This is a genomic window from Nocardia sp. NPDC019395, assembly GCF_040632335.1.
Taxonomy (GTDB): Bacteria; Actinomycetota; Actinomycetes; order Mycobacteriales; family Mycobacteriaceae; genus Nocardia.
In genome coordinates this window covers 288,357-402,192 of sequence record NZ_JBEYBT010000003.1, presented here as the reverse complement: position 1 = coordinate 402,192, position 113,836 = coordinate 288,357, and the positions used below count along the sequence as shown (strand labels likewise).

Genomic DNA, 113,836 nt, shown 5'->3' with positions numbered 1-113,836 from the left:
CGGGCGGATGGCCTGTATGAGTGCTGCCCCCAGCTGAGTGAGCTCGTAGCCATCGACTGAGGGGGCGATGATCCCGCTGGACGTGAGTTCGCGAAGCCGCTGGTAGAGCACACTGGACGACAAACCTGCACACCGTGCCAGCAGGGCACGCGCACCGAGCGGACCAGCACGCAGTTCCCAGAGAATTCTCAGCGCCCACCGACGGCCGAAGAGATCTAGCGCGGCCATGATCGGACGGCCGGTAGTCGATCCACGAACGGGTGTTCCTGGGCGCGGTGTCGGCATGCCCCTCCTTGCGTTTCGGTTTTAGAAACATTAGCATCCAACCCGCGTTTCTAATTTCGAAACAATCTCAAATGGGAGCTCCGATGTCGCGAATAGCCCTGTTGGAACCGCCGTACGCCGACCAAGCCGGAGCGCTACTCGAGCGCATGATGCCCCGGGACGTACCGCCGATCGGGCTGTTCCGGATGTTCGCCCGAAACCTCCCGATGGCCGGCGCCATGCACGGATGGGGGCGCTACGAGCTGGGCCGACAGCTGACGCTGACCATGAGGGAGCGCGAGATCGCCATCGACCGGACATGCGTGCTGTGCGGCTGCGAGTACGAGTGGGGCGTACACATGATGATGTTCGCCGAACGGGTCGAATTCACCCGCGAACAGGCGGCATCCCTGGTGCACGGCGGCCCCGCTGACCAGTGCTGGACGTCCGAGCGCGAACAGCTGCTCCTCCTCGCCGTCGACGCGCTGCACGAGCGTTCCGACATCGATGACGCACTGTGGGCACGTCTCGCGTCGGTCTTCGACGAACTCCAGCTGCTCGATCTCCTTCTGCTGTGCGGGTGGTACCACGCCGTCAGCTTCGCCGCGCGCGCTGCACGCGTGCCGCACGAGCCCGGCGCGCCCCGCTTCGCCGACTTCCCCCCCGCGGTCCGGTGAACCACCCATATCGCTTGCCCATCTGGAGCCGTGGACGGAAGAGCGTGAGGGGTCAGGACTCGCATCCGTCCCGCCCACATCACGACCGGGACAAACCGATGAGCGCTACCCCGGAGCACTCCGAGGGGCGGCTACTGGTCCCCGCTCTGATGTTCATCGCTCTGGTCGTGGCGGCGGTCGCCAGCCTCGGGGCGCCGCTCATCACCAGCGTGGCGACCTCGTTCCACGTCTCGCTCGGCAGCGCGCAGTGGACGTTGACCGTCGCGCTGCTCAGCGGCGCCGTCGCCACGCCCGTCCTCGGCAGGCTCGGAGCCGGCCCGCACCGACGAGCCACGATCCTCGCCACGCTCGCAGTCGTCGTCGCCGGCAGCGCGCTCACCGCCCTACCACTGCCGTTCGCGTGGCTGCTCGCCGGCAGAGCGGCCCAGGGCGTCGGGCTCGGGTTGACGGCGCTGATGATGGGCGTAGCCCGGGACCACCTCCCCGAGGAGCGCAGCGCGGCCGTGATCGCCCAGATCTCGGTGGTCTCGATCATCGGGGCCGGCGTCGGCTACCCGCTGGCCGCACTGCTCGCCGAGCTCGGCGGGGTACGGGCCGCCTACGGCCTCACCCTGGTCGTCACCGCCGCCGCCCTCCTGACCGCGTGGCGCTCCATACCCGAAGCCCCCGAAGGCCGTTCCGCCCACGTGGACGTGACAGGCGCGGTCGTCCTGGCCGCTGCGCTGGCCCTGGTGCTGTTCCTCGCCGGCGAACGGAACCTGTGGAGCCGACACCTCGCCGTGGCGGCGAGCCTCGCCGTCGTCGCGGCGGTACTGCTCTGCGCCTGGGCCGTCATCGAGTTGCGCAGCACGACGCCCCTGGTCGATGTGCGGGCGGTGCGACACCCGGCGGTCGCCGGGGCGAACCTCGCCATGTTCGTCGGCGGGATCGGCATGTATCTGCTGCTCACGCTCATCACCCGGTATGCGCAGACGCCGCAGGGCGCCGGCTATGGCTTCGGGCTGACGACCTTCGTCGCCGGGCTGGTCCTCATCCCGTTCTCGGTCCTGGGGTTCGTCGCCGGCAAGCTCACGCCGTGGGTCCGGACGCGGATCGCCGACCCCCTGCTCCTGGCCGGCAGCGCCGTCGTGGTCGGCGGCGGGTTCGCCCTGTTCGCGGCGGTCCGGTCGGACCTGGCCGAACTGTTCGTCGCCATGGGCGTGCTCGGCTTCGGTGTCGGCGGCTTCTCGGCTGCGATGCCTGGCGTCATCCTGGCCGTCACCCCCAAGAGCGAGACATCCAGCGCCATGAGCTTCAACTACGTCATCCGCAGCGTCGGGTACTCCCTGGGCAGCGCCATCGGCGGCCTGATCCTCGCCGCGGGCACCGGCCCCGGCCGCCTCTTCCCCGATGACAGCGCCTACACCACCGCGGCGCTGGTCGGCATCGGCGCCATGGCGATCACGACGCTGACAAGCCTCGCTCTCGCCCGACGACGCTCGTCCGAGACCAACCCGTAAGTCAGATGCATTCATCCCAACACTGGAGGTTCCAATGCCCAAGGGCTACTGGGTCAGCGCCTACCGCACCATTTCAGACCCTGAGAAGCTGGCTGCTTACAACAAGCTGGCCGGTCCGGCCGTCGAGGCCGGGGGCGGTCGGATCCTCGCCCGTGACGGTCGGGTCGTGGCGCATGACGCCGGAATCGCCCAGCGCACCATCCTGATCGAGTTCGACAGCTTCGAGCAGGCCGTCGCGACGCACGAGAGTGCGGCCTACCAGGAGGCACTGGTCGCCCTTTCCGACGGCGTCGAGCGCGACTTCCGCATCGTCGAAGGCATCGACTGAGGTCGGCGACTGACCTTCTGCGCTCGACGGTCTGAGTGCGGCTATCTCCGGCGTAGGCGACCACCGCCATCCACGGCAGCCCGACGGAGCCGTCGCCGGACACAACCTCGGCCCCGACTCGATAGGGACAGCTCCGGCAAGAGTGTCCGGTCGAGCATTCGACCGATGTCGTTCAGTGGCGATATTCCGGCGAGGGGTACGGCATGCCGTACGGGGTCGGAACGGGACGCCGGGCCATGAGGAGTGCGATTCCGCTGACGGTGGCGGCGAGCAATGCGGCCAGCAGGAACGGCACTGCGGCCAGATATGCGAGACGGAAGCTGAGCGTGTCCGATATCAGTTGACCGACGAACGGGGCAACGAGCACAGTCACGACCCCGCCGGCCGATACCGCTGCGGTGGCGATACGCCTTCCACTCCTGATCGATCGGACCAGCACTGTGGTCACAATGACATCGACACCCTCGCCGCGACGATTTCGCGCCAGCTGGCGACGGTAGGCTCGTCGCCGTCCTGTAGGGCGACGACGCGGGATCGGGAGCGGTCGGCGAATGCGGGGTCGGCATCGAAGGCTGCGCGGGCGGCTTTGTAGAGACTGTCCAGCGCGGAGACCGAGGTTCCGTCGGCGAGGTCATCGGCCCGCCAGGGTTTGTCGGGGTTTTCGTCGATGTATTGGATGAGCATCCCGAATTGAGTGCCCCAGTCGCCGAGGTGGTTGGCTCGCACGACATCGGCACCGAGGAATCCCAGGACCCGGGCGAGGCTGTCGCCGATGATCGTGGTTCTCAGGTGCCCGACGTGCATTTCCTTGGCGACGTTCGGTGCCGAGTAGTCGATCACGATCCGCTGCCCGGCAGCAGGCTCGGCGATCCCCAGCCGCGGGTCGGCGAGCCGGTCGGCGATTCGCGACCACACCGCAGAATCGGTAACGGTGATGTTCACGAATCCGGGCCCGGAAGCCACTGCGGTAGCTACCGGTGCGGCATGGCCGTCGGCGGTGAGTTGGCCGGCCAGCTCGGTCGCCAACTCCCCAGGTTTGATGCCGGTCTTCTTCGCCAGAGGCAGTGCGGCGTTGGATTGGAAATCGGCTCGATCCGATCGGCGCACCACCGGGTCGGCTCCCGCCAGTTCGGGGCGGACTCGCTCGATCGCCTCCGAGACGGCGGCGGCGACAGTTGCGAGCAGCGGTGCGACACCGGCAGCACTCACCAGGGTTCCTTTCCTCGGGAAATCGAATCGAATGGCCCAGTATCTCAGGGGCAATGATCAATTCCTGTGGATATCGTCTGGCTCAGATTGCTCGCAGCCAGTGATCGAGGGCTGTGAGGTCGTCGTCGCTGAGCCCTCGGAACGACTCGACGTGCCGCAGGAACGCAGAGCCGCGGTGTTGGGTGGCGACCCAGGCATGGTCGGCGGCGGTGATCTCGTCGTCGACCCAGGCGAACGGGCGTCCGGCGGCCCAGTCCACCAAAGTTCGGGTCTTCCAGCACAGCCCGAACCATTGGTCCTCGTGTTCGTGCTCAGCGGACGGTTCCGGCCAGCGCACGACCGGAAGTTGCGGCAGCCCGAGCCGGGGCGCGATCTCGGCGTTGGCCTCGTCTTCCCATGTCGTGGCCCAGACCAGCTGACATGGCAACTCCGACAGCCGACGGCTCACCTCGAGCCCGAGCCGCCAGAAGTGCGAGTTCGACGCGACATTACGCGGCTCGCCGCCGGGGTCTTCGCCGAACGGCAGAAGGGGCCCGTCGACATCGAGGAACAGCAGCGGCTGTTGTCCGGGACCGCTCATGCTGCGGTGGCCTGATTGCGCTCGACCAGATCCGTACCGTGGAACGGTGACGCCCGTACGGATCGCGTCACGTCCGACCGAATATGCGGGTTCAAAGCGGCAGGTTGTGCATCAACACATCGAACCTGGGGGCGTCCTCCCAGGCAGGCCGCTGCCAACCGACCCGGTACCACCCCCACTTCCGATACCGCGCATACGCGCGTTCGTTCTCCGGCTCGACCAGCAATGTCGCGCGCTGTTCGGACCGCCCCCGCAACAGCTCGTCATGCAGTGCGCGGGCGAGTCCGCGGCCGGCGTGCTCAGCACACACCATGATCTCCGACAGAGCGAAGGTCCGATCACTGGTCTCCACGGTGAACTCCTCCAGATCGCCGTCGTCCAGGCCGCCATCGTCGAGGTGCAACCCACCCCACCCCGCTGCCCCCGGTCGCAGCGGCCACCCCCACGCCTGTCCTGCCGCAGCACCGCCGACATAAGCCACCACGAGGGAGAACCCCCAACTGCGGACAGGATCGGTGTAGGCGTCGAACCTCTGCATGAATGCCTCGGGAGAATCGAACGGATCACCAGAGGCAATCGCATCGACATAGGAACGCCGGTAGACATCTTCGACCGTGGACCGAATCTCGCGGGCCTGGGCGGCAGTATGCTGCCGGAATTCTGGATCGCTCACGCGATTTCCTTCCGTGTGGCGTCTTCCAGCGCCGCGAAACGGTGGCGGAATTCCTCGGCCGCTGGATGACCACTGGTTCGGATCGGCTCCATAACTCGCAGGGTCCGGCTGGAGGTGATGTGTTCCAGCTCGGCCAGCACGGCCGTACCCAATGCGAGAGCCGCCGAGATATCACCCATGCGTGCATGAGCCACAGCCGCGTGCGCGCGGTCGTTGAGGGCATTGCGGGTGCCCGGTTCCTCCGCCGCCGCAGTGTCGAGAAGTTCGATGCTCTTGTGTGTTTCGCCGATCTCGCCGTAACCGCGTGCTTCGTGCCCGCGGATTTCCGCGGGCGTCACAAACCGCAACCACTGCGGGCACTCCTCCAGCGGCTCGAAGCTGGTGGCCTGCTCCATCTCCCGCCACGCAGTAGCGACCGCGCGACCGAATCCCATCCGGTCCCCGAGCAGCGCTTGTGCCTGAGCATCCCGCACGGCGATCAAAGCGTGAATCCGGCCCGGCGGCCGGCCTCGCATCAGTACGCGAGCCCGGTCGATCAGCTTCGCGGCGTGGTGTGGGCTGCCCTTCCCGTCTCGAGCAAGGGCGATTGATTGATTCGCCGCGTACAGGCAGGTGTGGGCTACCAGGTCCTCGTCCCCTGCTTCGCTCGCCAGTGCGAGCGCATCGGCGTAGCAACGCCGCGCCACCTGGTGCAGGTCGGTGTCATGGGCGAGCCAGCCCGTGAGCACAGCCAAATGTCCTGTCGCTGCCGCGAATGCATTACCGGCAGTGGTGTCGTAGCTCGCGGTGTCCAGGGTGTGTTTCGCATGCGCGAGTTGTTCGAGCGCTGCTTGGACCAGGGCACCGCCTCCGATCTGCTGGTCCTGCTCCCCCAGCTCATCGACAGCCGTCAGCAACCGCTGCGCGTCTGCCGGTCCGATCTGCTCTCCGAAGGGCCAGCCGACTGCGGTTATGGTGACCGCGGTCGCCAACTTCCCGAATTCACGACGCCTCACGTAACTATCGACTTCCCACGCATACATCCCGAGCGACATGCTCGATTGGCTGACCTCAACGGTACGACGCACAGGCTCACGGACGGGCGCGATCTCCGTTTCGAACCGGGCGCGTTGATCGGTGTCCAGATCGCGGAGCATCGTGTCGAGCGCTTCCGCCGAACGGCCCCGTACCGGCTTATCCCGTGTCGCCCGGTGCCATTTCTTTATCGTCGGGAGCGTATACCCGGCGCGCTCGGCGAATTCCTCCTGAGTTTCGCGGAGCGCGGCCGTGCGCAGCGCCCGGACCTCCGTGCTGGTCCACCTGCTGACAGTCATCCCACCCCCTCGGAGACGTAGCTCACCTGCTGGTTATCCGAAGCATATTCCCTCCGTGGCCTTTTCGAGACTCCTCCAACAGCAATCGGTGAACAACGCTGATAACAGCCCCGGCGCCGGGTGGGCACAGAAATCGACCGGCTCTCGCTACTGCATGTTGCCGATCCATGGAATACCCCGGCGCCGGGTGCTCCTCAACGGGCACACACCAGGAGAACTATGCACAGCGAGCACAGTGAGGGAATCCAGCCGCCCCCGTTGCCGAGCGATCAGGCAATGTCCACGACGCTTCGACTGTGGAGTGAAGACGAGGGCGAATGCTGCGACCGCGCAACGGTCGAACGGTGTCTCGAAGGGCTACGCGCCCTCGGTGCGCCGACAGCTCAGCCCACCGCGCAATACGAGGTGGACCGGGTGATCGCCCGATGGCGCGCCACACATACGGGCAACGACACACCCGCGACCCGGTGTGCCCGGCCGGAGGATCGGCCGTGAACACTGCGAACCGACGGGCGATCATCGTCGGCAAGTACCACATCGGCACTCCCGACCTGGACGGACTCATCACACGTCATCGCCTGGATGTGGTGTTCACAGTCTTCGCACCCTCGGCGCCGAAACTGGCCGCACTGGTCACCGTTGCGCACATCCTCGAACATGACGCCGACGTAGTGGTCATCCCGCACATAACCGCTGTCGAGCTCCGGGCCGAGCGGCTCTGGCGAGCGGTGACCGACCTCGCCGATATCGTCACCGCTGATGGCACCTGGCTACGGTCCGGGAGCATGCGGCCGATCAGCTGAACCGGCTGAATCCGCACCACGCGTGCAGGAGACCTATATCGACCCGCCGTCGCTGCCGCTCTGGAGAACCTCGGATACGATCTCGATGTCAGCGCCGGAAAAGGCTTCAACTACGCAATCGGAGGCGGCGGAGTGACCGTGGTCGGAATACTTCTCGGTCTACTGGCACCGTTTCTCGGTCACGCCATCTAGACAAGGGCGAGGCTGAGCGACCTTCGGCCGCCGGACCCGGCGGCGTGATCACGGCAGACGGCCGACAACCTACCCCGCTCAGTCGCCCGACCCCGCGGCACGCCGGGCCCTCGCCGACATACCGCGCTCCCACCGATCGATCGCCTCACTCCCATCAGCCATTTCTTCGGTGAGATGCGCGGCGGATTCCATCCGCGCACCGGACTGGGCACAACCTCGGCCCACGACTCGAGCGGGACGGTTCCCGGCAATAGTGTCCGGTCGAGCGACCGAGGTCGTTCAGTGGCGATATTCCGGCGAGGGGTACGGCATGCCGTACGGGACCGGCGGGGCGGAACGCCGGGCCATGACGAGTGCGATTCCGCTGACGGTGGCGGCGAGCAGTGCGACCAGCAGGAACGGCACCGCCGCCAGATACACGAGACGGAAGCTGAGCGCGTCCGAGATCAGTTGACCGGCGAACGGGGCGACCAGCACAGTCACGACCCCGGCGGCCGAAACCGCCGCGGTGGCGATACCCCTTCCGCGCCTGATCGACCGGACCAGCGCTGTGGTCACGCCGAGGGCCGCACCGGCTCCGAGCCCGCCGAGCACACGCCCGATCAGCAAGGTGCCGGCGCCGCCGCCGAACGCGACGATCAGGACACCGATCAGCATGACGCCGATGGCAGAGGTGATCGCCGGTGTCAGGAAACGCGCGCAGAGCAGGTATCCGGGCGGAAACGCTATCGCGGCGGCGATGAGATACGTGACGACGCCCTCGAGCAGGAACGCCTGACTGGACATGTCGAGTTCCATTTGGATCGGCGATATCCAGTCGCCCCGGTACACACCGGTCACCAGGAACACACCGACGATCGTGGCGAGCGCGGGTCCGATCAGCGCCCATTCGGGGTAAATACCAGCCGGGAGTGCATCATTCCGCTCAGGCGGCATAACGGCCATTCGCTCACGATAAGTCAGCGGCCGGGCGTCCGCCACGGATCCATTGCTTCGATCCACCCCCGAGACAACCCGGCAGCCTCCTCGAGGAGGGCCGCACGCTCGCGTCGAGTCCAGTGAGCCTCGGCGGCGTTGCCCGCAAGTGCCCGTGCCCGGCTTCGTCTCATCCCCTGAACGACCGCGATAAGCCGGCAGTCCCGTGATCCCTTGCGCCGAAACGTGGCCGAGTCCGGAGTCCGCCTTGCGTGTAGCCACCCGCTCGACAGCTCCGGCGACATGGTCCACAAGCATTCACTACCAGCGGCTTTGAAGTTCTTTTACCGTTTTTCGGTACAACTCTCGTCAACGTAGAATACGATTCTACTCAGCACGCGAGCCTGAATCTCTGTTAGAAGAATCATATTCACGTAGGCCGCGTCAGCCCGCATCAGACCGAGCGCCGGACACCTCGCGGGGTGTCCGGCCGAACGGTCGCGCGCTCGTGAAAGGCGGAGGTGGATGGTGCTCTCCATCGTGAGGCGTTTGGGCAGGGGACTACTGGTGGTCCTGCTTGTCACTTTGGCGGTCGTGGTGCTCTTGAGTTTCGCTCCGGGCTCGGTGGCACAAGTCATTCTCGGCGACGCCGCTACACCGGAAGCTGTTGCGGCGCTGAACAGCAAACTGGGCCTCGACCAGCCTGTGTGGATGCAGTATCTCCACTGGGTCGGGAACGCAGCCCAGGGTGACCTGGGCACCTCACCGCTCACCGGGCAATCGGTGTCGACGGCGATCGCGGAACGGTTGCCGGTGACGTTCCAGTTGGCCGCCATGTCACTCGTCATCGCGTTGGTCAGCGCGGTCTTCCTCGCCGTGGTGTCGGCGATGCGGCCGGGAGGTCCGGTCGACCGTGGAACTGCCGCGCTCTCGTCGGTTTTCCTGTCCGTACCGGCCTTCGTCGCCGGTCCGGTACTCATCTACTTCTTCGCCGTCAGCCTCGGCTGGCTTCCGGTGGCCGGATGGAACCGTATCGGCGACGGAATCGGACCGAACCTGCAGTCCGCTCTGCTGCCGGCCATCGCGATGGCGCTGATGGAGATCGCCGCATTCCACCGGCTGCTGCGAACCGACCTGATCACCACCCTGCGTGAGGATTTCATCGGGGCAGCCCGGGCCAAGGGCATGAACGAGTGGTATCTGATGTTCCGGCACGCGCTGCGGCCGTCGTCGTTCTCCTTGATCACGTTGGCCGGTATCAATCTCGGGCGCCTGATCGGCGGGACGGTGATCGTCGAAACACTGTTCTCGCTGCCCGGACTCGGCCAGTTGCTCGCAACCTCGATCGTTTCCCGGGATCTCATCATGGTGCAGGGAATCGTGGCATTCATGGCGGTCGTCTATGTCGTCATCAACATCCTGGTCGACTCGAGCTATGAGCTGATCGACCCGCGGGTCCGGAAGGTGGCCAGGGTATGACTCGAGCCGATGTGCAGATCGAGCGCGAACAGCCGGTCGAAGCACCGAGGAAACCGGAAATCCCGCGGGTGCGCAAACCTCGCTCGGTACTGGTGTACCTGTCCTACGCCTGGTTGTTCGTGGTGATCTCGGCGGCGATTTTCGCGGACCTGCTCCCGCTGGCTTCGTATTCGATACCGGTCGGCCCGCCACGGCAACCACCGCAGCTCGGGTCGCTCGATCTACTGGCCGGCACCGACAACTTGGGGCGATCGATGTTGTCCCGGTGCGTCTACGGCGCTCAGGTGTCGTTGCTGGTCGGTACGGTCGCGACCCTCATCGGCTCGGCGATCGGGTCGGGTATCGGGATGCTGGGCGGCTATTTCCAGAAGCGGACGGATTCGGTGATCCGGCTGCTCAGCGATTCGATGCTGGCGTTCCCGCCACTGATCCTGCTGATGGCGCTGACCGCGGTATTCAACCCGGGACTGCGTACTTTGATGGTCGGCCTTTCCCTGGTGATCATCCCTTCGTTCGTCAGGCTCGCCCGGGCGAACACGCTGACGTGGACGGCCCGCGAATTCGTACTCGCCGCCCGGAATATGGGTGCCGGGCACGGCCGGATCCTGGGCAAGGAGATCCTGCCCAATGTGCTGCCACCGTTGCTGGCCTATCTCCCGATCATCATGGCCGCGCTCATCGTCGCGGAGGGATCGCTGAGCTTTCTCGGGCTCGGCATCCCGCCCCCGACACCGAGCTGGGGAGGAATGATCTCCGACGGCAAGGACAGTCTCGCGACCGCACCGCACCTGGTTTTCGTGCCCGCCGCGGTCATCTTCTGCACCGTGTTCGCGTTGAACCAGGCCGGCGACCATCTGCGCGGCCGATTCGATCGCACGATGCGCGACTGACTCCCCGCCCACTCCTGAACCGCCATCCCGCGCTAGCTGAGGTACCGAATGATGATCCGACGCTGTTGTCTGCTCGTCGCAGCCTTGATATCCCTGGCATCGCTGCTGACGGCGTGCGGTGGCACGAACACCGGAAAGTTGGCCGGCACCGTCCCGGTCCCCGGCGGTACCGCCCGCATCGTCCAGCTCACGGAGCCGCGCAGCCTCGACCCGGCAACGCTGGGCAACCAGTGGGTGATCAACGCGATGCTCGGCAACGCCCTGTTCGGGACGTTGATGATCAACGATCCGGCGACCGGCGAGATCGAATACACCATGGCGGAGAGCTTCACGACCCATGACGGGGGTGCCACGTTCGAGTTGACATTGCGACCGGATCTGCGGTTCTCCGACGGGACTCCGCTGGACGCGGCGGCCGTGAAATTCAACTGGGACCGTATCAAGGACCCGGCCGGCGGATCGGCCTACCTGCAAGAAGCGTCGATGATGGCCTCGACCGAGGTGGCCGGCGCCAACCGGCTCGACATCACCATGACCGAGCCGGTTCCGAATTTCGCGGAAGCGATATACGGCACCGCGCTGAATTGGATCGCGTCACCCGCCGCGCTGGCGGCCGGCCGACAACAGTTCGACAACCACCCGGTCGGGGCCGGTCCTTTCACGCTGTCGCACTGGGCACGCGGAGATGCCCTCGAACTCGTGAAGAATCCCGGGTACTGGGATGCGCCCAAACCCTATCTCGACGCGATCACTGTGCGCACCAACGGCGATACCGCGCAGCGGCTCAACACATTGATCAGCGGTGGGGCCGATCTGGTGATCGAGACGAACCCGGCGAGTCTCAGCGACGCCCGCGCGGCGGGTTTTCCGACCGATACTGTGCCGTTGCAAGGTGGTCAGACCCTGACCATGAACACACGCAGACCCCCCTTCGACGATGTGCGCGCACGGCGAGCGGTCGCGGCGGCGATCGACCTCGACGCCATCGACGTGGCCATCTACCGCGGCGAGAGTCAGGTCCCGAAGACCTTGTTCGGCGAGTCTTCACCGTTCCACACGGATCTGCCGCTCCCCCAGCCGGATCGAGAGACCGCGCAACGACTCTTCGACGAGCTGGCGGCCGAGGGTAAGCCGGTGTCTTTCACCTTCACCAGCGGTTCCACCGCGGAGATCAGGGCGCTGGCGGAGAACGTGCAGGCGCAACTCAGCGCGTTCGCCAATGTAGAGGTCGCGGTGGAGACAGCGGATGTCACCAAAGTGGTCGAGCTGCGCCGGACGAACGACTTCGATATGACGACGGCCGCGGCGAATTTCGCTGATCCGGAACCGGCGCTGTGGTCGGTATTCCACCGCGCTTCCCGGCGCAATATGTCCGGGATAGACGATGCGGAATTGAGCCGGGCACTGCAGGACGGCCGGACCGGGACCACGGTCGAACAGCGCACGGACGCGTATCGCCGGGTGCAGGAACGACTGAATGCACTCGTCCCGGTGATCTTCCAGGTCCGGAACGAACCCGGCGTCGTCACCCGCCGGAACGTCGGTGGTGTTGTGCAGTACGGGTACGGGTCGCTGCTACCGGAGGAACTCTGGGTCGAGAACTAGCCGCCGCAAACCATCCGGAACCGATACCGATTCATTTCTCGATCATCCGCTGAGAGGAACAATGATGTTCCGAGCATCGCTCTTTCGTTCAATCGCTGTGTGTTGCACCGCTTTCTTCCTCGCTGCCTGCGGCGGAACCAGTACGGGAATCGGCACCGGCCCCGGTGGTGATCCGGTGGCCGGCGGTACCGCACGGATCACCCAGATCAGTGAGCCGCGCACCCTCGACCCGGTGGCCCTGGGAAACCAGTGGGTGATCAACGCCCTCCTCGGCAACGCCCTGTACGGGACGCTGATGGTCAACAATCCGGACAGCGGCAAAATCGAATACACCATGGCGACGGGCTTCGCCACGCACGACGGAGGTACCACCTTCGAGTTGACGTTGCGGCCGGATCTGCGATTCACCGACGGTACTCCGCTGGACGCGGCGGCCGTGAAATTCAACTGGGACCGCTTCCCCGACCCGGCCAACGGATCGACCTATCGCGAGGATGCGACGGTGATCGCGTCGTCCGAGGTGGTGAACCCGACGACGCTGCGGGTGACGATGCGTCACCCGGTACCGCATTTCGCCTACACCCTCGTAGAAAGTTCGATGAACTGGATCGCCTCCCCCCAGGCGCTGCGGGCCGGGCGCGCGACCTTCGACGGCAACCCCGTGGGTGCCGGTCCGTTCACCCTTCAGCGGTGGGCCCGCCAGGATGTGATCGAGCTGGTGAAGAACCCCGGCTACTGGGATGCGCCCAAACCGTACCTGGACCGGATCGAGCTGCGCACCTCCGGCGACTCCGTTCAGGGCTACAACACGCTGATCAGCGGTGGTTCGGACGTGATCATCAGCTCCAACTGGGGAAGTATCGAAAAACTGAAGAATCAGGGCTTCCCCACCGCGGTATCGCCACTGCACGGCGGACAACACCTGTCGTTGAATATGCGGCGAGCGCCGTTCGACGATATCCGGGCCCGCCGGGCCGTGGCGGCCGCAATCGATGTGAACTCGCTCAATCTGACCATCTACCAGGGCAGCGGCGAACTCCCGACCACCATGTTCCGTGAATCCTCTCCGTACTATGCGCCGGATCTGCCCTTGCACACACCCGATCCGGCGACCGCGCAACGGTTGTTCGACGAGCTGGCGGCCGAGGGCAAACCCGTGAAATTCACTTTCACCACCACCGCCCAGACGGAGAACCGGCTGCTGGCGGAGAGCGTTCAGGCTCAGCTCAGCGCGTTCGACAATGTCGAAGCCGAAGTGAAGGTCATCGATATCATCGACCTGATCAAGCTGCGCTATACACACGATTTCGACGTGATGACCGGCGGAGCGTTCTTCGACGATCCCGAGCCGCGGCTGTGGACTGCCTTCCACGGGGACTCCGGCCGGAACACCGGCGGCATCGACGATCCCGCCCTGAACAAGGCACTCGACGCCGGCCGGACAGCGACGGATGTGAAGCAACGCGGGGCGGCCTACCGGACGGTTCAGGAGCGGTTGATCGAACTGATGCCCGCCATCTTCTACACCCGCACTGTCGCGGCCGCTGCCACCGGGAAGAACGTCGGCGGCCTCACCATGTACGGCGCCGGCTCGGTGCTGCCCGAGGAACTGTGGATCGTCGAGTAGCGGGCACGACCCGAGGAGAGCTGAGACCATGAGTACGCAACCGAATCTGCAGGTACGAAACCTGCATACCTATATCAATACCGACCGCGGTGTCGTACGAGCCGTGGACGACGTGTCCTTCGATGTGGATCGCGCGCAGGCGCTGGGCGTGGTGGGTGAATCGGGGTCCGGGAAATCCGTGATGGCCCGGGCGATCATGGGACTGCTCCCGCCCCGGGCCGGATGCTCCGGTGAGGTGATCTTCCAGGGCAGGAACATTCTCGCGCTCTCCAAGAAGGAGAAGCTCGGCGTCTGGGGGAAGCAGATCGCCATGGTCTTCCAGGACCCCGGGCGGTCGCTCAACCCGGTGGTGCGCGTGGAACGCCAGCTCACCGAGGGAATGCGTAAGCATCTGGGCACCAGCCGGTCCGAAGCGAAGACTCGCGCCCTGGAGCTCCTTCAGGAGGTCGGGGTGCCGGATCCGGAGCGCCGGTTACGCAACTACCCGCACGAGATGTCCGGTGGTATGCGGCAACGCGTGATGATCGCGATCGCGCTGGCCTGCGAACCCGATCTGCTGATCGCCGACGAACCGACCACCGCGCTGGATGTGACGATCCAGCGGCAGATCCTCGACCTGCTGCGCCGCGTGCAGCGGGACCGCGGGATGTCGCTGATCTTGATCAGCCATGACCTGTCGGTGGTCGCCGGGCGCACCGACCGGGTCTCGGTCATGTATGCCGGACGGCTGGCCGAATGCGGGGCGACCCGCCAGGTATTCACCGCCCCCCGGCATCGATACACCCGGGCCCTGATGGAAGCCACCCCGACCATCGAGCGCGAGCGGTACGCGCCACTACTGCTGATCGAGGGCGGTTTGCCGGATCCGGCGGCACCGCCTCCGGGATGCCGGTTCGCGCCCCGGTGCGGTCATGTCACAGACGGGTGCCGCGAGGCTCCCGGACCCGCGTTGACCGAGATCGCCGCGGACCACCTGGTGGCGTGTGCGCATCCTGCTCCCGAACCCGTAGCAGCCCTTTCGGAATCCGGTGGTGATACCCATGGCAGGTAGTGGAACCGCGCATCTGCGCGACGAACCGGCGCTGCTGCGCGTGCGCGACCTGGTGGTCGAATACGACACCGACGGCGGGACCGTGCAGGCGGTGTCGTCGGTCAGTTTCGACGTCCTGCCCGGCGAAACCCTCGGCATCGTCGGGGAATCCGGGTGTGGGAAGTCCACGACCGGCCGGGCCGTACTCCGCCTGGACAAGCTGACCTCCGGCCGGATCACCTTCGCCGGCGAGCAGATCGACGAGGCCGACGGCCGCCGCATGCGTACGCTGCGGCGCGAAATGCAGATGATCTTCCAGGATCCGGTGGCCTCGCTGAACCCGCGCCGGCCGGTACGAGACATCGTGGTCGAGGGTTTGGCCGTGGCCGGAAAGTCCGCGGGCGAACGTGAGTCGACCTCCAGAGAAGTGCTGGCGAAGGTGGGGATAGACGAGCGGCTCGCCGGCGCGTTGCCCCGGCAGCTGTCCGGCGGTCAGGCCCAGCGGATCGCGATAGCGCGGGCGCTGGCGCTCGATCCCCGGCTGCTGATCTGCGACGAACCGGTATCCGCGCTGGATGTCTCCGTACAGGCGCAAATTCTCAATCTCATCTCCGAGCTCAAGGCCGAATACGACCTGACCGTGGTGTTCATCAGCCATGACCTCGGTGTCGTGCGGACGATCAGCGATAACGTCATGGTCATGTATCTCGGCAAGGTGTGCGAGTTCGGCGACGCCGTCGAGGTATACGACCGTCCGGCACACCCCTACACGAGGGCGTTACTCGATTCGGTTCCGCTCGCCGATCCGGACGAGGGCTTCGCGGGGCCCGCGCTGGCCGGCGATATTCCCTCACCGCTCGCACCGCCGCGAGGCTGCCGGTTCCGGACCCGCTGCCCCCGGGCCCAGGACCGCTGTGCGGACGAGGAGCCGCAGGTCCGGGAAGTCCGGCCGGGGCAGTACGCGGCCTGCCACTTCCCGTTGACCGAAGACTGAGGACGAACCCCGGGGCGCGGGGCCCCGGAATCAGGTATTCCGGAACGCCGCGTACCGGTGCCCAGAAAAACAGCATGCTACGCGCAGATGAATTCACCGGCGCGGCGGTGTGATATCGAACGAACAGCGGTTCTGAGCGGATCCCGGTCGAATTACCGTAGCCGCATGCACATCCTGTTCGTCTGCAATGGCAATGTGTGCCGTTCGGTGATAGCCGAACGACTCACCCGCTCCATCGCGGTCGAATACCGGCTGGCCGGGATCACCGCGGAAAGCGCCGGCACCCGGGCTCTGGTCGGGTTTCCGGTGGAGCCGCGGGCCGCCGAGGCAATCACCGGTTTGGGCGGGGACCCGGGCGATTTCCGGGCCCGGAAACTCAAACCCGAGCATATCGATCGCGCGGATCTGGTGCTCACCATGACCGAGAACATCCGCGACGAGGTCGCCGAACTGACTGCCGCCCGGTCCCGGACCTTCACCCTGCTGGAGGCATATCGGATCGCCCGGGTCACCGGTGCGCGGACCGTCGCCGAGCTGCATCGCTGCCGCGACAACCTGTCACGGGTCGGGCGGGAGAACATTGCCGATCCCGTGGGTCTTTCCGCCAGGGCGTATTGCGAGGTCGGCGACAAGATCGCCGACGCGCTGGTGCCGCTGCTGGTGGCGCTGGCGCCGGCGGCCCTACCCGCGGATCACCACAACTGGGGGCGGCAGCCGGTGGTGGTGCGGCAGGCACCGTCGCCGAAGCGGCTTTCCCCGCTTGTCACCGCCCAGCACAACGGCTGGTATGCGTGACGCACAGCCGGTAGATCGTGCGCCCGCGGCGCAGTGAAGGCCGGCGGCGGGGCCCGGCCTCATATCGGGTTGCGCCGGATATCGACACGCAGCCTGACTTTCCACGCTATGCGCACTACACTCGCGGTCCGGAACACCGATCCGAGTATCCAATCCCGTTGCAGGTACGACACACGACAGGAATCAGGCATGCCGAAACGCATTTCGGATGTTTCGCTTCATGTTTATGTCACACCGGAAACCCTGGAAGAACTCGTCGATTCCGTGCGAACGGAACTCGCCGAGCATCTCGACGACGGTGAGATCTGTGCGTGGCGTTGCACGCTGCCGGTCGCCGAGAACGATTCCCGGCACCGGGAGTTCGATCATCGCTGGCGCGCCGGGAATCCCGGTATCGAGCCGTCCGGGCACGCGACCTTCGAAATCGCGTTGAGCCTGGCCGGCGACCCGGCCGAGCTGACCGACGGCTATATCGATGCTCTGGAGCACCGGTTGCTGCGCGGCCTGGACGCTCTCGGCCCGGGAGCACCGTTCACGCTCAGCGCCGAACAGCGCACCGACGTCGATATGGAACCGCTCCTACCCGAGCGGCTCTGACCGGCGGCACTCAGCGCCGCGGTGGGAAATGGCGGATCACGCCTTCCTGCACCGTGGTGGCCAGCAGATCACCCGACCGGGAGTAGAAACGCCCGGTCGCCAGACCCCGTGAGCCCGCGGCTACGGGGGATTCGGTCGCGTACAGGGCCCATTCGTCGAACCGGAACGGACGGTGGAACCAGATGGAATGGTTCACCGTGGCGGCGACGATCCGGTCCAGACCCCAGGACAGCCCGTGGGTGGTGATGATCGAGTCCAGCACCGTGGTGTCGGATGAGTAGCTCAGCGCCGCCACGTGGAGCAGCGGATCGTCGGGCAGGGTGCCGTCGGCGCGCATCCAGACCCGGTTGTGGTTGAGCTTCTCCCCCGTGCCCTTGAGGATCCAGGCCGGATCGTTGGTGTAGCGCATATCGATCGGGTGCGGAGCGTTGACGAACATCTCCAGCTTGTCCTCGAACCCGGCGAAACTCTCCTGGATCCGGGGCAGCGTCTCCGGATCCGGAACCTCCGGGCGCTCGTGCGCGTGTTCGAGGCCCTTGCCCCATTCCTGGAAGGAGGCCAGCATGACGAACAGTTCCTGGCCGTCCTGGATGGCGGTGACGGTGCGATTCGCGAAGGCCCGGCCGTCACGATGGCGTTCGACGTGGAAATCGATCGGTTTCTTGACATCGCCGCCCCGGACGAAATGGGCGTTGAGCACATGGATCGGGCGATGCCCGGCCGTGCGGCCCGCGGCGATCACCGCCTGGGAGACCAGCTGCCCACCGAAGGTCCGGCTGGCCACTTTCTCCGGATGGTGGCCGCGGAAAACATCCTCGGCCACCTCCTCGAGGTCGAGCAGTTCCAGCAGGATATCGAGATCGCCATGGCGGCCGGTCGCCGGATCGTCCACCGGCGCACTCACCGGACGACTCCGCCGCGGTTTTCCAGCATTCAGTGGTCCTCCTCGCCGATACGGTGCACGTGGATGAGGTTCGTGGACCCGACGGTACCGGGTGGCGAGCCGGCCACGATGACCACGAGATCACCTTTGCGGTAGCGGTTCATGCTGAGCAGCGCCTGATCGACCTGTTTGATCATCGCGTCGGTGCTGTCGACCGTGGGCACGATGAAGGTTTCGGTGCCCCAGGTGAGCGCCAGCTGGCTGCGCACCTCCGACAGGGGGGTGAACGCCAGCAGCGGTAGCGGCGTGTGCAGGCGGGCCAGCCGGCGCACCGTATCGCCGGACTGGGTGAACGCGACCAGCGCCTTCGCGTTGAGCCGCTCCCCGATATCGCGGGCAGCGTAGGAGATGACACCACGCTTGGTCCGCGGTACGTGGGTCAGTGGCGGCACACTGGTCGATTCGGTCTCCACCGCGTGCACGATGCGGGCCATGGTGCGCACGGTCTCGATCGGGTATTTACCGACCGAGGTCTCCCCGGACAGCATCACCGCGTCGGCGCCGTCGAGGACCGCGTTGGCCACATCGGAGGCCTCCGCGCGGGTGGGCCGGGAGTTCTCGATCATCGATTCGAGCATCTGGGTCGCGACGATCACCGGTTTGGCGTTCTCCCGCGCCATCTGGATGGCCCGTTTCTGCACGATCGGCACCTGTTCCAGCGGCAGTTCCACGCCGAGATCACCGCGGGCGACCATCACCGCGTCGAACGCCAGCACCACGGCCTCGAGGTTGTCGATCGCCTCCGGCTTCTCCAGTTTGCCGATCACCGGGACGCGCCGGCCGACCCGGTCCATCACCTCGTGCACGAGTTCGATATCGGAGGGCGAGCGGACGAACGAGAGCGCGATGAAATCGACACCGAGGTTCAGGGCGAATTCCAGATCCTCGATATCTTTTTCGGAGAGCGCGGGCACCGAAACGTCCATACCCGGCAGCGAAACACCCTTGTTGTTGCTGACGGGGCCACCTTCGGTCACCTCGCACACCACATCGTTGCCCTCGACGCGGACCACTTCCAGCCCGACCTTGCCGTCGTCGACGAGCAGCCGGTCACCGGATTTGGCGTCTTCGGCGAGTTGTTTGTAGGTGGTGGAGACCCGGTCGTGATCACCGACGATATCGTCGACGGTGATCCGGACGATCTCACCGGTGGCCCAGATGGTCCGTTCCTCGGCGAAACGGCCCAGCCGGATCTTGGGGCCCTGCAGATCGGCCAGTATGCCGACGGCGCGGCCGAGATCCTCGCAAGCCTGCCGCACCTTCTTGTAGTTTTCGGCGTGATCGGAGTGCTCACCGTGGCTGAAATTCAGCCGGGCGACGTCCATACCACTCTCGACGAGCTCTCGGATACGTTCCTCGGTGGCAGTGGCCGGGCCGAGGGTGCACACAATCTTCGTCCGTCGCATCACGTGTCGAGCCTAATCCTGCCGGGATATCCGGTCCCGCCCGGCCCGCGGGGCCGCGGGTCTGGGTTAACTGCGGGTGAACGGCGACCCAACGCCGCCCAACCCAGAATGAACCCCGGATTCGACGGTCGTGTTACGCGGGAACTACGAATGCGGGCCCGCCCGAGCGGACCCGCATATTCCCCGTAGCCGGGACGTTCGCCCCCGCGGCGGATGATCCTAGGATCGATGATCTTGCCGGTGGGAACGGCGCCTACTCGCCTCGCGGGGAGGCGGATTCGGTGGGCTTGCTCTCCTTGCCGGCCACGCTCTCTTCCGGATCCTCCGCGCCGGGCTCAGGGGAGACATCGGCCGCGACCTCGGACTCCGGATCCGGCTGTCGAGCCACCTCCGTTGCCGCGTCGCCGGATTCCCCGGCGCCGGACGAGTCGGCGACCTTCGATACGTCGGCTCCGGGTTCCGCGGAGTCGTCCTTCGATGTTTTCGGGGACGTCGTGGATTCGCCGCTCGCCGAATCGTCGTCCGTCCCGGTTTCGCCGGTCCCGGCGGGTTCACCGGTATCACCCGCGCCGGAACCGGTTTCGGCTGCCCCCTCGCCGGCGGCACCGGCCGCCCGAAGTGCGCCGAGCTGCCACGGCCAGGGGCGCGGACCCGCGTCGGGCTGCAGTTGTGCTGCGGTTTCGCGGCCCTTGGTGGCGAGCAGGAAGTAGGCGATCGCGGCGAGGAACACCAGTGCCGAGGTGAAGGAGTTGATCCGGATGCCCGCGATATGCGTGGCCTCGTCATCGCGCATGAGTTCGACGAAGAACCGCCCGAAGCAATATCCGGCGACATACAGCGCGAACAGGCGTCCGTGACCGATCCGGAACCGCCGGTCGATGAGCACCAGCGCCACCACGACCGCGACATTCCACAGCAACTCGTAGAGGAACGTCGGGTGGACGACGGAATGCACCTCGCCCGAGGACACACCGTTCATCATGTCGAGCCGGCCGGATTCGTCGAACCGCAGATAGATCTCCAGGCCCCACGGCATATCGGTTTCGCGGCCGTAGAGTTCCTGGTTGAAGTAGTTACCGAGGCGGCCGATGGCCTGCGCCAGCAGGATCGGCGGGGCGATGGCGTCGGCGAGGGCGGGCAGCGGGATCTTGTAGATCCGGCAGGCGATCCAGGCGCCGATACCGCCGAGGAACACCGCACCCCAGATACCGAGACCACCCTGGTAGATCTTCAGGGCGTCCATCGGGTTGCCGTCCGCGCCGAAGTACTTCTGCCAGTCGGTGGCGACGTGGTAGATCCGCCCGCCGATGAGTCCGAACGGCACCGCGAAGACCGCGACATCCAGGACCGCGCCCGCTTCACCACCGCGGGCCCGCCAGCGTTTCTCGCCCCACCAGATGGCGACGATGATGCCGACGATGATGCATACCGCGTACGCGCGTAGCGGGAACGGGCCGAGTTCCCAGACGCCCTGCGGCGGGCTGGGGAGGTAGGCCAGCAGTTCGGTGGCGGGCGGCACGGTGCCGCCGGGGGTTCCGGCGGTCGAGGCTGTCTCCGGTGCGGCAAGAACGGTCACGGGGCAACCGTAGTCCAGGAGGCTACGTTGGCAAGTCCGGCCTCCGGGTCGCGTGTGTCAGCGTGGCGCGCAGGTCAGGATGCGACAGCGGCGGCACGGACGCCGCCGGCCAGTTCCGCGGTCAGCGCGTGGACCGCGTCGAGCCCGTCGGCGGCGGCCGCGACCAGTGCCGAGCCGACGATCACACCGTCGGCGTAGGCGGCGATCTCGGCGGCCTGCGCCCCGGAGCGCACCCCGAGGCCCACACCGATCGGGATATCGCTGTGCGCGCGGATCCGGGTGCACAGCGCGGGCGCCATGGTCGAGACCGCGTCCCGGGCGCCCGTGACGCCCATGGTGGATGCGGCGTAGACGAAACCGGAACTGGCGTCGATCGTGGATGCCAGGCGTTCCTCGGTGGACGACGGTGCCACCAGGAAGATGCGATCGAGGCCGTGCGCGTCGGAGGCGGTGAACCAGTCACCGGCTTCCTCGGGGATCAGATTCGGGGTGATGATGCCCGCTCCCCCGGCCGCGGCCAGATCGCGCGCGAAACGATCGACCCCGTATTTGAGCACCGGATTCCAGTAGCTCATCACCACCGCCTGCGCGCCCGCCGCAGTCACCGCTTCGACTACGGAGAACACATCGTGGACCCGGACCCCGCCGCGCAACGCCTGGTCGGCGGCGGCCTGGATGGTCGGCCCGTCCATCACCGGATCGGAGTAGGCGACACCGACTTCGACGATATCGCAGCCGGATTCGACCATCGCGCGCACGACGCGGCGGGAACCCTCGAGATCCGGGTATCCGGCCGGGAGGTAGCCGATCAGCGCGGCGCGGTTATCGGCCCGGCAGGCCGCGAAGGTGGCGGCGAGACGGGATTCGGAACTCACTGACCGTTCTCCTTGCCCGTATCGGCATCGTCCAAGAGCCCGAACCAGCGGGCGGCGGTGTCCATATCCTTGTCACCGCGCCCGGACAGGTTCACCAGGATGATCGCGCCCTCGCCGAGCTCGCGGCCCAATTCGAGGGCTCCGGCGACGGCATGCGCGGATTCGATGGCCGGGATGATGCCTTCGGCGCGGCTGAGCAGCAGCAGGGCGTCCATCGCGGCGGTATCGGTGACGGGCAGGTATTCGGCCCGGCCGATATCCTTCAGGAACGCGTGCTCGGGGCCCACTCCGGGATAGTCGAGGCCGGCCGAGATCGAATGCGATTCGATGGTCTGACCGTCCTCGTCCTGCAGGAGGTACGAGTAGGCACCCTGGAAGGCACCGGGGGAACCACCGGCGAAGGTGGCCGCGTGCCGCCCGGTGTCCACACCGTCGCCGGCGGCCTCGTAGCCGACCAGCCGGACCTCGGGGTCGTCGATGAAGGCGTGGAAGATACCGATCGCGTTGGAGCCGCCCCCCACACAGGCCGCGACGGCGTCGGGCAGCCGGCCGGTCAGGCTCTGGACCTGGGCGCGGGCTTCCAGCCCGACGACTCGCTGGAAATCACGGACCATCATCGGGAACGGATGGGGCCCGGCGGCGGTGCCGAAGCAGTAGTAGGTGTCCTCGGCGTTGGTCACCCAGTCACGCAGGGCTTCGTTGATCGCGTCCTTGAGCGTTTGCGAGCCGAGGGTCACCGAGATGACCTCGGCACCGAGCAGCCGCATCCGGGCCACGTTCAGCGCCTGCCGGGCGGTATCGACGGCACCCATGTACACGATGCATTCCAGGCCCAGCAGGGCGCAGGCGGTGGCCGTGGCGACCCCGTGCTGCCCGGCGCCGGTTTCGGCGATGATCCGGGTTTTGCCCATCCGCTTGGCCAGGAGTGCCTGCCCCAGCACGTTGTTGATCTTGTGTGAACCCGTGTGGTTCAGATCCTCGCGTTTCAGCAGGATCCGGGCACCGCCCGCGTGTTCGGCCAGGCTGGTGCATTCGAACACCGGCGAGGGGCGACCGGTGTAGTCGCGCTGCAGCCGGTCGAGTTCGTTCAGGAAATCGGGGTCGAGGCGAACCTTGTCGTATTCGGCCGTGACCTCCTCGATCACCGCCATCAGCGCCTCGGGCACATGCCGGCCGCCGTAGACGCCGAAATGGCCGCCCTCGTCGGGTTCGTGCTCGCTGCGGTGCGCGACCCCCCGGCTGGCGGCGGGCAGCGCGTTGTCGGTGGACGACCCGGACGCCGCCATCATCGCCCCCGGCGGGCCGGTTTGGGGCAGGACGGATGGGTACCGGCGGTGACCAGTTCGGAGACCGCGGCACGGGGGTCACCGCTGGTGACCAGGCCCTCACCGACCAGTACCGCGTCCGCGCCGGCGCCCGCGTAGGCGAGCAGATCAGCGGTACCGCGGACGCCGGATTCGGCGATCCGTACCACCTCGGTGGGTAGCCCCGGGGCGATCCGGGAGAAGCAGTCCCGGTCGACCTCCAGCGTTTTGAGGTTGCGGGCATTGACGCCGATCACGCTCGCACCGGCGGTGAGGGCGCGGTCCGCCTCTTCCTCGGTGTGCACCTCGACCAGCGCCGTCATCCCGAGCGATTCGGTGCGATCGATGAGCGAGGACAACGTGTCCTGTTCCAGCGCGGCGACGATCAGCAGGATGACATCGGCTCCGTGCGCGCGTGCCTCATGGATCTGGTAGGGACCGACCACGAAATCCTTGCGCAGTACCGGAATGGTGACCGTCGCGCGTACCGCGTCCAGATCGTCGAGCGATCCGTGGAAGCGCCGGCTCTCGGTGAGGACACTGATGATCCGGGCGCCACCGTCTTCGTAGGCCTTGGCGAGACTCGCCGGGTCGAGGTCCTCGGCGAGCGCGCCCTTGGAAGGGCTGGCCCGCTTGACCTCGGCGATAACGCCGATACCGTCTTCGAGGAGAGCTGCCTTCGCATCGAGCGGCGGCGGGGCGGCGGCGGCCGCTGCCTTCACCGCGGGAAAGTCCAGTACCGATTCCCGAGCGGCTACATCCGAGCGGACCCCGTCGAGAATCGAGTCGAGTACAGTCATCTGGCTCGAATCCTTTCTGGGGAGACGCGAGTTACTGCCTGCAGGAATTCCCCCAGGCGCTGTCTCACCGATGCTGAACAAGAGTAAATGGCAGGCTGTGGCACGCCGACGCCGGGGGCGGGTGATCCGGTCCGGACAGACCTGCTACGGGGTCTCGCCCTGCTCCGGCGTGCTCGGTTTCCCGGCCTGGCCTCGGGCATCCCGGTCGCCGGTTCGCTCGCGGTGCGTATCCGTAGCGTCCTCGGGCCCGGATTCCGCTTCTTCGCCTGCCTGCCCGGCCCCCGCGCCACGGTCGGAGGGTTGCCCCGAGGTGTCCGGATCGGTCGGATCGGCGCCCGCGTCCAGCGCGTCCCAGAGCACCCGTTCCGGTAGCGCGCCCGTGGATTCCCGCTCCACGGCCTGGGTAGCCGCGGCCTTGCGTGTCGCGGGGTTGTCGTATTTGCCGGACAGCTGTTTGGTGCCGGCGGGCATCCGCACCAGCAACAACCCGGCACCGAACGCGGCCAGCGCACCGCACAGCGTGAGCACCGCAGGACCTGCCGCGGTCACCAACTCCTGCACCTGGGCCCGGCCGGGGAGTTCGGCCAGATCGGCGGCGCGCTTCTCGGTCGCTCCGGAACCGGTGAGCAGAGCGAGCGCCGGAACCGCGGTCACGGCGGCGATCAGGGCTACCACCACCCCCACCAGCCGGCGCGCCCAGCCGCGGGTCGCGAGGACGGCGGCGATGGCGGCCAGCAGCACCAGCGCCAGCGGCGTCAGCGCACCGAACCACACCCCGCCGTTCAGTTCGTCGGTGCGGGGTTCGGTGAGGCCGTCCGCGGAAGTGACCGTGACCCAGGTGAGGCGCGAGGATCCCCACAGGGCGGCAGCGCCGAAGGCGAGCAGCGCGAGCGCGACGATGGGATTCCGGGCGGCCGGCGCGGACTCCGTGGCGGCGGGAGGCAGCTCCTCGTCACCCCAATCGATGGGTCCGGGGCGTCCCGCGCCGCTCCCCGCGGCCTTGTCGTTCTCCGGTGTCATACGCCCCCGCCGGATGCCGCCGTCACCGATTCCCGGTCCTCGGACGCACCATCCCCGAAAGCGCGCACGGTTTCGGCCGCCGCGACCGCGCGCAGAACCGCCATCGCCTTGTTCCGGGATTCGGTGTCCTCGTATTCGGCCTCGGAATCGGCCACCACACCCGCACCCGCCTGGACATAGGCGGTGCCGTCCTTGAGCAGGGCGGTCCGGATGGCGATCGCGGTATCCGCGTCACCGGCGAAATCGAGATAGCCGACCACCCCGCCGTACACCCCGCGCCGCGTCGGCTCGAGTTCCTCGATCAGCTGCATGGCCCGGACCTTGGGAGCTCCGGACAGGGTGCCCGCCGGGAAGCAGGCCCGTACCGCGTCCAGGGCGATCTTGCCCGGCGCCAGGCGACCGGTGACGGTCGAGACCAGATGCATGACATGGCTGTAGCGCTCGACATGCCGGTACTCGGTGACTCGCACCGTCCCCGGCACACAGACCCGGCCCAGATCGTTGCGGCCGAGATCGACCAGCATGAGATGTTCGGCGTTCTCCTTCTCGTCGGCCAGCAGGCCCTTCTCGAGCAGCAGATCGTCTTCTTCGGTGGCACCGCGCCAGCGGGTGCCCGCGATCGGATGGGTCGTGGCGACCCCGTCCTGCACGGCCACCAGCGCTTCCGGGCTGGACCCGACGATGGAGAACGCGGTGTTCCCGGCACTGTCCGGGATATGCAGCAGGAACATGTACGGGCTCGGATTGGCGGCGCGCAGCATCCGGTAGAGGTCGATGGGGGCGCCGCCGTAGTCCATTTCGAACCGCTGCGACAGCACGACCTGGAAGGCTTCGCCGGCCTCGATCTCCGATACCAGCCGCCGGACACCGGCGCCGTACTCGTCCGGTGTCCGGGCGCGCCGGTAGTCCGGTTCGGGCTGGTCGAAAACGGAAACCGTCGAGACGGCGGGGGCGGCCAGGGCGGCGGTCATCCGGTCGAGCCGGGCGACGGCGTCGTCATAGGCGGCGTCCACATTATCGGCGGTGCCGTTCCAGTTCACGGCGTTGGCGATCAGCGTTATCGCGCCTTCGTGATGGTCGAATGCCGCCAGATCGGTGGCCAGCAGCAGCACCATCTCCGGCAGCTGCAGATCGTCGACCGCGTGCTCGGGCAGGCGTTCCATCCGGCGCACCGCGTCGTAGCCGAGGTAACCGACCATGCCGCCGGTCAGCGGCGGCAGACCGGGCAGGCGTTCCGTGCGCAGCAGTTCGAGGGTCTCGCGTAGCGCGTCCAACGGGTCGCCACCCGACGGCGCCCCGGCGGGGGTGGCACCCAGCCAGGTGGCGGCACCGTCGACGGCGGTGAGCGCCGACGGGCTGCCCGCGCCGATGAACGACCAGCGCGACCAGGAGCGTCCGTTCTCCGCCGATTCGAACAGGAACGTGCCCGCGCGATCGCCGGCCAGTTTGCGGTAGGCCGAGAGCGGAGTCTCCGAATCGGCCAGAACCTTCCGAGTCACCGGGACGACCCGGTGTTCGGCGGCGAGTTCGCGGAATCGTTCGCGGGTGGTAGTCGCGGGAGCGCCGTGCATTCGAGCCATCATTCCAGCCGGGCGCCGGGGGCGCGCGACGCACCCCACGCGACCCGCCGTCCCGGTACTGTCCGGGTATGCAGATCGGCCAGCTCGCCCCGGTATTCGAACTCCCGGATCAGACGGGCACTCTCCGTTCCCTCGACTCCCTGCTGGCCGACGGGCCACTCGTCCTGTTCTTCTATCCCGCGGCGAATACGCCGGTATGTACCGCCGAGGCGTGCCATTTCCGCGACCTCACCGCCGAGTTCGCCGCGCTCGGGGCCGGCTGCGCCGGTATCAGCGCCGACGCGGTCGATGTGCAGGCCGGGTTCGCGGGTGCGCAGCGGCTGGAGTACCCGCTGCTGTCGGATGCCGACGGTTCGGTCGCCGAGAGTTACGGGGTCAAACGGGGTCTGCTGGGCAAACTGATGCCGGTGAAACGGCATACCTTCGTCATCGGCACCGACCGCGAGGTACTCACGGTGATCAACAGCGAACTACGCGCGAATGTGCACGCCGACCGCGCACTGGAGTTCCTGCGCGACAGAAAGGGCGAATAAACCGTCCGCACGCCACCGGCTGTGAATGGCCTCACCTTCGTTTCCGAGATGTCACAAGATCGAGCGAAGTCGTGGCAAACTTCTTCTACAGCCCGGTAACCCTGCCGCAATCGTCACCGGGCCGGATGAGAAGGCGGTCTAGTGACGGAGTGGCTGAACCCGGTCGAAGGACGGGCCTGGCGCGCGGTGGTCGCACTGCTGAATCGCTTGCCGGGCGCGCTGGATACCGATCTGCAGCGGGAGTCCGGCGTGACTCATTTCGAGTTCTGGGTGCTCACCCTGCTGTCCGAAGCGCCGGACCGGCGGCTGCAGATGAGCGAGCTCGCGCATCGAGCTAATTCGTCGCTATCCAGACTTTCGCATGTGGTCTCCAAACTCGAGCGGATGGGCTGGGCGACGCGCACGGCGACGACAGGCCGGCGCGGGGTGCTGGCTCTGCTCACCGACGAGGGGCATCAGAAGGTCGTGGAGGCCGCGCCCGGTTATATGGATGTGGTGCGCCGGCTGGTCTTCGACGGCTTGGACAACCAGCAGACCGCGGCCCTGGCCGATCTCGGCGATACGCTCACCACCCACCTGGCCGCCATCCTCGGCGGCACCACGCAGCCGGCGGCCGGCGAAACCGGTCGCTGACCGCCACCGATTCATCCGGCTCCCCACGCGAAATAGCAGACAGCGGCCACCGCCGATAAGAGAAATGCCGCGGGGAACGCGATGTTGTGGAAGACCCGCGCCCGGATATGCGCCGTGACCGCGCCCACGAAGAACAGCACCAACCCCGCGGCGGCGGCCAGTCCGACAGCATCCAGGCCCAGGAGACCGAGCAGCAATCCGGCGACACCGGCCCCTTCGAGTACTGCGAGGTACGGGATCCATCGCGGCTCCACGCCGACCTCGGCGGCGTTCTGCAGCACGAACCTCGCCCGCATGAGCTTGGCGGCCACCTCGGCGGCATTCGCCAGAACGCAAACGATGGTCGCGACGAACAACCCTGTCCCGAGTGCCGCGCTCACCGGAAAACCCGCCCTGACTCGGCGGCGGCGGCCGCTTCCGGTATCGGCTCGGCGCCGATCGCGGACAGGGGGATCTGTACTCTCATGGGTGTCTCCTCGAGGGGGCGTGCACGCCGGGTTGTTGTCTCTCGCCCCTCCTGACGCTCGGCACGCACGAAAGGTGACGTCCCTGTGGAACTCGTCGAGAAATTCGAGGCGGCCCGGCCCCGGCTGCTGTCGCTGGCCTACCGGATCGTCGGCTCGTATCACGATGCCGAGGACGCGGTGCAGACCGCATGGACCCGGACACAGAGAGCCGATCTGTCCGATGTGGCCAATCTGGAAGGCTGGTTGACCACGGTGACCGCCCGGCTGTGCCTCGATCTACTCCGCGCCCGCGAGCGACGGGGTGAACTCCCGCTGCTGTACGAGGATGTCCCGGGCGAGCAGTCGAGTGCGGACGAGGAATTCCTGCGCCGCGAGGAGGTTTCGCGAGCTCTGCTCGTCTTGCTCGGCGAACTGTCACCCACGCAGCGGGTGGCCTATGTCCTGCACGATCTCTTCGCGGTCCCGTTCGACCGGATCGCCGCCGTGCTCGACGCGACCCCGGCCGCGGCGAAGAAGCTCGCCAGCCGGGCACGCACCCGGCTCCGCGATATCCGGCCGGACGAGCAAGAACCAGAGGTCGACGAACACCTCGAGATCGTCGAGGCGTTCCTGACGGCCGCGCGCGGTGGTGATATCGCCCGGCTCGTCACACTGCTGGCCCCCGATGCCGTCCGGACGGCCGAGCTGAGCCTGCTTCCGGCGGGTGCGCGGACCGACGTACACGGCGCCACCGCCATCGCCGAGGAAACGCGGTTCTTCGCCGACCGGATCGCGGCGGCCGCTCCGGTGCGCATCGCCGGTCATCCCGCGGCGGTCATCGCGCCCGGCGGACATCCCTTCGCGCTCATCCGTTTCCGGATCCAGGACCGGCTCGTCACCGGTATCGAGATCACGCGCTACACACCCGGCGCGATATCGGCGGCCGCCGGGACATGACCCGGAAGATCGCGGCCCGGTTGTCTCACGCGCCGTCGGGCGGGAGCAGTACGTCGCTGTCGAAACACGTATGTGTGCCGGTATGACAGGCAGCGCCCTGCTGGTCCACCACCAGCAGCACCGTATCGCCGTCACAGTCCAGCCGGACCTCGTGCACATACTGGGTATGCCCGGAGGTCTCCCCCTTCACCCAATACTGCTGCCGCGACCGTGAATAGTAGGTGGCGCGGCGGGTTTCGAGGGTGCGGGCCAGCGCTTCGTCGTCCATCCACGCCATCATCAGCACCGCCCCGGTGGCCCGCTCCTGCGCGACCGCCGCGACCAGACCGGCCTCGTTGCGTTTGAGCCGGGCCCCGATCGCCGGATCCAGGCCCATCTCAGCGCACCACCAGATCGTCCGCGCGCAGGGCGTCCTTGACCTGCGGGATGGTCAGCTCCCCGAAGTGGAACACGCTGGCGGCCAGTACGGCATCGGCACCCGCTTGTACGGCCGGCGCGAAATGCTCGACCGCGCCGGCCCCGCCCGAGGCGATCACCGGGATCGAGACGGCGGCGCGGACGGCCTGGATCATCGGCAGATCGAATCCCGCCTTGGTGCCGTCGGCGTCCATCGAATTGAGCAGGATCTCTCCCACGCCGAGCTCGGCACCGCGCGCCGCCCACTCCACGGCGTCGATCCCGGTACCGCGGCGGCCGCCGTGGGTGGTGACCTCCCAGCCCGACGAGGTATCCGGCTCGCCGTCGGGCACGGTACGGGCGTCGACGGACAGCACGATGCACTGCGACCCGAACCGCTGCGACATCTCGTGCAACACTTCGGGACGGGCGATGGCGGCGGTGTTCACCGACACCTTGTCCGCGCCCGCCCGCAGCAACCGGTCGACATCCGCCACCGTGCGCACGCCGCCGCCGACGGTGAGCGGGATGAAGATCTGCTCGGCGGTCCGGGTGACCACGTCGAACATGGTGGCGCGGTCGCCGCTGGAAGCGGTGACGTCGAGGAAGGTGAGTTCGTCGGCACCCTGGGCGTCGTAGGCGGCGGCGAGCTGAACAGGGTCACCGGCATCGCGCAGGTTCTGGAAGTTGACGCCCTTGACCACCCGGCCGGCATCGACATCCAGACAAGGGATAACACGAGTCGCCAGCGTCACGGATTCTCCCTCGTGGCGGTTGGATGCGGTCGGCGGAGGCCGTAGCGAAGGCGGAGGTATCGCATCATGAAATCTCCCTCGCTGCTGCTACATACGGTCGGCGGAGGTATCGCATCATCAGCGTTCCTCACCGCCGTCGGGGGCAGCCGAATCGCTACCGCGATCGGGGGCCGTATCACGATCATCGCCGATCGGCGCCGCATCGGCGCCGCGGGTGGCTGTGATCATGTCCAGTAGTTCGGCGTGGATTCCGGGAGCGGCGGCCAGCACCGACCCGGAATCGATGGTCCACTCGGCGCCTTCGAGATCGGTGACGACACCGCCCGCGCAGCGCACCATGAGCGCGCCCGCCGCGTTGTCCCACGGATGGTGACCGAAAACGATCGAACCGCCCAGCGTGCCGTCGGCGGTGAAGGCCAGGTCGATACCGGTCGAACCGTGCATCCGCACCCGTGAGGACAACCGGCTCAGCGCACCGAGTACCCGGTGCCGGAACAACCCCGGAACCCGGCCGGTGGATTCGATATTGAAGGCACCGAACCCGATCATCGCCTCGTCGAGAATGCCCGGGGCCAGCGGCGGCTGCGCGACACCGTCGAGCAGGAGCGGGCCACCCGCGATGGCGGCGTACCGGCGGTCCAGCGGCGGGAACCAGGCCATTCCGAGCACCGGTTCCCCGTCACGGACCAGCGCGAGCAGGGTGCCGGTGAGTGGATGGCCGTTCGAATAGTTGAAGGTGCCGTCGATGGGGTCCAGCACCCAGGCGGTACCGCTGGTGAGCACGGGACCACCGAATTCCTCACCGTGCACCTCGATACCCGTCCGGGCCAGGAGCTGACCGGAGATGGTGCGCTCCAGTTCCAGATCGAATTCGGTGGCGAAATCCCGGGACCCCTTGGCCACCGCACTGGGCGCGCCCTGTCCCTCGAGGAACCGCTCGCATACCCCGTCGAGCACTTCGGCGGCCGTGGTCATCAGACCGGCCAGCTCGGTTTCTGCCATGGTCATCGCCTGGAGCCCCCGTTCCTCGCGGTCAACGGACGGCGGCCAGTGCCTCGGGCAGCGTGAACCGGCCCGCGTACAGGGCCTTGCCCACGATCGCGCCTTCGACACCGTCGGGTACGAGTTCGGCGATCGCGGTCAGATCGGCCAGGGCCGAGACCCCGCCCGAGGCGATCACCGGCGCTTCGGTGGCCATACACACCTCGCGCAGCAGATCCAGGTTGGGGCCGGTGAGGGTGCCGTCCTTGGTGACATCGGTGACGACATAGCGGGAGCAGCCGTCACGTTCCAGCCGTTCCAGCACCTCCCAGAGATCCCCGCCGTCGCTGACCCAGCCGCGGCCGCGCAACCGGTACTCGCCGTCGACGATCTGGACATCCAGGCCGACCGCGATCCGGTCGCCGTACTCCGCGATCGCCCGCGCGCACCAGACCGGATCCTCGAGCGCTGCGGTGCCCAGGTTGACCCGGGCGCATCCGGTGGCCAGCGCCGCTTTCAACGAGTCGTCGTCGCGGATACCACCGGACAGTTCGACGGCGACGTCCAGCTCGCCGACCACCCGGGCCAGCAGTTCCCGGTTGGATCCCCGGCCGAACGCCGCGTCCAGGTCCACCAGATGCACCCATTCGGCGCCCGCGTCCTGCCACGCGAGGGCGGCGTCGCGGGGCGAACCGTAACTGGTTTCACTGCCCGCCGCGCCCTGCACCAGGCGGACGGCCTCTCCATTGGCGACATCGACAGCGGGCAGCAGCACAAGACTCACTCGTCACAGCCTAATAGCCCGGTGTTCGCCGGTGCCGCGCACCCGGGGCGAGTCACCGCCGGAACCGGTGAGTTCCCGGTCGAGACCTCGCTAAGGTGATATCACCCACTGGGCCTGCCGACGTGCCCGCTACACTCGTCCCGAACGCGTGAATGGTCACGGACGCGTTACGCGTGAGTGTCACGGACGCGTGATGCGTGAAAGGGAACCGACGCGGCATGTCACGATCTCGAGAAGGTTCGGAGTAGGCGCCATCGATACCGGTCAGTTGATCGCGGATCACTACCGCCTGGTCGAGCAGATTGGTAGCGGCGGCACAGGCGTGGTCTGGCGTGCCGTCGACGAGCGTCTGCAGCGGTCGGTGGCGATCAAGCAGATCCATATCAAGCCAAGTCTGCCGCCCGCCGAGCGCGATGTGCTCCGGCAGCGCGCGGCCCGGGAGGCCCGCAACGCGGCCCGGTTCCAGCATCCGAACGCCATTGTGGTCTTCGATATCACCGAGCACGGCGGCGATCCGTGCCTGGTGATGGAGTACATGAAATCCCGCAGTATGGCGATGGTGCTGTCCACGGGGGGCCCGCTGCCGCTGCCACAGGTCGCGCGGATCGGCGAACAGGTGGCCGCGGCACTCATCGCGGCCCATCAGGCCGGGATCGTGCACCGTGATGTGAAACCGGGAAACGTCCTGCTCGACGACCACGGCACCGTGAAGATCACCGATTTCGGTATCTCCCGGGCCACCGGCGATGTGACCCTCACCGAAACCGGGTTGATCTGCGGCACGGCCGCCTACCTCGCGCCCGAGGTCGCGCGCGGCGCCGACCCGACACCGGCCGCGGATGTGTTCGCACTGGGCGCGACGCTGTTCCACGCGCTGGAGGGGGAGCCGCCGTTCGGTTCCGGAAATCCGCTCAAGGTGCTGTATGCCGCGGCCAACGGCCAGGTGAGCGAACCACAGAACGCCGGCCCGGCCACCGATTTCCTGCTCGATCTGCTGGAGGCCGATCCGCGGCTGCGGCCCACGATGGCGGAGGCCCGCGAACAGCTGGCCCGGTTCGCCGGATATTCCGGCGGTAATTCCGAGCACTCCGGTTTCGTACCCGCACGCGAGGCCTTCGACCGCAACGGACACGACCGCAACGGGCATTCCGGCGGAGCCGCCGTCAGCACGATGGAAACCCCCGCTCCCGGCCGCACCCGCGGCTCGGCGCACGCCGCGGGTCCGCGCCGGCGCCCCGAACCGCGGGACGGCGCGGACCACGACGGACACGACAGCCGGCCTCAGCGGCGCGCACCGAACCATCCCCCGACCACGACTCAGCCCGTCGCGGAGGATTCGCGGTCGGGCGGTGGTGTGCGGCGCGCGGTGATCATCGGCGGTATCGCGGGTGCCGCGGTCGTCGGCGGTGTGCTGTTCTTCAGCTCCTCCGGTTCGGACGACGGCGGACCGGCCCAGGCGGACAATTCGGTGAGCTCCACCGCGCCGAGTGCCTCGGATACCACCGAGACGGCCGGCCCGGCGCTGGGCTCCACACCGAGCACCGGCCAGGTCGAATGGGTTCAGGCCGGCCAGTTGATCGAACAGTTCTATCTGGATCCGGCCGGTTCCTGGGCCCTGCTGACACCGTCCGCGCAGCAGGTCTACAGCAGCCGGCAGGAGTTCGAACAGTACTGGTCGACGCGTACCGTGCAGAGTTTCCAGCGGATCGAGGCCTTCAAGGGCAACAACCCCGACGGCTCGGTGGATATGCGGGTGAACGACCTCAGCTACGGGGGCCAGACCCGCAATCCGACACTGCGGGTGGTGAATTCCGGCGGCACGCTGTTGATCGACAGCGACACCCGCTGACCTGTACCGGGATACGCGATAGCGAGCCCGGGTTATTGTGTGCGGCATGAACATTCGGGCAATGCTCGCCGCGGAGCGAGCGGAGATGACCGCATTGCTGCGGAGTCTGTCCGACACGGAATGGGATGCGCCCACCCTGTGTACCAGCTGGTGCGTGCGTGACCTGATCGGGCATCTGCGCTACGACGCGATCCCGCTGACCGAATACCTCGGGATCACCGTCCGCAACCGCTTCTCGATCGACGGCGTCAACAACGCCATGGCCGCGGAAGGGTCGCGACGGACACCCGCGGAGCTGCTGGCCGAGTTCGAATCCGCGCCCCGGTCGGTATCGCGGCTGTGGCCGCGCCTCGGGCTGGCCGACCTTTTCGTCCATCAGCAGGACATCCGCCGCCCGCTGGGCCGGCTCCGCGATATCCCCGTCGAACGGCTCCGGGCCGTACTCGACCGGCCCGACCCGTTCGCCCGCCCCTGGCGCCACACCAGGGGGCTACAGTTCGTCGCGACAGATTTCGACTGGGTCAAAGGTTCCGGGCCTGCGGTGCGGGGCCGCGGTGAGGCGCTAGCGTTGGCCATGGTGGGCCGGCCGGTGGTCCTGGACGAACTCGAGGGCGAAGGGGTACCGGAACTGCGTCGCCGCTGCAGCTGAACATCCGAAGTTCGCTTCACCGATGGGAGACGTGCAGATGACCGATTCGGCACTCGCCGCCATGGCGGTGATGGTCGGCGAATGGAAGACGACCACCGACCAATTCCCCGACGTCGTCGGGCGGACGACGATCGAGTGGCTGGCCGGCGAGGCCTTCCTGCTCGTGCGCTATACCGTGGCCGGCCCGGCTGTCAGCAGAACCTGGGTCATCGGGACCGACGACGCCTATCCCGAGCGGCTCAAGGTCCTGCAGCACGACAGCAACGGTGACCGCCGGATCTTCAACGGGGCGTTCACGGGGCCGCTGTGGCGGGTCTGGCGCGACGCCCCGGGGTATTCACAACGGCTGACCGGCAATCTCGACGAGACCGGAAACACACTCCGGGCCACCTGGGAACGCTCGGACGCCGAGTTCGACCCGCGCACCTGGGAACACGAACTCGATATCGTCTACACCCGGATCAGCTGACCCGGACCGCACGGATATCCGGTGGTATCGGCCCGATAAGCTGTTGTTACCCAGACAGCCCGAACAAGGACCGATACCACCATGACATCCCGTATCGAGCTCGCCCGCGTGGATCTGCGCGGCCGCACGCCCACCACCGCGCAGCTGCGCACCGCGCTGCCGCGCGGCGGGGTCGATGTGGACTCGGTACTGCATCAGGTGCGGCCGGTAGTGGAGGCGGTCCGCGATCGCGGGGCGGTCGCGGCGCTCGAGTACGGCGCGAAATTCGACGGTGTCACCCCGGCGACAGTGCGTGTTCCGGCGGCGGAACTGGCCGCCGCGCTGGACGGGCTCGATCCGGCGGTGCGGGCGGCGCTCGAGGTCGCGATCGAACGGACCCGGACCGTACACGCCGACCAGCGGCGGACCGACACCACGACAGAGGTCGTACCGGGCGGGACCGTGACGGAGCGCTGGGTGCCCGTGGAGCGGGTCGGGTTGTATGTGCCCGGCGGTAACGCCGTCTACCCGTCCAGTGTCGTGATGAACGTCGTACCCGCCCAGGCGGCCGGGGTGGAGTCGCTGGTGGTCACCTCGCCACCGCAGGAACAGTTCGGCGGGCTGCCGCATCCGACGATTCTGGCCGCGGCGCACCTGCTGGGGGTCGACGAAGTCTGGGCCGTCGGCGGGGCGCAGGCGGTCGCCCTGCTGTCCTACGGGGGCACCGATACCGACGGCGGCGCGCTCACACCGGTCGACCTGATCACCGGTCCCGGCAATATCTATGTCACCGCCGCCAAACGCCTGTGCCGCGGCCTGGTCGGAATCGATGCCGAAGCCGGCCCCACCGAGATCGCGATCCTGGCCGATGCCACCGCCGATCCGGTGCATGTGGCGGCCGATCTGATCAGCCAGGCCGAACACGATGTCCTCGCCGCGAGCGTGCTGGTGACCGACAGTCCCGCCCTCGCGGACGCGGTGGACGCCGCGCTGACCACCCAGCTGACCGTGGTGAAGCACGCCGAGCGGGTCACCGCGGCGCTCACCGGGACCCAATCCGGCACCGTGCTGGTCGACGATATCGATCAGGGTCTGCGGGTGGTCAACGCCTATGCGGCCGAGCACCTGGAGATCCAGACCGCGCAGGCCCCGGCGGTCGCCGCCCGGGTGCGCAGCGCCGGCGCGATCTTCGTCGGACCGTATGCCCCGGTGAGCCTCGGCGATTACTGCGCGGGATCCAATCACGTACTCCCGACGGCCGGCTGCGCCCGGCATTCGTCAGGGCTGAGCGTGCAGACCTTCCTGCGCGGGATCCACGTCGTGGAATACACCGAGGCGGCGTTGAAAGATGTCGCCGGACATGTGGTTGCCCTCGCCGATGCCGAGGATCTGCCCGCCCACGGACAGGCCGTGCGAGCCCGTTTCGAGGCCCTGTCGTGACCGCCCGCACCTCGGCACAGGTCGTCGCGGTACCCGGCGCCGGTATCGGACTCGACGCGCTCCCCTTACGCGAGAGCCTGCGTGGTAAATCCCCCTACGGCGCACCGCAACTCAGCGTGCCCGTGCAACTCAATACGAACGAGAACCCGCATCCGCCGACCCGGGCACTGATCGAGGACGTGGCCGAGGCGGTACGCGCCGTGGCCGCGGATCTGCACCGCTACCCCGACCGTGACGCCGTCGGATTACGCACCGACCTCGCCACCTACCTCACCCGGCAGACCGGTATCGCGGTCGGCGCCGCGAATGTGTGGGCGGCCAACGGATCCAATGAGATCCTGCAGCAACTACTGCAGGCCTTCGGCGGTCCGGGCCGGCGGGCGCTGGGCTTCGTACCGTCGTATTCGATGCATCCGATCATCTCCGAGGGCATCGATACCGAATGGGTCGAGGCGAAACGGGCCGCGGATTTCTCCGTCGATATCGACGCTGCCCTCGCCGCCATCACCGAACGCCGGCCCGATGTGGTGTTCGTGACCAGCCCGAACAACCCCACCGGGCACAGTATCCCGGACGCCGAACTGGCCCGGATCCTCGACGCCGCACCCGGAATCGTCATCGTGGACGAGGCCTACGGCGAGTTCTCCGACGCGCCGAGCGCCATCGGGCTCATCGACCGCTATCCCGCGAAACTCGTGGTCAGCCGGACGATGAGCAAGGCGTTCGCCTTCGCGGGTGGCCGGCTCGGCTATCTCGTCGCCGCTCCTGCGGTGATCGACGCACTGCTGCTGGTGCGGTTGCCGTATCACCTGTCGGTGGTCACCCAGGCGGCCGCCCGCGCGGCCCTGCGGCACGCCGACGAGACCCTCGCGAGCGTCGCGGAACTGGCCGCCCAGCGCGACCGGGTGGCCCGGGCACTCACCGAACTGGGTTTCACGGTGGTACCCAGTGACGCGAACTTCCTGCTCTTCGGGAAGTTCCGGGACGCACCCCGCGCCTGGCGGCACTATCTGGACGAAGGCGTCCTGATCCGCGATGTCGGTATCGGCGGCCATCTGCGCGTCACCATCGGGCTGGCCGCCGAGAACGACGAATTCCTGCGGGTCAGCACGAAACTGGCCGCAACCGAACTGATCGACGACCGGAAGTGAGTATGAACCGAACCGCGCGAGTGGAGCGCACCACCAAGGAATCCAGCATCGTGGTGGAACTGAACCTCGACGGTACCGGGCATACCGATATCTCCACCGGCGTCCCCTTCTACGACCATATGCTCACCGCGCTCGGCAGCCACGCCAGTTTCGACCTGACCGTGCGCGCCGACGGCGATATCGAGATCGAGGCGCACCATACGGTCGAGGACACCGCGATCGTTTTCGGGCAGGCGCTGGGTCAGGCACTGGGCGACAAGAAAGGCATCCGCCGGTTCGGTGACGCCTATATCCCGATGGACGAGACGCTGGCGCACGCCGCCGTCGACGTCTCCGGCCGGCCCTATTGCGTACACACCGGCGAACCCGACCACCTGCTGCACGCCGTGATCCCCGGCGCGCCGGTACGCGGCCGCAACGACCCCGGTGCCCCGTATTCGACGGTGCTCAATCGCCACGTCTTCGAATCCATCGCGCTCAACGCCCGTATCGCACTGCACGTCCGGGTGCTCTACGGCCGCGACCAGCATCATGTCACCGAGGCCGAATACAAGGCGGTGGCCCGGGCCCTGCGCGCGGCGGTAGAACCCGACCCGCGGGTACACGGTGTTCCGTCGACAAAAGGTGCGCTGTGACGGGATATCGCGGCACCTTCGCCGCCCCGTCGGCCACGTGATGTTCCCTACCTCCGCGAACCGTATGCACCGTCTATGAAGGAAGCATCGTGACCTCAGTGGTTCTGCTGGACTACGGCTCCGGCAACCTGCACTCCGCCGAACGGGCCCTGGTGCGGGCCGGCGCGCAGGTCGAGGTGACCGCCGACCATAAAGCCGCCCTCGCGGCCGACGGTCTCGTCGTCCCCGGGGTCGGCGCCTTCGCGGCCTGTATGGCGGGCCTGCTGGAGGTCCGCGGCGACCGCATCATCGGCCAGCGGCTGGCCGGCGGGCGGCCGGTGCTGGGGATCTGCGTGGGTATGCAGATCCTGTTCGAACGCGGGGTGGAGTTCGGCGTGGAGACCGAGGGTTGCGGGGAATGGCCCGGCACCGTCGACAAGCTCGAGGCACCGGTGCTGCCGCATATGGGCTGGAACACCGTCGACGCACCCCAGGACAGCGTGTTGTTCGCCGGTATGGACCCGGGCACCCGCTTCTATTTCGTGCACACCTATGCCGCCCGGTCCTGGGACCTCCCACCCAGCGACCATCTCGCCGCGCCGAAACTCACCTGGACCGAACACGGCGGCCGCTTTCTCGCCGCGGTCGAGAACGGCGCGCTCTCGGCCACCCAGTTCCATCCGGAGAAATCGGGTGACGCCGGTGCCCAACTGCTGTCCAACTGGGTGAAATCCCTCTGAAGCGGCCACCGGCTCTCGATGAGCGTCACCCGCCGATGTTCCGAGCAGAACCGAATGGGGTCGACCGGCTGGTCAGATCGGCGTGAGTGCCCCTCACCGGTCGCCCCGCGCCCGGCCGCACCGGCACCAGCTCCAGCTCGCCGAGCGTTTCCATCAGATTCGCGTCATGCTTGCGCGCGGACGCGCTATGCCGCGCATTTGGCGTTCGGCGGGGCGGGCGGCGCGGCGACCACCCCCGTCGCGACATCGACCAGGTAGTCGCGGTTGGTGCCGAGTGGTTCGGTGCCCAGAACCAGACGTTCGACCACACAGCCCGCCTCGAACAACGCGGGGCCGACATTGTGCCGGCCCGGTTCGACCACGCCGTCCAGGGTGCGCCCGCTGACAATGGAGTACATCGTGCTGGGTTTCCCGGCGAGCATGAGGGCGGCGCGCATCTGCATACTGGCCGAGTACGGGACCACCTCGTCGGCGGTGCCGTGGACGAGGAAGGCGTGCCGGATGTTCATCCGCCCGGCTTGCAGGGCCGGGGAACGTTCCGCGTAGGCGAGAGGGCAGGTGAGCGGCACGCATCCCCCGGCATCACGCTGTATTTGTGCCTGTAGCGCGGGAAAGTCGGCCGCGGGGCCCTGGAAGTGGGTGAACAGATCCGACGGGCCGAAGGTGTCGACCCAGTAGTCGAACAGTCCGGCCGGGCCGTAGGCGGCCGCCAATCCGGAGGTCATGGCCCCCTGGCTCCACCCCCACAGCACGGTCCGGGCGACCCCCGGATGCGTGCCCTTGTACCACTGGGTGCCCGCCACCAGATCACGCCAGCCGGCCCACAGATTCCATTCCCCGGTCGGCCACTGTTGGCTACCACGCATATCCATCGACAGGATCGGGGTCCCGGTGCGCGCGGCGATCGAGACGAGGTATTCCGAATACTGCGACGCGGACGCTTTGTGCCCGTGCGCGGTGACCACCAGTGCGTTGCCGACAGCGCAGCCGTGTGGTTCGAAGAGCAGACCGGTGGCCTGTTCACCGTCGACCTGTACGGCGATCGGGCGCGTCTGCACCGCGCAGGCCTGGGTCGCGGCCGCGGGCGCGGCGGCGAGCAGGGTCGCTGTCAATACGGGTAGCAGCAACCCGGCCAGATAACTCAACGCGCGTCTGCTCATAGCTCGAATATTCCACGTCCGGGCCCTCCGGAGCGGGAACCTGGCTGGGCCGGTCGGCAATTCGCGCGCGGCGCGGTGGCTGTCGGAGCCCACCGTTAGCATCCGTGGCATGTACAGCTTCACCACCGCGCAGCGGCGAGCCCGGCTCGGGGTCCGGCATCGGCTGGCGGCCGAGCACCGCGGCACGGACGTCACCGAGATCGCGCGTTCGGTGGTCGTCCTCCATGCCACCGACCCGGCGACAGTGCACCTGTCGGTCGCCGCCCGGGGTCACGGGCTCGGTCCCGCGCAGGTCGAGCAAGCACTGTACGAAGACCGGACACTGCTGCGCATGCTCGCAATGCGCCGCACCATGTTCGTGGCACCGGTCGAACTGGCGCCGGTCCTGCACGCCTCCTGCGCCACCGATCTCGCCCACAGACAACGACGCACCTACGCGAAGTTCCTGTCGCAGGCCGGTATCGGCGGTGACGACCCGGAGGCCTGGCTGGCCGCCGTCGCCGAGGACACCCATCGCGCGCTGCTGGCCCGGGGCAGCGCCACCGGCGCCCAGTTGAGCAAGGATGTTCCGGCACTACGCACCCAGATCAATACGAACCCGGAGAAGTCCTACTCCCGGCCCACCGGTATCACCAGCTGGGTTCTGGTCCTGCTCGGTACCGAGGGCCGGATCATCCGCGCACGTCCCAACGGCAGCTGGTCGAGCAGCCAGTACTCCTGGGCGCCTGTCGAATCCTGGCTCCCGGCGCGAATCGATGAACTCGGTGCCGAGGAGGCCCGCACCGAACTGGTCCGGCAATGGCTGCGCTCCTTCGGCCCGGCACCGATCGGGGATATCAAATGGTGGACGGGCTGGCCCCTCGCTCAGGTTCGCAAGGCGCTGGCCGGGCTGGAGACCGTCGAAGTCGATCTCGACGGCACCCCCGGGATCCTGCTCGCCGACGATCTCGAACCCGTCGCCGCGCCGCAACCGTGGGCCGCCCTGCTGCCCGCTCTGGATCCCACCCCGATGGGCTGGCAAGCACGCGACTGGTACCTGGGCGAACACCGGCCGCAGCTGTTCGATCGCAGCGGCAATATCGGGCCGAGCATCTGGTACGACGGCCGGATCGTCGGCGGCTGGGCCCAGCGTAAGGACGGCGAGATCGTGACCCGGCTGCTCGAGGATATCGGCGCCGACGCCCGCGCACTCGTCGCCGCCGAGGCCGAACGCGCCGCGGGCTGGTACGGAGATATCCGTCCGATACCCCGTTTCCGAACCCCCGTGGAGCGGGAGCTCACCGCGTGATCGCCGCCGCGTACGCGTAGATTGTCCGATATGCGTATTCGGACCTTCCGCGAAGAGGATCGCCTCGCGTTGCGGCGACTGTTCACCCGGGCGGGCCGAGGATCACCGACCGAAACCCTCTGGGGGCATCCGGAATCCGAGGCGCAGATCTACCTCGAGCCGTATATGGATCTCGAGCCCGAGTCGCTGTACCTCGCCGAAGCCGACGGCGAACTGCTCGGCTATCTCACCGGATGCGTGGACACCGCGGCGTTCCCGAGCGAGAACGACCGGATCGACAAGGCCGTTCGCGCGCACCGCCTGATCCTGCGCCGCCGCCCCGCCGCCTTTTTCGCGCGCAGTGCGCTCGACGCCGCCGGTGCGGCACTACGCCGCGCACCGTCCGCCGGAGAAATACACGATCCACGCTGGCCCGCGCACCTGCATATCAACGTCGCGCCCGAGGCGCGCGGCACCGGCGCCGCCGACGGGCTGATGGAGCGATGGTTCGTACGACTCCGGGTGGCGGGTTCGCCCGGTTGCCACCTCCAGACCCTGGTCGAGAACACCCGGGCGGTCAGGTTCTTCGGACGCATGGGTTTCACCGCACACGGCCCGACACCTGCGGTGCCGGGGATGCGCTACCTGGGGGAACGGGTCCACCAACGGACCATGGTCCAGAGCTTCTGACCGGTTCCCCGGCCCGGGCGACTTCCGATCCGGATATCAGCTCCGTCCCGGTCGCTCGGGCCGCGTAATCGTCGGACATCGGGCCCAGCAGCGTGACGAGGGTGCGTCGTCCGGCCGCGGACAGGACGCGGTCAGGTCGTTGCCCACGGTGCGCGAATCAGCGCCGCGAGATCATCGCCGGGCAGTTCGATATCGAACACCTTCGCCAGCGTCTCCGGCAACTCCGCGAGGTCCAGCTCCCGCGACCGGCTGGAACCGTCGGGGTGTTCCGTGGTCAGGGTGCGGCCGTCGAGTATGTGGTGAACGTCCGGGAGGAAACGCTGGACGAACGGCCGCTGAGTGAACGGTGACCGGGGTGATGTCGCGACGAAATGGTTGCCGACCTCGTAGTCCACCCGGTACTGCGGCGCGAGCGTGAAGGCGTAGCGGTCCACCCACCCCTGCCCGGCGAACTGATGCAGTACCCACTGCTCGGTCTCCAGCTCGCCGTACTCCCGTACGAGCCGGAACCGCCACTCCCCGAGCGTGAACTCTTCCGGGCTGTCGACCAGCGCGTACGGTTCCGCCGGGCCGCTCCCAAACCCCACGTCGACCAGCCACACCCGCTCGTCGTCGGCGGCGGTGACCCGGAGCAGCGCATGGGTAGCCGGTCGCAACCCACCCGAACCCATCGTCACCCGCCCAGCGAGCCCGGTGACCCCGAACCCGAACCGCTCCAGCGCCGCCGCGAACACGACGACGTTCTCATAGCAGTAGCCCCCGCGCCGTTGCCGCAACAGCTTGTCCTGCAACGTTTCCAGATCCAGCGGCACCGGGCGGCCCAGTACCGCTTCCAAGTTCTCGAACGGTATGGCGGTGGTGTGGGCGGCGACCAGCGCTCGCAACGCGGACACGGTGGGGGTGCGCGGCCCGGTGTATCCGATCCGCGTCAGATACAGGTCCAGGTCCAGGTCACCGCCGTTCCAGTGGTAGGCCTCGTCCGCAGGCTTCGGCATCGCACTCCTCGTTTCACCGGGGGTCGTCCCGAGTAACCCACTCCGCACGGCAAATGTTCCGCGACCGTACACCGACGCGATCAGCGATTCGACCTGCGACGCCGCGGCGGGGTAGCACTCCCCGGGCCGATCGACGTTCCGCGTTATTTCGCGTTGCCTCGCGTCCATACACCGCCGGAGTCACCGCGCGCCCAGGACTCGGACCAGTCCCACAGCGGTTGCAGGCCTTCACTGAGACCGACCCCCGCCGTTGTGAGTTCATAGGCGCCTTTCGGCCCATGTTTTTCCACCAGCCCCGCGGCCTGCAACTGCTGCAGTCGATTCGACAGCATGCTCGAGGAGCAGTTGCCCATTCTGCGGCGCAACTCCAGAAAACCGAGCGGTCCCGGTTCGAGCTCCCATACGACCCGCAGCATCCACCGCTGCCCCAGGAGGTCGATTGCCGCCAGGATCGAGCCGTGGGCGTCGTCGCCGCCACTCGCCCCACGGGGCGCACCATTTGCGCTTCTCATTTCGAAGCACCATAGTTGGTTCTCGATTAGAAGCACCGTGCAGATGGGAGGAGTTACCCATGGACCGACCGGACCTGAGCGGACGACGGATCGTGCTGGTGACAGGCGCTTCTCGCGGAGTCGGCGCGGCGACAGCCCTACGCCTCGCCGCACCGGATACCCATGTCGTGGTCAATTACCGGGAGAAGCTCAAACGGGCCCTGACCGTCGTCGAGGACATCGCCTCCGCGGGCGGAAGCGCCTCGGCGATCGGCGCGGATCTATCCGACGCCGCCGAGACCGCCACCATGCTCGACCACATCCGCGACGAATTCGGCCGGTTGGACGCACTGGTGCTGAACGCGTCCGGCGGTCTGGAACGCACCGTCGACCCCGGATACGCCCTCCGGCTCAACCGGGACTCGCAAGTCCGCTTGGCCACATCCGCCCTGCCACTAATCCCGGCCGGCGGTCGGATCGTCTTCGTCACCAGCCATCAAGCGCATTTCCACCTCGAAGGCGGACCGCTGCCCCAGGGATACGGGCCGGTCGCCGCCGGTAAACGCGCGGGCGAGCACGCGCTACGAGCCCTCATCCCGGATTTCAACGCCCGCGGGGTCGGCTTCGTGGTCGTCTCCGGCGATATGATCGACGGCACGATCATCGTCCGACTCCTCGAGCGGCGCGACCCCGAGGCCGTTGCCACCCGCCGCACCGGCGGCCCCCTCCCGACCCTCGATCAATTCGCCGGCGCCATCGTCCGGGCCGTCGACGCCCCTGTCCCCTCCGGACACACCTTCTACGTCGGAGGACACGACTACCTCGGCGACTCCCGTCTACCTCCCGAGGCAGCCACTATGCTGCCTTGACAAGATCCGACGCCCCGAAAGCTCGCGCATGACCGCTGAACTACGTTCCCTCACAGTTCGTATCGACACCGGCCGATGGAGCGAAACCGTTCTCGACGCTGTGGATCTGATCGTGCCACGCGGCCGGATCACCGCCGTGCTCGGCGGCCCTGGCGCCGGCAAGACAATGGCAGCATCGGCCCTGACAGGACAATTGCCCGCCGCAGCGCAGGTCCAGGGGCAGGTCCTGATCAATGACGAGGTCGTCCACGATCAGCAGTGGCCCCGACTACGCGGCCACATCGTCGGCTACGTGCCCCAGGAGGGCGTTACCGCGTTCGATTCCGCGGAGACCGTCGGCGCACAACTGCGCAAATTGGAACGGCACCACCGGGCCTGGAGTGTCGAGCGAGCGTGCGCAGCAGCCCACTACCCGGAGTACGCCCTGGACCTGCTGCCCCAGCAGAACTCCGGCGGTCAGATTCAACGCGCCGCACTCGCCGCGGCACTCCTACCCGCACCGCCCGTCCTCATCGCGGACGGACCCGCCGCATCCCTCGATATGGAGACGGCGTATCACGTGTGGAAGTCCTTGCGAGAGTATGCCGATTCCGGTGCCGCGGTCCTCACCATCAGTAACGATGTGCGGATGCTGACCACCGGCGGCTTCGCCGACCGGATGGTGATAATGCACGAGGGCCGAATCCTCGCCGCCGGTTCGACAGCAGAGCTGTCCGATTCCCCGGACCCATACGTGCGAGCCATTATCGAATCAGGCCACTGACCGGATCAGTCCGTGCCATGCGGGCTATTGGTCATATATGCAAGGTCTTTCGGATTTCTCCTGCCAGCGCGGAATTCCCTGCGGCAATGAACTTCTGACGCCGGCCCATAGCTCGATTGATGGTTTCCATCGATCCCAGACCGCAGTCCAGTGGCAGTAGCGTGCCGTACAGGTCCGTGACGGTTCCGCCGGCCGAATACAGGATGTAGTGCCCCGGGGACAGGTCCCAGACCGCGAAGCCTTTCGCGAATTCGACCATTGCGTCAGAGAAGCCGGCTGCCACGTGGCACAGGCCGACGGACCCGAAGTCCACACCGATACGACCCTTCGCTTTCCCCGCACCGGAAACCGCACTCAACGCGTCGATGAAGTCGCTTTGCCGAGCGAGCGGCCGGAACCGCTGTTCAGGGCGCATCAAATAATTGGTGACCAGCGCCTCGGACAGACTCGGCGGCGAAGGCTGAGCCAAGCGGTGCTCGGCACCGTCAGCGGTGATCAGGAAGGCAATATCGTCGCCCGCAGCGTCTCTGGCGGCAACGTACGCCTGGACATGGTGGAAGATATCTCCGACAACGGCGACGATCGGCCTGGCCAGCGCGCGGGAGTAGATGAGGATGTGGGTGTAGCCGTGCAGAGCCCGCACGGCGAGCTCGCTGGTGTCGAGCGGATCGACGAGCACACAGAGGTCCGGGTCCGGGTCGTCACCGACGAGCTCGGGATCGGCTTCCTCGGACGCGTAGATGAACGAAGGTATGAGCTCGGTCAGCAGATCCTTGTACCGCCGGTGCATCCACAGGTCGTAGTCGGACAGGAAGTTGTCCTGGTGACGTAGGTTCTCGTTCTCCGCGCGCCGCCCGGACAACGCGGCTCCGATCAGCCGCGGACGAACTTCGATCATCAGCCGGCGGACGAGACCGACGAGGCGCTGGGCAAGTTCGGGGATCGCACCTCCGCCGCTCACAAGCGGTCACATTCCTGATCGGTCATCGCAACTCCAATGGTGGCTCGATTCCTGGCGGACTCATTGTGGCGGCAATGAATACCGCCTCGAGGTCGGCGGCGTGCATGATTGCCGCCCCAGTCAGATCGTCGAAACTCTTCACCCGCAGGTCCAGGCTCTTGGTCATGGCACCGAACACTGCGAAGTACAGGTCGGCCTGCGGGTACAGCGCACGTACCCGCCGGGTGAGGTATCCGATGACGTCGGCATGTTTCACCTCGAAATCGCAGATGAGGATGCTGGTCGCGCCTTCGCCCGGTGGAAAGTACGAAGCATCATCCAGTTCGATCCCGTCCCGCACCTTATTGCAGCGTAGATAGCCGATTTTGCACCGTGCGAAGCTGCCGGATGCCAAGAAGGATGCCATGACAAGACCGGCCTCGTTGACACCGAGGCATACGTCCACGTCCAATCGTCGTCCGACATTCTTGATCTGCGACGCCAAGCGCTCCACGCCGTACCCGAATGTCTCCCAGGTCAAGTCCAGAAGTCTGCCCGGCTCGGGATTCGGCAAGGTGAACGCGATGACTTCGGGGTTGCCGTATTCGACGGTGGGCACCGCCAAGCTGAACTCGTGACCTACCTGCGCCATGGATCCACCTGACGCTGTGGCCGGTTGGGATTCCGAAGTAACTCGCGTTGGGGTCTGCCCTGTACCCGACTGCGGGGTGGAGGTGAACTGTTTGAGGGACAGCTGGTCTTCGATCGGCAATCGTTCGTAGGCTTCTGCGACCAGTTCGGTCGGTGATATCTGCTCCTCCGCCGCGCCGAGCGGTCCCCGGCCGTACGCGGCACACAGGATCAGCACACTTGATATGGACGGTGGTGATCCGCGTCCGCGGCCACGAGCCCAAGCCTCCCAAGCGTTTATGGATGTTCCACCCAGACTCGTCTGGTTGCCGGTGACCTCGTTGTAACGCTCGGCGGCCTGGTCCTGAGAGAGACCTGCGGCGTATCGGTAGGCCTGAAGACTCGGCACATCCGGATACCTGGCCATCAGTTCCGTAGCCGCGCCCGCCACCGATCTCAGCTCGGCCCACAGCCTTTTGCCCAGAGCGGCCATCTCACGGCCCCGGGCCTGCGGATTGAATCCGGGGTTCGGTCCAGAACGCCCTTTTCTCGGTGTCGCTGAAACCCCCACAGCCCTCAACCCTCCACATCCGGAACGGTATCGACGGACCGAGATTACCCATCACGATGGGCAACGTCAGGGTATTGCCGGAAAACCCCCAGTTCAGCGAGACCTCGAGACCGGTGCGTCGACGCACCGCCAGGCAGGTGCCGAGCACCCGCCGGGAATGCGAGCGTCATTGGGACACAGGATCAACCAGCATGGGGGTCATCGCCTATGGAACGCTCCGCACACCACGACAGAGATCGCGCCACCTCTTCGATCCGTCCGGAACCGAGCGATATCGCACGGCTGCAACGCGAAATCGACGGAGTCATCGCCCGATGGCGCGAATCCCACCCGAGCGAGGTGCACCGTGGCCGGTGAAACCGTATGCGAGCACCACACCGGTCCGTGGATCATCAAGCATATGCTGGGCCCGGCTCGGTATTCGGGCGGAATGCTGCTCGTGCGCTGCCCGGAGTCCAACTTCTGTCTTCGCACAGTGCGCCAGTTGTGGCCGGACGGATCGCTTTTCATTTCCGGAATATTCCCGGCTCCTGCCCATGGGTAGACGTGCAAGTGGCCGAGGCGATCCCGGTCTGCGGGTGCGAACCGTACATCACCACCCGGCAGCTGCGGATCGTGTTGCGGACCGGCGGACATCCGACAGGACCGATTCGAGCGATCAACTGCCCGGGCGGTTGCACCGGTCTTGTCTCCGTGGCCGACGGGCGGATCACCGAACACAGAGGAGGGAGCTGCCCATGGTGCACAATCCGAATCGTGGACCAGGGCCGGTACCCGCCGATCCTGACACCCGAGCGCGCGGAAGGGAATCTGCCGGATTGTTGACGCGAGTCAGCGTTTCACGCTGCGCGGAGCCGGTCGAATGCTCGGGGAGATGGTCCTCGGCCGACGTATGTTGTGATCTGGGCGGAGCAAGCCTCGACGCTGTCGGTGCTGGTGTCGACTTCGAGGTCATAGATCCCGTGGGCGTGGACCGAGCCGATCTGTTCGACTGCTGTGCCGGTCGGGCGGTCGCCGCGCTGCTGTTCACGACGCTGTAGTTCATCGAGGGAATAGTGGACGCCGATGAAGACCACGTCGATGCCGGTCGTGACGGTCAGGCAATCGCGAAGCCGCCACGGTTCGCTGAGGACGTGATCCATGACGACGTCGTTGCCTGCCGATGCCATAGCAACGACTGCTCGATGGAAACCTGCTCGGGTTCGCCGGAGGACTTCGGCGAGTGCGGTGCCATCGAGTTCGTGGGTGCGGATTTCCGATCGCATCGCGCCGATCATGTCGACGCTCATATGGAAGAAGGGTCGGTCGAGGTCGATCAGCAGCCGCCGCGCGATGCTCGACTTGCCCGAACTGGACACCCCATTGAGAAGAATGACCTGGCCGGGCGCAACCTCGGTCGCATGGTCGAGTGCTGCGAGCACGTTGGTGGGATCGTCCATGGCTTTCATGGTGTCGCAGCTGGCCGGAAACCAGCGGCAAGAGCGTCGGGTCGTGGCCGAGTTTCGATTCCCGCGACCCGAGCTTCGCCGCCGTCGACCGTGAGGATTCCCGGGTCGCGCAGAAAGCCATCGGGTAATACTCGGGCCTACAACTGGGCCTGGCGGATGCAGTCATCCGCTGCGGACCGGGTCCGGGCGCCGTATCACTGCGGTGCGATGACCGGCAGCCTGGGGAAGTACGACCGGAACCGGGCGGCGTCCCGAGTCAGCAGCCGGTAACCCGCCACCGCGGCATGTGCGCCGATATAGAAGTCCGGCAGGGGCGACCGCCGGTCACCCCCGTTGCGGCGGTAGGCCCGGAAAGCCCGGGCGGCGAGAAAACCCGCATCCCAAGGCAACGGCTCCCGGTCGAAGACCGCCGCCGGAAGCGCCTGTTCCAGTTCCTCTTTTGTCGCGTACCCGATCGACACCTCGGAATAGATCAGCGGGTTGATCACTACGCGACCACGATTTCGCGCCGCTACCAGCTCCCGTTCAGACCATGAGCTCCAGGTGGGGTCGCCGTCCAGGACGTCGATGAGCACGCACGAGTCGATGAGCGTCGCGGGAGTCAGCGACGTGACCGGTTCAGTCACGCAACAGCGCCATGATTTCGTCGGTGCTGAGGCCGACGATATCCGGGTTGGTGAAGCGATGCCGACGCAGATGCTCGACCATCCGCTCTCCCGGGCTGTCGTCACCGGTCCGCACCACGATGCGTAGCACGCCACCTTCATCGATCACATCGAGCTCATCGCCCTCGCGGAGGTTATAGCGGGCACGTAGGTCAGCTGGGATGGTGACCTGCCCGTTGCCATTCAATCGCAAGGCCCGCTCCGTTCTATTAGGTGACCATCTAATAGATGGTAGCGGCGGGGCGTGCCCCCCGCTACCCAACCTGTCTTCTGCTTGTGCCGCCACTACATATCGAGGCCGAGGTCGAGTACGCGTACTGAGTGGGTCAAGGCACCCACGGCGAGGTAGTCGACTCCGGTGCGGGCGTAGTCGGCGGCCACGTCCAGGGTCAGGCTTCCGGAGGATTCCAGTTTCATGTCCGGGGCGAAGGCGCTGCGGCGCTGGACGGCGGCCTGGGTCTGCCGGAGGGGGAAATTGTCCAGGAGGACCAGTTGCACGTTCTCGGCGAGGACCGCGTCGAGTTGGTCGAGGGTGCGGCCGTGGCGGTCCAGATACCGCCGGAAGGCATCTTCGAGATCGAGGGCTCGCATCCGCGTTATTGTGCCAGAGCCGAATTCGCCGGATCAGCGCTGGAGTTCTTCCGCTGGGTCGACCCGAAGTCGAGGTGATAGCCTTTGTTCGCAATCAATAGTCAGCGCCGCAGGTGGTGGAGGAGGCGTCGACCCGACAGCATGTGTGCTGCTGGGACGACGTGGCGCCCAACACCTGGAGAATGCCATGACCTCCCCTCGTGATGTCCGACTCGACTCCGAGAACGATATTGTGGTCGCCCCCTTCTTCGATGCGGTCAGCGCGACAGTCGGAGATCCACAACTGAGCGAGTTGTTGCACCGGCGCCACGTCGAACTCCGACAGTCACATCGCCACCTCGACGATGATGGACCTACCGCGACCAATATGGCCGTTGCTATGGCTCTTCTCGCTGCCGACCAGATCCTTCGTGAGCGGGTTCCCGATCTCGAGCAGCGCCGCGGCCTGCTCGAGCACGCGCTCGTGGAGCCGCTCGCCGATATCACTCGCCAGGCAACCGAGGCGGCTCTCGACTCTTCCGACGATCCGTTCACCGCGATGGTGGCCACCACACGCCAACGTGAGGCCGAGTCCTTCGGCCCACGGTTCGTATTCACCCATCCGATCGACAGTGACTCGGAATTCATCTCGGACGTGCAGCACTGTTTCTTCCACGAGTTGCTGGTCGGCCACGGGGCCGGTTATCTCACCCCGATCTTGTGCGCGTTCGACGCCAACTGGATGGACGGGGTAACCCCGGCACGCCATGGGTTCACAGTCGACCGCGTGAGCACGATCGGCACCGGCGGGAGAAGTTGCCCGTTCCGATTCCGCCGAACCAGTCGTGATTCGATCCCGCCCATGTCGGCCCGGTAGCAACCGACCGAACTGATGCAGGGTGAAGCGGCCCGTCCTGAAACCTGAAACCGTGTACTGGAACGCCGGCCGGGCGGCGACGCGGTCGGGGTCACAATCGGGGGCGAGAAACCGCCGGACCGATACGAGTGATCAGAGCACGGCTCATCTTCCTGCCGCCGCTACATATCGAGGCCGAGATCGAGTACGCGAACGGAGTGGGTCAAGGCACCCACGGCGAGGTAGTCGACTCCGGTACGGGCGTAGTCGGCGGCCACGTCCAGGGTCAGGCTTCCGGAGGATTCCAGTTTCGTGTCCGGGGCCAGGGCGTTGCGGCGCTGGACGGCGGCCTGGGTCTGCCAGAGGGGGAAATTGTCCAGGAGGACCAGTTGCACGTTCTCGGCGAGGACCGCGTCGAGTTGGTCGAGGTTGTCGACCTCTACCTCGCATTCGATATCCGGGGCCGCGGCGCGTACCGCGCGCAGGGCCGCGACCACCGAACCCGCGGCGACCACGTGGTTGTCCTTGATGAGCGCCGCGTCACCCAGGCCCATCCGGTGGTTCACGCCGCCGCCGGCCCGTACCGCGTACTTCTGCAGGGCGCGCAGGCCGGGCAGGGTTTTGCGGCTGTCCCGGATGCGGCAGTGCGTACCGGCGACCGCGTCCACCCAGGCCGCGGTCGCGGTGGCGATACCGGACAGGTGGCAGAGCAGGTTGAGCATGGTGCGTTCGGCGGTGAGCAGGCCGCGGGTGGGGGCGATGACACCGAAGGCGGTGTCTCCGGCCGCGATGCGGGTGCCGTCGGGGACGCGTTCGGTGATCTCGTAGTTGTCGGTGCCGATCACTTCGTCCAGCACCAGCAAGCCGATATCGATACCCGCGACCGTGCCCGGCTGCCGGGCGACGACCGCGGCCTTCACCGCGGCGTCGGCGGGAACCGTGGCGGCGGTGGTGATATCGGGGCCGTACCGCAGGTCCTCGTCGAGGGCGGTGCGGATGAGACCGCGGATTGCCTCGCGGTCCAGCCCGGCGTCCAAAGTCATTGTCAACTCCTCATATCCGATTCCGCCGCCCGGCGGCGGACGATCATTCGATCAGCCCTGTCCGAAGCACCATCGGCCGCGGCGCACAGTTCCTGAGGCACCGAGCCCGACCGCAACTCACGACGGCGCCGCCAGCGGTGTGGCGTCAGCAATTCCGCATGGCACACCGGCAACCCGCTGCGGTTGTTCTCCGCCGTCGGCGACTACGCCGGGCGTGTCCGCGCTTTCGGCGATAACTTCGGGTCGGCCCATACCGTTCGAGCCCACCACGATCGGGCGGGCCGAGCTCGCGACCGGCTCCGGATGGTCGGCGCGGGTATGGCAGCCGCGACTCTCGGTGCGCGCGGCGGCAGCCGACAGCATCGCGCGCGCGGTCACCGTGAGAGCGGCGTCCTCGAACCACGCGACCAGGTCTGCTCGTTTCCGGTATCCGGGGTCACCGGCGGACATACGCTCCCCGGCGACCTGCGCGACCGCGGTATCCAGGGCGTGTGCGGCCTGTTCGAGACCGGCCCCGTCGCGGACGACCGCCGCGTGCTCGGTCATTGCCTGCTGGACCCGGCCGCGCGGCAGAGCCGGCCGCGATCCCGCGGACCAAACGGTGACCCGTGCCGGTTCACCCAGCCGCTCGAGCGCGGCCAGACCCGCACGTTCCCCCATCACCAGCCCCTCGAGCAGGCTGTTGGAGGCCAGCCGGTTCGCTCCGTGCAATCCGGTGCGCGCCACCTCTCCGGCCGCGTACAGTCCGGGAACTCCTGTGCGCCCGTGCAGATCGGTGACCACTCCCCCGCACTGGTAGTGCGCGGCGGGCGCGACCGGCACCAGGTCGCGGCGCGGATCGATTCCGGCGGCGCGGCAGGAGGCGGTGATCGTCGGGAACCGGCGGATGAACTCGGCGACGCCCCGGGCGTCGAGGTAGACGTGGTCGTCGCCCAGTTGCCGCATCCGCGCGGCGATCGCCCGGGACACCACGTCCCGCGGGGCCAGGTCTCCGCGCGGATGCACCCCGGCGGTCACCGGCGCGCCGCGTGAATCGACCAGGACGGCGCCTTCGCCGCGGACCGCCTCGCTGATCAGCGGCTGCCGCCCGGCGCCACCCGGCGTGTACAGGACCGTGGGATGGAATTGCACGAACTCGAGGTCGGCCACGACCGCGCCCGCCCACAACGCCAGTGCGACCCCGTCCGCCGTCGCCCCGGAAGGGTTGGTGCTCAACGCATACAACTGACCGAGGCCACCGGTTGCCAGCAGCACCGCCGGCGCGTGCACATACCCCAGGCCGCGGCCGGAGACGGCGACCACTCCCTGTACTTCGCCCGCGTCGACAACGACCTCGAGTACGGCGGTCCCGAACAGTACGGGTAGTCCCGCCGCCGACAGCGCCCGCTGCACTTCCGCGCCCGTCGCGTCGCCGCCGGCGTGGATGATGCGGCGGGTGCTGTGCCCGCCTTCGCGGGTCCGGGAGATCTGGCCGTCGCGGCCGAGGTCGAAGACCGCGCCGAGATCGGTGAGGGCGGCCACCGCGTCGGGTCCGGCTTCCACAATGGACCGGACCGCGCCGGGGTCGCACAACCCGCCACCTGCCGCGAGGGTGTCGGCGACATGGGAGTCCACCGAATCACCCCGCGGGGCGACAACGGCGATACCGCCCTGCGCGTATTGGGTGGCGGTATCGCCGGCCCCGCCCTTGCTCAGAATCAATACCCGCAGACCGCGGCGCGAGGCAGCGCGCGCCGCGGTGAGCCCGGCGACGCCGCCGCCGATCACGACCAGATCCGCGCGCTCTTCCCACGCGGGATCCCACCGTTCACCGATCATCGTGTCCTCCACTGTCCAGCGGATCACCGACGGGCCGAGGGCGCGGCCGGCAGCACAGGCCGAATATCGGCCGACCGGGCCCGGCGGGCGGCCGCGCCGATCCGGTGACCGGCCGGTCGGACCTCCCCGACCGCCCGGACTTCCCCACGGATTGCCTCGACCTGCCCGCCACCCGTGCTCACCTGCTCGCCGGTCACCGGCCGTCTCCAGCACCCGATCGCCCGTGCGGCAGCGTCATTCCCCGCCGCCGGGATTACCGATTTCGATCATGCGCTGGACCGAATTACGGGCCTGCGCCGCGGTTTCCGGGTCGACATGTACCTCGTCGCGATTCTCGTCCAGGCAGCGCAGCAGCGCGGCCGGGGTGATCATCTTCATGTATTTGCAGGCGGCGCGATCGTTCACGGCCTGGAAATCGATACCCGGTGCGGCCTTGCGCAACTGGTGCAACATGCCGACCTCGGTCGCGACCAGCACCTGGCTGGATTTCGCCGCGCGGGCCGCGTCGATCATGCCGCCGGTGGACAGGATGTGGACCCGGTCGGCCGGGAATTCACCCTCGCCCGCCAGGTACAGCGCGGAGGTCGCGCAGCCGCATTCCGGGTGCACGAAGAGTTCGGCGTCGGGGTGGGCCCGTGCCTGATCGTTGAGTTCGTCACCGTTGATTCCGGCGTGGACGTGGCATTCGCCCATCCAGATATGCATGTTCTCGCGGCCGGTTTCCCGTTTGACGTGCGCGCCCAGGAACTGGTCGGGCAGGAACAGCACCTCGCGGGCGGGGTCGATCGAGGCGACCACGTCCACGGCGTTGGACGAGGTGCAGCAGATATCGGTCAGCCCCTTCACGGCGGCGGTGGTGTTGACATAGGAGACCACCACCGCGTCCGGATGCTCGGCCTTCCAGTCGCGCAGGTCCTCGGCGGTGATCGAATCGGCCAGTGAGCAGCCCGCCCGCTGGTCGGGGATCAGCACGGTCTTCTCCGGGCTCAGGATCTTGGCTGTTTCGGCCATGAAATGCACCCCGCAGAACACGATCGTGCCCTCGGGCGCCTCGGCCGCGATCCGGGAAAGCGCCAGCGAATCGCCCACGTGGTCGGCCACGTCCTGGATCTCCGGCAGCTGGTAATTGTGCGCGAGAATCGTCGCGTTGCGTTGCCGCGCCAGGCGTTTCACCTCGGCCGCCCACTCCGGCGTCGCCTCCACTCCGGTATAGCCCGAGGGCCCGTCGCTGATCCGCTCCCGCAGTGCGGTACCCGGCGCCGGGGCCAATTCTGATCCCATCGTCGCCATGGTCGCTCCTTCCTTCGCGCTCTCGGCAGCTCTGCCGATTAGCACTCAACCAGGTTTTCGACTTATGATCGAAAACGTGGACCAGTTTAGCACCATCCATGAATCGCTCACCGCGGTGTTCCAGGTTCGCCGCTTCCCGGCCGATATACCCGCAGGTGAGAGCGGTCGGAACCGGAAAACCGACCGCCGGGCAGGGCAGCGCAGCGAGCTCGCGGTACTGCTGTGGCAGCGCGCTCTCGACCCACAGCAGGGCACCTGGTCACTACCGGGGGGCCGGTTACGCAACGACGAGGACCTGGACACCTCGGCCCGCCGCCAGCTCGCCGAGAAAGTCGATGTGCGGGAGGTCGACCACCTCGAACAACTCTCGGTGTTCAGCGCCCCGGATCGCGTGCCCGGGCCGCGCCGGATCGCCTCGGCCTACCTCGGGCTGGTGCCGCTGACCGCCGACCCGCGGCTGCCCTCCGATACCCGCTGGCATCCGGTGTCCGCACTCCCGGAGATGTCCTTCGACCACGGAACCGTTGTGCGCCATGCCCGTACCCGCCTGGCCGCGAAACTGTCCTACACCAATATTTCGTTCGCACTGGCGCCGGACCGGTTCACCATGTCGATCCTTCGCGAAATCTACTGCGCGGCATTGGGTTACGATGTCGACACAACGAACCTGCAGCGCGTTCTGACGCGCCGCAAGGTCATCACCCCCACCGGCGATACGGCCGCACCGGGACGCGCCGGCGGACGCCCCGCCTCGGTCTACCGCTTCACCGACTCCGGGCTGCGGGTCACCGACGAATTCGCGGCACTGCGCCCCCGCACCTGATCTGTCGCCGCATGCCGCAGCGCCGGAAAACTGAATGCTCTCCGGACATTCCGGCGCTACCGTATCCAGGGCGCGTCCGATCGGGTATGGAGTAACGGCAGCTCACCGGATTTTGATTCCGATAGTCCAGGTTCGAATCCTGGTACCCGAGCAACGTAGTCGCCCGACGGCCCACGAAAATCCGCCGGGCGCAATTTCGTTCAGGTCCGCATCTGCGGCCGCGGAACCCGCGTCCGGCGTTCCGGCGGCGCGCCCCGATCCACCACCCAGGCGATCAGCTCGATGAACCAGAACAGCACCAGAAATACTGTGACCACGACGGTCGGTATCGCCAAGAATACGATGGACAGCACCGCGACCAGCATGAACACCGCGAACGCGGCCGGGGATATACCCTCCAGCCGGCTCCCGAACCGCACCGCCGTCCACATCATCCAGCGCCGCGGTCGCGATACATCGCATTCGCGCAATGCCCGCCGGAAGAGACCGTCGGCATCGGCTTTGCCGACCCGTTCGGTACGCAACAGGAAATCATGCAGGATGGCCGCCCGGGTGTAGACCCCATAGCGCGGGATCAGCCAGACGAACGGACGCGGCACCGAGGCGAAATCGGTGCGGAAGTCCACTGGGACCTCGAAGGTTTCGTTCGCACCCTCATAGATCAGCGGCTCCCGGACCTTCCAGAACTCCCCGTCGATCTCCTCCACCACAAGCGAGCTGGTGAACCCCACGCCATCTTCTCCCTGTCGTCCTGCGCAACGCGCCCAGCCTACGACCGGCGGGCGGGGTTCGCGCGCCGGGCGGTACCCGGTCCCGCTCCGCGAGACAGCCGGGAGGAGAACCCGACGACCCTACGAGAACCTTTGCTGTTCCCCGTTTTCCGGTCCGGGTCAGCGCGCGTTACTCCGGCGGTTTCGGCCCCGGCGGCGGTGAATCCTGCGATGACGACACCGAGGCGCCCTCGGATGCCGCCGGCGATCCGGGCTCGACCGGGCCGCCCGCCGGCACTCGATCGCTCGCGCGTCCCGGGTGAAGGGGGACATCGCCGGGTTCGGGGTCGGCGTAGGGCTGCGGACGCGATTCCCCGAAAGGACTCATGAATCCGCTGCCGAGATCCTCGGTGGCGCTGAGCCCGGCCAGGATCAAGATGACCAGCGCGGCGGTCAACGGCTGGGTCAGCAGCGCGAGCGGGCTCTCCAGATCGACAGGCAATGCCACGATCTGCCCCACCGGCGGATTGTCGGGCCGCGGGTTGTCCCAGGTGTTGACGACCCCGCCGATCCACGCCATCGCCCATGCCCCGGCCGCCGAACCCAGCAGCAGGCCGACGAGCTGGATCGGGCCGCGCATCCGCCGCCACCGCCATGCCGCGGCCGCCGAGAGCAGGCCGACCACCCCGCCCGCGCCCGCGAAGATCGCCAGCGCGTCGAACCGGTGCAGGCTCTCCCCCACCAGGGTCGCGCCGCGGCCGGGTTCGACCACCAGCAGCAGTTCGGTCGGCGCCAGCAGACCCCAGACCACACCCGCGAACAGGCTCGCCAGGATCACCGCGCCGAACAGAACCGCGGCGGCCCGCAGCTCTTTGCGCACGCCTCTGCCACGCTCGCCTGGCACCACTACCGCCTTTCCAGACGCGCGGAATCGATGACCCCGTGCCGCGAGCACTGGGCCCGCCAGGCCTCCGGGTCGACCTGCACGACCATCCGGCGGCCGCAGTGCTCGCAGAACCGCGGTGGTTCGAGTCCCAGTACGACGGCCCGGGAGGCCGGCTCGTCGTGCCCGGGCACGATCCGGGTGCCCGTGAACGGGTTGTAGCGCTCGTCCATATCGCCGACAGTACTCATGGGACCGTTGCTTCCGCGGTTGGCGCCGCCGATCAGAATGTCTCGTTGAGTGCCTTGATCGGCATCTGGAGTTCACCGAGCAGGTCCAGGTCGCGTTCGGCCGGCCGGCCGAGGGTGGTCAGATAGTTGCCCACGATAACGGCGTTGATCCCGCCCAGGATTCCCTGCTGGGCGCCCAGATCGCCGAGCGTGATCTCACGCCCCCCGGCGAAGCGCAGAATGGTCCGCGGCAACGCGAGACGGAAGGCGGCCACGGCCCGCAGCGCGTCCGCGGCGGGCATAACGTCCAGATCGCCGAAGGGGGTGCCCGGGCGTGGGTTCAAGAAGTTCAGCGGCACCTCGTCGGGTTCGAGGGAGGCCAGGTCGGCGGCGAATTCGGCCCGCTGTTCGAGGGTTTCCCCCATGCCCAGGATTCCGCCGCAGCAGACCTCCATCCCGGCCTCGCGCACCATCCGCAGGGTGTCCCAGCGTTCCTCCCAGGTATGGGTCGTGACCACGTTCGGGAAGTAGGAGCGGGCGGTTTCCAGGTTGTGGTTGTAGCGGTGGACGCCCATCGCGGCGAGCCGGTCCACCTGATCCTGGGTGAGCATGCCGATCGAGCACGCGACCTGGATATCCACCTCGTTCCGGATCGCCTCCACCCCGGCGGCCACCTGCGCCATGAGCCGCTCGTCGGGTCCACGGACCGCGGCGACGATGCAGAATTCGGTGGCGCCGGTTTTCGCGGTCTGTTTGGCCGCTTCGACCAGGCTGGGGATATCGAGCCAGGCCGCACGGACCGGCGAGGCGAACAGGCCCGATTGCGAGCAGAAATGGCAGTCCTCCGGGCAGCCGCCGGTCTTGAGACTGATGATGCCCTCGACCTCGACCTCCGGACCGCACCACTTCATCCGGACGTCGTGGGCGAGTTCGAGTAGTTGCTCGAGCCGGTCGTCACCGAGGCGCAGAACCGCGAGGGTCTGTTCCCGGGACAGCCCGATTCCGCGCTCGAGCACCTGCTCCCGGGCGACGGTCAGCACGTCATCGGCGGGCGCAGTGGCGGCTGCGGGGGTGACGGGGGCCTCGGTCACTGGCGTATCCCTTCCTCGGGAGGTGTGCCCGGCGGGTCCGGGACACCGAACTTGAACAGTGTTCAGGACAGGGTAGCGGCAAAGATTGAACAGCGTTCAGGCTGGGGTAGCGTCAGGGTCGCATCGAAGCCACCGGGAGGACGGACTGTGCAGCTACACCGAGACGACGTCGTGGACGGGGCCCTCACCATCCTCGACCAGTACGGCCTCGCCGACCTCACCATGCGCCGGCTCGCGGGTGCGCTACGGGTTCAGCCGGGGGCGCTGTACTGGCACTTCCCGAACAAGCAGGCACTGCTGGGCGCTGTCGCCGACCGGATACTGGCACCGATGGAACAACCGGTGAGCGCGGGCGACTGGTCGGGCGCGCTCACGGAACTGGCACACCGGTTACGGGACTGCCTGCTCACCTACCGTGACGGTGCGGAACTGGTCTCGGCCACCTACGCGTCACGTCTCACCACCAGCAAGGGCCGGGAACGTTTCGCGGAGGCGGTGATCCGCGCGGGGATGCCCCCCGAACATGCCGAACTTGCGGCGTACACGCTGCTGTATTACGTGCTCGGCCAGACTGTCGACGAACAGTCACGGATACAGATGGATTCGGCGGGCGCACTTCCGGTTGCAGCGGAATCCGATTCCGGCTCCGCCGAACTCGCGGAAGGCCCCGATCCGACGGCGCGCTTCGACTTCGGGCTACAACTGTTCACGGCCGGGATCCGGCATCAGCTGGGGTGTGTTCACGACGTCGTCTCGGGCGGGGCGGGGGCTGGTCGGCCCGGGTCCTGACTGCCCACGCTTTGAGGTAACCCCGCTCTCGGCGTGACCCACCCTCGGCCCAACTCACCCCGGCGTGACCCCGCGCTTGGCGTAACCAACTCTCAGCGTAGACCATCCACGAAGGGGCGGGCTGTGTTATTGGAGCCGCTCCGCGGCTCGAGGGCGGGGCCCTGTTAACCCGGTTCTTCACTCCCGGCGCTCAGTCGCTGCGCTCCTTCGCTCTGGTCGCTCCAGAACCGGGCGGGCCCCGCCCCGGGAGGCTTGGCATACGGGGGGTGGAATGTCGGGGCTCGCTTTCGGAATGTCGTTCGGGGGGCAACGGTGGCTGTGTTGGGCAACCTTCGGTGTCGTGGGTCGGGGGCCTCGCGACGTCGGGTCTTCAGCCCCGGGGGGCCGGTCCGGCCAGGTAGGACCTCGACGTGGGTGTGGGTGGTCCACGGGAGGGCCCGCACGCTGCGTGGCGGACTTGAACGGTGTTCAAGTATGGTGGCGCTTGTGATTCCCGATCCTCTGGCCTGGCTCGACGACCACGCGGCAGCCCGCGCGAGCGCCGGTTTGCGGCGGCGGCTGCGGCCGCGGGCCGCGAGTTCGGCGACCCTGGACCTGGCTTCGAACGACTATCTGGGACTCGCCCGGCATCGCGAGGTGGTTGGCGGCGCGGTCGCGGCGGTGCATCGCTGGGGTGCCGGGGCGACCGGTTCACGGCTGGTTACGGGGACAACGACGGACCATGAGCTGCTCGAAACCGAACTGGCCGAATTCACCGGGTTCCCGGCGGGGCTGGTTTTCGCGACCGGTTACGCGGCAAATCTCGGGGCCGTGACGGCCCTCGCGGGCCGGGGGGCGCTGATCGTCTCCGACGCGGGGTGCCACGCCTCCCTGGTGGATGCCTGCCGACTCTCCCGGGCCCGGGTGGCGATCGCACCACACCGCGATACCGCGGCGGTCGCCCGGCTGCTGGCCGAACGTGACGAGGAGCGTGCGCTGGTACTCACCGATTCGGTCTTCAGCGCCGACGGTGATCTCGCGCCCCTGGCCGAACTGCACCGGGTGACCCGGGCGCACGGTGCGGTACTGCTCGTCGACGAAGCGCACGGACTCGGGGTGCGCGGCCGCGGCGGGCGCGGGCTGGTGCACGAGACCGGGCTGGCCGGCGAACCGGATGTGGTGGTCACGGCGACTCTGTCCAAGGCCCTCGCCGCCCAGGGTGGCGCCGTACTGGCCGGGGAACGCGTGCGAGCGCATCTGATCGACACCGCCCGCACCATGATCTTCGATACCGGCCTGGCACCCGGCGCCGTCGGCGCGGCCCGGGCCGCACTGGGAATTCTGCGCCGCGAGCCCGACCTCGGGCAGCGGGTGCTGGATCGGGCCGCCGATATCGCCCGGATCGCCGGAGTCGCCGCGCCCGAATCGGCCGTTGTGCCCGTGGTACTCGGCGACCCGCGGATCGCCTACGACGCCGCCCTCGCCTGCCGTGCGCAAGGCGTCGAGGTGGGGTGTTTCCGCCCGCCCTCGGTCCCCGAGGGCACCTCCCGGCTGCGGTTGACCGCGCGCGCCGACCTGACTCCCGCCGATCTCGAAACCCTCGAAGCGGTTCTGCGCCCCGTGCTGGCCCGAGCTCGCGATGCCGGGGTGGTACCCGCATGACCCTGCTGTTCGTCACCGGAACCTCCACCGAGGTCGGCAAAACAGTCACCACGGCCGCCCTGGCCGCCACCGCCCGCGCCGCCGGGCGAACAGTCGCTGTCTGCAAACCCGCGCAAACCGGTGTCGCGGCAACCGAACCCGGCGATCTCGCCACGATCAGCGCACTGTCCGGGGTCACCCGGACACTCGAACTGGCGCGCTACCCCGATCCGCTCGCCCCCGATACCGCGGCCCGCCGATGCGGTGCCGATCTGCTCACTCTTTCCGAAACCGCCGACGCGGTAACGGATCTCGATTCCGCCGACCTGGTCCTGGTGGAGGGCGCCGGGGGTCTGCTGGTGCGGTTGGGTGAATTCACTCTCCTCGACCTCGCCCGCGAACTCGCCGCGCCGGTACTGGTCGTCACCGCGCCGGGCCTGGGAACCCTCAACCACACCGAGCTCACCACCCGGGCCCTGCGGCAGGCCGGTGTGCATTGCGGTGGGCTGGTGGTGGGCTCCTGGCCGCGGCGACCCGATCTGGCGACCCGGACCAACCGCACCGATCTGCCGCGGGTCACCGGCGCGGAACTCGTCGGCGCCGTCCCCGCGGGCGCCGGATCGTGGGCACCGCGGAAGTTCCGGTCGGCCGCACCCGGCTGGTTCGCCCGGGACTGGACACAGCGGCACCTCGGGATCACCGTCGCGGAACACGAGTTCGGCCTGGTAGCAGGCACCGTCACTGCCTAGAGTGCGAGTATGAGCACGACCAGGAACGCCCGGGAGACCGCCGCGTCACCGGCCACCGTCTCCGAGGGCCATCCGGTCCCGGCCGGATCCCCGCCGATCCCCCACGGCAGAACCGGATACCGCGTAGCCACAGCCGGGATCCAGGTCCGTGCGCGCCCGTCCGGCACATCATGAGAAAGACCCGGATGCACCCGGCCCATCCGACCGAACTCGATCCCGCCGATGCGGCGACCGCGCCCCTGTGGCGGGCGGTCCAGGCGTTCCGCCTGGTCACACTCGCGTATGCGGTCGGCCAGCAGATCGCCTCGGTGCAGTATTACCAGAACCAGCGGTTGAGCTGGCTTTTCATCGCTCTCATGGTGATCTGGTCCGGGATCTCCGCCCTGCTGCTGGCACAGTGGCACACCCCCGACACCGCGCGTACCCGCACCCTGGTGACCCTGGGCGATCACCTGGTGGTGCTCGGTCTGATCGCGGCCACCCCGCTGGTGGCCGACTACAGCTGGTATCACGGGCATCAGCCGCTACCCACCACCATGTGGTCCGCGAACGCGGTCATGTCCGCCGCCATCCTGCGCGGTCCGCTCGCCGGGGTGGCCTCGGGCCTGCTCATCGCGGCGACGATCATCACCATGCGTCAGCAGTGGGGTGAGGACGTCTGGGCGGACGCGACGGCACCGGTCCTGGTATCGGTGGGGCTGGCATTGGGACTGGCCGCCAGCACCGCGCGCCGCGCCCAGGAACAGCTGCAGCGCGCGGTGCGGCTCACCGCCGCGGCCGAGGAACGGGAACGCCTGGCCCGTCAGGTGCACGACGGTGTGCTGCAGATCCTCGCCTACGTCAAGCGGCGAGGTATCGAAATAGGCGGCCCGGCCACCGAATTGGCGCAGCGGGCCGGCGAACAGGAGGTCGCGCTGCGCCGGCTCATCTCCGAACAGGGCGCCCATGCCGATACGGGCGAAACCACGGTCGATCTCCGTCCGCTGCTCACCGCGCACGCGACCCCCGGCGTGGTCGTCTCGACCCCCGGTGAACCGGTACCTATCGGACGCTGGACCGCCCAGGAGATCGCCGCCGCCGTCACCGCCACCCTCACCAATGTGGAACTCCACGCCGGACCCGACGCACGCGCCTACGTCCTGCTCGAGGACACCGGCACCGAGGTGATCGTCAGCGTCCGCGACGACGGAGTCGGCATCCCGCCCGGCCGCCTCGCGGAGGCCGAAAACGAAGGCCGTATGGGAGTCTCGCGATCGATCACCGGCCGCATCACCGCGCTCGGCGGTATCGCCGAACTGCTCACCGCCGGCACCGTCGGCGAAGGCACCGAATGGGAGTTCCGAATCCCGCGATCGTGAGAACCCGGCACCTCCATGGCGGCGAAACCGGGGGATCCGATCACGTGCGCAGGATGGCGGCGGCGGTCGCCGCGATGGTCCGGTCGCTGTCGGCGGCCAGCGTGGTGAGGGCCTCTCGCGCTGCCGCACCGGGAATCTCGGCCAGTGCCTGGGTGATCCGCAGACGTGCCCGGGTGTCCGAGGTGTTGCCGAACTCGTCCCGCAGACCTCGGACGATATCGTTCGCGGAAGCACCGGCCTCCGCCAGCGAGCCCAGAATCTCGGCAGCTTCCACATCGGACCGCCCCTCGACCACCATGCCGAGTAGGACAGGCACCGCATCGGCGATTCGCCGGGAGCCCAGCGCCAGGGCGGCCCGCTCGCGCACCGCCACATCGGAATCGTCGAGAGCCCTGCGCAACAACGCCGTCGCGGCCGCGGTCGGCACCGCCGCGATCGCGACAGCCGCGCGGTGGCGGACCTCGGCCGCCGGTGAGTCCAGGCCGGCGGCCAGATCCGGTAACCCCTCGCCATCCGCCCTGGCCAGCGACCACAGCAGCGCGCCGGCGACATTCGGATCGTCCTCCGACAGCGCCGCTTCGACCAGCGATTCGACCGGTAACGATGCGCCTCCGTGCTGCGACAGCACCGCTTGCTGGCGGCGCGCGCCGGACTCCGATTCGAGTGCCCGCAGCAGGGTGACGATGCCGATCACCTCGCCCCATTGCGCCGGCGCGGCCGCCTCGACGCGTTCGAGTTTCCTGAGCAACTCCTCCTGCACGGCGATCCGCGCCCGCGTATGCCGGATGAGGTCCCCCACCAACCCGGTCGGGGTGGCGCCGGGCTCGTCCAGCGCCGCCCCGACATCGCTCAGTGAGAGTCCCAGCGTCCGGAGGCATTCGACGCGGAAGAGGCGGCGGATATCGTCGGCGGAGTACTCCCGGTAACCGCCGGAGGTGCGGCCGGTCGGTTGCACCAGCCCCAGCCTGTCGTAGTGACGCAGCATTCGGGTGCTGACACCGGATCGCCGTGACACTTCGCCGATCAACATCGGACCGCCTCCTTCTACGCGTCCGGCCCGGTCGCGGCGACGCGCTCGGCGAGCTCGGACGACAGGGTGAAACCGCTGTCCGGGTCGAGACGAAGTTGCTCGGTGGCCTCGGCATGAGCCCGCACACCCGGATCGGGACTCGTCATGGCGGCAGCCAGCACGGGGGCGGCGGCCTCGCCGAGCGATACCAGGGCCCGGCTCGCGCTGAGCTGCACCTCGCGATCACCCCGGCCGAGCGCGGCGGCCAGATCGGCGGCGAGCCCACTCTCTTCGCCGGACGGAACGAGCACCACCGCGGCCCGCCACGCGCTGAGGGCGACCTCGTCGTGTTCATCGTGCAGCAGTGCCGTCACCGCGGGCCAGGCGCTCCGGTCACCGATCTTGGACAGGGTGTGCAGCGCCTGACTGCGGGCCTGGGCCGTACCGGACCCGAGTTCCGCGAGTAACCGCGGGACCGTGATCTCGGCGGGTAACCGGCACAACGCCCAGGTCAGCATGTCCCGGACGAAGAAGTCCGGCTCTACCGCGCACCGGGCGACGAGGGACTCCAGGAGTCGCGGATCGCCCTGCGTCCCAGCGGAGAGGGCCGCGCGTAGCCGAATCGACGGATCGGCGCCGGCCAGGGCGGCGATAAGGCGAGCATCCGGCTCACCCTGGTGGGTTGTGTTCATATCGACCACCTCCTTCGCCGGCCATTGGAGTCCTTGTCACGATGTCAAGGTCAAGTCGTGGAGTCACAACGACGCGCAGGCTAGCGTTGATCCCCGTACCGGGTTGTTTCGGTATCGGCGGCTCCCGCCGAACCGGGCGCGGGTGCGGTACCGGGATCAGGAAGGAGCGGCGGCGTGACCGGCGAGGCAGCGGAGACCATTTCGGTGATGGTCGTCGACGATCATCCGATCTGGCGGGAAGGGGTGGCCCGCGATCTCGGCGCGGCCGGGTTCCAGGTGGTGGCCACCGCGGAGGACACCGCGGCCGCCGTCCGGCGCGCCGCCGCCGTCCGGCCGCGGGTCGTCCTCATGGATATGCAACTCCCCGACGGGAACGGTGCCCTGGCAACGGCCGAAGTATTACGGGTCTCACCGGACAGCCGGGTGCTGGTGCTCTCGGCATCCGGCGAACGCGACGATGTCCTGGACGCCGTGAAAGCCGGCGCCTCCGGATACCTGGTCAAGAGCGCCTCGGCCGACGAGCTCGTTGCCGCCGTGCACGATACGGCCGCCGGGCAGGCGGTTTTCACACCCGGGCTGGCCGGGCTGGTGCTGGGCGAATACCGGCGGATGGCCACCGCCCCCAGCGACCCGGGAACCCCGGACCGCCCCGCACTCACCGACCGCGAGACCGAGGTGCTGCGCCTGGTCGCCAAAGGCCTGTCCGCCCGGCAGATCGCCACCCGCCTGCACCTCAGCCATCGCACGGTCGAAAACCACGTCCAAGCGACCTTGCGCAAACTCCAGCTCGCCAACCGGGTGGAGCTCACCCGCTACGTGATCGAACAGGGCCTCGACGAATAACCGCGGCACTGGCGGCGTTCGGGTAGATCCCGGCGCGGCACCGAGTAGTCCTACTCATCCGCACGGCCCCCCGGGCGGCCGACGATCGATACATGACGATGTCGATCGATCCGGCGCTGGTCGCCCGGCTGTCCGGTGAGTTCAGCTCCCTCGCCGGCGATCTCACCGCGCTCGGCGGCCGGATGGGCACGCTCGGCCGCGATTTGGAATCGCTGCAGCGGCACGTGCGGTCGGCGGCACCGGCCGGAGCCGAATCGGCCGGTGGCCCCGCCATTTCGCCGCAACCGGGCTCCGGAGCCGGTACCGCGTCCGCTCCGGCCGCGGTACCGGCCGACCCGGCGAGCGGCGGGACCGGATCAGGGAAGACCACGGCACCGGCCGGCGCACCGACGCCGGAAGCGGTGCCGTCGACCGGTGTGCGCGTCGGCGGGGTGCACACACCGGATATGCCGGGCGCGGCTGCCTCCACTGCGGGAGTAGCCGTGCCCGGTCAACAGCACTGGGTATCCGAGAGGACGCAGCAATCTGCGGGCTGGTCCGGGCCGCACTCCGGCCACGGCGCGCCGGCCGACGCGCGGGCGGCCGAATCGCGACAGCCGACGGTCGGACCGAGACAGGAGAACCACTCCACGCAGGCGGTCTGGGGTGCACCTCCGAAGACTCCGAGCAGACCGGTAACCACGGCACATATGTATCGGGAGGCGGTACAGCAGTACCCCGCCGCCGCGGGGCACGGATATCCATATCCGGGCTCACCGCCACCCCGGGCGATGGGAATATCCAGCCCGGTGCCGTCACGTACGCCGTGGTGGCAACGGGAAGGGGTTATCAGCCGGGTGCTCGCGGTCGCCGGTGTGGCCGTCACCCTCATCGGTGTCGTCATGTTGCTGGTGCTCGCCGCCCAGGCGGGTATTTTCGGGCCCGTCCCCCGGGTGCTCGCCGGAGCCGTCTTCTCCGCGGCTCTGGTGGGCGCCGGGATGCGCGTCTATCGCCGTACCGGTGGCCGGGTGGGCGGAACAGCGCTCGCGGCAACCGGTTTCGCGGGGGCCTACCTCGATGTGGTGGCGGTGACCACGATATACGGCTGGCTGCACCCGGTTCCCGGGTTCGCCGCGGCGCTCGGTGTCGCGGCGGCCGGGGTCGGCCTGGCCGTGCAGTGGCGCTCCCAGCCTCTCGCGGTGCTGGTGGTTGCCGGAGCGGCCGTACTCGCCCCCTTCGTCACGACCGGACCTGTCCTGCTCGCCTTCCTGATCGTCCTGCAGCTGGCCTGTGTGCCGGTGCAGATCCGGCACGATTGGCCGTTCCTGCATCTCGTCCGTACGGTGCCGGCGGCGCTGGCCATCCAGCTCACGATCGTCGCTTACGCCATCGACTCCCCGGACGACAACCGTCCGGCACTGGTACTCACCGCGGCTGTGGCGATGGCCGTGATCGGGCTCGCCGGCACAGTTCCGGTGGTCCGGAAACGGCCGGGCGATCTCGTCGCGAGTATGACCTGCGCCCTCGCGATCACGCCGCTACTCGCCGCGCCCGCACTGTTCGAGCGCCCTGCGGCGACAGTGATCTCGTCGGTCTACGCGGTGGCCCTGCTGGCCGTCGCCGCGACGGCCCTGCTACCGAAAGTCCGGGATATCGCCCGGCTCCCGGGGCATACCGCGATCGTCGCCGCCACCGGAGGTTCCTTCGCACTCCTCGAATCCTGCTGGGGCGTCACCACCGCGACCACGCTGCCGCTGGTGCTGTTCCTCGTCGCCGCCTGCTACCTGGGGATCGCGGGGCAGGCCCGGAACCGGGTGCCTGTATTCCTCGGCCTCGGGTACGCGGCGCTCGGTGTGCCGGCCTTCCTGACGGTCGCCGGCCCGGAAACACTGGCCACACCCGCCCGCGCTGTCAGCGGTCTGACCTTTGCCGCCGCGGCCTCGGCGGTCGCCGGCCTGGGTGTCGTCGCGGTGGGACTGTGGGCGGTGCGCCGGACGTTCGGTCCGTCCGCCGACGACACGGGGACAACTCTGCTGTGGATCGGCGGCAGCGTCGCGGCGCTCTACCTGGTGACTGCCGCCGCGGTATCGTTCGGAGTGGCTTCCGGCGCAGCGGACGGGTTCGTCATCGGCCACAGCATCGCCACCATCGTCTGGATGGCCGGCGCGCTGGCCGCACTGCAGTACGGGCTGCGGAACCTGGGCACCGAAGCGCCGGCGAACGCGAAGGTCGCCTTGGGGTCCGGGCTACTGGTCAGTGCCGCCGCGCCGGCGAAACTGTTCCTGTTCGACCTGGCCACACTCGACGGATTGATCCGGGTCGCGGCGTTCCTGGTGGTCGGCATCCTGTTGCTGATCGCGGGAACCCGCTACGCCCGGGCCTTCGCCGAGACAACAGCGCGCGGACCGGACCGTCCGGTCGACAACCGGACCTGATCCGCCTCACGACGAGGTGCGCGCCGCCGCCACCATCGCGCCGGTGACGGTCGCGAGATCCTCGCTGTCGCTGATGAAGGGCGGCATGGCATAGATCAGGTCGCGGAACGGCCTGATCCAGGCGCCGGCACCGACTGCCGCGGCGGTCGCCGCGCGCATATCCACCGGGCGGTGGAGCTGGATCACGCCGATACCACCCAGCACCCGCACCTCGGCCACACCCGGCAGTTCCCCGGCCGGAGCCAGCCCGGCGCGCAACCCGGATTCGAGCTGCGCCACCTCACCCCGCCAATCCCGCGACAGCAGCAGTTCGATCGAGGCGACCGCGACCGCGCAGGCGAGGGGATTGCCCATGAAAGTCGGCCCGTGCATGAGACCCCCGTGGGCCGCACTGACGGTCTCGGCCAACTCCGTGGTGCACAGTGTCGCGGCGAGAGTCATATAGCCGCCGGTGAGCGCCTTGCCCACACACATGACATCGGGTGCCACACCTGCCTGTTCGGCCGCGAAAAGCGTTCCGGTGCGGCCGAATCCGGTGGCGATCTCGTCGAAGACCAACAGCACCCCGTGTTCGTCGCAGAGCCGGCGCAGATCCGCCAGATAGCGGGGATCGTGCCAGCGCATCCCACCGGCACCCTGCACGACCGGTTCCACCACCACCGCGGCGAGTTCGGGCGCGTGCCGGGCCAGGGCTTCCTCGAGTTCGCCCACATAGTCCCGGCGGTACTCCTGCGGCGGCGCCGGGACGAAGACCTGCTCGGCCAGTACGTCGGTCCACAGGGAGTGCATCCCACCCTCGGGATCGCACACGCTCATCGGCGTGAACGTGTCACCGTGATAGCCACCGCGCCAGGTGAGCAGGCGGCGTTTGCCCGGTTTCCCCACCGAGCGCCAGTACTGCAGGCATATTTTCACCGCGACCTCGACCGATACGGAGCCGGAGTCGCAGAGGAACACCTTCTCCAGACCGGCGGGCGTATGCCGGACCAGCAGTTCGGACAGGCGGACCGCGGGTTCGTGGGTGAGCCCGCCGAACATCACATGACTCATCCGCCGCGCCTGTTCGACCAGCGCCGCGTCGAGCACCGGATGCCGGTAGCCGTGCACCGCGGCCCACCAGGAGCTCATACCGTCGACCAGCCGGCGTCCGTCGGCGAGGGTCAGCCGGGTACCCGACGCCGACGCGACGACCAGTGGTTCGGTGGTCGCCGGGAAACCACCGTAGGGGTGCCACACGTGGCGCGCGTCCAGCGCCGAGATCTGCGCGGCGGTGAGCGGCGCGGAGGCAGCGGTCACGGTGCGATCCTCTCCATCGGAGACGGGCGGCCGCCCGCAGGCGACCTGAACACCGTTCAAGTTACCAATACCGATCCGCGCTGCCGCGTCCCGTCCACCGAGGCGCAACCGCCACCCATTCGGGGACGCACCGACGACGACCATAGCCCGGACCCCGAACCGGCCCGACCGGCCTGTCGGCCACGAACCCCGGTCCGACTATCGCCCGAAATCGGGCACATCACCGGTTTCACGCCGTCCGAGAACTGCGGGCACCCGAGCCAGCAGCCGGCGCAACTCGCCGATACCTACCTCTCCTACCTCACCTTCGATCCGCTCCTCGATTCCGGCGATACGCTCCCCGGCCAGACGTAACGCCGCATGACCCGCGTCCGTGCACACCACCCGCCGGGCCCGCCGGTCGGCCGGGTCCACCTGCCGCCGCACCAGACCCGCGTGTTCCAGCTGACCGATCAGTTCCCCCATCGACTGCTGGGTCATCCCGGCCGCCTGCGCCAGTTCCCCCACCCGGGAGCCCGCCGGATCGAGGTACCGGAACACCACATAGTGCGCGGGACGCAGTTCCCCTGCCAGCCGGGCTCGCAGCTCGGTGTTCAGTTCATCCTCGACAGCCCGGGTGGCACGGCTGAGCAGCTTCAACAGGGACGAAGATTCGGGCGTTGACATTTTATGAAGGTAACCTTTCTAATTGATCCATGGAACCCCGGGTGCTCACCTTCCGCAACGGCCACCGCATCACCATGCTCGGCCAGGGCACCGACGATCGCGGCCCGTACCTGCGCCTGCGGCACGATCTCCGCGAACCGAACCGGCAGGCCGGACCCCATTGGCATCCGGTGCTCACCGAAGAATGGACCGTGCGCCGCGGCGCGGTGCGATTCCGGATCGATGGCCGCGAAATCCTGGCGGAACCGGGCGATACCGTTTCGGCACCCGCTCGCGCGGTGCACGAGTTCTGGAACGAGACCCCCGGAACCGTGCTCGACCATGAGGTCCGGCCGCCACTGCGGCACTGGAACATGTTCTCGTTGTGGAGCGCTCTGGACGAAGCGGGCGCCACCACTGATTCCGGGGTCCCGCGCAACCCCCTGGCACTCGCCCTGCTCTGGGAACTACAGGACGGCTACCTCGCCGGAATACCAGCCTGGCCGCAGCGCGCGGTATTGGGCAGCCTCGCCGCAATCGCCAGGCGAACCGGCTACGGCCGCCGGCTACTCGCCCCGGCCGCCAGTAACTGAACGGATGACCAACGGCCCCTGGCGGAACGCCGCCGGAATAACGCTAGGGTCTTGACCATGCACGCGTCCGATTCGCTGCCCGACGGTGCGGCACCGCCCCAGAGATCGCCGAATATCATCCGGCCACGGGACCACGCCTACCACCCGCGCTGACCCGCACGCCCGCACCGCGCCAGTAGTCGCGGGGCCCGAATCCGTCCGCCGCGCCACCCCAGGACCGACCGAGAACCGTATGCCCGCAGACCCGCCGCGCTTCCGCCCCAATCCGCGCCTCACACCGGTCCGCAGCACTTACCGGCTTCAGCTGCGACCGGACGGACTCACCTTCGCCCAGGCCGCGGCCATCGCGGAATACCTCCAGCAACTCGGGGTTTCGCATGTTTACCTGTCCCCGGTGATGACCGCCGTCCGCGGTTCGACCCACGGCTACGACGTCACCGACCCCACCACCGTCTCCCCTGCCCTCGGCGGCCCGGTCGGCTTGAAAGCCCTGGCCGACGAGGTACGCAACCGCGGTATGGGACTGCTCATGGATCTGGTGCCCAACCACGTGGGGGTCGCCGATCCGCAGCAGAACCCGTGGTGGTGGCATGTACTGCAGTTCGGTCGTAAATCCCAGTTCGCGCCGTTCTTCGATATCGACTGGAGCCCGGGCAACGGCGTCGGCGGCCGCCTGGCGCTACCGGTGCTGCGCAGCGAGAACGATCCCGCCGCCCTCAGCGTCGACCGGTCCGGACCTGAACCGCTACTGGCCCTGCACGATCTGCGCTTCCCGATCGCCCCCGGCACCGACGGCGACAATGCGCTGCGCATCCACGATAAACAGCATTATCGGCTGGTCAGCCGGAAGTCCGGGATCTGCGGTTATCGCCGCTATCTGGCGATCGACGGGTTGGCCGCGCTGCGCCAGGAAGACCCGCTCGTTTTCGATGCCACGCACCGCGAACTGGCGGCCTGGTGCGAACACGATCTCATCGACGGGGTCCGGGTGGACCACCCCGACGGGCTGACCGACCCGACGGATTACCTGCAGCGGCTCCGCGCACTGATCGGACCGAACCGGCTGCTGCTGGTGGAGAAGACCCTCGCCAACCGCGAACCCCTCGACCCCACGCTGCCGATCGACGGCACCACGGGTTACGACACCCTCGCCGATTTCGGTGGTGTCCTGCTCGAGCCCGCCGGAGAACCCGTCCTCACCGAGCTGTCCCGGCATATCACCGGCCACGGCAGCGACCGCGTATGGGTCGGGGAAAAAGAGCACCGCATCAAACGCGCGGTGGCCGAGAGTATCCTGCTGCCCGAAGTCCGCCGGTTGATCGCCGCGATCAAACAGGACGCGGGCGCCGAGGATTTCGACACCATGGCGCTCACCAATGCCACTATCGAGGTGCTGTCGTTCCTGCCCGTGGCGCGGGCCGACTACACACCGCTGGCCGGCATGATCAGCGCGGTGCTGGCCGAGGTCGAAAAACGCAACGCCGAACTACGCGCCCCGCTGTCCGTGCTGGCCACGGCGCTGACCCGCGGCGCCACCGGATGGACCCGATTCCACCAGGTGAGCACCGCTATCGGCGCGAAAGCCGTGGAGGACATCCTGTTCTACCGGGCGGTGCGGCTGGTATCGCTGCAGGAACTCGGTGGCAATCCGGCCCGGTTCGGCCGCACAGTCAACGAATTCCATCTCGCCAACGCGTCACGGGCGCTGCGCTGGCCCGCCTCGATGACGACCCTGTCCACGCACGACACCAAACGCGGCGAGGATGTGCGGGCCCGGATCGGGGTGCTGTCCCAGGTTCCGCGGATGTGGGCCCGTGCGGTGACGCTGTGGCTGGAGAAGCTGCCCCCACCGGACGGCGCCACCGCACTGTTCCTGTTGCAGAACATGTTCGGGATGTGGCCCGCCGACGGCCGGCCCGCGTCCTCGGTGCCCGGGCTGCGCGACCGAGTGCACCGTTTCGCCGAGAAGGCGATGCGGGAATCCGGTTTGCACACCGCCTGGGAAGAACCCGATCTGGAATTCGAGAACGCGGTGCACACCTGGCTCGACCAGGTCATCGACGGTCCAGTGGGCCGCCAGCTCACCGACCTCGCCCATGATCTCGCACCGCATGCCTGGTCGGATTCGCTGGCCCAGAAACTGCTGCAACTGTGCGCGCCCGGTATCCCGGATATCTATCAGGGCTGTGAGATCTGGGAAGACTCGCTGGTGGACCCGGACAATCGCCGTCCGGTGGACTTCGGGTCCCGGGCCGCCATGCTGCACACCCTCACCACCACACCGCCGCTGGATATCACCGGCGCGGCGAAGATGTGGATCGTGGCGTATGCCCTGTGGCTGCGCCGGGAGCGACCGGAATGTTTCGTCGGCGGCTCCTATACCCCGGTCTTCGGACACGGCGAGCACGCCGACAAACTGGTCGCCTACGGGCGCGGGCGGGTCGGCGCGGAACCGGAGATCATCGCGGCGGTGACACGGCACAGTGTGGCGATCGGTGAAACCGGCTGGGGCGATACCTATATCGATCTGCCGTCCGGTTCCTGGACCGACCGGCTCACCGGCCATACCTTCCAGAACCGCGCCCGGACCGAGAAGATTTTCGCCCGCCTGCCGGTCGCGCTCCTGGTCCGCTGAGGATCGCCCGGACCGCGGGGCCGATCAGACTCCGGTTATCCGCGGGGCCGGGCTCTGCGCCTCCAGCAGGAAGGCAAGTTCCAGCAGGGTCCGTTCGTCGCCGTAGGCGCCGCTGAGCATCACCCCGACCGGCAGACCCGCGTCGGTGAGCCCCGCCGGAACCGCGATCGACGGCGAGCCGGTGACATTGTTGATCGGCGTATAGCCCACGAAATTCGTGACCCGCTCCAGCAATTCGCCGAACGGCACGCCCGGCCGCAGATAGCCCAGCTCCGGGGTGGTGTGGGTGACCACCGGGGACAGGATCGCGTCGTAGCGGGTGAGCACCTGGTCGTAATCGGCGCGTGCCTTGTTCAGCCGGTACAGCGCACCCGGAGTGGCCAGGAGCTGCCGGCGGAAAAAGGCGGCGAGCCCCTTGGTGAAGGCGTCCAGACGCGCGGCCTCGAAGCTCCGCCCGTGGCTGAGTTTGCCGGTGACCCCGGACATCTGTGCCAGGAACCCCCAGTACCGCAGGAAATCGCGGACCAGGCTCGGCGCGACCGGCGAGGCCATCGGCTCTACGGAATGCCCCGAATCTTCGAGGAGCGCGGCAGTTCTCTCGACCGCGGCGACGGTCGCGGTATCGGGTTCCAGCCCATTGCACGCCGTGGTGAGCAACCCGATCCGCAGTTTCCGTGCCGACGGACCCTCTACCGTGCCGATGGGCGGGAGTTTCGGGTTGCGCCAATAGTTTTCGGCGGCCGCGTGATAGGCGGCCTGGTCCCGTACCGTCCGGGTCAGCACACCTTCGGAGACGAGTTTTATCGGCAGCTGCCGCGCCTGCGCGTTGTCCAGGTGGCGGAAACGGCTGGGTTTCAACGACACCAGCCCGGCGCACGCCGCCGGTATCCGTAAGGAGCCGCCGCCGTCGTTACCGTGCGCCACCGGCACCACGCCCGCCGCGACCATGGCCGCCGATCCGCCCGACGAACCGCCGACGGTGTATTCGGTGTTCCACGGATTGCGAGTGGGATCGCTGTGCTCGAATTCCGTGGTGGAGGTGAAACCGAACTCGGGCAGGGTGGTTTTCCCGAGCACGGTCACGCCGGTACTGAGCAGTTGCGCGGTGAACGGGCCGTCCTTGCCCGCCGGATGCGGGGTGATGGCGGCACTGCCGTGGCAGGTGGGCAGTCCCGCGATATCGGCATTGTCCTTGACGAAGGCCGGAACTCCGTACCACGCCCCCGAATCACCCGCCGCGTGCCGCGGCTCGGGGCAGCGGTACGCGATGGCGTTCAGCTGCGGATTCACCGCTTCGGCCCGCGCCAGTGCCGCCGCGGCCGCTTCCTCCGGACGCACCGCGCCGGAGCGGATCAGTTCCGCCAGCGCAACAGCATCGTGTTCGCCGAGTGCGTCGTCGGTGAAGGCATGTACTCGATCGCTCATCTGTCGGCTCGCGTGTACCTCGGGGCTCGGATACCTCTACCCGGACCAAGTGGACATATGTTCAGCTCGGCCCAGCGTAGTACGCGAGCGATCTACGCGACGGCGGACCGGGCGGCCCGAACCCTATCGCGCGGTGCGCAACCACCCCAGCGTCCACAACACCGCACCCACGCCGGAGCCCAGCAGCACACCCGCCTGCGGCGAACCGAATACCAGCGCCGCGACCACGAGGGCCAGCAGACCCACCCCCAGCGCCTCCAGCTTGTACACCGGCCAGCGCGACCCCGCGATATCGACCTCCGCCCCGGCACGCACGGCGCCGCGAGTTTCGAGAGTATGCGATGCGGTCATGCGATCAGGCTACCCGTGGACCCTGTATTCGGTCCATCGAACTTTTGTCTTTCCGCGCACATATCCCGCCCGCCCGGAACCGCCGCCGACCGGCGGCCGGGAACAATCGCCCGGACCCGGCGCGTTTCCGGGGGTATGCCATTGACTGGAGAATACGCACCGTCCACATCCGATTGGGCCCGTGAGCAGGCCGAGAAGATCGAGAAGTCGGGGGGCACCGAGGGCACCACCATGCAGGGCATGCCCGTGGTGGTACTGACGACCGTCGGGAACAAGTCCGGAAAACTCCGCAAGACCGCCCTCATGCGGGTCGAGCACGACGGCGAGTACGCGGTCGTCGCCTCCCTGGGTGGCGCGCCGAAGCATCCCGTCTGGTACTACAACGTGGTCGCGCACCCGCATGTGGAATTGCAGGACGGCACGGTCACCAAGGACTACACCGCACGTGAGGTGACCGGCGAGGAAAAGGCCGTCTGGTGGGAACGTGCGGTGGCCGCGTACCCGCCCTACGCCGATTATCAGACCAAGACCGACCGGCAGATCCCGGTCTTCGTGCTGAGCCCCCGGTGAAATATCCGGCGCCTGCCGTCGTGAAGTGAACGTAATCCCAGCACAGACCACCCGCCGCAGTCCACGACCGCACCGGGTGGCAGCATGGAGCGGGTGTCCGATGTGCTGACTCACCTGCCCGAAGCCCGTCCCGCGCTGACCGCGGACGAGATCGACGCCGCAGCCAAGCGCATCGCCGATATTATCGAGCCGACTCCCCTACAGCTGTGCCCCCGCCTGTCCCAGCTCACCGGCGCGCAGGTGTATCTCAAGCGCGAGGATCTCACGGTCGTGCGGTCCTATAAGTTGCGCGGCGCCTACAACCTGGTTGTGCAGCTCAGCGAGCCCGAGCGGGCCGCGGGTGTGGTCACCGCGAGCGCGGGCAATCACGCCCAGGGCGTGGCGTTCGCCTGCCGCGCCATGGGGATAAGCGGCCGTATCTACGTCCCGACCACCACTCCCAAACAGAAGCGCGACCGCATCCGGGTGCACGGAGGCGAGTTCGTGGAACTCATCGCGGTCGGTGAGACCTTCGATGCCGCTGCCGCCGCCGCGGCCGCCGATGTCCGGCGCAGCGGCGCCACCATGGTTCCCCCGTTCGACGACACCCGCACCGCGGCGGGCCAGGGCACCATCGCGGCGGAGATCCTGGATCAGCTCGATACGCGGCCAGATCTCGTGGTCGTCCCGGTCGGCGGCGGCGGATGCCTTGCCGGAATCGGCACCTACCTGCGCGAACGTTCACCAGAGACCGGAATCCTCGGCGTCGAACCCGCCGGCGCCGCGTCGATGACCGCGGCCCTGGTCGCGGGATCGCCGGTCACCCTGCCCGAGGTCGACCCGTTCGTCGACGGTGCCGCGGTCCGCCGGATCGGCAAGGTCCCCTTCGACGCGGTATCGGAATTCGGCGGCCGGGTCGTCTCACACGCCTCGCTGCCGTTGCTCACCGCCACCGATTCCCCGCACGGCGCGGGAGCGTTCCGGCTGCTGCGGGTGGACGAGGGCGCCGTGTGCACGGCCATGCTGGACCTCTACCAGAACGAGGGGATCATCGCCGAACCCGCCGGCGCGCTCGCGGTGACCGCCCTGCTCGAGGCCACCCCGGAACCCGGTTCTACGGTTGTCTGCCTGGTGTCCGGCGGCAACAACGATGTGTCCCGCTATGGCGAGGTGATCGAACGGTCCCTGGTACACCAGGGTCTCAAACACTATTTCCTGGTGGACTTCCCCCAGGAACCCGGTGCGTTGCGGCGCTTCCTCAACGAGGTACTCGGCCCCGACGACGACATCACCCTGTTCGAATACGTCAAACGCAACAACCGGGAAACCGGTGCCGCGCTGGTGGGTGTGGAACTGGGCGAACGCAGCGGGCTGCAACCGCTGCTGGACCGGATCGCGCGGTCGCCCATCCAGTGCGAACGGCTGGAACCGGGCTCGCCGGCCTACCGCTACCTGACCTGATCGGTCAGGCGGCGGCCTCCCGGGGCGCGCTACGAGTGATCCGGCGCGCCGACCGGGCTCCGGCCATGACCAGCGGCAGCAGCCAGGCGAATGCGGGTTGGTCCACGGCCAGCGCGTCCAGCGACAGCCGGTTGTGGGTGAACCCCACCGAGATACCGCTGTCCGGATCGGCCCAGCCGAACGACCCGCCCAGACCGATATGCCCGAATCCGCGGGGCGCACCGACCGTCGGCATCGAGTGGTAACCCAGATGCCACAGCGGACCCATATAGAGGAACAGGCCGGTATCCGGCCGGTACCGTTCGATCCGGCGGATGGCATGCATGGTGGCCCCGGACAGGTACCGTTTCCCGCCGGCCATACCGTCACAGGCCAGCGGCTCGTACATGGCGGCCAGGCCGTTGGCGGTGCATACGCCGTTGGCGGCGGGCATCTCGCTGTCCAATATCGGCGGGTTCGGGCCGGCCAGTATCGCTTCCGCCCCGGGGAGGAACATCGACCGGCTGCTCACGCCGAGCACACCCGGGATACTCTGCAGCAGCGTCACCAGACGCGCTCCGCGCGGTGTGCCGGCGAATGCGAACCCGGACCCGAAACTCTCCGCGGCCAGGGTCACCGATCCCACGGGCGGCCGTCCCAGGTGGATACCCTCGATACCGAGCGGTTCCGCGACTTCCTGTATGAACAGCTCCTTCATACTGGAACCGGTGATGGCCCGGGTCATCCCGGCGAGCAGCCAGCCGTAGGTCATCGCGTGATAGGCGGGGACGCCGAGCAACCGGTCAGGAGTGGCGGCGGCCAGCCGCTGCGCCATGAGCTCGTGATCGAGCAGTTCCGAACCGTGCGCGGCCAGCGTTCCCACCCCGGACAATCCCGCCGAATGCGTGAGTATCTGGCGGACGGTGATGCAATCCTTTTTGTTGCAGCCGAACTCGGGCCAGTACTCCGCGACCGGGGCGTCGTAGTCGATCAGCCCGCGGTCGGCGAGCCGGTGCACAACCGTCGACGCGATCGCCTTGGTCGCCGAAAAGACCATGGCACCGGTATCGCGGGACCACGGTCGTTCGGGCGCGGACTCGCCGGTCCAGATATCGAGAATCGGTTCCCCGTGCCGGTAGACCGCCAGCGCCGCCCCGACACCCTTCCGGCCACCGTAGACCCGGGTGAAGGCGGACGTCAGCCGCCGAAACTCTGCTCCGGCGGTGCCGGAATAAGCGACGCTGCTCATCCTTACACAGTAAGGTCATCGGCATGTTCCGGCAACGCCGTCCCGGACGGTAGGCGCGGCGGCGATCGAACGCACGGGTGTTCACCTGATCTTGTGAGCTCAGTCGCGGGTTCCTCCGGGCTACACCCGAATGTAATTGTCCGGGACACTCCGGGCCCCAACAGCGGCCCCACCGGCAGCGATATCCCGTTTCCGACGGGCTTCATCTCGAGGTGGCCGCCGGCCGAGCCCGGACAAGAAAGAGATAATTCCCGATCGAGGAAACGAAATAGTCACCGGCGAGCGGCGAAAAGATTCCGGAAAGTTTCTTTCCGTAAATATCGAAGACACTCGATAAACGTCCGACACGGCATATTTCTCGAAACGAATATTTACGCGGATATAGTGGCCGCATGACCTCATTGGAACCGCCGATCGTGCGGGACCAGGTGCGCGACGATGCGCTCCCGGTCGCCGACGCGACCCTCTACGCCGGCTGGTTTTCCTGCTTGGCCGACCCCACCCGGGTCCGGTTGCTGCACCAGGTCGCCACGAGTCACGCCGGAATCCATATCGGCGAGATCGCCGAAGCACTCGGTATCGGTCAGCCGACCGTCTCCCACCACGTCCGCAAACTCGCCGATGCCGGGTTCGTCACGGTGCACAAGGAGGGCACCGCGACGCTCGTCACCGTCAACCCCGATCGATGCACCGAACTCCCCCATACCGCCGATGCGGTGATGGGGATCCTGACCCCGCAGCCCCTGTGCCCCGAGGATCCACCGCAGGATGTGACGGTACGTGCCATGACCGGCGACGACTGGGCCCCTGTCCGCGCCATCTACGCGGCCCGCGGCACCTCCAATCCGGCGGTCGTCGCCGCCGACGCCCCCAGCCGCGAAGTGCTGGACAGTGAGTGGCTGCCCGGCCACCGGTGGGTCGCCGAGATCGGCGGGCGGGTCGCCGGGTGGGCCGCTCTCACCCCGGTATCCGGCCACGAGTTCTACCGCGATATCGCCGACAGTTGCGTTATGGTCGCCGACGAACTGGAAGGCCGGGGTATCGGTACGGCGCTCCTGCGCCGGCAGGTGATGGCGGCCGAGGACGCGGGTCTGCGTACGCTGCAGACCACGCTGTTCCCGGAGGACCGGACCGGTATCTCGGTTCATCACGCGGCCGGATTCCGCACGGTCGGTATCCGGGAGCGGATCGGCCGTTTCGAAGGGCGCTGGCGCGATGCGGTGCTGCTGGAGCGCCGCAGCCCCCTCAACTGACCGGCAGGGGCGTTTCAGGGGCCCGTCCGCACCGGACGAAGGTTCACCTTCAACCACAACGTCGACAGCCCGCAGGCCACACACAGCACCGCCGCTCCCGCGGCGAACCACCCGGCGAGACCGAGTCCACGCAGGCCGTGGTCGCCGTAGGCCGACAGCGGATACACCCCCGCGAACAGCATGGCCACCGTTCCGAACAGCGAAACCAGCGAAGTCGGCAACCACCGCATCCACCGGAACGGGCGCACGATCTCCGACGGGGCGGCACCGGAGAAGACCAGCCCGACCCGATACCAGGCGATGCTGTTCAGCACCAGGACAACAGTGTCGAGCAGCAACGCGCACAACGCGACAGCCCACGCGCCCAGCGGCGGATCTCCGGCCGGTGGCGACGCGGCGGCCGTGACCATCGCGCAGATCGTGAGCACCACCCCGAGCACCGCGAGCGCCGTCCAGAAAACCGACCACTTCCAGCGGGCCGCGGCCAGCGCGGCCGTCGCCGCCCGTTCCTCGGCGGTGCACGCTTCGTACCACCCCGGTGCACCGGCGGAAATCTTCATAGAACTGCCCCGTACCCAGTCGATCCTGATCCAACATGCCGCGCGGCCCGGCCATCGGCCCGCCTGCCCGGGCAACTCTATCCACGCGGGCCGCGCCCCACCTCCCCCTGAGTGCCCGCACCGATCCCGCGAGCGATTCGGCTCGCGCTGAGCAGAACACGGGTGTCCGCGGGAAACCCGCAGCTGGGCCGTGGAAGGCCCCGGATCACAGAAGCGTGGGCACACGACCGCTGGTGCCCGATCCCGGCCGTACCGGGGTTTAGGGTTGTCGATCATGGCCCGACTGCCCGCTCCGCGGTCCCGTGCGCTGCTCGCGGCGCTGCTGCTCGCCGTCGCCCTCCTGGCGGCAGCGTGCGGTGGTGGCGACAGCGGCGATACCGCCGCCCGTGACCTGTGCGCACCCCCCGGACCCGAAGCGGCCTCGGCGGCGCCGGATAAATTGAGCGCGCCGGGTGGCGGGTCCGAGGACCGGTTCACCACCCCGGCCACCGTTCCGGTCGAGTCGGTGGATATCTCCCGCCTGGGCTTGATCCAGCCCGGGGTGCTGAGCGTGGGCACGCTCTCGGACGCACCACCGAGTATCTGCGTGAATTCGGGGGGAACGTTCACCGGGTTCGATAACGAACTGCTGCGCGCGGTGGCGGCGAAACTCGGATTACAGGTGAAATTCTCCGGTACCGAATTCGCCGGACTGCTGGCCCAGGTCGCCGGTAAACGGTTCGATGCCGGTTCGTCCAATATCACCACCACCGATGACCGGCGTCGGCAGGTCGGCTTCACCAACGGCTACGATTTCGGCTACTTCTCCCTGGTCGTCAAGGACGGAAGCCCGGTGCGGGGGTTCGGCGATCTGGGTCCCGGATCGCGGGTCGCGGTGGTGCAGGGCACCGTTCAGGACGAGTACGTGGTCAACGAACTGGGCCTGGACCCGGTGAAATTCCCGGACTACAACACGGCCTACGCGAATGTGAAGACCGGCCAGGTCGACGCCTGGGTCGCGCCGTCGGCGCAGGCCGAGGGCGCGATCGCACCGGGTGACGCCACCTCCGTGGTCGAGAACTCGTTCAGCCTGGACAATTTCGCCGCCTGGGCGGTCGCGAAAGACAATCAGCCGTTGATCGACGCGCTCAACGCCGGCCTGGACGCGGTCATCGCCGACGGCACCTACGCCCGCCTCTACAGCGACTGGGTGCCCCGCGAACTCCCGCCCGGCTGGAAGCCCGGGTCCAGGGCGGCGCCGGCCCCGCAACTTCCGGATTTCGCGGCCATAGCCGCCGAACGCGGACCGCAGGCGCAGGCGCAGCAGGCACCGAAGTCCACCCTGGAGCAATTGCGCGACACCTTCTTCGACTGGTCGCTGTACCGGCAGGCGTTCCCGGATCTGATCAAGACCGGGCTGCCCAACACCTTGATCCTCGCCGTGGTCTCCGGGGTGCTGGGTACCGCGATCGGCATGCTGCTGGCGGTCGCCGGAATCTCGCGAACGCGATGGTTGCGCTGGCCGGCCCGCGTCTACACCGATATCTTCCGCGGACTGCCCGCGGTGGTCATCATCCTGATCGTCGGTCTCGGTATCGGCCCGGTGGCCAGCGGGATCACCGGCAACAACCCCTACTGGCTCGGCGCGGTCGCGCTGGCGCTGCTCGCCTCGGCCTATATCGGTGAGATCTTCCGTTCCGGTATCCAATCGGTGGAGCCCGGCCAATTGGAGGCCGCGCGCGCGATCGGTTTCGGCTACCGGCAGGCGATGACGCTGGTGGTGATACCGCAGGGGGTACGCCGGGTGCTACCCGCCCTGATGAACCAGTTCATCGCGTTGATCAAGGATTCCTCGCTGATCTACTTCCTGGGCCTGCTCGCGACCCAGCGCGAACTGTTCGCCGTGGGACGCGACCTGAACGCCCAGACCGGGAACCTGTCCCCGCTGGTCGCGGCCGGTCTGGTCTATCTGCTGCTGACCATTCCGCTGACGCATCTGGTGAACTACATCGACCATCGCATGCGCACCGGACGACCCGATCAACCGATCGACCCCGTCGAGCAGTCGACCATCACGGAAGGACGGGGATAACCGATGAGCGCCTCACTGACCGGTACCGGACTGCATCTGCGGCTCGGCAACAACGAGATCCTGCGGGGCGTGGACATTCACGTGGACGCGGGAAAGACGACCACCGTGATCGGCCCGTCGGGTTCGGGTAAGTCCACCCTGCTGCGGGTGCTGAACCGGCTGTACGAACCGGATACCGGCGATATCCTGCTCGACGGCGAATCGGTGCTCGCCGAGCACCCGGATCGGTTGCGCCAGCGCATCGGAATGGTCTTCCAGCAGTTCAACCTTTTCCCCCATCGGACGGTCGCCGACAATATCGCGCTGGGGCCGCGCAAACTGCGCGGGCTGAGCAAGGATGAGTCTCGGGCGCTGGCGCTGGAACAGCTCGAGGTGGTCGGCCTCACCGGTAAAGCCGACTCCCGGCCGGCCAATCTCTCCGGCGGACAACAACAACGGGTGGCGATCGCGCGGGCCCTGGCGATGAAACCCGACATCATGTTCTTCGACGAAGCCACCTCGGCCCTGGACCCGGAACTGGTCAAAGGTGTCCTGGCCTTGATGTCCGATCTCGCCGCGGGCGGTATGTCGATGATCGTGGTGACCCACGAAATGGGTTTCGCGCGCAGCGTTTCCGATCATGTGGTGTTCATGGACGCCGGCCAGGTGGTGGAATCGGGCAGCCCCGACGCCCTTTTCGACAAGGCCGGAACACCGCGGCTGCGCCGCTTCCTCGACCAAGTGTTGTAGCCGCGACCGGTGACGACGGGACGACGGGCACGTGCTCGGCGTAGGGTCGGCCGGAGCGCGCGTGACAAGCCGGTGATATCGGCGGGTGGAGGGCATTTTTCCGGTGCAGTGGCCATACTTGGTGCCATGAGCGCGGAGCAGAACCCCTACGGCACCCCGAGCACCTCCGGACCTCAGGAGCCCGGCGCATCGCAGGAACGGACCAACCGGGTCGTGCGCACGCTGTTGCGGATCCCGGGCATCTCGGCGCTGATGGGAAAACGGTTGATGACGCTGCACGTCGTGGGCCGGAAATCGGGCCGGACCTATGATATTCCGGTCGCGTACACGAAACACGGCTCTGAATTGCTGATCGGCACCGCCCTGCGCCCGTGGGTGAAGAACCTGGCCCCGGGCACCCCGCTCACCATCACCCGCGGCGGGCGGCCCGAACAGTTCTATCCGATCGTGCACACCGCGGAGGAGGACGTGATGCGGTTGTTCGCACTCGTCGCCCGGGACAACAAGACCAACGCCCGGTACAACGGTATCGGTTTCGACTCGGCGGGTGAGCCGAACAAGGCCGATCTCTACCAGACCTGGCAGCAGGGCGGCGTCGTGATCGAACTGCGCCCCGTATAACGACCCGGTTCAGCGCTGACGCCAGCTCAGCGGGCCGGGCAGATCGACACTGTTCTTCTTGGTCCGGGAGTTCCACGACCACGGGCCGATCTTTATCCCCCAGGACGACATACCCGATTGGGTGAAATTGAATTTCAGCGGTCCGAAGGATGTGCGTTTACGGAACCTGATGGGCATGACCGGCCTCCCTGACTCGGCCCCAGAATAGCGGATCCGGGTATTCACCCATGGCTTTCGATCCCGCCGGGTGGAAGAGTGGGGAACGTGGGAATGTACCGGGATCACATCGTGCCCCGCATCGTGAACGTGGCCTGCGGGATGAAGCAGAACGAGCCGTTGCGTGAGCGGGTGTGCGCGGGGTTGTCCGGTCGCGTGGTCGAACTCGGCTTCGGGTCCGGGCTCAACGTGCCGTTCTATCCCGCGGGCATCACCTCGGTGAGCGCCGTCGAACCGGCCGACCTGGGCTGGAAGCTGGCAGCCGGGCGATTGGCCGGAGCCCGGGTACCTGTCGAACGAGCCGGTCTGGACGGGCAACGGTTACCGTTCCCGGCCGATAGTTTCGATACCGCGCTGTCGACCTGGACCATGTGCACCATTCCCGATATCGACGCCGCCCTCGCCGAACTGCGCCGCGTTCTGGTGCCCGGCGGAAGCCTGCATTTCGTCGAACACGGGCTCGCCCCGGAGCCCGGTGTCCAGCGCTGGCAACACCGTCTCGACCCGCTCCAGCAGCGCATCGCGGGCGGCTGCCATCTGAACCGGGATATCGCCGCCATCATCCGGTCCAGCGGATTCGAGATCCGCGATCTGGAGGTCGTCCGGGGAAAGGGACCCGCGTTCATCGACACCCAATCCATCGGCGTCGCCACAACTCCCTGAGCCCAGGTCGCGCGCCCTCCCCGGGCCCGGGTCGCTGCTCCCCGAGCCGGATTGCACGGCTCGTCGACCCCGCGTGCGTGGTTCCCTGAGCCCGGCAGGCCGCCGGTCCCGCGCACCGGGGACGGAACCATTGGGCGATCGGGGGCGTCGAAGGTAGAAAGAACCCGGCGTGGAAACAGGAAGGGCGAGGCGATGGGCGACGACGATCGCGCTGCTACGCAGGCAGCCAGCGAGGTGCTACGGGAGAGCGTGGACGAACTCCTGGTCACGTTCGAACGGCAGCGAGCGGAAATGGCGGAGGTGGGGCGGCGGCTCGCCGCCACCACGGTGACGGCGTGGTCGTCGGACAATCTGGTCCGCGTGGACGCGAACACCGCCGGTATCCCCGTGGACGTGCATCTGACGGCGGAGGCGTTCAAACGGTCGACACCCGAAAAACTCGGGCGTTCGATCCTGGAGGCGGTGCAGAAAGCGGCCCGGCAGGCCGGCGAGGTCTCCCAGCAGGCGTGGGCGCCGGTCGCGGCACTGGCCGGCGACGTACCCGATCTGCCCGATATCGCGCCCGGGATGCCGAGTATCAAATCCCTGGTGGACACGCTGTTTCCCGACCCCGTCACCGAGCCCGCCCCGGCGGAGCCGATGAACGACGAGGACGAAGACGAGTACTTCCGCAACCGCAGCTATCTGGACGGTGGGAAATGACCGATATCAAGGTCGACGAGGAAGCCCTGCAGGCGGCCCGCCCCGCCATCGCCGAGGTCGCCGACCAGGTGGCCGACGCGGTGAACGCCGCGCTCGAGGTGATCAACGCCGAAGGCGAATGCTGGGGCGGGGACGAAATCGGCCAGAAATTCGCCGAAACGTACAAGCCCGGAGCCGAGGAAGGACTCACCGGCCTGAACCTGCTGAACCAGGCGGTCAACGGAGTCGGTGACGGCCTGGGCGCCGTCGCCACCGACTTCGGCAACCAGGACGAATCGAACGCCTCGGCGCTGGGCGCCGCCGCCCCGCAGTAACCGGAGGCGGTACCGCGCTCCGGAGCGGGCGCACGAGTCCCGCCCCGGGCGGCGGTCAGGTCAGACAGCCGGGCCCCAGCAGGGCTTTCAGATCACCCATGAGAGCCGAGGACGGTTCCACCCGGAGGCTGTCGTCGAGTTTGAGCAGGGTTGTCTTCTCCCGGGCGCCCACATGCCGTACATGCACATCCGAGGTGCCCGGATGCCGGGAGAGCACCCGCTTCAGTTCGCCGATCTTGTCCCGGGTGCACATACGGGTGGAGATCGTGACCGACAGCGGTTTGGCGACGCCGATCGCGGACAGGTCCGGAACCGCGAGATCGTTGGCGATGAGCGAGATACGGTCGTCGCGCATCGAGACCCGGCCCTTCACCAGGACCACCGCGTCCTCCACCACATCCATTCCGTAGACGGAATAGGCCTGCGGGAAGAACAGCACCTCGATACCACCGGTCAGATCCTCGAGCTGCGCCGAGGCCCAGGCCAGGCCGTTCTTGTTGATCCGGCGGTTCACCGAGGCGAGGATTCCGCCGACGGTCACCTGGGTGCCGTCCTTGATATCCCCTTCCAGAATGACCGGAATCTGCGTATCGGCCGCGGCCGCGAGTACATGGTCGATACCGTTGAGCGGATGGCCGGAGACGTACAGGCCGAGCATTTCCCGTTCCAGGGCGAGCCGATGTTTGCTGTCCCATTCCTCGTCGGGAACCTTCACATCGAATACCGATGCCATCGATTCCTCACCGTCTTCACCCATTCCGCCGAACAGGTCGAATTGGCCGATGGCCTCGGCCTTCTTGGTGGACATCACGGCATCGATGGCATCGGAGTGCACGAGCATCAGCCCCTTGCGGGGATGATTCAGCGAATCGAACGCACCGGCTTTGATCAGTGATTCGGTGACCTTCTTGGTGCAGGCCACCGCATCGATCTTGTTCAGATAATCGGAGAAATCGGTGAACTTGGACTTCTCGGCACGCGCCGAGATGATCGACGACACCACGTTGGTACCGACATTGCGGACCGCGCCCATGCCGAAGCGGATGTCCTTGCCGACCGAGGTGAAGTTGTGCTCGGATTCGTTGACGTCCGGCGGCAGCACCGTGATCCCCAGGCGCCGGCAGTCCGCCAGGTAGACCGCGGCCTTGTCCTTGTCGTCGCCGACGCTGGTGAGCAGCGCGGCCATGTACTCCGCGGGATAGTTGGCCTTGAAGTAGGCAGTCCAGTACGACACCAGGCCGTAGGCGGCGGCATGTGATTTGTTGAACGCGTATCCGGCGAACGGGAGGATGGTGTCCCACAGCGCCTTGATGGCGGCCTTGGAGAATCCGTTCTCCTGCATGCCCTTCTCGAAACCCTCGAACTCCTGCGCGAGGACCTCGGCCTTCTTCTTACCCATCGCGCGGCGCAGGATATCGGCTCGTCCGAGCGAGTACCCGGCTACCTTCTGGGCGACGTGCATGATCTGCTCTTGGTAGACGATCAGACCGTAGGTTTCGCCGAGGATATCGTTCAGCGGTTCCTCGAGCTCCGGGTGGATCGGTTTGACCTCTTGGCGATCGTTCTTGCGGTCGGCGTAGTCGTTGTGCGCGTTCATGCCCATCGGGCCGGGGCGATACAACGCGCCGACGGCCACGATGTCCTCGAAGGCGTTGGGCTGCATCCGGCGCAGCAGATCGCGCATCGGCCCACCGTCGAGCTGGAACACGCCCAGGGTGTCGCCGCGGGCGAGGAGTTCGAAGGTCTTCGGATCGTCCAGCGGCAGCGCGTCCAGATCTATATCGACACCGCGGTTGGATTTGGCGTTGTGGATCGCATCGCCGAGCACCGTGAGGTTGCGCAGGCCCAGGAAGTCCATCTTCAGCAGGCCGATGGCCTCACAGGACGGATAATCCCAGCCGGTGATGATGGCGCCGTCCTGAGCCCGCTTCCACACCGGGATAGCGTCGGTGAGCGGCTCCGATGACATGATCACCGCGCAGGCGTGCACGCCCGCGTTTCGGATCAGGCCCTCCAGGCCCTTCGCGGTGTCGTAGATCTTGGCGATATCCGGATTGGACTCGATGAGCGTGCGGACCTCGGCGGCCTCTTTGTAGCGCTCGTGTTCGGGATCGGTGATTCCCGCAACCGAGATGTCCTTGGCCATGATCGGCGGCGGCAGCGCCTTGGTGATCTGGTCGGCGATCGCGAAACCCGGCTGCCCGAAAAGCACCCGGGCCGAGTCCTTGATGGCCGCCTTGGTCTTGATGGTGCCGAAGGTGATCACCTGGGCGACCCGGTCGCTTCCCCACTTCTCGGTGGCATAGCGGACCATCTCGCCGCGGCGACGATCGTCGAAGTCGATATCGATATCGGGCATCGATACGCGCTCGGGGTTGAGGAACCGCTCGAACAGCAGACCGTGCGGCAGCGGGTCGATATTCGTGATCTTGAGTGCGTAGGCGACCAGCGAACCGGCTGCCGAACCACGGCCGGGACCGACGCGGATACCGACCTCGCGGGCATGGTTGATCAGGTCGCCGACGACCAGGAAGTAGGCCGGGAAGCCCATTTCCAGGATGACGCCGATCTCGTAATCCGCCTGGTCGAGGTACTTCTGCGGGACGCCGTCCGGGAAGCGGTATTCCAGCCCCCGCGCGACCTCCTTGCGCAGCCACGACGCCTCGGTCTCGCCCTCGGGGACCGGGAATTTGGGCATACGGTCGCGATGGGTCCAGATCTCCTCGTACGACTCGACGCGTTCGCCGATCAGCATCGTGTTGTCGCAGGCCCCGGGCACTTCGGCATCCCAGAGTTCCCGCATTTCCGCGGCCGACTTCAGGTAGTAGCCGCTACCGCCGAATTTGAACCGATTGGGATCCGACAGCGTCTTACCGGTTTGGATGCACAGCAGTGCTTCGTGGTTGGTCGAGTCGGATTCGTGCACGTAATGGCAGTCGTTGGTGGCCAGCGGGGGGATACCCAGCTTCTTGCCGATCTCGATCAGGCCGGAGCGAACCCTCGTCTCGATGGACAGGCCGTGGTCCATCAGCTCGAGGAAGAAATTCTCCTTGCCGAAGATCTCCTGCCACTTCGCGGCGGCCTCGAGCGCCTCGCGCTCGTGCCCGAGCCGCAACCTGGTCTGCACCTCGCCGGACGGGCAGCCGGTGGTGGCGATGATGCCCTCGGCGTGGGCGGCGATGATTTCCTCGTCCATCCGCGCCCATTTGCCGAGCTGGCCCTCGATACTGGCGAGCGAGGACAGTTTGAACAGATTCCGCAGCCCGGTCGCGTTCTCGGCGACCATGGTCATATGGGTGTAGGCGCCCGAACCGGAGACGTCGTCGCTCTTCTGGCTCGGATCACCCCATTGGATCCGCTTGGTTTCGAAGCGGGAGGCGGGCGCGATATAGGCCTCGATACCGATGATCGGCTTGATACCGGCCTTCTTCGCCGAGTTGTAGAACTCCGCGGCCCCGTACATATTGCCGTGGTCGGTCATCCCGACCGCGCTCATCCCGAGGCGTTCCGCCTCGGTGAACAGCGGTGAGATCTTGGCGGCACCGTCGAGCATCGAGTACTCGGTGTGGTTGTGCAGATGAACGAATCCGGACGAGGCAGCCAAGATCTGTCCTTCCTCCCAGTGGCTCGGCGGGGGTTGGTGTAGCGAGTTTATGCGCACGCACCGACAGCTTCGGCGCCGGATCGGCGTGCCCGGCGGGACCGGGCGTGTCGTTCCCGGTAACCCTGCGCGAGCTTCGATTCGGTCAACGGCCGGGGCCCGGCGCTGGTAGGGTCGGGCCGCGTCACGCTCGGAACGACGGCGGTTCCGGTACACCGGGACAACCGTCGAACTCGGCAGATCGACCCCCGGAAAGCCCACGAACGACCCAGCGAGGTGAACGATGACAGCACGTAGAACGGCGTTCGCTCTCCCGGCTGCCGGGGCGGCGCTCGTGGGTGCGCTCACGGCCACCGCGGCACCCGCGGCTGCCGACGGCGGCTCGTTCCAGCCCGTCTATTCGATCGCCCAAGGCGCCTGCGTCGCCCAGCTCGATACCTCCGTCACCGGCGACGCCTATCCCGAACATGCCGCATTCACCGTATCGACCATCATGTTCGGGGTCGGGCCCTGCACCTTGCCCGTCACCCTGAACTGGCGCAATCTCGATACCGGCGCCACCGGTTCGGTGACACAGACCGCAAACGGGCCCGGGCACTGGATCAACGACGGCCGCTCGGCACTGTTCCACCCCGGCGTGGGCCGGTTCACCGCGACCATCACAGTCGGCGCCGCCCATGTACCCGAACCCGGATCGGCGGATTTCACCGTCACCCAGTATCGGGGGGTGGGCGCCGGCATCCGGTAATACGAAGTCGGTCCGCCGCCGCGGCAGGTTCGGGAAGGTCACATACCCTGACCCGGCGGCACCGATCGACGACACGGCTCGCCGGCCCGGGCCGGTTATCGCCTCCGGAGAAGGTTTCCCGCAGCAATGGCGGTTGCGGCGGGAAGCGTGAGACGATGACCGGCCCCGGCCGGCGAGCCGGTAACCGGGCCGGGAATCGGCGTCGGCGAGCGGGTGACGGACCGGTGCTCATTCGAGTCGGTGAGAATCGGTGCCGGGCGGGCGAGCACGGACGCGCCCGACGAACCGACGAGGGGGTGCGATGGCCACGACGGTAGTGGCGATCTCCGCCGGCGCCGTGCTCATCGCGGCCGCACTCCTGATCTGGGCCCGGCCGCGCCGGATGGTCACCACCCCCGCGGAGCGCGCTGTGCACGCGGCCCTGCATACCGCTTCACTCGCGGCCCGGTCGTTGCGCCAGGGGCTGACCCCGGCCTCGGCGCTGGACGCCGCACCGCATCTACGGGCCCTCGTGGGAGCCGAAGGCTTGGGGGTGACCGGCCCAGACGGTGAACTCCTCGCCTGGGACGGCGCCCATCATGTGCCGGCCGAAGAGTTCACCACCGCCGCGCGGCAGACCATCGCCGGTCGGCGACCGGTGATGGTCCATCTGCCCGACCCCGAGCATCCCGGTCGCACCCTTGTCACCCAGCCGCTGCTCACAGATAGCGACGCGGTGGCCGGAACACTGGGTATGGTCACCGCCGTCAGGCCGGGACCGGGCACCCTCGGCGCGCTGGCCGAAGTGACCCGCTACGCGTGCGGCCAGCTGGAACTGGCCGAACTCGATGCGTCCCGGGCCCGGCTGGACCGTGCCGAGGTGCGTGCGCTGCGCGCCCAGATCAGCCCGCATTTCATCTATAACGCACTCAACACCATCGCCTCGTTCGTCCGCACCGATCCCGCGCGGGCCCGGGAGCTGATCCTGGATTTCGCCGATTTCACCCGTTATTCGTTCCGGGTGGCCGGCGAATATACGGTCCTGGCCGATGAACTGAGCAATATCGAGCGCTATCTGGAACTCGAACGCGCCCGGTTCGGGACCGCGCTGCAGGTCCGGCTGCGGATCGCGCCCGAGGTACTCGGGGTGACGCTGCCGTTCCTGGCGCTGCAGCCGCTGGTGGAGAACGCCGTCCGGCACGGTATCGCGGGTACCCCGGGCGGCGGGACGGTGACCATCGCGGCGCTCGACGCGGGGACCGACTGTGTGATCAGCGTGGAGGACGACGGCGCCGGTATGGACCCCGAGGTATTGCGTTCGGGCTCCTTGGACGCGGCGGGAGCCGGCGGCGAGGCGCCGCATATCGGACTTGCCAATGTGGACGACCGGCTGCGCGCCGCCTTCGGAAACGATTACGGACTGGTGGTGGATACGGCGCCCGGGGCCGGGACGAAGGTGAGTATGCGAGTGCCGAAGTTCCGCGCCGGCATCCGGCCCTGAAACGGAAACGGCCGGGCCCCGTTCACCCTCACAGAACGGGGACCGACCGGCACCTGCACCGGGAATTATCGGCCCGGAGGCCGCCCGGGCGGCCTCCGGGCCCCGGTTTCAGTGCACGACGGCTTTTTCCGCGCCGACGCCGGTCAGTGCCCTGACCTCCATCTCCGCCGCCTTCTCCGGATCCTCGTCCGCACCACCGAGGAAGGTGCCCACCACGCCGAGCACGAAGGCCAGCGGTATGGAGACGATGCCCGGGTTCGACAGCGGGAACCAGTCGAAATCCAGATCCGGCAGCATCGCGCTCGACGACCCCGAAACCGCCGGGGAGAACACGATGAGCACGATCGTGGAGATCAGTCCGCCGTACATGCTGAACAAGGCACCGCGAGTGTTGAAACGACGCCAGAACAGCGAGTACAGGATCGTCGGCAGATTGGCGGAGGCAGCGACCGCGAAGGCCAACGCGACCAGGAACGCGATGTTCTGCCCGTTCGCCAGGATGCCCAGCCCGATGGCCAGGATCCCGATCACCACCGCGGTGATCCGGGAAACCCGCACCTGGGCGTTGTCGTCCGCCTTACCGCGGCGGATGACATTGGCGTAGATATCGTGCGCGAAGGACGCCGAGGCCGTGATGGTGAGCCCCGCCACCACCGCGAGAATGGTCGCGAAGGCCACCGCGGAGATGATGCCGAGCAGGATCACCCCGCCCAGCTCGAAGGCCAGCAGCGGCGCCGCCGAGTTCTGCCCGCCGGCCGCGGACAGAATCTTGTCGGGCCCGACCAGGGCCGCCGCACCGTAGCCCAGGACGAGAGTGAACAGGTAGAAGGCACCGATCAGGCCGATGGCCCACACCACCGAGCGGCGCGCTTCTTTCGCGGTCGGCACGGTGTAGAAGCGCATCAGCACATGGGGCAGTCCGGCGGTACCGAGTACCAGCGCCAGCCCCAGCGAGAGGAAGTTCAGTTTCGACATCTCGCTGCCGCCGTACTGCGCACCCGGCGCCAGCACATCGCGCGCGGCCACCTTCGAATCGGTGGAACCGGCGATCGCGCTCTGCGCCCCACCCAGGATGTCCGAGATATCGAACCCGAATTTCGCCAGCACCATCACGGTCATCACGGCCGCGCCCGCGATCAGCAGTACCGCCTTGATGATCTGTACCCAGGTGGTGCCCTTCATACCGCCGACCAGCACGTAGACGATCATCAGGACACCGACCACGGCGATCACCACGGCCTGCCCGGTCTTGCTCGACACATCGAGCAGCAGCGCCACCAGACCGCCGGCGCCCGCCATCTGCGCGAGCAGATAGAACAGCGATACCGCCAGGGTGGTGATCGCGGCCGCGGTCCGCACCGGGCGCTGCCGCAACCGGAAACTCAGCACATCGGCCATCGTGAACTTGCCGGTGTTGCGCAGCATTTCGGCCACCAGCAGCAGGGCCACCAGCCAGGCCACCAGGAATCCGATCGAATACAGGAACCCGTCGTAGCCGTAGACGGCGATGGCCCCGGCGATCCCCAGGAAGCTCGCGGCGGACAGATAGTCGCCGGCGATCGCGATACCGTTCTGCGGTCCGGTGAATCCGCGGCCGCCGGTGAAATAGTCGGTGGCACCGCGGGTGTTGCGGCCCGCCCAGAACACCACGACCATCGTGACGACGACGAACAGCGCGAAGATACCGATATTGGCGGCGGGGTTACCGACCGTACTGTCGGCGGCGTACAGCGTGGTCACGACCCGCTTCCTTCCAGTTCGGCGCGCAGCGCGGCGGCACGCGGATCCAGTTCCCGGTTGGCGAACCGGACGTAGAGACCGGTGATGAGGAAGGTGGAGACGAACTGGCCCAGGCCGAGCAGCAAGCCGATATTCACCTCGCCGAAGATCTTCGTGCCCATGAAATCGTGCGCATAGGCGCCGAGCAGCACGTAGCCGAGGTACCAGATCAGGAACAGGACGGTCATGGGGAATATGAAGCGGCGCAGCCGGTTGCGGAGTTCAGCGAACTCCGGGCTCGCCTGTACCGCGACGAAATCGGTGGGGGCAGTGGCCTGCCCGCCGCCGTCGTCGAGATCCGTTTCGGTCATACCGGGTCCTCGCAATGTGATGTGTGTTACCTGCACTGAAGTTAGCGAGCCCGGCAGGGCGGCAACAGATGTGATACCGGTCACTCGGTGAAGGTGCGCGACTGTGCGGTGAATGGTCGCTGGGACACGACGAACGGTCGTGCCACCGGCGAGATATCAGCGGTCCGGGCGCGATTCCGGTTCCCGGTCGGCGCCCATGCCGAGCCGTTCCGGTGCGTGCATCCGGACGAAAACCCGGCCCAGCTCCGGGGGTTTCGCGGTGAACCGGCTGACCAGCACCATCGCCCCGAACGACAGCGGCACCGCGACCGCCGCGGGATATCCGAGTACCGCGGCGGCCCACCCACCGGCCAGATCATGGGAGACCCCGCCGAACACCGAAACCCCCGTCGCGCCGCCGGCCACGACCCCACCGGTCACCAGCCCCGCCACCGCACCCGCCGCGGTCAGCCCGCGCCACCAGATCCCCAGCACCAGCAGCGGGCACAGGGTCGCCGCGGCGAGCGAGAACGCCAGGCCCACCGTGCGGGACAGATCCAGTGAGACCACGAACAGCGACAACCCCAGCGGTACCGCCCCCGCACCCAGCGCCGCCAACCGGAAATCGCGGATCCGCCCGCGCAGGACATCCGTGCTGAGCACGCCCGCGATACTCACCACCAGCCCCGACGAGGTGGACAGGAACGCCGCCATCGCCCCCGCCGCGACCAGCGCGGCCAGCAGCTGCCCCGGTAGCCCGGCCAGCGCCGACGCCGGTAACAGCAGGACCGCGGCATCGGATGTTCCGGTGATCAGCAACTGCGGTACATAGAGCCGGGCGAAAACACCGAGCAGGACCGGAAACAGATAGAACACACCGACCATCGCGATCACCGTGAGGGCGGTGGTCCGGGCGGCGCGGCCGTCGCGATTGGTGTAGAAGCGCACGAGGACATGCGGAAGACCCATGGTGCCCAGGAAGGTCGCGACCATCAGGGAATACACCTGGTACTGCGGGTGGGGTCCGGCGAAACCGCCACCGGGTCGCAGCCAATGATCACCGTCGGCCGGTGCGCCCGCCACCACCGGCACCGCCGACCCCGGTTCGAGGACGAGCCGGGTATCGCGCGCCAGTTCATGGGTACCGGCGGTGAGCAGGACCGGGCCGTCCACCGGACGGCCGTCGAGTTCACCGTGTACCGAGACCCACTGCGGCGCCGGTAACTGAACCAGCACCGGCGTGGTCACCTCGACGGTCGTCCGTTCACCGACCGTCGGCGGCGCCGCCGCGCCGATCTCCCGCTCCCCCGGACCGGTGCCGAAGAAATGCACCAGCAGGACGAGAGCGGGTAACGCGACAGCGGTCAATTTCAGCCAATACTGGAAAGCCTGCACGAGGGTGATCGAGCGCATTCCACCGCCTACGACATTCGCCACCACGATTCCCGCCACCGCCACCGCCCCGACCCAGCCGGGTACGCCCAGCAGAATGCGCAGGGTCAGCCCGGCACCCTGGAATTGCGGGATCACGTAGACCGCGCACACCAGCACCACCACCAGGGCGGCGAACCGGCGGGCGCGCGGCGAACCCAGCCGGAATTCGGCGAAATCGGGCACGGTATAGGCACCGGAGCGCCGCAGCGGCGCCGCCACGAACAGCAGCAGCGCCAAATAGCCCGCCGTGAATCCGACCGGATACCAGAGTGCGTCGGCACCGTATTTGGCGATCAGTCCGGCCACCCCCAGGAACGAGGCGGCCGAGAGATATTCACCCGATACCGCGGCCGCGTTCCAGCGGGGCCCGACACTGCGGGAGGCCACCAGGAAATCGGAGGTGGTGCGGGCCCAGCGCACGCCGTACACGCCCAGGGTCACCGTCGCCACGGCCGCAGCCAGTAGCGCGGCCACCGTGAGACCGGACGAACTCACCTCAATCCCCGGTCAGGTCGAGGAAGTCGTGTTCGTTGCGTTCGGCGAGCCGCACATAGATCCGGCCGGTGAGCCACAGCAGCGGATACGCGGCCGCGCCCAGCACCAGCCACGGCAACCGGATACCGAATACGACGGTCTCGGCTACCGCGGTCACCCGGAACAGCAGCGGTAGCGCCGCCAGGATCAGCGTCATCGCCAGCGCGCAACTCAGCGCCAGCCCGAGTTGCGCGCGGATCAGCCCGCCGATCAGCGCCGCCCCGATCTCGGTCTGCTCGGCGACCTCCACCCGCGTCCGCACCCGGCGCGCGCCGCGGCGCTCGGCGAGCACCACCCGTTCCCGTGGTGGTTTCGGCGGCGGGCCGATCATCGGCGGTCCGGATGCGGCCCGTGCACGAGCCGCTGTTTGAGTTCACGCACCTGCCGCCGGCTCACCGGCAGTTCCACCTGACCCGCGCCGCGCAGACACACCCGGGTCGCCGCGCCGACCGTGCGCAGACCGGTGACCCGGTCGAGTGCTACCAGATACGACCGGTGCACCCGCAGGAATCCGTCCTGCCAGCGTTGCTGTAACGCCGAGAGCGGGATACGCACCAGATGTGAGCCGGTATCGGTATGCAACCGCGCGTAATCGCCTTCGGCCTCCACCCAGCTCACCTGCGACCGGTGCACCAGCGTCGTCACCCCGCCGAGTTCGACCGGGATCACCTCGTTGTTACCGGCCGGGGCGGGATCCGGGCCGGTGCGCGCCCGGCCGGCCGCGACCCGCCGCAGCGCCGCGCTCAACCGGGCCTGCCGGACCGGTTTGAGCAGGTAGTCCACGGCTCCCAGATCGAACGCCGCCACGGCGTGGTCTTCGTGCGCGGTGACGAACACGATCGCCGGGGGGTCGGCGAATTCCGCGAGGACTCCCGCGAGCTCCATCCCGTCGAGGCCCGGCATATTGATATCCAGGAATACCGCGTCTGCCCCGTGCGCGCGCAATATCCGCAGCGCACCGGTCGCGTCGCCGGCGCCGTGCAGTTCGGTCACCGCGGGTTCGGCGCGTAACAGATACAGCAGTTCGTCCAGCGCCGGCGGCTCGTCGTCCACGGCCAGCACCCGCATCCGCCCGACCTTTCCCGCTACTACGACCCGATCATCGTAATCACGGGCGCCGGGACGCGGGCGCGGGTCCCGTTATGTGGTCAGGAACCGAGCTGATCCATCCGCCGCTGCATTTCCTCCGGTTCGATATCTTCCACATGGGTGGCGACCGTCCACTGATGCCCCCACGGGTCGACGAACGAACCGGTGCGGTCACCGTAGAACTGGGTTTCCGGGGCGCTGATCTCGGTGGCTCCCGCCCCCAGCGCGGCGGCGTAGGCGGCATCCATATCGGCGACGTAGACGTAGAGGTTGACCGGTGTGCCGCCGATCGAATGCGGATCGCGGAAGGCCATATCCGGGGCCGGGTCACCGAGCATCAGCACCGAATTGCCGATCAGGAGTTCGCAGTGCATCACCGTGCCGTCCGGGCCCGGGATCCGCATCCGCTCGGTGGCACCGAACACCCGTTTGTAGAACTCCACCGCGTCGGCGGCCCCCGCGATCGCCAGACCAGGTGAAATGGTGGGATAGCCCTCGGGTACAGGGGAGACATCAGACATCACAAGACCTCCGGTCTCGGATCGGTTGTCGGATACCTGTGAGCTTATGCCCAGCCCGCGGCCGCCGGGAGTGACCGGCACGGTCGCGGCGGTGTCAGCCGCCCCAGCTGACGTTCGTCTCGACGACCTGGCGCAACTCGGTCGAGGTCTGCGGGTTCCGGTAGAACTGATGCCCGCCGATATTGATCGAACCGGCGACCGGAAGCGGCAACCCCAGATCGACCGTGATATCGCCGCTGCCCCGCATCGCGTAATCCTCGATATCGAGGGTCCCGGACTCGTTCGGCAGATCCCAGGTCCCAGATTTCGGAGTCTGTGTGACGTCCAGCCGGATGGACAGCCGGCCCCCGTCGCGGGCCACCAGAGTGGCCGTGGTGACCTGGTCGAGGTCGACACCGCCGCCTACCGTCTGGCGGACCTGCCATACCGCGCCCACCCCGACCGGCTCGTCCGGAAAGGTTATCGACCGGTACACGGCCTGATAGAACGCCTGTTCCAGAGCTGCCCGCGCCGAGTTGGACGTCTCCGGTGAGGGGGCGAGCCGCAGCGCGGTGATACCGCCCAGCTCGCTCATCTCCAGTCCGGCGTGCGAACCGTCGGCCGCGGTGAGCGCCTCCGACAGCGCCGGATCGGGAGTGGTCACCTCACCGAGGGTCAATTCCACACCGTCCGGGCCGGCGGTCGCCGTCATCGGGATGGTCAGCGCCGGGCTGGAGAAGTCGCGGACCTGCTGTTCATCGATCTGCTGCTGGATGTGGTGATCGGTACGCAGGGTCACCGCCTGGACAGTTCCCTGGTAATACGACGGCCGCAGCATCGACCGGGGTTCGCTGCCCGGGTCCACCGTGCTCACCTGGGCGGCGGCGATCGGCACGGTGACCTCGTTGCCGATACCCAGGGGTTCGGTACCGTCCGCCGCCTCCGCCGATTCGCCGCTGTCGCTGCAACCGGCCCCGAAGGTGGTCAGCCCCAGCGCGAGAACCAGCATCAGCACTCTGGACCGCGTTACGCGGGCCGACGGAAACGAACACAACAACGTCACGCCAGACAGCCTACGAGCCGTACCTGAGGATGGGCTGGGACATCACGGGAACACCCGGCGGTGCGGTTGCGTGAACGCGACGCACCCGACCGCACGGGTGCCCACGCACCGAGCCGCGTCGCCTCGAGAGATGATGGTCGGCGTGAGTGAGGACCGGCGTACGCGCGACCAGGACCCCGACCGTCCGATCGAGGGCGGAAAACAGCCCCGGCAGCGGCTGGCGCTCTTGCTGGCGATCGCGGTGACATTGTTCACGCTGGACCTGATCACCAAGATCGTGGTGGTCGGGCAGATCCAGCCCGGTGAACGGATCCCGGTGATCGGCGATTTCGTCACGCTCGTCCTGGTCCGCAATCCGGGCGCGGCGTTCTCCATGGCCACCGGGATGACCTGGCTGCTGACCCTCATCGCGGCCGCGGTCGTCATCGGTGTGCTGCGGATCGGCCGGACCCTGCGCTCGCCGCTGTGGGCCATCGGTCTCGGCGGTGTTCTCGGCGGCGCGTTCGGCAATCTGGTGGACCGGTTGTTTCGGGCGCCGGGCCCGATGCAGGGACATGTCGTGGACTTCGTCTCGGTCGGCTCGTTCCCGGTGTTCAATGTGGCCGACTCCTCGATCGTCTGCGGCGCGATCCTGCTGGTGGTGCTGACGGTCTTCGGTTTCGAACCCGACGGCACCCGCTACAACCGGAACGCCCCCGAGACCACGGCCGGGGGCACCACAGCCGATGACGACACGCCTGCCCCCACCGAGACACCCGGCACCGGAATATCCGGCCCCGCCGAATCTCCCGGACCCGGACGCGCCGACCCGGACCCCGACACCCCCAGCGCCACCGGCCGGGCCGCACGCACGGGTGAGGACACCGCCGCATGAGGGAAACCAGGACCATGCCCGTCCCCGACGGGCTCGACGGGATGCGGGTGGACGCCGGACTGGCACGCCTGCTCGGACTGTCCCGGACCGCGGTCGCCGCGCTCGCCGAGGACGGTTCGGTACAGCTGGACGGACTGCCCGCCGGGAAATCCGATCGGCTCATCGCCGGCGCCTGGCTCGAAGTGGTGTTCCCGGAACCGCGGCGGGCACTGACCATCGAGGCCGAGCCGGTGGAAGGGATGAAGATCCTCTACGCCGACGACGATATCGTCGCGGTCGACAAACCGGTCGGCGTGGCCGCGCACACCGGGGTCGGCTGGAGTGGGCCCACGGTGGTCGGCGGGCTGGCCGCGGCCGGGTACCGCATCTCCACCTCGGGAGCCCATGAACGGCAGGGCATTGTGCACCGTCTCGATGTGGGCACCTCGGGGGTCATGGTGGTCGCCCAATCCGAGCACGCGTACACGATGCTGAAACGGGCGTTCAAACAGCGCACCGTGGACAAGCGCTATCACGCACTGGTGCAGGGCCATCCCGATCCGAGCAGCGGCACCATCGACGCACCCATCGGCCGGGCCCGCGGCAACGACTGGAAATTCGCGGTGACCTCCGACGGCCGGCCCAGCGTCACCCACTACGACACGGTGGAGGCGTTCCAGGCGGCGAGCCTGCTCGATATCCATCTCGAAACCGGCCGCACCCACCAGATCAGGGTGCATTTCGCCGCCATCCGCCACCCCTGCTGCGGCGATCTCACCTACGGCGCGGACCCCCGGCTGGCCGAACGGCTCGGCTTACAGCGCCAATGGCTGCACGCCAGATCGCTCGGCTTCCAGCATCCGGCCGACGGCCGCTATCTGGAGATAACCAGCGACTACCCGGACGATCTCGCCGGGGCGCTGGGCGTACTGCGCGAGGCCTGACCCCCGGATGCCCGGAGAAGCGGAATCCGCGGCGCGGCACCCCGCCGCGGCCCGCGGCCGGCGGCGCGCATTCGGATACGGCGCGGCGGCCGCGGTCTGCGCGGTGTTCATCGTGGTACTCGGCGTCACGAACCCGCCGCGGGACGAGGGCGTCTCCACCGACCGGCTCGGACCCGATACCGGGGAAACCGTCACCGAATATCTCGACCGGGCACGGGACTCGCTGACCGGCCCCGACAACAGCGACCGGTGGGCGCTGGTGTCGTTCACCGACTACGAGACCGCCGCCGCTCTTCCCGGGCGGGCGGACGGTACCCGGGTGAGCCAGGCGCTCTACCAGGTGCCGCTCCCCCGGGTCGCGACACCTCTCGTATCGGTGCAGGTACCCGGCAGCGCGGCCGCGCTGTCGCGGTCCGGCGACGACGCGGCCTGGTGGCTGGCCGACCGCCGCCGATACAGCGCCGAGGGCACCCGCGGCGCCCAGATCCTCGATGTATCGATCGCCCGCCTCCGCGCGGGCTGCGCCTGCTCACCCGGTGTGGTCGTGCGGGCGCCGCTGCCGGCCCTCCGCGAGCTCGCCGGCCGGCCCGGCATCCGCGCGGTCGAGGCCCTGCCCGCTGATGCCGTCGCCGCACGATACGCGGTCGCGCCGCTGCTGCCCGATACCGCGGATCCCATCCAGCCGCGGCCCGACGACGGCCCCGTACCGGCAGGCTGAATCAGTAGTCCAGGGTCACCACACCGTCGAGGTACCGGTGGCACCGGCCGCTCAGCAGCACCCGGTCACCGGCCAGCTCGACCCCCAGGGTCCCGCCCCGCCGGGACAACTGACGCGCGACGAAGATCCGCTTCCCCGATTCGGCGCTCCACAGCGGCGCGAGCTGAGCATGCGCGGATCCGGTCACCGGATCCTCCGGGACGCCTATCCCGGGCGCGAAGAAACGCGAAACGAAATCCACCTCGTCACCCCGCGCGGTCACGACCACGCCCCGCGGGACAGGCGGGAAGCTACCCAACGCCGGCGCCAGCTCACGGACCTGCCGCTCGGAATCCACCACGATCACGATATCGGCGCCGGCGAACGCCCGGACGGGTTCCACCCCGAGCGCCGCCACCAGCGCCGGATCCGGATCCACCGGGGACGGGGCCACGGCCGGCAGATCCAGGATGTACACATCGTCATCGGTGCGATCCACTTGCAGCCAGCCGCTGTGGGTGAAGAAACTGACCCGGTCCTCCCCGGGCTCGATATCGGTGAGGATCTGCGCGGCACCGGCCAGCGTCGCATGACCGCACATCGCCACCTCCGCGGCCGGAGTGAACCAGCGCAGGTGGTACGCCGGGCCGCCGGCGGGCGGTGCCCCGGCCTCCGGAGGTAACCGCACGGTATAGAACGCGGTCTCGGCGAGATTGTTCTCCTCCGCCAGTTGTTGCAGCACTCTATCGGGTAACCAGGTGGGCAACGGCATGACCGCGGCCGGATTACCGGAGAACGGTGCGTCGGCGAACGCGTCGATCTGGTGCAGCAGAACCTCCATGCCCATGAAGGTACTCCAGCCACGAATAAGCCCACCGCACAAGCCATCTGGGGCGCCGAACCGACGTCGCCTCGTCGCGCCGGGATGCCCGGACCCGGCCGCTGATCCGACGGCCCTCTCGCGAATCCGGGAATGCGGCGGCTTCAGCTCCGCGATCGGGGCTCACGCCACATCGACCACAGGTCGGGGCCCCCGTCCGGGATACTGATCGTGCCGGTGACTTCGAATCCGAACCGCTCGTAGTAGGCGATATTCGACCGCTTGCTCGATTCGAGATAAGCCGGGACACCCTCGCGATCACAGTGCTCCAGCCGCGCCCGCAGCAGTGCCTGCCCGAATCCGCGGCCGCGCTGACCCGGATCCGTGCCGATCGTCGCCAGGTACCAGTGCGGTTCGTCGGGATGTACCCGGGTCATGGTGTCCGACAGCCTTTTACCCACCAGCAGCCGGGAACCGAATACACGGGCCAGCTGCGGGAGCATCCGCAGTTCCGACAGCGGGGACGGCTTCCATTTCCCCGGTGGGTCCCACAGTGCGGCACCACTGATCGCGCCCGAGGAATCGGCGGTGATATCCACACCACCGGAGGCGAAATGATGGTGCCTGGTCTGCGCCGCGAACAGTCGCTGCGCACCGCGTACCCGCTGCCGCGGATCCGGCAGCACCCACTCCATGACCGGATCGTCCTGGAAAGCGGCGGCCAACGTCCGTGCCAGGCCGGTGATCTCGTCGTTGCGCGCCGGCCGTACATCGGGAGAATCGGGCATCTGTATGTCCTGACGTCGTCGGGTTCGCCGGGCCGCTGTTCAGTCTTCGCCGGGCGCGGCCGGGATCAGTTTGTGGGATTCGCCGCGAACGGTGGCGCTCAGCCACCAGGCCACCTCCACCAGAACTATTCCTACAGCGCCGCAGACGAAGGCCGCTGTGGTGAGGCTGACGTTCGACGGATCGAGGGCGAAGAATTCGCGGGTGAACGGCACCGTGAACAACACCAGGTAGGCCACCACGGACACCACCAGCAACAGAATCTTCCACCAGGTGTACGGACGAGCGACGATCGCCAGCACCCAGACCGCGATCATGATCAGGGTGATCAGCGCGGTGGTTCCGGCCTGCATCTGCTGTTCCGCACTGGCGTCCGGGCCGGCGTAGGCGATCAGATAGGCGACGAAGGTCGCGGTGCCGATCACCACGCCCGATGGGATGGCAAGCCGCATCACCCGCCCGACGAAACCGCTGCGGGCACGCTCGTTGTTGGGTGCCAGCGAGAGGATGAAGGCGGGGATACCGATGGTGAACCAGGCCGCGATCGTCACGTGCCGCGGCAGGAACGGATAGCCGATCGGTTCGTAACCGAAGATCTGCGACCCCACTCCGGCGGCGCCGATCAGGAACGCCAGCAGCACCGAATAGACCGTCTTGGTGAGGAACAGATTCGAGACCCGCTCGATATTGCCGATCACCCGCCGGCCCTCCCCTACCACGTAGGGCAGGGTGGCGAATTTATTGTCCAGCAAGACGATCTGCGCGACGGCGCGGGTGGCCGGGCTGCCCGCCCCCATCGCGACCCCGATATCGGCATCCTTCAACGCGAGAACGTCGTTGACCCCGTCACCGGTCATCGCCACGGTATGGCCACGCGACTGCAGCGCCCCGACCATGGCACGTTTCTGATCCGGCCGCACCCGGCCGAAGGTCGTCTGCTCGTCAAGCACAGCGGCCAGTTCGTCCCGACCCTCGGGCAGGGTCCGCGCATCCACGGCCCGATCGCCACCGGGCAACTCCAGCGAGGACGCGACAGCGCCGACCGATACCGCGTTATCGCCGGAGATCACCTTGATCGAGACGTCCTGGCTCGCGAAATAATCCAGCGTTTCCCGTGCGTCCGGCCGGACCTTCTGCTCCAGCACCACCAGCGCGACCGGGGTGATCGTCCCCGGCGCACCGGCCGCATCGACGGCCCGGTCGCCGCGGGCGAGCAGCAGTACCCGCAGCCCGGTGGCGCCGAGTTCCTCCGCGGCGCGAGCATCGGCGGATCCGCCGTCCAGCAGCACATCGGGCGCGCCGAGCAGCCAGTCGCCGTGGTCACCGTAGGAGAATCCACTCCATTTCTTCGCCGACGAGAACGGCGCCACGCTGGTGTATTCCCAGCCGGGCGTATCCGGCAGCGCCTCCGCGATCGCCTGCACGCTGGCATTCGGCCGCGGATCGTCGGCGGCCATTGCCGCGAGCGCCCGCCGTGCCGATACTTCCGCGTCCGGCGCGGTGTCGAGCATCCTGAGCTCGGCCAGCCGCATCCCGTTCTCGGTGAGAGTGCCGGTCTTATCCGCGCACACCACATCCACCCGGGCCAGGCCCTCGATCGCGGGCAGTTCCTGGACCAGGCATTTACGCTGCCCCAGCCGCACGACCCCGACCGCGAACGCGATCGAGGTCATCAGCACCAGGCCCTCCGGCACCATCGGCACCAGCGCCGCCACCATCCCGGTGACCGCGGGCCGCCAGGATTCCCCGCTGGAGACCAGCTGGTTGTAGATACTCAGCGCCCCCGCGGGAATCAGCAGGTAGGTGATGACCTTCAGGATCGTGTCGATACCACTGCGCAGTTCGGAATCGACGAGGGTGAACTTGCTGGCCTCCTCGGCAAGTTTCGCCGCGTACGCATCCTTACCGACCTTGGTGGCGCGGTAGGCACCCGACCCGGACACCACGTAACTACCCGAGAGCACCTGCGCGCCGGCCTCTTTCGACACATCGTCGGATTCGCCGGTGAGCAGTGATTCGTCGATCTCGAGCAGTTCCGCTTCCGCGACCACACCGTCGACCACGATCTGATCGCCGGGCCCGAGTTCGATGAGATCGTCGAGCACCACATCCTTCGGCGCGATCTGCTCGGCACGACCGTCCCGGCGCACGGTGGGCCGGGCCTGACCGACGATGGCCAGCCGGTCCAGCGTGCGTTTGGCCCGGGTCTCCTGGATGATGCCGACCGCGCTGTTGGCCACGATCAGCAGTCCGAACATCCCGTCGATCACCGACCCGGTGGCCATGACCAGGACGAACAGCACACCCAGGATCGCGTTGATCCGGGTGAACACATTCGCCCGGACGATATCGCGAACCGAGCGGCTCGCCCGGTCGGGCACATCGTTGGTGAGCCCGTCCCGGCGCCGCTGCGCCACCTCGGCGCCGGTGAGCCCGGACGCCCCGACAGCCTGCACAGTCGTCGACATGACGGTCAGCCTAGCCAGCGCCGCGACCGGTTACTCACCAGGCGACGTTGATCGGGCCGGGAGTCCAGGTACCGGGATGCTTCTCCTCGGTGATCTCCGGGCTCGCGGGAACCGCATCGGGATCGATCGGCAGGAACTGCTGCAGCTGACCCCAGTCCCGGTCCCAGTCGTGGTCCAGATAGGTCGGCAGCGTACGCGCGTGCAACAGCAGCCCGGTCCAGCCGAGCGGGCCGCCGCCGTCGTGGTTCTGCCACAGGTTGGTGTCGTGGGCGCCGACCCGGTCCGGCAGGATCCGGTACTTCGGCACCTCGGCGATTCCGGTGCGGTGGTCGAACGGCCGCTGGCACGGGAACTGCAGGCCGACCGCCCAGTCCAGCAGTACCGGATCGGTGGAGCCGACAACCGTGTTCAGATCCTGGGTCTGCGGGATCCGCGGCGGGGTGAAGGCCAGCCATTGCCGCGGGTCGCGGTCCCGGTCCGCGGCGACGATGCGCACGGTATCGGCATCGGCGTACGGCTCCAGCGGTACTCGCAGATTGCGCCAGGACGGCGCCGGGCCGATATCGATCGGGTTCACCCGGCGCAGCGCGACGGGTTCGGTGGCCGATCCCCCCGGGGCGGTGGTCGAGCCGAACTCGAGTTCGAGGGACTGCCCGTGCGTGACCACCCCGTCGGCATCGCGCGACCAGACCCGGCCGGCGGCACTCAGCGCGAGGATATCCGCGCGTTCGGCGACGGGCGGCAGCCGGAACCAGCCGCTGGTCAGTTCGGCCGGGCCGTCCGCGTGATCGCTGCCCTGCACGGGAGTCGCGGGATCCAGGCCGAAGGGCAGTGCCGGACTGTCCGTTTCGGTGGCGACCCCGGTTCCCGCGCCGGCATCCCCCATCGAATCGGCGATGCCGGCGTCGGCACCTTCCTCGGCGTCGGCACTGAGATTCCCCGCGACACCGGTCGGAGTGAAACCGGTGCCGGTGCCGGCCAGGGTCGCCGCCGGATCACCGGAGAGCGGCGTGAGCATTCCGCGATTCGGATCGGTTTCCACCAGAACGTGCGGGGCCAGCCCGCAGGCGTTCCCGGCGAGCGCGCCCAGATTCGAACTCGCCAGCGAGAACGCGGGGTACTGGCTGACCGCGCCTTTGGCGAACGAGGCGACCTCGAAGAGCACCATGAACGCCGCGGCCACCGCCAGCGGCGGCACCTTCGCGAAACGCCACCCCCAGCGGGAGATCCGGTGGTGCCCGGTATCCGGTGCGCGCACATGCCACCATGCGGCCAGCACCAGCAGCAGGATCGCACCCACCAGGAAGGCCTTGTTGACCGCGAAACCGGCCACCGACGGCTGTTTGTCCCACCACGGAACGCTGAAGGAGGAGACGTACCACCAGCCGTTGGGTCCGGAGAACACCAGGGCCAGCAGGAACGCCACCCCGGCGGCGAACAGGGCCCGGTTGCGCGGCCCGCGCATCACCCGCGGTCCGACGGCCACCGCGGTGAGTACGGCGACCGCACCCGCCAGCCCGGCGAAAACTCCCAGATGGTGGGTCCATTTGGTGGGAGTCGTCATCATCAGCGCCATGGCGCCGACGGTGACTCCCAGGAGCCGGCGCGAGGGCCCGACCGCGGCGGTCGGGATCCGCCCGCCTTTGTGGAGCAGGGTCAGCAGGCAGACCGCCAATCCGGCCACCATCACGAAGATCCCGAACCGGCGGGCCACCGAACCGTCCACCGTGGCCATGAACAGGTACTGGTAGCGCAGGTATTCGTCGTACCACAGCACATGCGGGCCGGCGAGTTCGTGGACCCGGCGCATTTCCATCATCGCGGTGAACGGCTGGTCCGCGAAGGCCACGACCAGCACCAGAACGCCCGCGGCGCCCAGCGGCAGCAGCTGCGCGAGCCAGCCGACCCTGCGCGCCCGCGCCGAAATGATCTTGAACAGCGGGCGGAGCCCGGCCAGCAGCGCGGCGAGGCAGATGATCCCGTGTGGACCGGCCGTACAACTCAACGCCGCGATCAGGATGGCCACCGCGAACGGCAGCAGCCGCCGGGTCGCGATCCCGCGCTCCACCGAACACCAGGTGAGCAGAACGCCCAGTGCGACGATCGGTTCCGGGCGCAGGCCGTTGTTGTACGGCAACCAGACCGTCAGGAACACCAGCGCACCGGTCCACGGGACGAACCGGTTGCGGTGCAGCGCCGCCCCGAACCGGGGCACCACCTCCCGGCTGATCACCATCCAGGCCACGATGCCCGCGAGCAGGGTCGGCAGCCGCACCCAGGGGCTGGCGGTGCTCACCTGCGCCAGTAATCCGATGATGTCGTAATACGGGGTGCCGACCGGGTTCTCCGGTACCCCGAAGTACCGGAAGTAGTTCGCCATATACCCCGCGACCTGCGACGTGCGGCCCATACCGAACTGGTAGCCGTCGTCGGAGGTGGTGGCGCCGATGAAATGCCAGAGCACCAGGGTGCCCAGCACCACGAAATCCACGGGAGTGAACGACCACCAGCGAGCGGGCAGGAACCGACGAGCGCGCCGGCCGTCGAGGCTGTCGAGCCGGTGCAGGGCGACCAGCGATATCACCGTCGCCAGTACCGCCGCCCAGATCGCGATCCGCTTCACCAGGGTGGGCGTCGAGCTGAACCGGCTGTCCACATCGGCGGTGACTGTCGCACCGGCCGGGTCGGTGAGATCGCTGAACACCCCGACCATCTGCGGCCGGAAATCCCCGCCCAGCACCACCGGCTCGTGTCCGGTGAGGGTGGCCACGGTTTCGGTCATCCCGGCGCCCACGGTGAGCTCACATCCGGGCGCCAGTTCGGCCACCGGGACGCTGAACAGCGATTGGTTGCGCAGCACCACATCGAGCTGGGCACCGGCTTCGGGAGTGGGTGGCCGAACCCGGGCCAGGAAACCGTACCGCTCCAGGTCCGGGGCGCCGTCGGGGGCGGTGGAGGTGAGCACGCCACCGGCCGGCAACTGCTGGATCGCGGCGCAGGGCACGGTGGCGTCGAAACTCAGCGGCGCGTAGGCAACCAGCGGCGCCTCGATCGACGCGGCGGAATCGGCCTGCGGCCAGCTCAGCTTCGCGGCGTCCACCTGCACGGGAAGCAGCGGTACCGAGAGTGCCAGCAGCGCCCCGATCAGTGCCGACACCAGCGCCACCGGCCGGGCCCAGCCACCCCGGGAAGGAGGTCGCGGACTATCGGAAATATCTGCCGGCTCGGGCGCCGCCACCACCATCGTGTCAGCCACGGAGGGCAATCCTAGCCGGGGGCGTTACGGGGCCGCCGCACGCTGTCACGGAGAGGACGGCAACCCCGGAAACAAGACCGGCCGGTCCGCACCGAGCGGACCGGCCGGGCCGTGGTCGCACGACTCAGGCGGTGCAGGCCGGCGACTGGATCTGCGCGTTGGTGAGCATCTGGCAGGCCCAAGCCTTCTGGACCTTCCACACACCGTTCTCGGCGACGAACGGGACCTCGGCAACGTTGGTCTGCCCGTTCAGCGTCAGGTTGGCCGTGGCCTGGATCTCGCCACCGAATTCGTTCACCCCGGTGACCTCGATCACGGCACCCGACTGGGTGTAGAACTGGCTCAGTTTCGACGGCAGCTCCGGATCCGCCTCGGCGCCCTCGACCATCTCCAGCTTTTCCTCGTTCGGAACGTTGGGATCCAGCGCGCGCTGGAGCTGGGTGTTCAGATCGGCCGCGGTCGGCACGGGCGGCGTATCGGCCGCCGTGGTCTCGGCCGCGGCGCTGGTGCTCGCGGCACCGGTGTCCGAGTCGGAATCATCGCTACCACACGCCGTCAGGGTCAGCGCGGCCACGGCGGCCAGGCCGGCGATCGCGATACGTCCGGTCTTGCGAAGCTTCAACTGCTCGTCCTTTGCGTTCGGGGTCGGTGTCGTGCGCTGCGGCAGCTCCACCGGAACCGGCGACGCTGCCCGGCACCAACCTACCCGGCACAATGTCAGGACAGGCTGCCGAGCGGGTCCGCAGGGCGCAACTCGGTGTTGTCGGCTGAGAAAGTACGCGCGATACCCGGTCCTGTCGAGCGGGACTCGAACCGTACGGTGACCCGGCCGTGTCCTGCTCCCTGAACCCAGCCGAATCCGAACTCGGGATGCACCACATCCGATCCCGGCCGCCAGTCCACGACGCTACCAGCGGTTATTCCCGAATCCATCGCCGCACCGCCGGTTTCGGCAGGTCCGGTGCGCGCGGTTCCGGACGGCTCGGCGCAACCATCGGACGGTGGCGCACCCGCAGTAGATCTCACCGAATCCACAGAGCTCTCTTGCCCCGGCGCCACAAATTCCGGCGCCGCACCCACGGGCCCCGCCCTGCCGGCAGCCCCCTGATCGGCCTCGGCAGGCCCGGCGATCGGCGGATTCGCGGCCACGTCCCACCGTTCCGCGCCGACCGTACGCTCGTCCCGCACGCCGGTCACGAGATCCGGCCGTGTGCGCATATCGCCCGCCCCGGCGGAACTCGCGGCCGCATCCGTGGATTCTCCGCCGACCCGGTCCAATTCGGGAAACAACGATTCCTGCCGGATCGCCGACAGTCCGGCGTACCCGACCCCGACCAGGCGTACGGGCCCCAGTTCCCGCGGATCCACCGCGGCCCGCTGCGCGGCCGCGGTGAGGGTGGGCAGATCCTCGGTGGCGTACGGCAGTGTGCTGGACCGCGTGGTGATACTCATATCGGCGCGTTTGAGTTTCAGCACGACGGTGCGGGCGGCGCGGCCGTCGCGCACGAGCCGGCGGTGCGCGGCCGCCGCCATCTCGGTGATCGCCGGGCGCAACCGTTCCAGCGTCACGATATCTTTCTCATAGGTGGTTTCGGCGCTGATCTGTTTGGCCTCGGCACGCTCCGCGACCGGCCTGTCATCTATCCCCCTGGCCAGCCGGTGCAATGCCACACCGGTACTCCCGCCCAGGATCGACGCCGCCTCCACCTCGGGCAGGGCCGCGAACGCGCCGACTGTTTCGATCCCGAGCGTGCGTAACCGGCTCTCCGCCACCGGGCCGATACCCCACAGTTTGCGCACCGGGAGCCCGGCCAGCAGCTCCTGTTGCTCACCCGGCGCTATCACCCGGATCCCGTCGGGTTTGGCCATCCCGGATGCGATCTTGGCGAGCTGTTTCCCACCGCCGGCGCCGACCGAGGCCACCAGCCCGGTGCGTTCCCGCACCGCCGCACGCAACTCCGCGCAGAAATCGACCACCTCGGACACGCTCACGCCCGCCAGTTCGACGGGCTCGCCGAACGCCTCGTCGAAGGAGAGTGTCTCGAGCACCGGGATCCGGGCACGCAGCGTGTCGAAGACCTGGCCACTCAGCACGCCGTACAGCGCACCGCGCGGCGGCACCACCACTGCCGTCACCCCCACCATCCGCCGCGCCTGGTGCATGGGCATGGCCGAGCGAGCTCCGAACACCCGCGCCTCGTAACTGGCCCCCGCGACCACACCCCGCGCGCCGGTACCGCCGACGAGCACGGGCCGGCCCCGCAGCGTCGGGCGGGTGAGTTGTTCGCACGAGGCGAAGAACGCGTCCATATCGATGTGCAGCACCCAGCGCCGTGCGGTTTCCCCCGCGAACGAACTCACCGCCGGCCCGGACCCCGGTTCCGGGCGGCTGTCACGCACCACCGGACGGCCCACCGGCTCCCGTCCACACGACCGCGTTCCCGGTCATGCCCCTGCTGGTGTCCATATGCGCGAATCTACGCGCTGATACCGACACTGTTTCGTGGCACGCTGGCGCGCGCGTCAGCGCGCTGTCGAACACCGTATGTGATGATCGGAGGATGAAGATCCGCAAGGCCGTGATTCCTGCTGCCGGTATCGGTTCACGACTGCTGCCGCTGACGAAGGCCATCCCCAAGGAGATGCTGCCGGTCGGCGACAAACCGGTGATCGAACATACGGTGCGTGAACTGGTGGCCTCCGGTATCACAGATATCACCATCGTGGTCAGCGGTGGAAAATCGCTGATCCAGGATCATTTCCGGCCGAATCCCGCGCTGGTCGCCCAGTTGCGCGCCGACGGTAAGAGCGCCTACGCCGATGCGGTGGAGGAGGTCGGCGAACTGTCCCGGCTCGGGCATATCACCTACCTGGACCAGCACGGCCCGTACGGTAACGGCACACCGGTACTGAACGCCGCGCGTGCCGCCGGCGACGAACCGATGCTGGTGTTGTGGCCGGACGATGTGTTCGTGGCGGACGTCCCGCGGGCCCAGCAACTCATCCGCGCCTACGAGGCCACGGGCTGCCCGGTGCTGGCACTGATGCCGATGAACCCGAACGAATCGCAGCGCTACGGCGTCCCGGTGGTGCGCGAGGATCTCGACGACGGCCTGTTGCGGATCTCCGGGCTGGTGGAGAAGCCGAAGCCCGCGGACGCGCCGTCGGCGTACGCGGCGATCGGCGGCTATGTCGTGACCCCCGGAATCATCGACGAACTGCGCGTCCAGACCGAGAACTGGTACACCCACCGCACCGGCGAGGTGTACCTGACGGACTCGATCAACGCCTACGCCACCGAGCACGCCGTGTACGGCCAGGTCATCCAGGGCCGGTGGTACGACACCGGCAACCCCGGCGACTATCTCATCGCGCAGTTCGCCTCGGCGCTGGCCCATCCCGATTACGGACCGCTGCTGCGACGCCAGGTGGACTGAGCCGGTCTGCTCAGAACCGCCGGATGCTGTGCACGTGGAACTGCCCGATCGGGGTGAGCCCGACGGGCACTCCGGCGCCGTAGGCGTTGAGGACCTGCCCGACTCCGGCGTAGATGCCGACATGGGAAGCATCCGGGTTGATGATCACCACATCGCCGGGAGACAGCGCGTACAGCGGTACCGCCGCGCCGACTTTCGCCTGTTCCCAGGTGGTCCGGGGCAGTGTGACCCCGACCTGGCGGAATGCCCACTGCACCAGCCCCGAGCAGTCCCAGGTATCCGGGCCGGTGGCACCCCATTCGTACATTTTCCCGGTTTGCGAGGTCGCGGCGGCGAGGGCGCCGAGACCGTTGCTGGTCGAGATCGGCAGGCCGGCCGAACCGCTCGCACTGAGCGAGCCGGACCCGGAAGCCGACCCGCTGGCGCTTCCGGAGGACTGTGCCCAACCCGGTGCGGCCACTCCCGCCGTCACGGTCGTGGCGAGAAATAAGCCGGCGATACCCCGGCGCAGTGCGATTCCGATCACGTGCCCACCCTTCTGCCGGTCGATGCGCGGAACACCATGCGGCGTTCCGGTTAACTCGCGGCATCCGCCGGACTGGTGGGTTACCGCGGACCACGGATGGCACGCCGGAGAGGGTCTCCGGCGCAACATCACTCAGGTAGAACCGAACGAAATGATCACCGTTCCCGCCACTCCGGAGGTCCGGAGCAGCGGTATCGGAGATGATTGTGCCCGGCCGAAGGGTGGTCCACAAACACCTGGCAAACTATCAGCGTGTGATCTAAATCACAAAAATGTTTATTGCGTTTGGGTCAGTATGTCGTTCAACGTCTTCAGGACCGCATCCTTGGTCGCCGACGGAGACTCCACAAAGACACCCAGCTGCCAGCTAGGTTCACCACCCGGCTCCACAGCGATATAGCGGCTGAGATCGATGGTGTACTTGCCCTTATCGCTCGTCGGGGTCTCCACATACGAGGTGTCGGGGTCGAACTGCGTGGCCGAACCGGGCTTGTCGAACCAGGCATCGTTGAACTGGACCCGGGTCGCCGGATCACAGGTGGCCGGGCATTTCCGCATGATCAGGTTCACCCGCTGACCGGCCGAGGAATTCCCTTCGTCGACACACCCCCACGCCTTGGCATCCGGAAACTTCTCCACCGAACCCGCCATACATCCCCAGGAGCCCGGCGTCCGGAAGGCGAACGGCCAGTCCTTGAAGGCCATGGTGTAGGTATCTTCCCCGTCCTGGAACGTGGGACCGATCAACGCGACGGGCTTCAGCCCCTCCTTCAGCGCGGGTGTCCCCGGTGCGGGTGCGGGGGCGCTCGTGCTCGTGGTGGTGGTGGCCGATGTACCGGTTGTTTCGGTATTCGCCGTGCTCGTCGCCGCCGCGGTGTTCTCCTCCGAGCCCCCCGACCGTAGGATCACCATCCCGACCACACCGACCAGCACAAGAGCCACCACCACGGCCAGCACCGCGATCAGCGGCCCGTTGTTCCTGGGCGGGCTCCCTTGTCCACCGGAACCCAGCGGAGGTATCTCCCACGCGCCCTGCGGACCGGGCGGTGGAACCTGCCCCGGGTTCTGCCCCCACGGTGCCGCCGGATTCTGCTGGCCGCCCTGAGACTGATAGCCCTGCTGCCACTGCCCCGAGGGGGCGTTCTTGTTCTGTTGCCCTTCGGGGGCATGCTGCCACCACTCGTCGGGATTGTCCGAAGCCATAGGGACTTACCCTAGTAGGCGGGCACTGCCTCGGTCATGGCCATAACCCGAGGGGGCCGGTGGACGCTACGCCAACTGCGGAAACAGCTGGAGCGCAGTCGTTGCCGGAATACCGGCCGGGCCGACCGGTGTACGCACGGTTGCCGTACGCACACCGGTCGCCCGGAGTACCGCGGATTACCGGGTCACCTTGGTGATCCGGGCCCGAGATCCGCCGGTCAGTTCGGCGCCGTCGGCCACCGGACCGAATTCCAGTTCGACGGCCAGGATCTCACCGGCGATGAGATCACGATGGGTCCGCGCCCACTGCTGCCGGTCGGCCGGGACCTCCAGCACTGCCGTGATCCGGTCGGAAACGTCCAGTCCCAGCGACTTCCGGGTCTCCTGCA

General features: G+C 67.8%; 114 protein-coding genes, 1 tRNA gene and 1 pseudogene (2 of these 116 only partly in view). 53 read left to right on the top strand and 63 right to left on the bottom strand.

Annotation, left to right across the window (positions count from 1 at the left end; genetic code table 11):
* Window positions 1-285, bottom strand: the 5' portion of a protein-coding gene (locus ABZ827_RS12845) for a helix-turn-helix domain-containing protein (RefSeq protein WP_357236459.1). It extends 69 nt beyond the left edge of the window; only the first 285 of its 354 coding nucleotides appear in the window; it begins with the start codon at window positions 283-285; its stop codon lies off the left edge, out of view.
* Window positions 286-368: 83 nt separating this feature from the next.
* On the opposite strand from ABZ827_RS12845, the gene ABZ827_RS12840 reads away from it, so the two are divergent.
* The 3 genes from ABZ827_RS12840 (at window position 369) to ABZ827_RS12830 (ending at window position 2,768) form a co-directional block, all read left to right on the top strand.
* Complete coding sequence (locus tag ABZ827_RS12840; protein ID WP_357236457.1) at window positions 369-941, top strand: carboxymuconolactone decarboxylase family protein; 573 nt, start codon at window positions 369-371, stop codon at window positions 939-941.
* 98 nt (window positions 942-1,039) lie between these two features.
* Complete coding sequence (locus ABZ827_RS12835; protein ID WP_357236455.1) at window positions 1,040-2,440, top strand: MFS transporter; 1,401 nt, start codon at window positions 1,040-1,042, stop codon at window positions 2,438-2,440.
* A 34-nt stretch (window positions 2,441-2,474) separates the two neighbouring features.
* Window positions 2,475-2,768, top strand: a complete 294-nt coding sequence (locus tag ABZ827_RS12830; RefSeq protein WP_357236453.1) for a DUF1330 domain-containing protein — start codon at window positions 2,475-2,477, stop codon at window positions 2,766-2,768.
* A gap of 172 nt (window positions 2,769-2,940) precedes the next feature.
* On the opposite strand, the gene ABZ827_RS12825 is transcribed toward ABZ827_RS12830, so the two are convergent.
* The 5 genes from ABZ827_RS12825 to ABZ827_RS12805 form a co-directional block, all read right to left on the bottom strand.
* Entirely contained in the window at window positions 2,941-3,216 is a 276-nt protein-coding gene (locus ABZ827_RS12825) for a hypothetical protein (RefSeq protein WP_357236451.1), read from the bottom strand.
* On the bottom strand, window positions 3,213-3,977 hold the full coding sequence (argS, locus tag ABZ827_RS12820; RefSeq protein ID WP_357236449.1) for an arginine--tRNA ligase: 765 nt from the start codon (window positions 3,975-3,977) through the stop codon (window positions 3,213-3,215). Before argS ends, ABZ827_RS12825 begins: the two co-directional genes overlap by 4 nt.
* 82 nt (window positions 3,978-4,059) lie before the next feature.
* On the bottom strand, window positions 4,060-4,557 hold the full coding sequence (locus tag ABZ827_RS12815) for an HAD domain-containing protein (protein ID WP_357236447.1): 498 nt from the start codon (window positions 4,555-4,557) through the stop codon (window positions 4,060-4,062).
* A gap of 91 nt (window positions 4,558-4,648) precedes the next feature.
* Window positions 4,649-5,230 (bottom strand): GNAT family N-acetyltransferase, encoded by a 582-nt coding sequence (locus tag ABZ827_RS12810; protein ID WP_357236445.1) that lies wholly within the window; start codon window positions 5,228-5,230, stop codon window positions 4,649-4,651.
* Window positions 5,227-6,543: a hypothetical protein gene (locus tag ABZ827_RS12805; RefSeq protein ID WP_357236443.1), complete on the bottom strand. Its 1,317-nt coding sequence runs from the start codon at window positions 6,541-6,543 to the stop codon at window positions 5,227-5,229. The genes ABZ827_RS12810 and ABZ827_RS12805 overlap by 4 nt, the downstream gene beginning before the upstream one ends.
* Window positions 6,544-6,762: 219 nt before the next feature.
* On the opposite strand from ABZ827_RS12805, the gene ABZ827_RS12800 reads away from it, so the two are divergent.
* Window positions 6,763-7,038 carry a hypothetical protein gene (locus ABZ827_RS12800; protein ID WP_357236441.1) on the top strand — a complete coding sequence of 92 codons (276 nt, stop codon included), beginning with the start codon at window positions 6,763-6,765 and terminating at the stop codon, window positions 7,036-7,038.
* Entirely contained in the window at window positions 7,035-7,346 is a 312-nt protein-coding gene (locus ABZ827_RS12795) for a hypothetical protein (RefSeq protein ID WP_357236439.1), read from the top strand. The genes ABZ827_RS12800 and ABZ827_RS12795 overlap by 4 nt, the downstream gene beginning before the upstream one ends.
* A 471-nt stretch (window positions 7,347-7,817) precedes the next feature.
* On the opposite strand, the gene ABZ827_RS12790 is transcribed toward ABZ827_RS12795, so the two are convergent.
* On the bottom strand, window positions 7,818-8,483 hold the full coding sequence (locus ABZ827_RS12790; protein WP_357236437.1) for a hypothetical protein: 666 nt from the start codon (window positions 8,481-8,483) through the stop codon (window positions 7,818-7,820).
* A gap of 495 nt (window positions 8,484-8,978) precedes the next feature.
* On the opposite strand from ABZ827_RS12790, the gene ABZ827_RS12785 reads away from it, so the two are divergent.
* From ABZ827_RS12785 to ABZ827_RS12750, 8 genes are all read left to right on the top strand, one after another.
* The gene (locus ABZ827_RS12785; protein WP_357236435.1) at window positions 8,979-9,932 is read left to right on the top strand and encodes an ABC transporter permease; all 954 of its coding nucleotides are present in this window, start codon (window positions 8,979-8,981) and stop codon (window positions 9,930-9,932) included.
* A complete protein-coding gene (locus ABZ827_RS12780) occupies window positions 9,929-10,822 on the top strand; it encodes an ABC transporter permease (protein WP_357236433.1) in 894 nt (297 codons plus the stop codon). The genes ABZ827_RS12785 and ABZ827_RS12780 overlap by 4 nt, the downstream gene beginning before the upstream one ends.
* Before the next feature lie 48 nt (window positions 10,823-10,870).
* Window positions 10,871-12,427 (top strand): ABC transporter substrate-binding protein, encoded by a 1,557-nt coding sequence (locus ABZ827_RS12775; RefSeq protein ID WP_357236431.1) that lies wholly within the window; start codon window positions 10,871-10,873, stop codon window positions 12,425-12,427.
* 175 nt (window positions 12,428-12,602) lie between these two features.
* Complete coding sequence (locus tag ABZ827_RS12770) at window positions 12,603-14,054, top strand: ABC transporter substrate-binding protein (RefSeq protein WP_357236429.1); 1,452 nt, start codon at window positions 12,603-12,605, stop codon at window positions 14,052-14,054.
* Window positions 14,055-14,082: 28 nt separating this feature from the next.
* Window positions 14,083-15,105 (top strand): ABC transporter ATP-binding protein, encoded by a 1,023-nt coding sequence (locus ABZ827_RS12765; protein ID WP_357236427.1) that lies wholly within the window; start codon window positions 14,083-14,085, stop codon window positions 15,103-15,105.
* Complete coding sequence (locus ABZ827_RS12760; protein ID WP_357236425.1) at window positions 15,095-16,078, top strand: ABC transporter ATP-binding protein; 984 nt, start codon at window positions 15,095-15,097, stop codon at window positions 16,076-16,078. The genes ABZ827_RS12765 and ABZ827_RS12760 overlap by 11 nt, the downstream gene beginning before the upstream one ends.
* A 165-nt stretch (window positions 16,079-16,243) precedes the next feature.
* Window positions 16,244-16,873 carry a low molecular weight phosphatase family protein gene (locus ABZ827_RS12755; RefSeq protein ID WP_357236423.1) on the top strand — a complete coding sequence of 210 codons (630 nt, stop codon included), beginning with the start codon at window positions 16,244-16,246 and terminating at the stop codon, window positions 16,871-16,873.
* Window positions 16,874-17,062: 189 nt separating this feature from the next.
* The gene (locus ABZ827_RS12750; protein WP_357236421.1) at window positions 17,063-17,470 is read left to right on the top strand and encodes a hypothetical protein; all 408 of its coding nucleotides are present in this window, start codon (window positions 17,063-17,065) and stop codon (window positions 17,468-17,470) included.
* 10 nt (window positions 17,471-17,480) lie between these two features.
* Here ABZ827_RS12750 and ABZ827_RS12745 read toward each other — a convergent pair whose 3' ends face one another.
* The 8 genes from ABZ827_RS12745 to ABZ827_RS12710 form a co-directional block, all read right to left on the bottom strand.
* Window positions 17,481-18,374, bottom strand: a complete 894-nt coding sequence (locus ABZ827_RS12745; RefSeq protein ID WP_357236419.1) for an acyl-CoA thioesterase II — start codon at window positions 18,372-18,374, stop codon at window positions 17,481-17,483.
* A 29-nt stretch (window positions 18,375-18,403) separates the two neighbouring features.
* A complete protein-coding gene (gene pyk / locus ABZ827_RS12740) occupies window positions 18,404-19,822 on the bottom strand; it encodes a pyruvate kinase (protein ID WP_357236417.1) in 1,419 nt (472 codons plus the stop codon).
* Between the two features lie 250 nt (window positions 19,823-20,072).
* On the bottom strand, window positions 20,073-21,338 hold the full coding sequence (gene lgt / locus ABZ827_RS12735) for a prolipoprotein diacylglyceryl transferase (protein WP_357236655.1): 1,266 nt from the start codon (window positions 21,336-21,338) through the stop codon (window positions 20,073-20,075).
* Window positions 21,339-21,469: 131 nt separating this feature from the next.
* The gene (trpA, locus tag ABZ827_RS12730; protein ID WP_357236415.1) at window positions 21,470-22,270 is read right to left on the bottom strand and encodes a tryptophan synthase subunit alpha; all 801 of its coding nucleotides are present in this window, start codon (window positions 22,268-22,270) and stop codon (window positions 21,470-21,472) included.
* Window positions 22,267-23,556, bottom strand: coding sequence for a tryptophan synthase subunit beta (gene trpB / locus ABZ827_RS12725; RefSeq protein ID WP_357236413.1), 1,290 nt, complete (start codon window positions 23,554-23,556; stop codon window positions 22,267-22,269). Before trpB ends, trpA begins: the two co-directional genes overlap by 4 nt.
* A complete protein-coding gene (gene trpC, locus ABZ827_RS12720; protein WP_357236411.1) occupies window positions 23,556-24,374 on the bottom strand; it encodes an indole-3-glycerol phosphate synthase TrpC in 819 nt (272 codons plus the stop codon). The genes trpB and trpC overlap by 1 nt, the downstream gene beginning before the upstream one ends.
* A gap of 144 nt (window positions 24,375-24,518) precedes the next feature.
* Window positions 24,519-25,394, bottom strand: coding sequence for a TIGR02234 family membrane protein (locus ABZ827_RS12715; protein WP_357236409.1), 876 nt, complete (start codon window positions 25,392-25,394; stop codon window positions 24,519-24,521).
* Window positions 25,391-26,965 carry an anthranilate synthase component I gene (locus tag ABZ827_RS12710; protein ID WP_357236407.1) on the bottom strand — a complete coding sequence of 525 codons (1,575 nt, stop codon included), beginning with the start codon at window positions 26,963-26,965 and terminating at the stop codon, window positions 25,391-25,393. Before ABZ827_RS12710 ends, ABZ827_RS12715 begins: the two co-directional genes overlap by 4 nt.
* A 77-nt stretch (window positions 26,966-27,042) precedes the next feature.
* Here ABZ827_RS12710 and ABZ827_RS12705 point away from each other — a divergent pair, with 77 nt between their 5' ends.
* Together ABZ827_RS12705 and ABZ827_RS12700 are read left to right on the top strand one after the other, a co-directional pair.
* Window positions 27,043-27,507, top strand: coding sequence for a peroxiredoxin (locus ABZ827_RS12705; protein WP_357236405.1), 465 nt, complete (start codon window positions 27,043-27,045; stop codon window positions 27,505-27,507).
* A 141-nt stretch (window positions 27,508-27,648) separates the two neighbouring features.
* On the top strand, window positions 27,649-28,140 hold the full coding sequence (locus ABZ827_RS12700; protein WP_357236403.1) for a transcriptional regulator: 492 nt from the start codon (window positions 27,649-27,651) through the stop codon (window positions 28,138-28,140).
* An 11-nt stretch (window positions 28,141-28,151) separates the two neighbouring features.
* Here the strand turns inward: ABZ827_RS12700 and ABZ827_RS12695 are convergent, their stop codons facing one another.
* Complete coding sequence (locus tag ABZ827_RS12695; RefSeq protein ID WP_357236401.1) at window positions 28,152-28,520, bottom strand: DoxX family protein; 369 nt, start codon at window positions 28,518-28,520, stop codon at window positions 28,152-28,154.
* 171 nt (window positions 28,521-28,691) lie between these two features.
* On the opposite strand from ABZ827_RS12695, the gene ABZ827_RS12690 reads away from it, so the two are divergent.
* Window positions 28,692-29,543 carry a sigma-70 family RNA polymerase sigma factor gene (locus tag ABZ827_RS12690; protein WP_357236399.1) on the top strand — a complete coding sequence of 284 codons (852 nt, stop codon included), beginning with the start codon at window positions 28,692-28,694 and terminating at the stop codon, window positions 29,541-29,543.
* 25 nt (window positions 29,544-29,568) lie between these two features.
* Here ABZ827_RS12690 and hisI read toward each other — a convergent pair whose 3' ends face one another.
* The 4 genes from hisI to priA all read right to left on the bottom strand — a co-directional run bounded on the left by hisI (window position 29,569) and on the right by priA (window position 32,459).
* Window positions 29,569-29,919 carry a phosphoribosyl-AMP cyclohydrolase gene (gene hisI, locus ABZ827_RS12685; protein WP_357236397.1) on the bottom strand — a complete coding sequence of 117 codons (351 nt, stop codon included), beginning with the start codon at window positions 29,917-29,919 and terminating at the stop codon, window positions 29,569-29,571.
* Between the two features lies 1 nt (window position 29,920).
* Window positions 29,921-30,694 carry an imidazole glycerol phosphate synthase subunit HisF gene (gene hisF, locus ABZ827_RS12680; RefSeq protein WP_357236395.1) on the bottom strand — a complete coding sequence of 258 codons (774 nt, stop codon included), beginning with the start codon at window positions 30,692-30,694 and terminating at the stop codon, window positions 29,921-29,923.
* Between the two features lie 117 nt (window positions 30,695-30,811).
* Window positions 30,812-31,702, bottom strand: coding sequence for an inositol monophosphatase family protein (locus ABZ827_RS12675; protein ID WP_357236393.1), 891 nt, complete (start codon window positions 31,700-31,702; stop codon window positions 30,812-30,814).
* A gap of 25 nt (window positions 31,703-31,727) precedes the next feature.
* Window positions 31,728-32,459 (bottom strand): bifunctional 1-(5-phosphoribosyl)-5-((5-phosphoribosylamino)methylideneamino)imidazole-4-carboxamide isomerase/phosphoribosylanthranilate isomerase PriA, encoded by a 732-nt coding sequence (priA, locus tag ABZ827_RS12670; protein WP_357236391.1) that lies wholly within the window; start codon window positions 32,457-32,459, stop codon window positions 31,728-31,730.
* A 193-nt stretch (window positions 32,460-32,652) separates the two neighbouring features.
* Between priA and ABZ827_RS12665 the strand changes: the two genes are divergently transcribed.
* The 7 genes from ABZ827_RS12665 to hisH all read left to right on the top strand — a co-directional run bounded on the left by ABZ827_RS12665 (window position 32,653) and on the right by hisH (window position 39,350).
* Window positions 32,653-34,308: a serine/threonine-protein kinase gene (locus ABZ827_RS12665; RefSeq protein WP_357236389.1), complete on the top strand. Its 1,656-nt coding sequence runs from the start codon at window positions 32,653-32,655 to the stop codon at window positions 34,306-34,308.
* A gap of 46 nt (window positions 34,309-34,354) precedes the next feature.
* On the top strand, window positions 34,355-34,957 hold the full coding sequence (locus ABZ827_RS12660; RefSeq protein ID WP_357236387.1) for a maleylpyruvate isomerase family mycothiol-dependent enzyme: 603 nt from the start codon (window positions 34,355-34,357) through the stop codon (window positions 34,955-34,957).
* 37 nt (window positions 34,958-34,994) lie between these two features.
* Window positions 34,995-35,426 (top strand): hypothetical protein, encoded by a 432-nt coding sequence (locus ABZ827_RS12655; RefSeq protein ID WP_357236385.1) that lies wholly within the window; start codon window positions 34,995-34,997, stop codon window positions 35,424-35,426.
* Between the two features lie 81 nt (window positions 35,427-35,507).
* On the top strand, window positions 35,508-36,845 hold the full coding sequence (gene hisD / locus ABZ827_RS12650; RefSeq protein ID WP_357236383.1) for a histidinol dehydrogenase: 1,338 nt from the start codon (window positions 35,508-35,510) through the stop codon (window positions 36,843-36,845).
* A complete protein-coding gene (locus ABZ827_RS12645; RefSeq protein ID WP_357236381.1) occupies window positions 36,842-37,996 on the top strand; it encodes a histidinol-phosphate transaminase in 1,155 nt (384 codons plus the stop codon). Before hisD ends, ABZ827_RS12645 begins: the two co-directional genes overlap by 4 nt.
* A 2-nt stretch (window positions 37,997-37,998) precedes the next feature.
* Complete coding sequence (gene hisB, locus ABZ827_RS12640; protein ID WP_357236379.1) at window positions 37,999-38,631, top strand: imidazoleglycerol-phosphate dehydratase HisB; 633 nt, start codon at window positions 37,999-38,001, stop codon at window positions 38,629-38,631.
* Between the two features lie 86 nt (window positions 38,632-38,717).
* Window positions 38,718-39,350: an imidazole glycerol phosphate synthase subunit HisH gene (gene hisH / locus ABZ827_RS12635; protein ID WP_357236654.1), complete on the top strand. Its 633-nt coding sequence runs from the start codon at window positions 38,718-38,720 to the stop codon at window positions 39,348-39,350.
* A gap of 185 nt (window positions 39,351-39,535) precedes the next feature.
* On the opposite strand, the gene ABZ827_RS12630 is transcribed toward hisH, so the two are convergent.
* Window positions 39,536-40,510 (bottom strand): prolyl oligopeptidase family serine peptidase, encoded by a 975-nt coding sequence (locus ABZ827_RS12630; protein ID WP_357236377.1) that lies wholly within the window; start codon window positions 40,508-40,510, stop codon window positions 39,536-39,538.
* Window positions 40,511-40,619: 109 nt separating this feature from the next.
* Between ABZ827_RS12630 and ABZ827_RS12625 the strand changes: the two genes are divergently transcribed.
* Window positions 40,620-41,798 carry a winged helix DNA-binding domain-containing protein gene (locus ABZ827_RS12625; protein ID WP_357236375.1) on the top strand — a complete coding sequence of 393 codons (1,179 nt, stop codon included), beginning with the start codon at window positions 40,620-40,622 and terminating at the stop codon, window positions 41,796-41,798.
* 30 nt (window positions 41,799-41,828) lie between these two features.
* A complete protein-coding gene (locus tag ABZ827_RS12620) occupies window positions 41,829-42,467 on the top strand; it encodes a GNAT family N-acetyltransferase (RefSeq protein WP_357236373.1) in 639 nt (212 codons plus the stop codon).
* A 131-nt stretch (window positions 42,468-42,598) separates the two neighbouring features.
* Here the strand turns inward: ABZ827_RS12620 and ABZ827_RS12615 are convergent, their stop codons facing one another.
* Window positions 42,599-43,462: an arylamine N-acetyltransferase gene (locus tag ABZ827_RS12615; protein ID WP_357236371.1), complete on the bottom strand. Its 864-nt coding sequence runs from the start codon at window positions 43,460-43,462 to the stop codon at window positions 42,599-42,601.
* A 143-nt stretch (window positions 43,463-43,605) separates the two neighbouring features.
* Entirely contained in the window at window positions 43,606-43,974 is a 369-nt protein-coding gene (locus tag ABZ827_RS12610) for a helix-turn-helix domain-containing protein (protein ID WP_357236369.1), read from the bottom strand.
* A gap of 59 nt (window positions 43,975-44,033) precedes the next feature.
* On the opposite strand from ABZ827_RS12610, the gene ABZ827_RS12605 reads away from it, so the two are divergent.
* Entirely contained in the window at window positions 44,034-44,822 is a 789-nt protein-coding gene (locus ABZ827_RS12605) for an SDR family oxidoreductase (protein ID WP_357236367.1), read from the top strand.
* Window positions 44,823-44,850: 28 nt separating this feature from the next.
* The gene (locus ABZ827_RS12600) at window positions 44,851-45,585 is read left to right on the top strand and encodes an ATP-binding cassette domain-containing protein (protein WP_357236365.1); all 735 of its coding nucleotides are present in this window, start codon (window positions 44,851-44,853) and stop codon (window positions 45,583-45,585) included.
* A 31-nt stretch (window positions 45,586-45,616) separates the two neighbouring features.
* Here the strand turns inward: ABZ827_RS12600 and ABZ827_RS12595 are convergent, their stop codons facing one another.
* The 6 genes and pseudogenes from ABZ827_RS12595 to ABZ827_RS12570 all read right to left on the bottom strand — a co-directional run.
* Window positions 45,617-46,546, bottom strand: a complete 930-nt coding sequence (locus ABZ827_RS12595) for an inositol monophosphatase family protein (protein ID WP_357236363.1) — start codon at window positions 46,544-46,546, stop codon at window positions 45,617-45,619.
* 22 nt (window positions 46,547-46,568) lie between these two features.
* A complete protein-coding gene (locus ABZ827_RS12590) occupies window positions 46,569-47,564 on the bottom strand; it encodes a helix-turn-helix transcriptional regulator (RefSeq protein WP_357236361.1) in 996 nt (331 codons plus the stop codon).
* A gap of 1,001 nt (window positions 47,565-48,565) precedes the next feature.
* Window positions 48,566-49,165, bottom strand: coding sequence for an AAA family ATPase (locus ABZ827_RS12585; protein ID WP_357236359.1), 600 nt, complete (start codon window positions 49,163-49,165; stop codon window positions 48,566-48,568).
* 203 nt (window positions 49,166-49,368) lie between these two features.
* The gene (locus ABZ827_RS12580) at window positions 49,369-49,800 is read right to left on the bottom strand and encodes a type II toxin-antitoxin system VapC family toxin (RefSeq protein ID WP_357236357.1); all 432 of its coding nucleotides are present in this window, start codon (window positions 49,798-49,800) and stop codon (window positions 49,369-49,371) included.
* Window positions 49,793-50,032, bottom strand: a complete 240-nt coding sequence (locus ABZ827_RS12575; protein WP_357236355.1) for an AbrB/MazE/SpoVT family DNA-binding domain-containing protein — start codon at window positions 50,030-50,032, stop codon at window positions 49,793-49,795. Before ABZ827_RS12575 ends, ABZ827_RS12580 begins: the two co-directional genes overlap by 8 nt.
* Before the next feature lie 92 nt (window positions 50,033-50,124).
* Window positions 50,125-50,373, bottom strand: a pseudogene (locus tag ABZ827_RS12570) (nicotinate-nucleotide diphosphorylase (carboxylating)); the annotation flags it as partial.
* A gap of 244 nt (window positions 50,374-50,617) precedes the next feature.
* On the opposite strand from ABZ827_RS12570, the gene ABZ827_RS12565 reads away from it, so the two are divergent.
* Complete coding sequence (locus ABZ827_RS12565) at window positions 50,618-51,286, top strand: L-2-amino-thiazoline-4-carboxylic acid hydrolase (RefSeq protein WP_357236353.1); 669 nt, start codon at window positions 50,618-50,620, stop codon at window positions 51,284-51,286.
* Window positions 51,287-51,447: 161 nt separating this feature from the next.
* On the opposite strand, the gene nadC is transcribed toward ABZ827_RS12565, so the two are convergent.
* The 3 genes from nadC to nadA all read right to left on the bottom strand — a co-directional run bounded on the left by nadC (window position 51,448) and on the right by nadA (window position 55,407).
* Window positions 51,448-52,308 (bottom strand): carboxylating nicotinate-nucleotide diphosphorylase, encoded by an 861-nt coding sequence (gene nadC / locus ABZ827_RS12560; protein ID WP_357236351.1) that lies wholly within the window; start codon window positions 52,306-52,308, stop codon window positions 51,448-51,450.
* Window positions 52,309-52,425: 117 nt separating this feature from the next.
* Window positions 52,426-54,126 carry an L-aspartate oxidase gene (locus ABZ827_RS12555; RefSeq protein WP_357236349.1) on the bottom strand — a complete coding sequence of 567 codons (1,701 nt, stop codon included), beginning with the start codon at window positions 54,124-54,126 and terminating at the stop codon, window positions 52,426-52,428.
* Between the two features lie 234 nt (window positions 54,127-54,360).
* A complete protein-coding gene (gene nadA, locus ABZ827_RS12550) occupies window positions 54,361-55,407 on the bottom strand; it encodes a quinolinate synthase NadA (protein WP_357236347.1) in 1,047 nt (348 codons plus the stop codon).
* A gap of 85 nt (window positions 55,408-55,492) precedes the next feature.
* Between nadA and ABZ827_RS12545 the strand changes: the two genes are divergently transcribed.
* Both ABZ827_RS12545 and ABZ827_RS12540 read left to right on the top strand, forming a co-directional pair.
* Window positions 55,493-56,239: an NUDIX domain-containing protein gene (locus ABZ827_RS12545; protein WP_357236345.1), complete on the top strand. Its 747-nt coding sequence runs from the start codon at window positions 55,493-55,495 to the stop codon at window positions 56,237-56,239.
* Window positions 56,240-56,319: 80 nt separating this feature from the next.
* Window positions 56,320-56,390: transfer RNA gene (locus ABZ827_RS12540), tRNA-Gln, on the top strand.
* A 49-nt stretch (window positions 56,391-56,439) separates the two neighbouring features.
* Here ABZ827_RS12540 and ABZ827_RS12535 read toward each other — a convergent pair.
* From ABZ827_RS12535 to bioB, 4 genes are all read right to left on the bottom strand, one after another.
* Window positions 56,440-56,970, bottom strand: coding sequence for a DUF1353 domain-containing protein (locus ABZ827_RS12535; protein WP_357236343.1), 531 nt, complete (start codon window positions 56,968-56,970; stop codon window positions 56,440-56,442).
* Window positions 56,971-57,139: 169 nt separating this feature from the next.
* A complete protein-coding gene (locus ABZ827_RS12530; protein WP_357236341.1) occupies window positions 57,140-57,853 on the bottom strand; it encodes a DUF2567 domain-containing protein in 714 nt (237 codons plus the stop codon).
* A 2-nt stretch (window positions 57,854-57,855) separates the two neighbouring features.
* Window positions 57,856-58,083 carry a hypothetical protein gene (locus ABZ827_RS12525; RefSeq protein WP_357236339.1) on the bottom strand — a complete coding sequence of 76 codons (228 nt, stop codon included), beginning with the start codon at window positions 58,081-58,083 and terminating at the stop codon, window positions 57,856-57,858.
* A gap of 32 nt (window positions 58,084-58,115) precedes the next feature.
* Window positions 58,116-59,153 carry a biotin synthase BioB gene (gene bioB, locus ABZ827_RS12520; protein WP_357236337.1) on the bottom strand — a complete coding sequence of 346 codons (1,038 nt, stop codon included), beginning with the start codon at window positions 59,151-59,153 and terminating at the stop codon, window positions 58,116-58,118.
* Between the two features lie 147 nt (window positions 59,154-59,300).
* Between bioB and ABZ827_RS12515 the strand changes: the two genes are divergently transcribed.
* The 3 genes from ABZ827_RS12515 (at window position 59,301) to bioD (ending at window position 62,311) form a co-directional block, all read left to right on the top strand.
* Entirely contained in the window at window positions 59,301-59,942 is a 642-nt protein-coding gene (locus ABZ827_RS12515) for a TetR/AcrR family transcriptional regulator C-terminal domain-containing protein (protein ID WP_357236335.1), read from the top strand.
* A gap of 474 nt (window positions 59,943-60,416) precedes the next feature.
* On the top strand, window positions 60,417-61,583 hold the full coding sequence (locus ABZ827_RS12510) for an 8-amino-7-oxononanoate synthase (RefSeq protein ID WP_357236333.1): 1,167 nt from the start codon (window positions 60,417-60,419) through the stop codon (window positions 61,581-61,583).
* Window positions 61,580-62,311, top strand: coding sequence for a dethiobiotin synthase (gene bioD, locus ABZ827_RS12505; RefSeq protein WP_357236331.1), 732 nt, complete (start codon window positions 61,580-61,582; stop codon window positions 62,309-62,311). Before ABZ827_RS12510 ends, bioD begins: the two co-directional genes overlap by 4 nt.
* Here the strand turns inward: bioD and ABZ827_RS12500 are convergent.
* Entirely contained in the window at window positions 62,308-62,442 is a 135-nt protein-coding gene (locus tag ABZ827_RS12500) for a hypothetical protein (RefSeq protein ID WP_357236329.1), read from the bottom strand. The genes bioD and ABZ827_RS12500 overlap by 4 nt on opposite strands.
* 54 nt (window positions 62,443-62,496) lie before the next feature.
* Here ABZ827_RS12500 and ABZ827_RS12495 point away from each other — a divergent pair, with 54 nt between their 5' ends.
* Window positions 62,497-63,669, top strand: coding sequence for a DUF5931 domain-containing protein (locus ABZ827_RS12495; RefSeq protein WP_357236327.1), 1,173 nt, complete (start codon window positions 62,497-62,499; stop codon window positions 63,667-63,669).
* 40 nt (window positions 63,670-63,709) lie between these two features.
* On the opposite strand, the gene ABZ827_RS12490 is transcribed toward ABZ827_RS12495, so the two are convergent.
* Entirely contained in the window at window positions 63,710-64,699 is a 990-nt protein-coding gene (locus ABZ827_RS12490; RefSeq protein ID WP_357236325.1) for a MerR family transcriptional regulator, read from the bottom strand.
* A gap of 14 nt (window positions 64,700-64,713) precedes the next feature.
* Window positions 64,714-65,370: a HEAT repeat domain-containing protein gene (locus tag ABZ827_RS12485; protein ID WP_357236323.1), complete on the bottom strand. Its 657-nt coding sequence runs from the start codon at window positions 65,368-65,370 to the stop codon at window positions 64,714-64,716.
* Between the two features lie 207 nt (window positions 65,371-65,577).
* On the opposite strand from ABZ827_RS12485, the gene ABZ827_RS12480 reads away from it, so the two are divergent.
* Window positions 65,578-66,213, top strand: coding sequence for a response regulator transcription factor (locus ABZ827_RS12480; RefSeq protein ID WP_357236652.1), 636 nt, complete (start codon window positions 65,578-65,580; stop codon window positions 66,211-66,213).
* 92 nt (window positions 66,214-66,305) lie between these two features.
* Window positions 66,306-68,627, top strand: a complete 2,322-nt coding sequence (locus ABZ827_RS12475) for a DUF2339 domain-containing protein (protein ID WP_357236321.1) — start codon at window positions 66,306-66,308, stop codon at window positions 68,625-68,627.
* 6 nt (window positions 68,628-68,633) lie between these two features.
* On the opposite strand, the gene ABZ827_RS12470 is transcribed toward ABZ827_RS12475, so the two are convergent.
* Both ABZ827_RS12470 and ABZ827_RS12465 read right to left on the bottom strand, forming a co-directional pair.
* Entirely contained in the window at window positions 68,634-69,923 is a 1,290-nt protein-coding gene (locus tag ABZ827_RS12470) for an adenosylmethionine--8-amino-7-oxononanoate transaminase (RefSeq protein WP_357236319.1), read from the bottom strand.
* 198 nt (window positions 69,924-70,121) lie between these two features.
* Window positions 70,122-70,589 carry a MarR family transcriptional regulator gene (locus ABZ827_RS12465; RefSeq protein ID WP_357236317.1) on the bottom strand — a complete coding sequence of 156 codons (468 nt, stop codon included), beginning with the start codon at window positions 70,587-70,589 and terminating at the stop codon, window positions 70,122-70,124.
* Window positions 70,590-70,618: 29 nt separating this feature from the next.
* On the opposite strand from ABZ827_RS12465, the gene ABZ827_RS12460 reads away from it, so the two are divergent.
* Together ABZ827_RS12460 and treY are read left to right on the top strand one after the other, a co-directional pair.
* Window positions 70,619-71,161: a cupin domain-containing protein gene (locus ABZ827_RS12460; RefSeq protein WP_357236315.1), complete on the top strand. Its 543-nt coding sequence runs from the start codon at window positions 70,619-70,621 to the stop codon at window positions 71,159-71,161.
* A gap of 232 nt (window positions 71,162-71,393) precedes the next feature.
* Window positions 71,394-73,796: a malto-oligosyltrehalose synthase gene (gene treY, locus ABZ827_RS12455; RefSeq protein ID WP_357236313.1), complete on the top strand. Its 2,403-nt coding sequence runs from the start codon at window positions 71,394-71,396 to the stop codon at window positions 73,794-73,796.
* Between the two features lie 24 nt (window positions 73,797-73,820).
* Here treY and ABZ827_RS12450 read toward each other — a convergent pair whose 3' ends face one another.
* Window positions 73,821-75,221: an amidase gene (locus ABZ827_RS12450; protein WP_357236311.1), complete on the bottom strand. Its 1,401-nt coding sequence runs from the start codon at window positions 75,219-75,221 to the stop codon at window positions 73,821-73,823.
* Between the two features lie 123 nt (window positions 75,222-75,344).
* On the bottom strand, window positions 75,345-75,572 hold the full coding sequence (locus tag ABZ827_RS12445) for a hypothetical protein (RefSeq protein WP_357236309.1): 228 nt from the start codon (window positions 75,570-75,572) through the stop codon (window positions 75,345-75,347).
* Window positions 75,573-75,707: 135 nt separating this feature from the next.
* On the opposite strand from ABZ827_RS12445, the gene ABZ827_RS12440 reads away from it, so the two are divergent.
* Together ABZ827_RS12440 and ilvA are read left to right on the top strand one after the other, a co-directional pair.
* On the top strand, window positions 75,708-76,142 hold the full coding sequence (locus tag ABZ827_RS12440) for a nitroreductase family deazaflavin-dependent oxidoreductase (protein ID WP_357236307.1): 435 nt from the start codon (window positions 75,708-75,710) through the stop codon (window positions 76,140-76,142).
* 84 nt (window positions 76,143-76,226) lie between these two features.
* Complete coding sequence (ilvA, locus tag ABZ827_RS12435) at window positions 76,227-77,582, top strand: threonine ammonia-lyase IlvA (RefSeq protein ID WP_357236306.1); 1,356 nt, start codon at window positions 76,227-76,229, stop codon at window positions 77,580-77,582.
* A 4-nt stretch (window positions 77,583-77,586) separates the two neighbouring features.
* Here the strand turns inward: ilvA and ABZ827_RS12430 are convergent, their stop codons facing one another.
* Entirely contained in the window at window positions 77,587-78,810 is a 1,224-nt protein-coding gene (locus ABZ827_RS12430) for a serine hydrolase domain-containing protein (RefSeq protein WP_357236305.1), read from the bottom strand.
* Between the two features lie 392 nt (window positions 78,811-79,202).
* Here ABZ827_RS12430 and ABZ827_RS12425 point away from each other — a divergent pair, with 392 nt between their 5' ends.
* Window positions 79,203-80,063: a metalloregulator ArsR/SmtB family transcription factor gene (locus tag ABZ827_RS12425; protein ID WP_357236303.1), complete on the top strand. Its 861-nt coding sequence runs from the start codon at window positions 79,203-79,205 to the stop codon at window positions 80,061-80,063.
* 14 nt (window positions 80,064-80,077) lie between these two features.
* Here ABZ827_RS12425 and ABZ827_RS12420 read toward each other — a convergent pair whose 3' ends face one another.
* Complete coding sequence (locus tag ABZ827_RS12420; protein WP_357236301.1) at window positions 80,078-80,623, bottom strand: hypothetical protein; 546 nt, start codon at window positions 80,621-80,623, stop codon at window positions 80,078-80,080.
* 274 nt (window positions 80,624-80,897) lie between these two features.
* Between ABZ827_RS12420 and ABZ827_RS12415 the strand changes: the two genes are divergently transcribed.
* The 3 genes from ABZ827_RS12415 (at window position 80,898) to ABZ827_RS12405 (ending at window position 84,044) form a co-directional block, all read left to right on the top strand.
* Window positions 80,898-82,694, top strand: coding sequence for an ABC transporter substrate-binding protein/permease (locus tag ABZ827_RS12415; protein ID WP_357236299.1), 1,797 nt, complete (start codon window positions 80,898-80,900; stop codon window positions 82,692-82,694).
* 3 nt (window positions 82,695-82,697) lie between these two features.
* Window positions 82,698-83,423 (top strand): amino acid ABC transporter ATP-binding protein, encoded by a 726-nt coding sequence (locus ABZ827_RS12410; RefSeq protein WP_357236297.1) that lies wholly within the window; start codon window positions 82,698-82,700, stop codon window positions 83,421-83,423.
* Window positions 83,424-83,549: 126 nt separating this feature from the next.
* Window positions 83,550-84,044, top strand: coding sequence for a hypothetical protein (locus tag ABZ827_RS12405; protein ID WP_357236296.1), 495 nt, complete (start codon window positions 83,550-83,552; stop codon window positions 84,042-84,044).
* Between the two features lie 9 nt (window positions 84,045-84,053).
* On the opposite strand, the gene ABZ827_RS12400 is transcribed toward ABZ827_RS12405, so the two are convergent.
* Window positions 84,054-84,221 (bottom strand): DUF4236 domain-containing protein, encoded by a 168-nt coding sequence (locus ABZ827_RS12400; protein ID WP_081595447.1) that lies wholly within the window; start codon window positions 84,219-84,221, stop codon window positions 84,054-84,056.
* An 87-nt stretch (window positions 84,222-84,308) separates the two neighbouring features.
* Between ABZ827_RS12400 and ABZ827_RS12395 the strand changes: the two genes are divergently transcribed.
* The 3 genes from ABZ827_RS12395 (at window position 84,309) to ABZ827_RS12385 (ending at window position 85,939) form a co-directional block, all read left to right on the top strand.
* Window positions 84,309-84,923: a class I SAM-dependent methyltransferase gene (locus ABZ827_RS12395; RefSeq protein WP_357236651.1), complete on the top strand. Its 615-nt coding sequence runs from the start codon at window positions 84,309-84,311 to the stop codon at window positions 84,921-84,923.
* 192 nt (window positions 84,924-85,115) lie between these two features.
* The gene (locus ABZ827_RS12390) at window positions 85,116-85,625 is read left to right on the top strand and encodes a YbaB/EbfC family nucleoid-associated protein (protein WP_357236293.1); all 510 of its coding nucleotides are present in this window, start codon (window positions 85,116-85,118) and stop codon (window positions 85,623-85,625) included.
* The gene (locus ABZ827_RS12385; RefSeq protein WP_357236291.1) at window positions 85,622-85,939 is read left to right on the top strand and encodes a hypothetical protein; all 318 of its coding nucleotides are present in this window, start codon (window positions 85,622-85,624) and stop codon (window positions 85,937-85,939) included. The genes ABZ827_RS12390 and ABZ827_RS12385 overlap by 4 nt, the downstream gene beginning before the upstream one ends.
* 55 nt (window positions 85,940-85,994) lie before the next feature.
* Here the strand turns inward: ABZ827_RS12385 and dnaE are convergent, their stop codons facing one another.
* On the bottom strand, window positions 85,995-89,543 hold the full coding sequence (dnaE, locus tag ABZ827_RS12380; RefSeq protein WP_357236289.1) for a DNA polymerase III subunit alpha: 3,549 nt from the start codon (window positions 89,541-89,543) through the stop codon (window positions 85,995-85,997).
* Window positions 89,544-89,823: 280 nt separating this feature from the next.
* On the opposite strand from dnaE, the gene ABZ827_RS12375 reads away from it, so the two are divergent.
* On the top strand, window positions 89,824-90,288 hold the full coding sequence (locus tag ABZ827_RS12375) for a hypothetical protein (protein ID WP_357236287.1): 465 nt from the start codon (window positions 89,824-89,826) through the stop codon (window positions 90,286-90,288).
* Window positions 90,289-90,589: 301 nt separating this feature from the next.
* On the top strand, window positions 90,590-91,768 hold the full coding sequence (locus tag ABZ827_RS12370; protein WP_357236285.1) for a histidine kinase: 1,179 nt from the start codon (window positions 90,590-90,592) through the stop codon (window positions 91,766-91,768).
* A 108-nt stretch (window positions 91,769-91,876) separates the two neighbouring features.
* Here ABZ827_RS12370 and ABZ827_RS12365 read toward each other — a convergent pair whose 3' ends face one another.
* From ABZ827_RS12365 to ABZ827_RS12335, 7 genes are all read right to left on the bottom strand, one after another.
* The gene (locus ABZ827_RS12365) at window positions 91,877-93,508 is read right to left on the bottom strand and encodes a cation acetate symporter (protein ID WP_357236283.1); all 1,632 of its coding nucleotides are present in this window, start codon (window positions 93,506-93,508) and stop codon (window positions 91,877-91,879) included.
* A complete protein-coding gene (locus ABZ827_RS12360) occupies window positions 93,505-93,858 on the bottom strand; it encodes a DUF485 domain-containing protein (RefSeq protein WP_357236282.1) in 354 nt (117 codons plus the stop codon). The genes ABZ827_RS12365 and ABZ827_RS12360 overlap by 4 nt, the downstream gene beginning before the upstream one ends.
* 156 nt (window positions 93,859-94,014) lie before the next feature.
* Window positions 94,015-95,766, bottom strand: a complete 1,752-nt coding sequence (locus ABZ827_RS12355) for a cation acetate symporter (RefSeq protein WP_357236280.1) — start codon at window positions 95,764-95,766, stop codon at window positions 94,015-94,017.
* 1 nt (window position 95,767) lies between these two features.
* Entirely contained in the window at window positions 95,768-96,136 is a 369-nt protein-coding gene (locus ABZ827_RS12350; protein WP_357236278.1) for a hypothetical protein, read from the bottom strand.
* A complete protein-coding gene (locus tag ABZ827_RS12345) occupies window positions 96,133-96,873 on the bottom strand; it encodes a LytTR family DNA-binding domain-containing protein (RefSeq protein ID WP_357236277.1) in 741 nt (246 codons plus the stop codon). Before ABZ827_RS12345 ends, ABZ827_RS12350 begins: the two co-directional genes overlap by 4 nt.
* An 80-nt stretch (window positions 96,874-96,953) precedes the next feature.
* Window positions 96,954-97,415 (bottom strand): VOC family protein, encoded by a 462-nt coding sequence (locus ABZ827_RS12340; protein ID WP_357236276.1) that lies wholly within the window; start codon window positions 97,413-97,415, stop codon window positions 96,954-96,956.
* 94 nt (window positions 97,416-97,509) lie between these two features.
* Window positions 97,510-98,457, bottom strand: a complete 948-nt coding sequence (locus ABZ827_RS12335) for a hypothetical protein (RefSeq protein WP_357236275.1) — start codon at window positions 98,455-98,457, stop codon at window positions 97,510-97,512.
* A gap of 130 nt (window positions 98,458-98,587) precedes the next feature.
* Between ABZ827_RS12335 and lspA the strand changes: the two genes are divergently transcribed.
* From lspA to ABZ827_RS12320, 3 genes are read left to right on the top strand one after another with little or no spacing between them, the layout of a single operon-like run.
* Complete coding sequence (lspA, locus tag ABZ827_RS12330; protein ID WP_357236273.1) at window positions 98,588-99,331, top strand: signal peptidase II; 744 nt, start codon at window positions 98,588-98,590, stop codon at window positions 99,329-99,331.
* A complete protein-coding gene (locus ABZ827_RS12325; protein WP_357236271.1) occupies window positions 99,328-100,254 on the top strand; it encodes an RluA family pseudouridine synthase in 927 nt (308 codons plus the stop codon). The genes lspA and ABZ827_RS12325 overlap by 4 nt, the downstream gene beginning before the upstream one ends.
* Window positions 100,255-100,261: 7 nt before the next feature.
* A complete protein-coding gene (locus ABZ827_RS12320; protein WP_357236269.1) occupies window positions 100,262-100,972 on the top strand; it encodes a hypothetical protein in 711 nt (236 codons plus the stop codon).
* Between the two features lies 1 nt (window position 100,973).
* On the opposite strand, the gene ABZ827_RS12315 is transcribed toward ABZ827_RS12320, so the two are convergent.
* From ABZ827_RS12315 to ABZ827_RS12290, 6 genes are all read right to left on the bottom strand, one after another.
* A complete protein-coding gene (locus ABZ827_RS12315) occupies window positions 100,974-101,792 on the bottom strand; it encodes a PhzF family phenazine biosynthesis protein (protein ID WP_357236649.1) in 819 nt (272 codons plus the stop codon).
* Between the two features lie 143 nt (window positions 101,793-101,935).
* Window positions 101,936-102,559 carry an N-acetyltransferase gene (locus ABZ827_RS12310; RefSeq protein ID WP_357236267.1) on the bottom strand — a complete coding sequence of 208 codons (624 nt, stop codon included), beginning with the start codon at window positions 102,557-102,559 and terminating at the stop codon, window positions 101,936-101,938.
* A gap of 39 nt (window positions 102,560-102,598) precedes the next feature.
* Window positions 102,599-105,025: an HAD-IC family P-type ATPase gene (locus ABZ827_RS12305; RefSeq protein WP_357236265.1), complete on the bottom strand. Its 2,427-nt coding sequence runs from the start codon at window positions 105,023-105,025 to the stop codon at window positions 102,599-102,601.
* A gap of 34 nt (window positions 105,026-105,059) precedes the next feature.
* Complete coding sequence (locus tag ABZ827_RS12300) at window positions 105,060-108,269, bottom strand: arabinosyltransferase domain-containing protein (RefSeq protein ID WP_357236648.1); 3,210 nt, start codon at window positions 108,267-108,269, stop codon at window positions 105,060-105,062.
* Between the two features lie 136 nt (window positions 108,270-108,405).
* Window positions 108,406-108,903, bottom strand: a complete 498-nt coding sequence (locus ABZ827_RS12295) for a hypothetical protein (protein ID WP_357236263.1) — start codon at window positions 108,901-108,903, stop codon at window positions 108,406-108,408.
* Between the two features lie 95 nt (window positions 108,904-108,998).
* Entirely contained in the window at window positions 108,999-110,642 is a 1,644-nt protein-coding gene (locus tag ABZ827_RS12290; RefSeq protein ID WP_357236261.1) for a DNA polymerase IV, read from the bottom strand.
* A 200-nt stretch (window positions 110,643-110,842) separates the two neighbouring features.
* Here ABZ827_RS12290 and ABZ827_RS12285 point away from each other — a divergent pair, with 200 nt between their 5' ends.
* On the top strand, window positions 110,843-111,718 hold the full coding sequence (locus ABZ827_RS12285; protein WP_357236260.1) for a UTP--glucose-1-phosphate uridylyltransferase: 876 nt from the start codon (window positions 110,843-110,845) through the stop codon (window positions 111,716-111,718).
* A 10-nt stretch (window positions 111,719-111,728) separates the two neighbouring features.
* Here ABZ827_RS12285 and ABZ827_RS12280 read toward each other — a convergent pair whose 3' ends face one another.
* The 3 genes from ABZ827_RS12280 to ileS all read right to left on the bottom strand — a co-directional run.
* Window positions 111,729-112,244 (bottom strand): NlpC/P60 family protein, encoded by a 516-nt coding sequence (locus ABZ827_RS12280; RefSeq protein WP_357236258.1) that lies wholly within the window; start codon window positions 112,242-112,244, stop codon window positions 111,729-111,731.
* 276 nt (window positions 112,245-112,520) lie between these two features.
* Window positions 112,521-113,447, bottom strand: a complete 927-nt coding sequence (locus ABZ827_RS12275; protein WP_357236257.1) for a hypothetical protein — start codon at window positions 113,445-113,447, stop codon at window positions 112,521-112,523.
* A gap of 177 nt (window positions 113,448-113,624) precedes the next feature.
* Window positions 113,625-113,836: the end of an isoleucine--tRNA ligase gene (gene ileS / locus ABZ827_RS12270; RefSeq protein WP_357236255.1), read on the bottom strand. It continues 2,929 nt past the right edge of the window; the window shows 212 of its 3,141 coding nt (coding positions 2,930-3,141); its start codon lies off the right edge, out of view — the gene reads right to left on this strand; the stop codon is at window positions 113,625-113,627.

Bases quoted from the DNA above. Each gene is read 5' to 3' on its own strand.
- ABZ827_RS12840 (WP_357236457.1), top strand. From the start codon at position 369: ATGTCGCGAATAGCCCTGTTGGAACCGCCGTACGCCGACCAAGCCGGA.
- ABZ827_RS12835 (WP_357236455.1), top strand. From the start codon at position 1,040: ATGAGCGCTACCCCGGAGCACTCCGAGGGGCGGCTACTGGTCCCCGCT.
- ABZ827_RS12830 (WP_357236453.1), top strand. From the start codon at position 2,475: ATGCCCAAGGGCTACTGGGTCAGCGCCTACCGCACCATTTCAGACCCT.
- ABZ827_RS12815 (WP_357236447.1), bottom strand. From the start codon at position 4,557: ATGAGCGGTCCCGGACAACAGCCGCTGCTGTTCCTCGATGTCGACGGG.
- ABZ827_RS12805 (WP_357236443.1), bottom strand. From the start codon at position 6,543: ATGACTGTCAGCAGGTGGACCAGCACGGAGGTCCGGGCGCTGCGCACG.
- ABZ827_RS12800 (WP_357236441.1), top strand. From the start codon at position 6,763: ATGCACAGCGAGCACAGTGAGGGAATCCAGCCGCCCCCGTTGCCGAGC.
- ABZ827_RS12790 (WP_357236437.1), bottom strand. From the start codon at position 8,483: ATGGCCGTTATGCCGCCTGAGCGGAATGATGCACTCCCGGCTGGTATT.
- ABZ827_RS12785 (WP_357236435.1), top strand. From the start codon at position 8,979: ATGGTGCTCTCCATCGTGAGGCGTTTGGGCAGGGGACTACTGGTGGTC.
- ABZ827_RS12780 (WP_357236433.1), top strand. From the start codon at position 9,929: ATGACTCGAGCCGATGTGCAGATCGAGCGCGAACAGCCGGTCGAAGCA.
- ABZ827_RS12775 (WP_357236431.1), top strand. From the start codon at position 10,871: ATGATGATCCGACGCTGTTGTCTGCTCGTCGCAGCCTTGATATCCCTG.
- ABZ827_RS12765 (WP_357236427.1), top strand. From the start codon at position 14,083: ATGAGTACGCAACCGAATCTGCAGGTACGAAACCTGCATACCTATATC.
- ABZ827_RS12760 (WP_357236425.1), top strand. From the start codon at position 15,095: ATGGCAGGTAGTGGAACCGCGCATCTGCGCGACGAACCGGCGCTGCTG.
- ABZ827_RS12755 (WP_357236423.1), top strand. From the start codon at position 16,244: ATGCACATCCTGTTCGTCTGCAATGGCAATGTGTGCCGTTCGGTGATA.
- ABZ827_RS12750 (WP_357236421.1), top strand. From the start codon at position 17,063: ATGCCGAAACGCATTTCGGATGTTTCGCTTCATGTTTATGTCACACCG.
- trpB (WP_357236413.1), bottom strand. From the start codon at position 23,556: ATGGCGGCGTCCGGGTCGTCCACCGACAACGCGCTGCCCGCCGCCAGC.
- trpC (WP_357236411.1), bottom strand. From the start codon at position 24,374: ATGACTGTACTCGACTCGATTCTCGACGGGGTCCGCTCGGATGTAGCC.
- ABZ827_RS12715 (WP_357236409.1), bottom strand. From the start codon at position 25,394: ATGACACCGGAGAACGACAAGGCCGCGGGGAGCGGCGCGGGACGCCCC.
- ABZ827_RS12710 (WP_357236407.1), bottom strand. From the start codon at position 26,965: ATGCACGGCGCTCCCGCGACTACCACCCGCGAACGATTCCGCGAACTC.
- ABZ827_RS12705 (WP_357236405.1), top strand. From the start codon at position 27,043: ATGCAGATCGGCCAGCTCGCCCCGGTATTCGAACTCCCGGATCAGACG.
- hisI (WP_357236397.1), bottom strand. From the start codon at position 29,919: ATGGGCCTGGATCCGGCGATCGGGGCCCGGCTCAAACGCAACGAGGCC.
- ABZ827_RS12675 (WP_357236393.1), bottom strand. From the start codon at position 31,702: ATGACCATGGCAGAAACCGAGCTGGCCGGTCTGATGACCACGGCCGCC.
- ABZ827_RS12665 (WP_357236389.1), top strand. From the start codon at position 32,653: ATGCGTGAAAGGGAACCGACGCGGCATGTCACGATCTCGAGAAGGTTC.
- ABZ827_RS12660 (WP_357236387.1), top strand. From the start codon at position 34,355: ATGAACATTCGGGCAATGCTCGCCGCGGAGCGAGCGGAGATGACCGCA.
- ABZ827_RS12655 (WP_357236385.1), top strand. From the start codon at position 34,995: ATGACCGATTCGGCACTCGCCGCCATGGCGGTGATGGTCGGCGAATGG.
- hisD (WP_357236383.1), top strand. From the start codon at position 35,508: ATGACATCCCGTATCGAGCTCGCCCGCGTGGATCTGCGCGGCCGCACG.
- hisB (WP_357236379.1), top strand. From the start codon at position 37,999: ATGAACCGAACCGCGCGAGTGGAGCGCACCACCAAGGAATCCAGCATC.
- ABZ827_RS12630 (WP_357236377.1), bottom strand. From the start codon at position 40,510: ATGAGCAGACGCGCGTTGAGTTATCTGGCCGGGTTGCTGCTACCCGTA.
- ABZ827_RS12625 (WP_357236375.1), top strand. From the start codon at position 40,620: ATGTACAGCTTCACCACCGCGCAGCGGCGAGCCCGGCTCGGGGTCCGG.
- ABZ827_RS12620 (WP_357236373.1), top strand. From the start codon at position 41,829: ATGCGTATTCGGACCTTCCGCGAAGAGGATCGCCTCGCGTTGCGGCGA.
- ABZ827_RS12615 (WP_357236371.1), bottom strand. From the start codon at position 43,462: ATGCCGAAGCCTGCGGACGAGGCCTACCACTGGAACGGCGGTGACCTG.
- ABZ827_RS12610 (WP_357236369.1), bottom strand. From the start codon at position 43,974: ATGAGAAGCGCAAATGGTGCGCCCCGTGGGGCGAGTGGCGGCGACGAC.
- ABZ827_RS12605 (WP_357236367.1), top strand. From the start codon at position 44,034: ATGGACCGACCGGACCTGAGCGGACGACGGATCGTGCTGGTGACAGGC.
- ABZ827_RS12600 (WP_357236365.1), top strand. From the start codon at position 44,851: ATGACCGCTGAACTACGTTCCCTCACAGTTCGTATCGACACCGGCCGA.
- ABZ827_RS12585 (WP_357236359.1), bottom strand. From the start codon at position 49,165: ATGGACGATCCCACCAACGTGCTCGCAGCACTCGACCATGCGACCGAG.
- ABZ827_RS12565 (WP_357236353.1), top strand. From the start codon at position 50,618: ATGACCTCCCCTCGTGATGTCCGACTCGACTCCGAGAACGATATTGTG.
- nadC (WP_357236351.1), bottom strand. From the start codon at position 52,308: ATGACTTTGGACGCCGGGCTGGACCGCGAGGCAATCCGCGGTCTCATC.
- ABZ827_RS12555 (WP_357236349.1), bottom strand. From the start codon at position 54,126: ATGATCGGTGAACGGTGGGATCCCGCGTGGGAAGAGCGCGCGGATCTG.
- nadA (WP_357236347.1), bottom strand. From the start codon at position 55,407: ATGGGATCAGAATTGGCCCCGGCGCCGGGTACCGCACTGCGGGAGCGG.
- ABZ827_RS12525 (WP_357236339.1), bottom strand. From the start codon at position 58,083: ATGAGTACTGTCGGCGATATGGACGAGCGCTACAACCCGTTCACGGGC.
- ABZ827_RS12510 (WP_357236333.1), top strand. From the start codon at position 60,417: ATGGTGGCGCTTGTGATTCCCGATCCTCTGGCCTGGCTCGACGACCAC.
- bioD (WP_357236331.1), top strand. From the start codon at position 61,580: ATGACCCTGCTGTTCGTCACCGGAACCTCCACCGAGGTCGGCAAAACA.
- ABZ827_RS12495 (WP_357236327.1), top strand. From the start codon at position 62,497: ATGCACCCGGCCCATCCGACCGAACTCGATCCCGCCGATGCGGCGACC.
- ABZ827_RS12490 (WP_357236325.1), bottom strand. From the start codon at position 64,699: ATGTTGATCGGCGAAGTGTCACGGCGATCCGGTGTCAGCACCCGAATG.
- ABZ827_RS12485 (WP_357236323.1), bottom strand. From the start codon at position 65,370: ATGAACACAACCCACCAGGGTGAGCCGGATGCTCGCCTTATCGCCGCC.
- ABZ827_RS12480 (WP_357236652.1), top strand. From the start codon at position 65,578: ATGGTCGTCGACGATCATCCGATCTGGCGGGAAGGGGTGGCCCGCGAT.
- ABZ827_RS12475 (WP_357236321.1), top strand. From the start codon at position 66,306: ATGACGATGTCGATCGATCCGGCGCTGGTCGCCCGGCTGTCCGGTGAG.
- ABZ827_RS12465 (WP_357236317.1), bottom strand. From the start codon at position 70,589: ATGTCAACGCCCGAATCTTCGTCCCTGTTGAAGCTGCTCAGCCGTGCC.
- ABZ827_RS12460 (WP_357236315.1), top strand. From the start codon at position 70,619: ATGGAACCCCGGGTGCTCACCTTCCGCAACGGCCACCGCATCACCATG.
- treY (WP_357236313.1), top strand. From the start codon at position 71,394: ATGCCCGCAGACCCGCCGCGCTTCCGCCCCAATCCGCGCCTCACACCG.
- ABZ827_RS12450 (WP_357236311.1), bottom strand. From the start codon at position 75,221: ATGAGCGATCGAGTACATGCCTTCACCGACGACGCACTCGGCGAACAC.
- ABZ827_RS12445 (WP_357236309.1), bottom strand. From the start codon at position 75,572: ATGACCGCATCGCATACTCTCGAAACTCGCGGCGCCGTGCGTGCCGGG.
- ABZ827_RS12440 (WP_357236307.1), top strand. From the start codon at position 75,708: ATGCCATTGACTGGAGAATACGCACCGTCCACATCCGATTGGGCCCGT.
- ilvA (WP_357236306.1), top strand. From the start codon at position 76,227: ATGGAGCGGGTGTCCGATGTGCTGACTCACCTGCCCGAAGCCCGTCCC.
- ABZ827_RS12430 (WP_357236305.1), bottom strand. From the start codon at position 78,810: ATGAGCAGCGTCGCTTATTCCGGCACCGCCGGAGCAGAGTTTCGGCGG.
- ABZ827_RS12425 (WP_357236303.1), top strand. From the start codon at position 79,203: ATGACCTCATTGGAACCGCCGATCGTGCGGGACCAGGTGCGCGACGAT.
- ABZ827_RS12420 (WP_357236301.1), bottom strand. From the start codon at position 80,623: ATGAAGATTTCCGCCGGTGCACCGGGGTGGTACGAAGCGTGCACCGCC.
- ABZ827_RS12415 (WP_357236299.1), top strand. From the start codon at position 80,898: ATGGCCCGACTGCCCGCTCCGCGGTCCCGTGCGCTGCTCGCGGCGCTG.
- ABZ827_RS12410 (WP_357236297.1), top strand. From the start codon at position 82,698: ATGAGCGCCTCACTGACCGGTACCGGACTGCATCTGCGGCTCGGCAAC.
- ABZ827_RS12405 (WP_357236296.1), top strand. From the start codon at position 83,550: ATGAGCGCGGAGCAGAACCCCTACGGCACCCCGAGCACCTCCGGACCT.
- ABZ827_RS12400 (WP_081595447.1), bottom strand. From the start codon at position 84,221: ATGCCCATCAGGTTCCGTAAACGCACATCCTTCGGACCGCTGAAATTC.
- ABZ827_RS12390 (WP_357236293.1), top strand. From the start codon at position 85,116: ATGGGCGACGACGATCGCGCTGCTACGCAGGCAGCCAGCGAGGTGCTA.
- ABZ827_RS12385 (WP_357236291.1), top strand. From the start codon at position 85,622: ATGACCGATATCAAGGTCGACGAGGAAGCCCTGCAGGCGGCCCGCCCC.
- ABZ827_RS12375 (WP_357236287.1), top strand. From the start codon at position 89,824: ATGACAGCACGTAGAACGGCGTTCGCTCTCCCGGCTGCCGGGGCGGCG.
- ABZ827_RS12370 (WP_357236285.1), top strand. From the start codon at position 90,590: ATGGCCACGACGGTAGTGGCGATCTCCGCCGGCGCCGTGCTCATCGCG.
- ABZ827_RS12360 (WP_357236282.1), bottom strand. From the start codon at position 93,858: ATGACCGAAACGGATCTCGACGACGGCGGCGGGCAGGCCACTGCCCCC.
- ABZ827_RS12350 (WP_357236278.1), bottom strand. From the start codon at position 96,136: ATGATCGGCCCGCCGCCGAAACCACCACGGGAACGGGTGGTGCTCGCC.
- ABZ827_RS12345 (WP_357236277.1), bottom strand. From the start codon at position 96,873: ATGCGGGTGCTGGCCGTGGACGACGAGCCGCCGGCGCTGGACGAACTG.
- ABZ827_RS12340 (WP_357236276.1), bottom strand. From the start codon at position 97,415: ATGTCTGATGTCTCCCCTGTACCCGAGGGCTATCCCACCATTTCACCT.
- lspA (WP_357236273.1), top strand. From the start codon at position 98,588: ATGATGGTCGGCGTGAGTGAGGACCGGCGTACGCGCGACCAGGACCCC.
- ABZ827_RS12325 (WP_357236271.1), top strand. From the start codon at position 99,328: ATGAGGGAAACCAGGACCATGCCCGTCCCCGACGGGCTCGACGGGATG.
- ABZ827_RS12320 (WP_357236269.1), top strand. From the start codon at position 100,262: ATGCCCGGAGAAGCGGAATCCGCGGCGCGGCACCCCGCCGCGGCCCGC.
- ABZ827_RS12315 (WP_357236649.1), bottom strand. From the start codon at position 101,792: ATGGAGGTTCTGCTGCACCAGATCGACGCGTTCGCCGACGCACCGTTC.
- ABZ827_RS12310 (WP_357236267.1), bottom strand. From the start codon at position 102,559: ATGCCCGATTCTCCCGATGTACGGCCGGCGCGCAACGACGAGATCACC.
- ABZ827_RS12305 (WP_357236265.1), bottom strand. From the start codon at position 105,025: ATGTCGACGACTGTGCAGGCTGTCGGGGCGTCCGGGCTCACCGGCGCC.
- ABZ827_RS12300 (WP_357236648.1), bottom strand. From the start codon at position 108,269: ATGGTGGTGGCGGCGCCCGAGCCGGCAGATATTTCCGATAGTCCGCGA.
- ABZ827_RS12285 (WP_357236260.1), top strand. From the start codon at position 110,843: ATGAAGATCCGCAAGGCCGTGATTCCTGCTGCCGGTATCGGTTCACGA.
- ABZ827_RS12275 (WP_357236257.1), bottom strand. From the start codon at position 113,447: ATGGCTTCGGACAATCCCGACGAGTGGTGGCAGCATGCCCCCGAAGGG.